This window comes from Micromonospora sp. NPDC023956 (genome assembly GCF_040639195.1).
GTDB lineage: Bacteria > Actinomycetota > Actinomycetes > Mycobacteriales > Micromonosporaceae > Micromonospora.
This window is the reverse complement of record NZ_JBEZZN010000003.1, coordinates 284,520-396,547: the sequence shown is the minus strand read 5'-3', so window position 1 is coordinate 396,547 and position 112,028 is coordinate 284,520. Positions and strand designations below refer to the sequence as shown.

Here is a 112,028-nt window from a genome sequence, read left to right as displayed (position 1 = left end):
CACCGGCTGCCCGTCCGGGCCGAGGTAGGCCCGCCGCAGCACGTGCTGCGACCAGGCCACGTGCCGGTCCCGGGCGACCTGCTCCTCACCGGCCGCCGCCAGCCGGCGGGCCGCGTACGCCCGGATCGGGTCGAGCATCCGGTACGTGCATCCCGAGGCGCTCGGCTCGGCCAGGATCATCGACTTGTCCACCAGCACCGAGAGGGAACCGAGCGGGTCCTCGTCGAGCAGCCACTCCACCGCCGCCAGGTCGACCGGCCCGGCGAACACCGCCAGCCAGCGCAGCAACCGGGCCGAGCGCGGGCCGAGCGTCCGGTACGACCAGGTGACGGTGGCCTGCATGGTGGCGTGCCGTTCCACCGTCGACCGGGTGCCGTCCCCGGGCACCCCACCGGCGGTCCGCAGTTCCACGGTGTCCTCCTGCCCACCGGACCAGGGCCGGGGGGCGTCCTGCTCGTCCCGGCCGGCGTCCAGCGCACCGAGCACGTCGGCCAGGCGCTCGGCGAGCTGCCCCGCCGAGAGCACCCGCAGCCGGGCTGCGGCCAGCTCGATGGCGAGCGGGAGACCGTCCAGCCGGTGCACCACCCGGCGCAGGTCGGCCGCCTCGGCCGGGCCGGGACGCCGCCCACCCCGGGCGGCCGTGGTCCGGTCGAGCAGCAGGGCGACCGCGTCGCTCTCGCCGCCGCCCGGGGACGGGTCGATCGACAGGGGCGGGATCCGCCACACCACCTCACCGGGAAGATTGAACGACTCCCGGCTGGTGGCGAGTACCCGCACGCCCTGCGCGCCGGTCAGCAGCCGCGAGATCACCTCGGCGGTGGCAGCCGGTTGGGCGTCGCAGGTGTCCAGCACGACCAACGTGCGGCGGGTGGCCGCGTACTCCACGAGGGTGTCCATGATCGGGCGGCCCGGCTCGGGCCGGAGACCGAAGGCGGCGGCGACCGCGAACGGCACCAGGCCCGGATCGGTCACCGTGGCGACGTCGACGAACCAGATCCCGTCCGGGTACGCCTCGACCAGCCCGGCGCACAGTTCCACGGCGAGCCGGGTCTTGCCCGCGCCGCCCGCACCGATGACGGTGACCAGCCGGTGTTCGGCCACCAGCCGCCGCAGCTCGACCCGCTCCGCCTCCCGCCCGACGAACGAGGTGACCCGGGTGGGGAGGTTGTGCGGGGGCGCGTCGGCGGTCCGCAGGCGCGGGAACTCCCGCTCCAGGCCGGGGGCGAGGACCTGGAAGAGCCGCTCCCGGTCGTCGAAACCGCGCAGCCGGTGCAGCCCGAGGTCGAGCAGGGACGCCCCGGCGGGCAGCGGTTCCGCGTGCCGCACCGTCGACGCCGAACAGAGCACCTGGCCACCGTGGGCGGCGGCGGCGATCCGGGCCGCCCGGTGCACCTCCGGGCTGGCGTACTCCCCGTCGCACGGCTCCGCGTACCCGGTGTGCAGTCCCATCCGGACCCGGGGGGCCGCCTCCGGGGTGGGCCAGTCGTGCCCGGCCAGCGCCCGCTGCGCGGCCAGGCAGGCGGCGACCGCCACAGCGGCGTCGGCGAAGGCGATGAAGAACGAGTCACCCTCGGTGAGCAGCTCCGCGCCGTCGGCCGCGACCAGGGTGTGCCGCAGCAGACGACGGTGCTCGTGCAGTACCGGTCGGTAACCGGCACCGAGCATCCGGGCCAGGCGCGTCGAACCCTCGATGTCGGTGAACAGGAAGGTCACCCACCCGCTCGGGAGGCGGATCCGTGGCGACATGCGTGGAACCTCCGCCCCTGACGTCGCCGGCCATGCTGCCCTATGTCGAAGCCGTCACGCATCGTGAGAACGGCCGGACGGGGTCGACCGCAAGGTACCGCAACCGACCGACGGAGGCGCGGGAATCAGCAGCCGCAGCCACCGCCGCAGCAGCCACCACCGGCCGGGGCGGCCCCTCCGCCGACCGGTCCGGCACCGCCCCGGCCGGTCACCGCGACCGTGGAGAGGAGCTTGACGGTGTCGTGGTGGCCCTGCGGGCAGGATGCGGGCGCACCAGCCTGCGCCATCGGCCGATTGACCTCGAAGGTGGCGCCACAGGCGCGGCAGCGGAACTCGTACCGGGGCATGGCACCAAGGGTACGACCGGTCCTGACGTCGGCGCTGACATGGGTAATACTCGACGGGTGGTGGACGGAGAGGACAGCCTGCGGACCCGGTCCCTGCGTCCGGCCGCGCCGCCCGACGGGCTGCCCGCCACGTCGGACGACGCCCCCGGTCCCGCTCCGCGCACCGCCGGTGCGGTGCCGCGGCCCCGGACGCCGGTGCCGCCGGAGGCGCTCCGGCCGACCGTCCCGGCACCCGCCGGCTCCCCACCGCCCGCCGCCGCACCGGGGGACACCGTCCCCACCACGGCCCTCACCGCCCCGGCGGACGACGCGCCCACCCGGGCCGGCGGCACCCCGGCAGAGCCGGACGCGAAGGTCGGACCCGACGCCGAACCCGGGCCCGACACCGCGACGGGGCCCGGCACCGCGACCGGGCCGGACGCCAAGACCGGGCCGGACGCCACGACCGGACCCGACCCCGAGACCGGGCCCGACACCCCCACCAAGCCCGACACCGAGACCGGGCCGAACGCGACAGACGAGGCGGACGCCAAGGCCACGCCGGCCGCGACAGACGAGCCGGACGCCACGACCAAGCCCGACGCGAAGGACGCCGGGACCGGGTCGGGTCGGGCCGGGCGGCGCCGCTACCGGGTGCCGTTCGCGCACGCCGTCCGCCTGCCACCGCGGCAGGCCGCAGCCGGCGCGGTCCGGGCCACCCGGGCCTGGTCGAAGCGGCCCGGTGGCCGGTTCGCCCTCTCCGGGCTCTTCCTGCTCGCCCTGGTCTCCGCCACGGCGGCAGCCGGTGCGCTGCTGGTGCCGGCGACCGCTCCCGCGCCGCGCCCGGTTGCCGGGAGCGACAGCCCCGGCGCGTCCGTCGGGCCGACCACCGTACCCACCCTCCCCGGCGGGGGCGTGCCGCCGGGGACACCGCTGCCCGGCGGGGTCGTCCCGCTGCCGACCGGCCGCCCGGCCGACGCGCTCGCCGACTGGGCCCGGGTCACCGGCGAGAAGGTCGGTGTCCCCCAGGTGGCCATGCAGGCGTACGGCTACGCCGAGCTGGTGCTCGCGCAGACCACCCCCACCTGCGCGCTGAGCTGGACCACCCTCGCCGCCATCGGGCACGTGGAGTCGGGGCACGGCGCGGCCAACGGCGCGAAGCTGCTGCCGGACGGGCAGGCGCTGCCGGAGATCATCGGCCTTCCGCTCGACGGCAACGGCAACCGCATGCGGATCCTCGACACCGACGGGGGCCGGCTCGACCGGGATCTGGTCTACGACCGGGCGGTCGGCCCGATGCAGTTCATCCCGACCACCTGGAACGAGATCGGCGCGGACGCGGACAACGACGGCGTGAAGAATCCACACGACCTGGACGACGCCGCGCTCGCCGCCGGCAACTACCTCTGCAAGGGCGGCCGGAAGATGACCGTCTCCGGCGACTGGTGGGGGGCGATCCTGTCCTACAACGACGTCCGCCAGTACGCCCAGGACGTGTTCGACAAGGCCAACGAGTACGGCCGGACGAGTCGCGGCTGAACCGACGCATCCATCCCGGACGTTCTGGATACTTCCCCCGGGCTGCGGTTGACGGCAAGCTGTACGCGTGATGGTGCGCGAGTGGGATCCCCGGACCGCGTCGTCCGCAGAGATCGCGTCACTGCTGGCGACGCTCAACGCGGTCCTGGCCGCCGACCTGCCCGACGATCCGCCCTGGCGGGAGACCTCGCTACGGGAGTACCTCTCCGAGGTGATGCCCGGCGAGCGGCGGATCTCCTGGGTGGCCGAGACGGAACCGGCCGCCGACGGCACGCCCGGGACGATCGTGGGCCACGTCCAGGTGCTCCTGCTCGGCGACATCGGCGTGCTGGAGGTGCTGGTGCACCCGGACGTACGCCGCACCGGCCTCGGCCGCACCCTGGTCCAGCTGGCCACCCGCCGCACGTACCAGGAGGGGTTCCGGTCGGTCGGGGTCGAGGTGGTGGGCGGGACGCCGGCCATCGCGTTCTTCGAGGCGCTCGGCTTCGGGCGGGACTACGTGGAGACCCGGAGCGTGCTCCGGCTCGCCACGGTGGACTGGACGGCACTGGGGGCGATGGCCACCGGTATCGGCTCCGGATACCGGATCGAGTTCTGTCCGGGCGGCCCCCCGGACGACCTGATCGAGTCGTACGCCCGGGCCAAGGCCGATTCGCGTGACGCCGAGGACGGCGACCTGCGACCCAGCTCCTACGACCCGCAGCGGCTCCGGGACAGCCTCGACTGCCTGCACCGGCGGGGCATGGAGCCGTACATCGTCTTCGCCATCCACGAACGCACCGGCGAGGTCGCCGGACTGACCGAGGTGGTCGTGCCGGCGCAGCACCCCACCCGGGCCGACCAGTACGACACCATCGTCGTGGCCGGCCACCGGGGCTACGGCATCGACCGGGCGATCAAGGCGCGGATGCTGCTCGAACTGCGCGCCGCCGAGCCGGAGCTGACCGAGGTGCAAACCTGGAACGCCCAGGCCAACGAGGCCATGCTGGCGGTGAACGCCGAGCTGGGCTACCGCCCCGACCGCCAGTGGTGCGAGTACGGTGCCGACGTGGCGGAGCTGGTGCACCGGTTGGACGCGCGAACCCGCTGACCGTTGTGCACCCGCCGTTCCGGTGGGGGATGGACGCCGTACCGGATCGACGCCTACCGTGCGGTGGTTCCCGTCCATCCCTCGTGGAGGCCCCATGCGCCCGCGCCGCATCCTCGCCGCGCTCGCGACCGCCACCGCCGTGACAGCCACGGCCGTCGGCGTCGCACCCCTCGCGGCCAGCGCCGCGCCCACCGACCTTTTCATCTCGGAGTACGTCGAGGGCTCGTCGAACAACAAGGCGATCGAGCTGTTCAACGGCACCGGTGCCGCCGTCGACCTGGCCGCCGGCGGCTACCAGCTCCAGCTGTTCTTCAACGGCTCGACCACCCCGACCAACCTGGCGCTGACCGGCACGGTCGCCGCCGGGGACGTCTTCGTCCTCGCCAGCTCGGCGGCCAACGCGGCGATCCTCGCTCAGGCCGACCAGACCACCGGCGCGAGCCTCTGGAACGGTGACGACGCGCTCGTGCTGCGCCGGGGCACGACCGTGCTCGACTCGATCGGGCAGGTCGGCGTCGACCCGGGCACCGAGTGGGGCAGCGGCCTCACCAGCACCGAGAACAACACCCTGCGCCGGCTCGCGTCCGTCACCGTCGGGGACACCGACCCGTCGGACGCGTTCGACCCGGCGGTCGGGTGGGCCGGTTTCGCCACCGACACCGTCGACGGGCTCGGCGCGCACACCAGCGACGGCGGCGGCCCGGTCGACCAGCCGGCCGTGCTGACCTGCGGCCCGGCCCTGGTCACCCCGGTCGGTACGGCAGCGTCCCGGGAGGTCACCGCGACCGACGCGGACGACCGGATCACCGACCTCGCGGTCACCGCGGTCGCCCCGACCCCGACCGCCGGCACGATCGGCCGGACCGCGTTCACCGCCGCCGACGCGGTGGGCGGCACCGCCCGGGTCACCGTGACCGCCAGCGCCGACCTGGCCGCCGGGGCGTACACGGTCACCCTGACCGCGACCGACGCCGACGGCGGCACCGCCGCCTGCACGCTCGCCGTGACGGTGACCCGCGAACTGACCGTCGGCGAGGTGCAGGGGCCGACCACCGACACCGAGTCCGGCCCGGCCGACCGGTCCCCGCTCGCCCCGCCCTCCGGTAACGGCACCAGCAGCATCCTGTACGACGTCCGGGGTGTGGTCACCCAGCGCACCCTGGCGCGGACCTCCGCCGGGGCGGAGCAGCACGGCTTCTTCCTCCAGAGCCGGGCCGACGCCACCGACGGCGACCCGACCAGCTCCGACGGCGTCTTCGTCTTCATGGGCTCGTTCCCCTCGCTGATCGGCGGCTACGTGCCGACGGTCGGCGACGAGGTGGTGCTCCGCGCCCGGGTGTCGGAGTACTTCGACCAGACCCAGCTCTCGTCGGCGTCCCTGGTCCGGACGATCGCCTCCGGGCTGGACGTGAACACGGTCGTCGCGGTCACCGACGCGGTGCCGCCGGCCGACCTGACCGCCGCGCAGCGGTTCTGGGAGCGGCACGAGGGGGCCCGGCTGCGGGTCCGCGCCGGCAGCGGCGCGGTGAGCGGGCGGGCGGTCTTCGCCTCCACCGCCGACGCGGAGACCTGGCTGGTCGACCGGGACGACCCGCTGCTCGACCGCGCCGACCCGTACGCTCGCCGGGTGTTCCGGGACACGCACCCGCTGGACAACGACCCGACCCGTCTCTTCGACGACGGCAACGGCCAGCGGATCATGCTGGGCAGCATGGGCGTCAAGGCCACCGCCGGGGACAGCACCGCCCTGTTGCCGCCGACGCGGACCTTCGACACCCTGACCGGGGACGCGTACGGCGCGCTCTACTACTCCTTCGAGAAGTACGGCGTCCAGGTCGAGCGGGCCGCCTTCACCCCCGGTGCCGACCCGTCGCGGAACAACCCGCCGCGGCCGGCCGACCGGTCGAAGGAGATCGCGGTCGCCACGTACAACGTGGAGAACCTCTACGACCACCGGGACGACCCCTTCGACGGCTGCGACTTCACCGGCAACGCCGGGTGCCCCGGCGTCCGGCCGCCGTTCGACTACGTCCCATCGAGCGAGGCCGACTACCGCGAGCAGCTCGGCAACCTCGCCGACCAGATCGTCACCGACCTGCACGCCCCGGACCTGATCCTGGTGCAGGAAGCCGAGGACCAGGACATCTGCACGGTGGCCGGGAACGCGCTGGTCTGCGGCGACACGAACGACGCCGACGGCGCGCCGGACACCCTTCAGGAACTGGCGCTCGCCGTCGCCGCCGCCGGTGGCCCGGCCTACGCCGCCGCCTACGACCGCACCGGCGCGGACGCCCGGGGCATCACCTCGGGTTTCCTGTACCGCACCGACCGGCTGTCGCTGGCCGGGGCGACCGCCGCCGACCCGCTGCTCGGCTCCTCCCCCACCGTCGTCTACCGGGCGGCGGGGCTGCCGTCCAACGCGGACGTCCAGAACCCGAAGGCGCTCAACGCGCTGCTGCCGCCGGACGTCGACACCTCCACCGGCAAGGACGGCGACAACGTCTTCACCCGGGCCCCGCAGCTCGGGAAGTTCACCGTGCAGGCGACGCCGGGCGGGAACGAGTCGTACACCCTGTGGGCGGTCAGCAACCACTACTCGTCCGGCCCGGACAGCCGGGTCGGGCAGCGCACCGAGCAGGCCCGCTACGGCGCGGCGATCGTCACCGCGATCGAGGCGTCCGACCCGCACGCCCGGGTGGTCTACGGCGGCGACCTGAACGTCTTCCCCCGTCCGGACGACCCGATCGCCACCGGCGCGGACCCGACCCCGTCGGACCAGCTCGGTCCGCTGTACCAGGCGGGCCTGCGCAACCTCTGGGACGACCTGGTCGCCCAGGCACCGTCGTCGGCGTACTCGTACAGCTTCGAGGGACAGTCGCAGACGCTGGACCACCTCTTCGTCAACGAGGCGCTGCACGCCGACCTGGTGCAGGTGCGGGCGGCGCACATCAACGCCGACTGGCCGGCCGAGCACGCCGGGGACTCCTCGCGCGGCTCCAGCGACCACGACCCGCAGGTGGCCCGGTTCCGCTCGCGCGCGTCGCTGAGTGTGGCGGACGTCCGGGTGGTCGAGGGCGACCGGGGCGACACCCGGGCCGGTTTCACCGTCACGGTGTCCCGGCCGCTGTCGCACCCGGTGCTGCTCTGCGCCGGCACGCTGGGCGTGACCGCCCGGTCCGGTGAGGACTTCCGGTCGTACGCCGGCTGCCGGACGCTCGCCGCCGGACAGACCTCGGTCGTGTTCCCGGTCGACGTCCGGGGTGACCGCAAGCGGGAGGCCGACGAGCGGTTCGCCCTGGTGGTGACCGGGGTGCCGGGGCTGCTGCTGGCCGACCCGATCGCGTTCGGCACGGTCGTCGACGACGACTGACCGGTCGCGGCCCGAGAACGGCCCGCCGCCCGGGTGTCCCGCCCGGGCGGCGGGCCGTCGCCGTACCGGCGACGCCGCACCGACCGCCCCGCGCCGCCCATCGTCAGATCGATATTCATGATCTACGATTCGTTTCACCGGTCGTCCGTCGGACCGGCCGGAGGTCACGAACAAGGGTGGACCATGTGTGAAAACGATCATCCCGTCGGGATGTCCGGGCTGACCGTCAGCCGCCGTACCGTCTTCACCGCGCTGGGCGTCGGTGTCGGCCTGGGGGCCATCGGCCTGCCGACGGCGGCGAGCGCGGCCGTCGCCGCCTGGAGCAACCCCACGCGCGGCACCCTCACCTCCGGCTACAAGATCCCCTCCCGACCGGGCCACCTGGGCTGGGACATCGCCAACAGCCAGGGCACCCCGGTCTACGCCACCGCGGCCGGCACCGTGCGCGACATCCGGACCGGCTCCTACCCGGGCGACCCGACCAGCGGGCCGCTGGGGGGCCGCACCGGCAACAGCGTCCACATCGACCACGCCGACAGCTACTTCTCCTACTACGGCCACCTGCACCGGGTACTGGTCAGCAAGGGCCAGTGGGTGCTCGCCGGTCAGCTGATCGGACTGATGGGCACCACCGGCAACTCCACCGGCCCGCACCTGCACTTCGAGATCCACCGGCCCCGTCTGACCTCCACGGACCCGCGGGTCTTCCTCGCCAACCGAGGCATCAGCCTGGGCTCGACCGCCCCCATGGGCAGCACCGGCTGGCCCAGCGTCTCGCAGGGGACCACGTCATGGGTGGCCCGGACGATCCAGTACCTGCTGCGCGGCCGGGGTGTCTCCACCGTGGTCGACGGCTACTTCGGTCCGGGAACGGCGTCCTCCGTCCGGACCTTCCAGAGCGGCAGGGGTCTGTACGTCGACGGCGTCGTCGGCCCGATCACCTGGACCGCGCTGATCCTGCCGTTGCAGCAGGGCAACTCCGGTGACACGGTCCGGGGCCTCCAGACGGCGCTCAGCGCCCGGGTCGGGAACGTCGTCGTGGACGGCTCGTTCGGCGCTCAGACCGCCACCGCCGTGCGCAGCTTCCAGAGTTCGCAGGGTCTCGCGGTCGACGGGCTGGTCGGACCGGTCACCTGGAGCACGCTCATCTGACCGCTCCGCCGACCCCCGTCCGGAAGAGCAACCGGATCCCGGCCCACGCCGACCAGGCCGGGTAGGTGGGGACGAGCAGCAGGAACGACAGCGCGCCCAGCGCCGACGCCAGCCCGCTCGTCCCCGCCGACAGGATGCTCAGTTGCAGCCCCGACAGCAGGCCGACCAGAGCCGTTCCCGCCGTCACGCCCAACGCGGAGAGCGCCACCGGTTGTCGGCCGTGCCGCAGGGCGATGAGGTTGGTGGCGATCAGCCACCCCCCGGGCACGACGCTGCCGACCACCGCCACGACCGGCAGGTCCACGGCGGCCGAGAGGGCACCAGCGGCGATCGGCCCCGTCCCGGCGAAGACCGCCAGCAGTGCGGCGGCCACGAACCGGACCGCTCCGCCACCCCGGCCCGCAGCCCACCGCCACGCCCACACCGCCACCGCCGGCAGCATCCCGCAGGGTGCGAGGAGGAAGAAGAACTCGGCGGCCTCCTCCCCGATCACCGGGGCCGCCGCCACCGCCCCGACGAGCAGGAGCGGGGTGCCCAGCAGGCCGGCTCCGGCCACGGTCGACGGCCACCGTGCCGGCCCGCCCGCCAGTTCCGTCCGGCCGTACTGCCATGCCAGCAGAGGCACCTTCACGACGGTGTCGACCGCGTAACGCCACCGCCGACCGCCCCGCACCTCGAGCAGGACGGCGAGTGCCTCCTCCCGCCACCGGGCCCGGTGCGGGGCGGGCAGGGCCACCGACGCGACCGTCAGCAGGACGGCCAGGAACCGGGTCACCACGCCTCCACCTGCCGGGCCGGGCCCGCGCCCGCACGGGTCCGGGTGCGCCGCCGGGCGTCGGCTGCGGCGAGCGCCGAACGAGCCTGGGCACGCCCCTGGGGCGGCAGCCGGTAGTAGCGGCGTCGCGGCCGCCCCTCGGCCTGCTGGTCGACGACCTCCCACCGGCTCTCCACCCAGCCGGCCGCCTCGAGCCGGGCCAGGATCGGGTAGATCGTCCCGGGCGGCAACCCGGTGGACTCGACGATCTCCAGACCGTAGACCTCCCGTTCGGGATCGGCGAGCAGGGCCCGCAGCACCAACTGCACCTGGAGCGTCATCCGCATACTCGTACTCTACATAGGGTCGGAGGGCCGCGCAGCCCCGCCGGAGCCGCCCGCGCCGGGACGCTCCGGCCCGCGGTACCGGGATCGCCGAGGATCCGGCGGTGGCGGCTGGCCTCGGTACCGGGCCACCCGCACCTCCCACTGACTCCGGCGGCGCCGGGCCGCCCGGTCCCGGCGAAGCGGTCGTCGCGCTGCGGTCGATCCGGCACGGCCGACCACGGTCAGCAACGAGCCAGCCGAACGGCACGCAATGACGCTGAGCAACGAACCGGCTGGCAACTTCGGGGCCTACCGCTTACCCCGCGCCACCGGGGAAGCTTTGAACTGCCCATATGCCCCTCGGCCGGCGGGCGACTCCGTTCCCTCCCCTTCCCTTTGCTCTGCACCCGCCGACGCACCAGTGACCCTGGGTGAAGTGGTGCGCCTGCGGGTGCAGAGCAAAGGATGCGACAGGAGGAGCAGCGGCCCGCCTGACACTCACGCAGAGTGACAGCACGTGCGGGCTGACCGGCGGCCCCGGGGGCGGCCCGGCAGAGAAGGAACCGGGAAAAACGGGGAACGGGGATTGAGAAACGGGGAACGAAGTACCAGGACCCGCAGTAGTGGAGCGCACTGCGGGTCGGGTGCCGCGTCCGGGTGGGCGGCCGGTCGTCAGCGACCGTCGCGCAGCAGGCCGGCGGCCTCGACCGCCCAGTAGGTGAGGATGATCTGTGCACCGGCCCGCCGGATCGAGGTGAGCGTCTCCAGCATCACCCGCTCCCGGTCGACCCAGCCGTTCGCGGCAGCGGCCTCGACCATCGCGTACTCGCCGGAGACCTGGTAGGCCGCGACCGGGACGTCCACCGACGCCCGGACCGCCGCGACCACGTCCAGGTAGGGCAGCGCCGGCTTGACCATCACCAGGTCGGCGCCCTCGGCCACGTCCAGCTCCACCTCGCGCAGCGACTCGCGGACGTTCGCCGGGTCCTGCTGGTAGGTGCGCCGGTCCCCGTCGAGACACGACTCCACCGCGTCCCGGAACGGGCCGAAGAAGGCCGAGGCGTACTTCACCGCGTACGCCAGCACGGCGACGTCCTGGTGCCCGGCGGCGTCGAGGGCCCGGCGGACCACGCCGACCTGGCCGTCCATCATGCCGGACGGGCCGACCATGCCGACCCCGGCGGTGGCCTGGGCCACCGCCATCTCGGCGTACGCGGCCAGCGTGGCGTCGTTGTCCACCCCGCCGTCCGGAGTGAGCAGCCCGCAGTGCCCGTGCGAGGTGAACTCGTCCAGGCAGAGGTCGCTCATCACCACCGTGGCGTCACCGACCTCGCTGACCACGTCCCGGATGGCGACGTTGAGGATGCCGCCCGGGTCGATGCCGCCGGAGCCGGTGGCGTCCCGCTCGGCGGGCACCCCGAACAGCATGATCCCGCCGACCCCGGCCTGGACCGCCTCCACCGCCGCCTTGCGCAGCGACTCCCGCGAGTGCTGGACCACCCCGGGCATGCAGGCGACCGGCCGGGGCTCGGTCAGACCCTCCTTGACGAACATCGGCAGGACCAGGTCCGACGGCGCGACCCGGGTCTCGGCGACCAGCCGCCGCACGGCCGCGTTGCGGCGCAGCCGGCGGGGCCGGATCTCGGGGTACGGCATGACTGATGCCTCCTGGGGGCTAGCGGAACCTGAGGGCGGTCGGCCCCTGCACCTTCGAGCCCCGGCGCTGCTTGGCCGGCATCGCAGCCAGCTTCTCCCGCAGCTCCACGGCATAGGCGGCGAGCGCCTCCACCAGGTCGGGCACGGAGGCGTGCGGCGGCTGCACGTCGACCCGGAGGCCGAACTCGGTCGCCGTCTCCGCCGTCTTGGGCCCGATCACGGCGACAACGGTACGCGCGTGCGGCTTGCCGGCGATACCGACGAGGTTCCGCACCGTCGAGGAGGAGGTGAAGAGGACCGCGTCGAAGCCGCCCGACTTGATCGCGTCCCGGATCTCGGCCGGTGGCGGCGCGGCGCGGACCGTCCGGTAGGCGGTGACGTCGTCGACCTCCCAGCCCCGCTCGGTGAGCCCGGCGGCGAGGGTCTCGGTGGCGATGTCGGCACGGGGCAGCAGCACCCGGCCGACCGGGTCGAGGATCTCGTCGTGCGGGGAGAACTCGGCCAGCAGCCCGTCGGAGGACTGCTCCCCTGACGGGACCAGCTCCGGCTGGATGCCGAACGCACGGACCGCGTCGGCGGTCGCCTCGCCGATACAGGCGATCTTGACGCCGCCGAAGTGCCGGGCGTCCAGGCCGTGCTCGGCGAACTTCTCCCAGACCGCGCGTACCGCGTTGACCGAGGTGAAGATGACCCAGGCGTACCGGCCGTCGACCAGGCCCTTGACCGCCCGTTCCATCTGGGCGGGGGTACGCGGCGGCTCGACCGCGATGGTCGGCACCTCGCACGGGATCGCCCCGTACGCCCGCAGCCGCGCGCTCATCACGCCGGCCTGCTCCTTGGTGCGGGGAACCAGCACCTTCCAGCCGTACAGCGGGCGGTTCTCCCACCAGCTCAGCTTGTCCCGCTGGCCGACGCCCGACCCCACGGTGAGCACGACCCGGCCGGTGAAGCCGAGCGCGGCGGCGACGAAGGAGTCGACGGTCGACGTGGTGGTGTACTGGGTCTCCCCGGTGCCGTCCCCGGTCACCCCGACGCCGGTGGTGCCGTCCACCCCGGCGGAGAGCAGGCCGTCGCGGATCGCGGCGAGGTCGCCCGCGTCCACGGCCAGCGCCAGCGAGCCCCGGCCGATGGCGGCGGCGAGCGCCTCGAAGTCCAGCGTGGTGACGTCCTCGACGTCGGCGGCGGTCCGGACGCCCGGCAGCGGCACCCCGGCGTAGGTGGCGACGCCCTCGGCCTGCCCGACGCCGGGCACCACCTCGAAGTGCGCGGCGGTACGCGCCACCGCCTGCACCTCCTTGACCACGGACTCGTGCCCGAACGGGTCACCGGCGACCAGGTGCACCGCGTTCAGTCCGGACCGGGCCGCCGAGATGAGCACCTTCGCCACGTCACCCGGCGCGCCCTCCGCCGGAGTGAACTGGGCGTCGGAGCGGGCCTGGGCGCGGACGGCATCGAGCAGCGACTCGGGTACGCCCCGGTCGTACACCACCTGGTCCGCGTCGACCAGGGCGTCGTGCGCCCGACGGGTCAGCAGGCCCGGGTCGCCGGGTCCGGCCCCGACGAACGCGATGTGGCCTACGGGCTTACGGGTGCGGGTCATTCTGTGCTCCCAAATTGCTGGGTCCCCGGGCCGGCGTGATCGGGCTGGCCGAGGATCGAGTCGGCGCCACGGGCGAGGAGTTCGGCGGCGAGTGCCTTGCCGATCTCCGCCGCGTCGGCGGGCGTACCGGTGCGGGACAGCCGGATGTCTCGGGTGCCGTCCGGGCTGATCACCGCCCCGCGCAGGTAGATCTCATCGCCGTCGTCGCCCTCGGCGACCTCGGCGTAGGCGGCGACCGGAGCGGAGCATCCGGCCTCCAGGGTGGCCAGGAACGCCCGTTCCGCGGTCACCGCGGCCCGGGACGGCGCGTGGTCGAGTACGGCGAGCAGCTCGACCAGGTCCGAATCGCCGGCCCGGCACTCGACGGCCAGCGCGCCCTGGGCGGGCGCGGGCAGCATGAGCATCGGGTCGAGCGTCTCGGTGATCTCGTCGGTCCGCCCCAACCGGGCCAGCCCGGCGCGGGCGAGGACGACCGCGTCGAGATCGGCGTCGGGCCCGAGCACCCGGCTCAGGCGGGTGTCCACGTTGCCGCGGATCGGCACGACGGTCAGCTGCATCCCGAGTGCGTGCAGCTGGGCGACACGGCGCAGCGCGCCGGTCCCGACGGTGGCCCCGACCGGCAGTTCGGCCAGCGTACGGCCGTCGCGGGCGACGAGCGCGTCCCGCGGATCCTGTCGGGGCGGCACCGCCGCGATGTGCAGCCCACCGGGTTCCGCGGTGGGCAGGTCCTTGTACGAGTGCACGGCGAGGTCGATCTCGCCGGCGGTGAGCGCGTCGCGCAACGCGGAGACGAAGACCCCGACCCCGAGCCGGTGCACCGGCGCGGAGGAGCGGTCGCCGGCGGTGACGATCTCGATCAGTTCGACCGGGCGGCCGGTCGCGGCGGTGAGCGCGGCGGCGACGTGGCCGGACTGGGCCATCGCCAACGCGCTGCCCCGGGTGCCGAGGCGCAGGGGGGCGGTCATCGTTCTCCTCCGTCGGGAGTGATGTCGGGCACCGTGTCGACCGCGGAGGTCTGCGGCACCTGGAGGTCGAAGAGTTCCCGCAGCAGGGCGGCGTACTGGTCGCCGCCGGGCTCGGCGGCAAGCTGGCGCACCCGCACGGTGGGCTGGTGCAGCAGGCGCTGCACCACCCGGTGAACCGTCCGGGCCACCTCGGCCCGCTGGTCGTCGGTGAGGTCCGGACGGCGTTGGGCCAGTCGGCCCAGCTCGGCGGCGACCACGTCGTCGGCGCGACCGCGCAGGGCGGCCACGGTCGGCGCGACGTCCGCCCCGCGCAGCCAGGTCAGGAAGGACTCGACCTCGCCGGTGACGATCCGGTCGACCGCCGCCGCGTCGGCGGCGGCCGGTCCGCCGGCCAGCACCGTGCCCATCCGGTCGATGTCGATCACCTCGACGCCGGGCAGGCCGGCGACGCCCGGCCCGACGTCACGCGGCACGGCCAGGTCGAGCAGGACCAGCGGACCCCGGTCGGCGTCCCGGCCGGCGAGCGCCCGCCGGACCACCGACTCGGTGAGGACCGGTTCGGTGGCCGCCGTGGCGGCCACTACGATATCCACTGTGGAGAGCGCGTCGGCCAGCTCGGTCATCGGGGCGGCGCTGGCGCCGTACGAGGCGGCCAGCCGCACCGCGCGGTCCGTGCCCCGGTTGGTGACGGTCAGCGGCCCGGCGCCGAGCCGGGAGAGGGTGGCCACGCCGAGCGCGCCCATCGCACCGGCCCCCACGACCAGTGCCGGACGGCCCGACAGGGTGCCGTCGAGCTGCTCCGCGGCCAGGTTCAACGCCGCGCTGACCACGCTCTGCCCGGCCCGGTCGATCCCGGTCTCGGCATGAGCGCGCTTACCCACCCGCAGCGCCTGCTGCATCAGCTCGTGCAGCAGCCGGCCGGCCGAGTCGGCACCGGTCGCCCAGTGGTAGGCGTCCCGGAGCTGGCCGAGGATCTGTGCCTCGCCGACGACCATGGAGTCCAGCCCGGCGGCGACCCGGAAGACGTGGTCGACCGCAGCGGCGTCGTAGTGCACGTAGAGGTGGTTGGCGAGCATGGCCGGCGGCGCACCGGCCTGCTCGGCGAGGACGGCGCAGATGTCGCCGAGACCGCCGTGGAAGCCGGAGACGGCGGCGTACACCTCCACCCGGTTGCAGGTGGAGACGAGCACCGCCTCGCTGACGTACGGCTGGGCGACCAGGCGGTCCAGGGTTCGGGTGAGGTCGGCAGGGGCCACCGCCAACTGCTCCAGGACGGCGACCGGAGCGGTGCGGTAGGACGCGCCGACGGCGAGCAGTTTCACGTGCCGATCGCCTCCTGGGGGTCGGTGGTGGGGGCGCCGCCGGCGAGCGTGGTGAGGGTGGACGGGCCGGTGCCCGGCAGGGCGGTGAGCGACGCCTTACGATGCTCGTGGAAGGACAGGATCTGCAACTCGATGGCGAGATCGACCTTGCGTACGTCGACCCCGTCGGGCACCGACAGGACGCACGGCGCGAAGTTCAGGATGCTCGTCACACCGACCGCCACGAGCTGGTCCGCCACCGCCTGAGCGGCCCCGGCCGGGGTGGCGATGACGCCGATGGCGAGCCGTTCCTCGCCGGCGACCCGGGGCAGCTCCTCGATGTGCCGTACGACCAGTCCGTTGATCTCCTCGCCCACCCGGGCCGGGTCGGCGTCGAAGAGGGCGACGATCCGGAAGCTGCGGCTGGCGAAGCCGGCGTAGCCGGCCAGGGCATGACCGAGGTTGCCGACCCCGACCAGGGCGACCGCCCGCCGCTGGGTGAGCCCGAGCACGGACTCGATCTGCTCGACCAGCAGCCCGACGTCGTAGCCGACGCCCCGGGTGCCGTACGACCCGAGGTGTGAGAGATCCTTGCGGAGCTTGGCCGAGTTGACCCCGGCGGCGGCGGCGAGTCCCTCGCTGGAGACCGTCTCGTGGCCGGTCTCGGCGAGGTGGTGGAGGGCGCGGAGATACTCCGGGAGCCGCGCGACGGTCGCTTCCGGCAGATCCGGAAGCGCCGGTACGGCACCGGCGCGGCTGGGCGCGCCTGGGTGACGGTGCTGACTCATGAGACTCCGTGCGGTGCGATCCTGGACCAGCTCCGGTCGCCGGCCGTTTCGGGACTCCCGCTGGCGACCGATCTTGCTGGCTGTGCTAGCAGGGCGCGTCGGAACTACACAGTAGGCGCTTGTGAAGACGTGCACAAATCGCGATCTTGCAGATGCACGACGCGACAACACCAGTCCCCTCCGTTTCGCACCCGCCATTGGGCGGGCACACCGGCACCGCGTCGCAAGTATTGCTTAATTCCGACTTCTCTGACCAATTGCGCTCGGGTCAGACCCGCCGTGTCCTGCGAGGTAGGGCCAGCCCCACCCCCGGTAGGGCGGTGTACGGGATGGGTTCGGCACCGCCGGCGCACCTAGCCTCTGAGCATGACCACGGCCCATCCCGCGTCCTCGGTGACGACCCGCGCACCGGCCCCTCCCCGACGCCTCCTCACCGATTCGGGATACGTCCTGCTCGGTCTGCCACTGGCGCTGGCCAGCCTCGTGGTCCTGCTGGTGGGGCTGGCGTTGGGACTGGGGCTGCTGGTGCTGGTGGTCGGGCTGCCGGTCCTCACCGGGACCCTCTACGCCGCCCGGGGGCTGGCCGACATCGAGCGGCTGCGCCTGGCCGCCGTCCGGCGCCAGCCCCGGATCCGGCCGCGCTACCGGCTCCCGGAACCCGGTGCGACCGCCTGGCGGCGGATCTTCCTGCCGATGCGCGACGTCCAGTCCTGGCTCGACCTGGCCCACGGCATCCTCCGGCTGCCCGTGGCGATCGTCACCTTCGTGGTGACCATCACGTGGTGGTCGGTGGCCCTCACCGGCACCCTCTACGGGACGTACGACTGGGCGATCCCCCACGGCCCGGAGAACGTCGGGCTGAACGAGCTGCTCGGGCTCGGCGACACCACCCGGGCCCGGATCGGCCTGTACACCGCCATCGGACTCTTCTTCCTGCTCACCCTGCCGGTCGTGGTCCGTGGCTGCGCACTGCTCCAGGCCGGCTTCAGCCGGGCCCTGCTGACCGGGGTGGCCGAGATGCGCGACCGGATCACCGTGCTGGAGGAACAGAAGCGGGCCGCGGTCTCCGCCGAGGCATCGGCGCTGCGCCGGCTGGAACGGGACATCCACGACGGCCCCCAGCAGCGACTGGTCCGCCTGGCCATGGACCTCGGCCGGGCCCGGCAGCAGCTCTCCCACGACCCGGAGGCAGCCGGCCGCACCCTGGACGAGGCGCTCGACCAGACCCGGGAGAGCCTGGCCGAGCTACGCGGCCTGTCCCGGGGCATCGCCCCGCCGATCCTGGTGGACCGGGGGCTGCCCGGTGCCCTGGCCGCCCTGGCCGGGCGCGGGCTGATCCCGATCGAGTTGCGGGTCGATCCGGATCTCGGCACCCCCGACGGCCGCCCCGAGGCGGCGGTGGAACACGCGGCGTACTTCGTGGTCGCCGAGGCGCTGACCAACGTGGCCAAGCACGCTTGTGCCAGCGAGTGCCGGGTCGACGTCGGCCGGCAGGAGGGGCATCTGGAGATCAGCGTGGTCGACGACGGACAGGGCGGCGCGCACCTGGCCAAGGGGCACGGGCTGGCCGGCATCGCCGACCGGGTCCGGGCCGGCGGGGGCACCCTGGAGGTGGCCAGCCCGGTCGGCGGCCCCACCGTCGTCCGCGCCCTGCTCCCCGAATGACCACCGGCTGACCGCGGGCGCTCCGGTCACCTCCGACGTGGTAGACAGGGCCATGCGGGTGGTGATCGCCGACGACGCCGTACTGCTCCGGGAGGGGCTCATCCGGTTGGTGACCGAGAACGGTCATCAGGTGGTGGCCGCGGTCGGGGACGGCGACGCGCTGGTGGAGGCGGTGACGACGCACCGGCCCGACGTTTCGATCGTGGACGTCCGGATGCCGCCGTCGCACACCGACGAGGGGCTGCGCGCGGCGGTGACCGCCCGCCGGCTCGTGCCGCGTACCCCGATCCTGGTGCTCTCCCAGTACGTCGAGGTGGCGTACGCCGACGACCTGCTCGCCACCACCGGCGGTGCCGGCGGCGGGATCGGCTACCTGCTCAAGGACCGGGTCGCCGCGATCGACGAGTTCCTGGACGCGCTCACGCGGGTGGCCGCCGGGGGCACCGTGCTGGATCCGGAGGTGGTGGCGCAGCTGCTCGTCCGCCGACGGCGCGACGACCCGCTGCGCGAGTTGACCCCCCGGGAACGTGAGGTGCTGGGCCTGATGGCCGAGGGACGCTCGAACACGGCGATCGCCCGGACGCTGGTGGTCAGCGACGGTGCGGTGGAGAAGCACGTCCGCAACATCTTCACCAAGCTCGACCTCCCGCCGGACACCCACCACCTGCACCGGCGGGTCCAGGCCGTGCTGACCTACCTGCGCACCTGACCCCGGCGGGACGGGTCAGGGCTGGGTGGTCGCCAGGTGGACGGCCTCGGTGAGGGTGTCGGCCACCGGGTGACGCGAGGCGCGCAGCCGGGCCGGGTCGGTGAAGCCACCGGTGTAGAGGACGGCCCGACCGCCGACCGCCTCGGCCGCGTCGGCGTCGTCCAGCGAGTCGCCGATCAGCACCACCGAGGCGCCGTCGACCCCCAGCTCGGCGAGGTGCCGTCGGAGGGACTCCGCCTTGCGGTCGCCGCCGACCTCGGCCCGCAGCCCGTCGACCCGGCTGAAGTGCCCGGCCAGCCCGTACGTGTGCACGGTCGGCACCAGCTCGTCGTGGAACCACATGGACAGCAGCGACTGGCTGCCGGACCAGGCCGCGATGGCCGAGCGGGCGTCCTCGGCCAGCTCACAGGTGGTCAGGCCGACCCGGTACGCGTCGTGGAAGACCCGGTCCAGCCGGCCGAACGCCTCCTCGTCGACGGCCCGGCCGAGCACCTCGGCGTAGTAGTCGGCGATCGGGCGGCGGAACCGCACCCGGTGCTCGTCGGCGCTGACCGCCGGGCCGCCGAGACTGGCGAAGGCCGCGTTGGTGCAGGCCACCACGAGGCTGAGGTCGTTGAGCAGGGTGCCGTTCCAGTCCCACACCAGATGGGGGCGCGCAGGAGTCATCGGGCCACGATAACCAGCGCCGCGTCGAGGGTGGGGGCGGCGGCGGTCAGAGCTGCGGGGTGGTGAGGTCGCGCAGCAGCCGGTCCTCCTCGACCCGCCAGTAGCCGTGCTCCCGGCCGTCGAGGAGCACCACCGGCAGCCGGTCGCCGTACTCGCGCTCCAGCTCCAGGTCCCCGGTGACGTCGCGCTCGGTCCACCGGTCCCCGGTGACCGCGACCACCCGGGCGAGCGCCTCGCGGGCGTCGTCGCAGAGGTGGCAGCCGGGCCTGGTGATCAGGGCGAGCCGGGCGTCAGTGGACATCGGAACCTCCGTGGACGTCTCCGGCGGCGGGCGGCCGGAGCAGGGTCTTGCGCACCTTGCCAATCGCCGAGTGCGGCAACGCGTCGACGAACTCGACCGACGTCGGGCACTTGAACCGGGCCAGGTGCCGGGCGCAGTGGGCGAGCAGCTCCCCGGCCCCCACCGTACCGGCCGGGGCCGGCACGACGTACGCCCGGACGGTTTCGCCGGTGCGCGGATGCGGCACGCCCAGCACCGCCGACTCGGCCACCGCCGGATGCGCCTGGAGCACCAGCTCCACCTCGTGCGGGTAGACGTTGAACCCGTTGACCAGGATCACCTCGCGCAGCCGGTCCACCAGGAAGAGGTCGCCGTCGGCGTCGGCGTAGCCGACGTCCCCGGTGGCCCACCAGCCCTCCGGGTCCGGCCCGCCGCGTCCGTCCGGCCAGTAACCGGCGAAGAGGTTCGCGCCCCGGACCACGATCTGACCGGGGTCGGTGCCGGGCGAGGAGACGTCGAGGTCCATCTCGTCGGCGTCGTCCTCCGGCGGGGGCGCGCCGTCGCGCCACAGGTCCGCCCCGTCCGGCCCGACCAGGCGCAGTCCCACGCCGGGCAGCGCCCGTCCGATCGAGCCGGGCTTCGGCGCCCCGCCGACCAGGGTCGAGGTGAGCACCGGGGCGGTCTCAGTGAGGCCGTACCCGACGTGCACCGGACGGCCGGCGACCGCCGCGAAGCGCGCCGCGTCCGCCGGCTCCAGCGGTGCCGCGCCGCAGACCGCGGCCCGGACCGACGTCATCGCCGCCCCGACCGCCGCACCCGCCGCCGCCCAGGCCTGGAACATCGACGGTACGCCGACCAGCACGCTCACCCGGTGCCGGGCGATCTCGTCGAGCGCCCCGACGGTGGTGAACTCGTCGACGAGTACGCCGGTCGCCCCGTGGTGCACGACCGACCCGAGCCCGGTGTTCAACCCGTACGCGTGGAACAGCGGCAGGGCCAGCAGCACGGTGTCGTCCGGCCCGACCACCGCCGGAGTGATCTGGTCGACCTGCTCGTGGTTGGCGGTCAGCGCGCGGTGCGACAGCATGGCCCCCTTGGGCCGTCCCTCGGTGCCGGAGGTGTAGAGCAGGACGGCGAGGTCGTCCCCGCCCCGGGTGGGCGTCACCGCGCTGCCCGGCTCGGTCGGCACGCTGGTGTGCACGGCGGTGAGGGCCGGCAGGTCCGGGGCGATCCCGGCGACCAGGCCGGCCACGGTCGGCGTGGCGATCAGCACGGCGGTGCCGGAGTCCGCCAGCACGTGCCGCAGCTCGGTGGCGGTGAGCCCGGGGTTGAGCGGCACGGCGACCAGTCCGGCGCGGAGCGCGCCGAGGTAGCCGAGCACGAAGTCCGGGCAGTTGGGCAACGCGACGGCGACCCGGGCGGGCGGCTCACCGGAGTCCGGGTCGGTCGTCGGAACGGCCCGGCTGAGCGCGCGGGCCACCCCGTCCACCGCCGTGTCCAGTTCGGACCAGGTCACCGTCCGGTCGCGCCAGTGCAGCGCGACCCGGTCGGGACGACGGTCGGCCGCCCGGCGCACCCGGTCGGCGAGGTTCGGCGGCGCACTTCCCGCTGTCTGCTGCTGCACGGTCGCTGAGTCTGGCACAGTGGGCGGCCGGCAGACCATGCCCATCGATAGGTTGTCCGGCGATCGGGGCGCGCGACACCGCCCGACACGCCCGCCACCTGCGGTTTCACCCCTAACCACCTGTGCCGGGGAAAGTCAACCGGCATCGACGCACAAAGCGTCCGGCGCCGGTGCGACACGGCGGTGAATACTTCGGCTCTGTGTAACGGACTTGCCACACATGGGTGACGTTGGCCCTATTATCACTCGGGTCGAGTCACCCCATTTGCCGTGAGTCGACACCCCTCAGCCCGAGGAGGCCACCGTGCCTGTGACCGTATTGGACCAGCACCCCCCCGGGGGCTGCCGTCAGCCGGCGAGCCCCGGAGCAGCACCGACCGTCCGACCCGGAGGCGACACCGCCTCGACGTCCCCGCAGCGGGCCGGGAGGACGGCGTTTCCCGGCTGGAGGGAGGCCCGGTGACCACTTTCGGTTACGCAGAGCAACCAACGGGACTGATCCCCCTGCACCACCTCGACGACACGCGGCGCGCCGGGGAGGGCGACGACGGAACGGCCAGGCGGACGCGCAACCGGCCGCATCCGAACGAACCGCCGCCCCGTTCGATACCGCCCGGCGGCAACGCGAAGCCGGCCGGGGGACGGGTCGCCGTGCCGGCCCGACCGAGCATGCCGGCGCAGGGTCGCCGACCCGGCGACGAGGTGGAGCCGGTCGACCCGGCGGCCGCCGAGACGGCGCTCCTGCCGGCGGTTCCGGCCGCCGCCGCACCACCCGAGCCACCGCCCGCACCGCCGAGCCGTCCGGATCCGTCCGACCCGGCCACCGTGGTCTGGTCCCTGGTGGAGCGGGCCAAGGCCGGTGAGGCCGAGGCCTTCGGCCTGCTCTACGACCGGTACGTCGACACCGTCTTCCGGTTCGTCTACTTCCGGGTCGGCAACCGCCAGCTCGCCGAGGACCTCACCTCCGACACGTTCCTGCGGGCGCTCAAGCGGATCGGCAGCTTCACCTGGCAGGGGCGGGACCTCGGCGCCTGGCTGGTGACGATCGCCCGCAACCTGGTCGCCGACCACTTCAAGTCCGGCCGGTACCGGCTGGAGGTGACCACCGGCGACGTCATGGACGCCGACCGCGAGGACCGGGGCCCCGAGGGGAGCCCGGAGGCGGCCGTGGTCGAACACATCACCAACGTGGCCCTGCTGACCGCGGTCAAGCAGCTCAACCCGGAGCAGCAGGAGTGCATCGTGCTCCGCTTCCTCCAGGGGTTCTCGGTCGCGGAGACAGCCAAGGCCATGGGCAAGAACGAGGGGGCCATCAAGGCCCTCCAGTACCGTGCGGTACGCGCCCTGGCCCGACTGCTGCCGGACGGCTTCCAGCCCTGAGCCGGCCGGCACGTCGGCCCCGACCGGGCACCCCTCCGGCAGATAGTGATGACCATCACTGCTGTTCGATTTCGGCACTCCCGGCCCGTAACCCGGGCCCGGCGCCGACCGTTTCTCCGGGTGCGACCGGTGTTCGCCACGGCAAGCTCCCAGACCCGCGGTACGGGCGGCCCGCCCGCCACGACTCGTGCAGGCCGGCATCCCACCGGCTCCCGCCGTCACCGACGGCGGGGACCGCACGGTCGGCGGCGACGAGCCCGACCCACCGGTCCCCGGCCCCGCCGGGCGTCAGCCGGCCGGCGGGTGACCACACCGGCCGGACGACCGTGACCAGTGAGAGGAGATGCCTGCGGTGGACAGCAACCTCTTCTCCCGTCGGCGTGCCGAGCGTTTCGCGCAACTGCTCGACGAGGCCAACGGCGGCCGTCGACACCACGTGCGGTCCCGGGTCGACGACCGCCTCGGCGATCTGGTCGGGCTCGGCCGCCAGCTCGGCGCCGCCGCCCCACCGGCCGAGGTGGACCCGGACTTCCGCACCGGTCTGCGCGCGATGCTGGTGGCCGCCGCGGAACGCGAGGGCGTCGGCGCGAAGGCCGCCCCCACGGCCGGGTCCGACCCGGCCGGTCGGCGGACGGCCGCCGGGACGACCCCGCGCGGTCCGCTCGTACCTCCGGTCACCGCCCGTCGGGCCCGCGCCCGGGGTGCCATCCTGGTCGGGGTCGCCGCCGGTGCGGTGGCCCTCTCCGGCATCTCCGCGGCGAGCGAGAACGCGGTCCCCGGCGACGCCCTGTACGGCATGAAGCGCTCCACCGAACGCGCCCAGCTCGCCCTGGCCAGCTCGGACCTGAGTCGGGGCCAGCTCTTCCTGGACTTCGCCCGGACCCGGCTCGCCGAGGCGGACGAGGTACGGGGCGACCCGGCGGCCTTCGGGGTGATCCTCGACGACATGGACGAGGACACCCGGCAGGGTGTGCGCCTGCTCACCACCACTGCGGTACAGCGCACCGACGCGGCCGGGCTGGACGCCGTCGACACCTTCGTCACCGGGCAGCGGCGCGCGGTGACCGCCCTGCTCGACGGGGCGTCCCGCGCCGAACGGGACCGCGCCCGCAGCTCCCTGGCGCTGCTCGACGCAGCGGAGCAACGGTCCGACGCGCTCCGGGCGGCCCTGGTCTGCGGTGCCCCGCAGGAAGGTGGGACCGACCTGCTCGGCCCGACCGCCGGGGCGTGCCCGACCGCCCGCTGACCCCGCCCGGAAGCGCCGCAGCGTCCGTCGCTCCGATCTTCCTTGGCTAGTCTCGCGGTTGGCAGGCATCGCGCCGCGCGCGGCGGGACGTCACGCCCGACCGGTCCGCCGCCCACCGCGGCCCGGGTGTCGAGCGGAGGGAGTTTCCACGTGGCCCGGACCCGAAAGGTGACCGTCAGTACGGACGCCCACGGGCACACCGCAGGTTGGGCCGCCACCGGGCTGGAACCGCCCGACCTTCCCACGCCCGATCCGTCCGCCGCGGCCTTCTTCGACGTCGACAACACGATGATGCAGGGCGCGTCGATCTACTGGTTCGCCCGGGGCCTCGCCGCCCGGAAGTACTTCACCACCGGCGACCTGACCCGGTTCGCCTGGCAGCAGCTCCGGTTCCGGCTGCTCGCGACCGAGCACGCCGGGGACATGACCCACGCCAGGGAGGCCGCCCTCGCCTTCGTCGAGGGCTGGCGGGTGGACGACGTCGAACGGCTCACCCAGGAGATCTTCGACGAGCTGATGGCCCCCCGGATCTGGGCCGGCACGCGCCAACTCGCCCTGCGCCACCTCGACGACGGGATCCGGGTCTGGCTGGTCAGTGCCGCGCCGGTGGAGATCGGCCGGGTGATCGCCGCCCGGCTCGGCCTGACCGGGGCGATCGGCACGGTCGCCGAGATCGTCGACGGCGTCTACACCGGACGGCTGGTCGGTGACCTGATGCACGGCCCGGCCAAGGCCGAGGCGGTCGCCCAGCTCGCCGCCGTGGAGGGGCTGGCCCTGTCGCGGTGCGTCGCCTACAGCGACTCCGCCAACGACCTGCCGATGCTCTCGGCGGTCGGTCGGGCGGTCGCGGTCAACCCGGACACGGTGTTGCTGCGTACCGCCCGGGAGCGGGGCTGGGAGGTCCGGGACTTCCGTACCGGCCGGAGGGCGGCCCGGATCGCCGTGCCGTCGACGGCCGCCGCCGGGCTGCTGGCCGGGGCGGTCGGCGCCGGGATGGCCCTGCACCGCCGGCGACGGCTCCGTTGATCCACCGCCGGTGGTCGGCGCCGCTCACGGGCCCGGCCCGGCGGCACCGTCCGGGGCTGGCCGGGCTCGCCGTGGCGGTCGCCGCCGGTACCGCGCTGGTCACGTTGCCGCAGGCCGGTTCCGGACCCGCCGAGCCGCCACCGCCGCCGCGTCGGGTCGAGCAGGAGTGGCCCGGGGCCGTACGGCGGGAGCTGCCGGCCCGGCTGGCCGACGGTACGGCGTACAGCCCGGTCTGGTTCCTCGACCCGGCCACCTCGATCGGCACCGCGCCCAGCCCCGACGGGCGTCACCTGCGGCTGGTCCGACGATCCGCCGACGGCACCGTCCACCAGCTACGCCGGCTGCCGGCGGCCGGAAGCCCGCAGTACGCCGGCTTCACCGACTCCGGCCCGGTCGTGGCGTGGACGGAGACCACCACCGGCCCGGACGGCCGGGGGCGTACCGAGGTGTGGGCGGCGGAACCGGGCTCGGCACGGCCGGCCCGACGGGTGACCACGGACGGCGGTGACGTCCTCCTCGTCAACTCCCGGTACGACCTGGTGATCGGCTCGGGCCGGCTGCACTGGGTCGCGGCGGCGCCCGGGGACGCCCGGGTGACCGAGGTGCGCTCGGCGCCACTGGACGGGGGCCGGGTGACGGTACGGACCGAGCCGGGTGCCTGGACGCTGTCGGCGTGGCCGTGGCTGGTCAGCGCGGCGACCGGTGACGCCGGTCCGGTGCGGCTGCGCCACCTCGTCGACGGTACCGAACGCACGGTGCCGGCCGGCCCGGACGAGCTGCTCGGCTGCGGCCCGGTCTGGTGTCGGGCGCTGACCCCGGCTGGGCCGGGACCGGGCCGGCTGGACCTGTTCCGCCCGGACGGCCGGGACCGGCACCGGGTGGCCGGTGGGGACACCCACGCCGCGCTGGTCGACGTGGCGGTGCGCGACCGGTTCGAAGTGGTCCTGTACACCGGGCCGACGGGCACGGTCGGCGACGGCGCCCAGCTGCGGCTCTACGACCTCACCCGGCGGCGGACGCTGGTGGCGGCCGACGGGGTGGGGCTGGTGCTCTGCCGGGGCGACGCGCTCTGGTGGTCCACCGGCGGGCGTGAGGTGACCGGCTGGCACGTCCTGGACCTGCGCACCCTGAGCTGAGCCTGACCCCGGACCCGAACGGTGGCCGTCCGGCGGGGGGGGGCGTCAGGGCCCGAACGGGTCGGGCCGACGTTCCAGGAGCTGGTGCAGGGTCTGCTGGATGGTCTCCCGGACCTGGTCGGCGAGGTTGAACACGACCAGCGGGTCGTCGGCCGAGTCGGTCAGGTGCGCGGTGGGGATCGGCGGGCAGAACTCGATCAGCCACTTGCTCGGCAGCGGCACCATGCCCAGCGCCCCGAGCCACGGGAAGGTCGGGGTGATCGGGAAGTAGGGGAGCTTGAGCAGGCGCGCGAGCGGCTTGATGTCGGCGAGCATCGGGTAGGTCTCCTCGGCGCCGACGATGGCCACCGGGACGATCGGGGTGCCGGTACGCAGCGCCGCCGAGACGAACCCGCCCCGACCGAAGCGTTGCAGCTTGTACCGGTCGGCGTAGAGCTTGCCGATGCCCTTGAACCCCTCGGGGAAGACGCCGACCAGTTCGCCGTTGCGCAGCAGGCGTTCGGCGTCCGGGTTGCAGGCGACCGTACCGCCGGACTTGCGGGCCACCTCGGAGACGATCGGCATCCGGAAGACCAGGTCCGCGCCGAGCAGCCGGAGGAACCGGTGCGCCGGGTGCTGGTCGTGCAGGGCCGCGGAGAGGATCAACGCGTCCAGCGCGACGGTGCCGGAGTGGTTGCCGACCACCAGGCCGGCCTCCTCCACGGGTACGTGTTCCAGGCCGGTGACCTCGGTCCGGAACCAGTCCCGGTAGAGCAGGCGCAGCAGCGGGTGGAAGACCGCCTCGGTGAGATCCGGGTCGAAGCCGAACTCGTCGATCTCGTAGTCGCCGGCCAACCGGCGACGCAGGAAGGCCAGGCCCTGAGCGACCCGGCGGTCCCACTGGTCGACCGGACGGTCCGGCACGGCGGGCGGATCCGGGTGGTGGCCGTTGCGGCGGGCCGGTCGGGCCAGGTCGGTGGCGTCCGGCGGCGCGAACGGGCGGCCCGCCGGCACGTCCCGCTCGGTCCCGTCGGGGCGGCTCACGACTGCTCCCGTACGGCCGCCCGGACCTGCCTGATCCCGGCGAGGACGGCCTGTTCGGCGGCGGTGAGCTGGTCGCGGGTGACCACCACTCCCCCGTGGTGGGCGCGGAGGAAGTCGTCGAAGGCGGCGGCGGTGGAGCGCGGGGTGAAGCCGTACTCGGCGACCAGTCGGCTGGTGTCGACCACCCGGCCGTGCACGAAGAGGTCGACCTGGTCGAGGCCGAGCCGGCCGTACCCGAGCGTCCGGGCGAGCGCGACCGCCCCGGAGAGCCCCGGCTCCAGCACCGGCACCTCGAGCCGACCGGCCCGGCGGATGGCCTGCGAGAGCGAGAGCACACCCGGACCGGCGACGTTGTAGGTGCCCGGATGGTCCTCGACGACCGAGCGGTACAGCACCTCCAGGGCGTCGTCGAAGTGGAGGAACTGGAGTCGGGGATCCCGGCCGAGGACGGTGGGGACGATCGGCTGGCGGAAGTACCGGGTCAGCGTGGTGTCGGCGGTGGAACCGATGAACGGCGCGAAGCGCAGCACGGTGGCGGTGACGTCGGGTCGGCGGCGACGGAAGCCGCGGACGTACCCCTCGATGTCGAGGATGTCGCGGCCGAACCCGCCGCGCGGCACCTCGCGCGGCTCGGTCTCCTCGGTGAAGACCGCCGGGTCGCGGAAGGAGACGCCGTACGCCGCGGTCGACGACCGGACGACGACCTTGCGCAGCCGGGGTGCCCGCTGGCAGGCGGCGAGGAGCTGCATGGTGCCGATGACGTTCTGTTCCTTCATCGCCGCCCGGCCGCCCTGCTGCCGGTCGGGGGCGCTGACCAGGGCGAGGTGGACCACCGCGTCGACCTCCAGGTCGGCGAGGAGGTCACCGAGCGAGCCGGCGTCGACCCGCACCCGCTCGACCCGGTCGAGCAGGTCGGCCGGCTCCGCCGCGCCGGCCGGATCCGCGCCGATCACCCGGTCGATCCTGGGGTCGGCGGCGAGCCGGGCGGCGACGTGCGCGCCGAGATAGCGACTGACCCCGGTCACGACGACGACCCCCGGAGCACCTGAGGTGCCACCGGGGGTCATGTCGCGCACCCTGCCCGGCAGGCCGGATCATCCAGCCGGGACGTCCACGGCCTTCTCACCTGAGCCTCCGAGGGTCGACAGATGGCAAGTGGTACACGGTGCCGGGTCACCCCCGGCACCGGTCACTTGCCGAGACGGCGACGCTGGACGCGGGTCTTGCGCAGCAGCTTGCGGTGCTTCTTCTTAGCCATGCGCTTGCGGCGCTTCTTGACCACCGAGCCCATACGACAGCCTTTCGATGCAACGTGCGGGGCGGACCAGAGGCACCACGACATGGTGCTGGTACCGCTTGCGGACAACGGACCGGACCTGGTGAGTGGCATCGCGGCGCACCGCTGGGTGGTCACGGTCGAGATCCAGGGTAGCCGCAGAGCATCAGCAGGACCAACGCGCCCCCGTCGATGCCCGTTCCGGGGCGCTCCGGGACACCCCCGGCCCGCGCCGGCCCGCGTTCCCGGGACGACCGTCAGGCGGTCTCGGAGAACGCTCCGCGCAGGTACTCGTGCACCGCGTGTTCGGGCACCCGGAACGACCGGCCGACCCGCACCGCGGTGAGTTCACCGCTGTGCACGAGCCGGTAGACCGTCATCTTCGACACTCGCATGACCGCCGCCACCTCGGCGACGGTGAGGAACTTGACCTCCGACAGCCGTCCGTCGGACTGCGACCCGGCCATGGCTCACCGACCCATCCCATGCCCAGCGCGGCCTGCGACGGGTTCGTCCCGCCACCAGGGCAACGCGCGTGTTACCAGTACGGTAACGGGACGGCTGTGAACGGCGCGATCCCTTCGCGCATTTGATCTCGTCAGGAGTCAGCTTCCGCCCGGTTGAGCTGCGGCGGAAGGCGCCCGGTGGCTCCGGTGGCGCCACCGGGGCCACCGGGCGGGCGCCCCGGGCCGATTGCGGACACGGTCCGGGGCTCCGCACTGGGAGCGTGGTCAGTGTCGCAGACCCGACCGGCGGTCCGGACGGCGGTCGATCATGGCGGCCCACTGCCGGGGTGGACGCTCCGCGACCACGGGACCGGCCGATCCGGCGGGGACGCGCCCGGCCACCCCCGCTCGCGGAGCTGGCCCCGGGCACTCCCGGGCGGAACCGCCTAGCCGGCCACGGCCGCGCGTACCCGGGCGACGCAGTCGTCGTGCAGCTCCGGCCACGGCTCGCCGTAGACCTCCCGGGCGGCGTCCGCCACCGGCCGGCGGTCGTGCACCACCGCCGCGAAGAAGTCGAGCAGGCGCTGGCCGCCGTACCGGTCCACCAGGTACCGGACGGCCAGGTAACCGACGCCGTAGCTGGCCGCGACCCGGTCGGCGGGGGCGTCGGCGCCGGGAGCGAGGGTGTCGAGACGGCCGTCCCAGCCGCCCCCGGCCACCAGCCGCCGGACGTCGTCCAGCCCGGCGTACCGGCGCACCGGGCGGCCACCCGCCCCGGCCAGCTCGGCCGTCCCCTCCACCAGCCACCAGGCGTGCCGGTCGGACCAGCCGCCGGCCGGCAGCGACGCGGCGTGGGTCAGCTCGTGCCGGAGCAGGTCGGCGACCCCTCCGGTGCGCAGCGCGTCCGCGTTCAGCACCACCTCGTGATGCCCGCCGCCGACGGTCACCACGTACCCACCGGTCCACGCCGGCCGGCCGCCGCCGTACCAGCGTCGCCACTCGGCCCGGCCGGCATAGAAGATCCGGTACCGGTCCGGCGGGACACCGTCCACGACGTACCCGTCGGCGACCGTCGCGGCAGCCTCCGCCTCGGCGAGCAACCCGGGCAGCCGGGTCCGCAGGTCGGGGGTGGTGGCCACGACGGTGCGCCGGCCGACGGCGGCCACCAGTTCGCTGACCTCCCACGGCCGGGTACCGGTCTCGGCGGAGGCGGAGGGTTCGACGGCGACCAGGCGGGGTCCGTCGGACGTCTCCCGCCACCGGGTAGCGGCCAGCACCGGGCTGGGGGTGCAGGTGGGCACCACGAGGCAGTACCGGTAGGTCACCACCTGCCGCCACTGGCCCGGCCGACCGGGCGTCGGGGTCGGCTGCCCGCTCGACTCGGCCCGCCAGACCGCGATCCGCAACGCGCGCAGGGCGGTGAACCGCCGGCCGAGGTCGACCCGGGCGGCCGGCTCGGCGACCGCGAGGAAGCCGTCCCGGTCACCGCGCAGCAGCGCCCCGGCCTGCCGACCGAGTTGCGCGTCGATCGCGGCGGCCAGCCGGGCGGCCGGCCCGCCGGGACCCGATGCCGGGTCCCCGGTCGACCGGCCCGCCGTCTGACGGACCACGGCCGCCACCAACGCCGCCGGCAGGAGGCAGCCCAGGGCCACGGCCACCACGGCGACCACTGCCCAGAGGACCCCGCGCCGCCTGCGCCGCGACCCGTGCCGCTCGTCCTCCACGGCGGGGAGAGTACGCCATTCGGCTGGCCGGACTGCCGTTTGCGCCGGCTGGTCAGGGCTTCCGGCTTACCTAGACTCCGGACATGGCTCGTACCGGCCCCCGGCTCACCCCGCAGACGGTCGAGGTGCTGCGGCTGCTCCTCGCCGCGCCGGACCAACCCCGGTACGGCCGGGACATCGCCCGCCAGACGAAGCTGAAGACCGGCACCCTGCACCCGATCCTGGCCCGGATGGAGGTGGCCGGCTGGGTGGAGAGCTTCTGGGAGGACCCGGCCGCGCACGAGGCCCAGGGCCGGCCGCGCCGCCGGTACTACCGGCTCACCCCCGACGGGGTACGGGTGGCCGGCGCGGCCGTCGCCTGCGTGGCCGGCGAGGGGCACCCGGGCGTCGGGTCGCCCGTCCTGCGTACCGAGCACGGCTTCCGCCCGCATTAGCGGGGTGCCGGCTCGGGTCAAGAGCCACCGGGCCACATTGGCAGACCGTGAAAGAAAAAATTACAACTAGACCGGTCAATGTCTACCTAGGTAGGTTTTCTGGAGAGCGCTCGCCGCCGGACACGTCGGCCGGGTTCCGGCCGGTCGGCCTTCGGACCCTGCCGGCCACCCGGCATCTCGACCCACCGGAGAACGGGGGCGGTGGGTCGGGCGGGCGCCCCCACCCGGGGCCCCACCGGACGCCGGGTGTGGCGCGGGCCGGCGGACGAGGGGTCTCCGCCGGCCCGCTCCGCGTCCGGCGGGCGGATCACTTCCGGGAGAGCAGGGCGCGGCCGAAGAAGGCGAGGTTGGCCGGGCGCTCGGCGAGCCGCCGCATGAGGTAGCCGTACCACTGGTCGCCGTAGGGCACGTACGTCCGGACGGTGTAGCCGGCGGCGACGAGCCGGGCCTGCTCCTCGGGCCGGATGCCGTAGAGCATCTGGAACTCGAAGCTGCCCGGCCCCCGGTCGAACCAGCGGGCCCGGTCCTCCCCGATCGCGATCAGGCGGGGGTCGTGGGTGGCGAGCATCGGATAGCCGGCCCCGGACAGCAGCACGGTCATGCAGCGGACGTAGGAACGGTCCACGTCCCGGGCCGACTGGTACGCGACGGACTCCGGCTCGCGGTACGCGCCCTTGCAGAGCCGGACCCGGGAACCGGCGGTGGCCAGGTCCCGGCAGTCCGCCTCGGTCCGCCGCAGGTACGCCTGGAGGACCGCCCCGGTGCCGGGGTGGTCCGTGCGGAGCTTGGACAGGATGTCCAGCGTCGAGTCGGTGGTGGTGTGGTCCTCCATGTCCAGGGTGACCGTGGTGCCCGCCTCGTCGGCGGCCACGCAGATCGACCGGGCGTGCTCGTAGGCGAGCTGCTCGTCGAACTTCTGGCCGAGGGCGGAGAGCTTCACGCTCACCTCGGCCGCCGGGGTGAGCCCGGCCGCGTGCAACGCCCGCAGCAGGGTGAGGTACCCGTCGCGGGTGGCGGTGGCCTGCTCGGGTTTGACGGTGTCCTCGCCCAGGTAGTCGAGGGTGACCGTGAGGCCGTCGCCGACGAGTCCGCGGGTCGCGCGCAACGCGTCGTCGGTGCCGGCGCCGGCGACGAACCGGCGGACGACGTCCCGGGTGTAGGGGGCCGTCTCGACGAGCCGCTCGACCCGGGATGACCGGGCTGCGGCGAGGATGACCGAACGGAGCATGAGCCGAGCGTAACGCCCGACCCGGGAGCCGCGCCCGGCAGCGGCCACCTGCACCGCTGGCCCGTTTTGCCCCGGGATGGTGGCCCGGAAATCGTTGACCAGGGCCATTTCCCGCACGACCGGGTGACGACGCGGTGGCGACCATCCGCTACAACGAACGGGTGGAAACTCGCTCCCCTCGCCGCCTCCGGTCGGCGACCGTGCAACTCGGCACGCTCACCGTGCTCGCGCTGGCGCTCTCCGGGTGCAACATGACCTCGGACGACGACGATGACGACTGCGCCCTCGGTCCGGGCGGCGGAGGCGGCACCGTGGCGCTGGCCTTCCGGAACCCCGCACCGACGACCGGCGGGGCCGCCCCGGAACCGGTCTCGGCGGCCGTCCCGGAACGTGGCGGCTTCGGCACCCACCTGGCCGACTGCGGCGGCTGACGTGCGCCGGGAGACCCGCGCGCCCCGGCCCGGCTGGCAGGCGACGATCCGCGAGCAGGGCCTGGTCTACGCCGAGACCGAACTGCCCGACGGCGAACTCATGTCGTACTGGGACGAGAGCGCCGCGTACGCGTTCGACCTGGCCGAGGTGCTCCGGCTGGAGGAGGCGACCGAGGAGTTGCACCGGATGTCGGTGGCCGCCGCCGAGCACGTGGTGGCCCGCAACCGGTACGCCGACTTCGGCATCCCGGCCTGGGCGGCCGAGGCGGTGGCCCGGTCGCTGCGCGAGCGCCCGCCCAGCCTGTACGGCCGGTTCGACCTCTGGTACGACGGATCCTGGCCGCCGAAGCTGCTGGAGTACAACGCCGACACCCCCACCTCGCTGGTCGAGGCCGGCATCATCCAGTGGTACTGGCTGGAGCAGACCGGGCCCGACCTGGACCAGTGGAACAGCCTGCACGAACGGCTGGTCGCCGCCTGGCACCGGATCGGCCTGGGTCTGCACGATCCGACCGTCCACGTGTTCTGGTCGCGGGAGGAGGACTCCGGCGAGGACCAGATGACCGCCGGCTACCTCGCCGAGTGCGCCCGCCAGGCCGGGCTCAAGGCCGAACTGATGCCGATCCAGGAGGTCGGCTGGGACGGCCGCCGCTTCGTCGACCGGCAGGACCGACCGGTCACCACCTGCTTCAAGCTCTACCCGTGGGAGTGGATGCTCGCCGAGCCGTACGGGCGGCCCGCCCTGGAGCCGGGCACCCCGACCACCTGGATCGAGCCCGCCTGGAAGCTGCTGCTGTCCAACAAGGCGCTGCTGGCCGTCCTCTGGGAGCTGTACCCCGGGCACGAGCTGCTGCTCCCGGCCTACCTCGACTCGCCCCGGCAGATGCCCGAGTACGTGGTCAAGCCCCTGCTCGGGCGGGAGGGCGGGTCGGTCCGGATCGTCACCGCCGGTGGCGCCGAGATCAGCAACCCGGGCATCTACGGCGACGAGGGCTGGTGCTACCAGGAGTTCCGGGCGCTGCCGGAGTTCGCCGGCAACCGGGTGGTGCTCGGCAGCTGGATCGTCGACGGCGAGTCGGCCGGGGCGGGCATCCGGGAGAGCGCAAGCCTGATCACCGATGGCTACGCCCGGTTCCTGCCTCACTACATCGATGCGCCACGCGCTTCCTGAGTCGTCTACCGTTGGGGGTGTGAACTTCGACGCGTACGCCCGAAACGGCGTTGACCTCGTCAACGCCCGCCTGGACGACCTCGACGACCTGCTGTCCCTGCTCCCCGGTGATGACGCGGGGCTGCGCGAAGAGATCACCGAACGGGATCTGGCGACCTTCCGCCGGGCCCGGAAACGGCTGCGGGGTGTCTTCGAGTCCGGCGCCTCCGGCCGGGACGCCGAGACGGTCGCGGAGCTGAACTCCCTGCTGGAGTCGTACCCGGTGCACCCGCACATCTCCGGGCACGACTCGAGCGACTGGCACATGCACCCGGCGAGCCGCGGCGCCTCGATCGCGGTCGACTACCTGGCCGGCGCGGTCTGGGGACTGGCCGTCTGGCTCTGCGAGTACGGCAGCGCCCGGTTCGGGGTCTGCGCGGACGAGCGGTGCGGCAACGTCTACCTGGACACGTCCTCCAACTGCTGCCGGCGGTTCTGCTCGGAGCGCTGTGCCACCCGGTCGCACGTGGCCGCCCACCGGGCGCGCAAACGCGCCGCCACCGCCGACCAGCCACTCGCCCCGGTCAGCTGAACCCACCCACCGCTCCGCCACCCGCCGGCCCGCTTGTCGGTTACCTGGCTGGCCGGCACCGCCACCCGGTCCGGTCGCCGACCGCCCACCTGCGGCGGTGGTTCAGGCGTCGACCGGGGACGGAGCGGCGAGGTGCTGGCGGGCGAAGTCGAGAGCGGCCCGCAAATCGGCCTCGCGGACCGCACGGCTCTTCGCACCCCGGGTGGCCACCTCCACCGCCACCGAACCGGTGAAGCCCCGCCCGGCCAGCGAGGAGAGCAGCTCGGCGCAGGGCTGGTTGCCCCGCCCCGGCACCAGGTGCTCGTCGCGCCCCTCGCCGGTGCCGTCGCCGAGGTGGACGTGGGCCAGCCGGTCGGCCATCCGGTCGGCCATCGCCAGCGCGTCGGTGTGCGAGGCGGCGCAGTGCGACAGGTCGAGGGTGTAGGCGTCGTACCCGGTGTCGGTCGGATCCCAGCCGGGCAGGTACGGCACGAACTGCCGGCCCGCCATCCGCACCGGGTACATGTTCTCCACCGCGAAGCGCAGCCCGCCGTGCCGCCGGCCGATGTCGGCCATGCCGTCGGCGAAGCCCCGGGCGTAGTCGCGCTGCCAGGTGAAGGGCGGGTGGACGACGACCGTCGGAGCCTGGAGGTCCTCCGCCAACTCGGCCGCCTTCCGGAGCCGCTCCCACGGGTCGGGGCTCCACACCCGCTGGGTGACCAGCAGGCAGGGCGCGTGCACCGACAGGACCGGCACGTCGTAGTGCGCGGCGAGACCGCGCAGCGCGCCGGCGTCCTGGCTGACGGCGTCCGTCCAGACCATCACCTCGACGCCGTCGTAGCCGAGCGCCGCGGCCAGCTGGAACGCCGCCGCAGTCGGCTCCGGGAAGACCGAGGAGCTGGAAAGGAGCACCGGGACGCGGGAAGTCACAGGAACCAGGGTAGCCCGCCGTCGATGACGGCATCGTGACGAGCAGTCGCAAACCACCCGTAGCCTTCGGATTCGATCACACCGGCCCGAGCTGGTCCAGCCGACGGAGGATGACCCCCTCGCGCAGCGCCCAGGGGCAGACGTCCAGCGCCTCGACGTCCAGCCGGCGGAGCACCGCCTCGGCCACCACCGCCCCGGCGAGGAGCTGGTGCGAACGGCCGGCGCTGACCCCCTCCACCTCGGCGAGCTGGACGGGTGGGATGTGCCGGATGAAGGTCAGCACCTGCCGCAGCCCGGTCCGGGTGAGCCGGCGGGGGGCCCACAGACCGGCGCTGGACGGGGCCGCCCCGGCCAGCCGGGCCAGCGTCCGGAACGTCTTCGAGGTGACCACCGGCCGGTCCCAACCCACCCCGGCCATCTGCTCGACCACCGGGTCGAGCATCGTGTCGACGTACTCCCGTAACTCGTCGACGACCTCGGCGGGCGGCGGGGTGGCGGTGGTCGGGTCCACCCCCAGCCGCTCCCGGGTCAGCCGGCCGGCACCGAGCGGCAGCGACACCGCCACGGTCGGGTCCTCGTCGATCCCGGCGGCCACCTCCAGCGAGCCACCGCCGATGTCCAGCACCAGCAGCCGGCCGGCCGACCAGCCGAACCAGCGGCGCACCGCCAGGAAGGTCAGCCGCGCCTCGTCCGCCCCGGCGAGCACCTCCAGCCGTACGCCGGTCTCGTCCCGGACCCGGGCCAGCACCTCGGCGCCGTTGGTGGCGTCGCGGACGGCGGAGGTGGCGAAGGCGATCAGGTCGTCGGTGGCCAGGCCGACGGCCGCCTGCCGAGCGGTGCCCACCGCCTCGACCAGCGCGTCCGCGCCGGCCCGACGCAACGCGCCGTCCGGGCCGATCTGCTCGGCGAGGCGGAGCACCATCTTCTCGGAGTGCGCCGGCCAGGGGTGGGCACCGTGGTGCGCGTCCACCACCAGCAGGTGCACCGTGTTGGAACCGACGTCGAGAACACCCAGTCGCATGGGAAGACCCTAGAGCCCACCCGGGTAACCGGCTCGCCTGCCGGGCGGCCGCACCCGCGTTAGGCTGGCCGGATGGAGATCCGAGTGCTGGTGGACGGGCCGGCCGACCCGCGCAGCCGCGAAGTGCCGCTGGATTTCCCCCGCGAGTGGGTCGAGTTCGTCGACCCGGCCGACGAACGGCACGTCGTCCGCGCCGACCTGACCTGGCTGCTCTCCCGCTGGACATGCATCTTCGGCCGGGGCTGCCACGGCATCGTCGCCGGTCGGGCCGCGGACGGGTGCTGCTCGCACGGCGCGTTCTTCACCGACGACGACGACGAGAAGCGGGTGCGGGCCGCCGCCAAGCGACTGACGCCGCAGACCTGGCAGCACCACCGGCGCGGGTTCAAGAACTGGACCGAGATGGACACCGTCGACGGCAAGAACCCGGCCCGGCGGACCGCCACCCGGAGCGTCGACGGCCCGTGCGTCTTCCTCAACGACGCCGACTTCCCCGCCGGGGGCGGCTGCGCGCTGCACGCCCAGGCGCTGCGGGACGGAGCGCACCCGCTGGAGTACAAGCCGGACGTCTGCTGGCAGCTGCCGATCCGGCGGGACCAGGAGTGGAGCAAGCGGCCGGACAACACGAAGGTGCTGGTGACCACACTGGCCGAGTTCGACCGGCGGGGCTGGGGCTCCGGTGGGCACGACCTGGACTGGTGGTGCACCTCGTCGCCGGAGGCGCACGTCGGCGGCGAGCCGATGTACCGGTCGTACGGGCCGGAGCTGACCGCACTGATCGGCGAACCCGCGTACGTCAAGCTCACCGAGCTGTGCGCGGCACGCCACCGGCAGGGCCTCGTCGCCCCGCACCCGGCCACCCCGTCCTGACTCGGTGCGGGGGGGGGCGGGAGTCCCCTGTCACCGTCCGGTGAGCAGCAGGGAACCCTGCCACCACCCTCGGCCGGTCGGCCTACGGCTCGAACTTGTAGCCGAGGCCGCGCACCGTGACGATGTAGCGCGGCGCGGACGGTTCCGGCTCGACCTTCGAGCGCAGCCGCTTGACGTGCACGTCGAGGGTCTTGGTGTCGCCGACGTAGTCCGCGCCCCACACCCGGTCGATGAGCTGCCCCCGGGTGAGCACCCGGCCGGCGTTGCGCAACAGCAACTCCAGCAGCTCGAACTCCTTCAGCGGGAGCTGCACCGGCGCGCCGTCGACGGTCACCACGTGGCGTTCGATGTCCATCCGGACCGGTCCGGCGGCCAGGCTGGGGCCGCCCGCATCGGCCGGCTCGGCGCTGCGCCGCCGCAGCACCGCCCGGATCCGGGCGACCAGCTCACGTGGCGAGTACGGCTTGGTGACGTAGTCGTCCGCCCCGATCTCCAGGCCGACCACCTTGTCGATCTCGCTGTCCCGGGCGGTGACCATGATGATCGGCACGTGGGAGCGCTGGCGGAGCTGGCGGCACACCTCCGTACCGGACATCTCGGGAAGCATCAGGTCGAGCAGGACGATGTCCGCACCCGTGCGATCGAACTCGGTGAGGGCGGACGTCCCGGTCGCGGCGACCGACACCTCGAAGCCCTCCTTCCGGAGCATGTACGACAGGGCGTCGGAGAAGGACTCCTCGTCCTCGACCACCAGAACGCGGCTCACCAGAGGGTTTCCTTTCGGTACGGTCAGACCTGCCGGAGCTCGGCCGGGCCGGCCTCGATCTCAGCGGACTGGAGTGTCGCCGCCAGGTCGTCCGGCGGACGGGCGGGCAACCGGAGGGTGAACGTCGAGCCACCACCAAGAGTGCTCGACACCTCGACCCGTCCGCCATGGTTACTGGCGATGTGCTTGACGATGGCCAGGCCCAGGCCGGTGCCCCCGGTGGAGCGGGAACGGGCCTGGTCGGCCCGGTAGAACCGTTCGAAGACCCGGTCCACGTCGGTGGGGGCGATACCGATGCCCTGGTCCGCGACGGCGACCTGGACGTGCTCGTCCTCGCTCCGCACGGTCACGGTGACCGTGGTGTCCTGGCCGGAGTAGATGATCGCGTTCTCCACGAGGTTCGCCACCGCCGTGGCGACCTGGCTGTCGTTGCCGTACACGGTCAGGCCCCGCTCGCCCTCGACGGCGATGGCCACCCGTCGGGCGGCGGCCGTGGTGCGGGTCCGGTCGAGCACCTCGGCGACCACCCAGTCCACCGCTACCGGCTCGGGGGCGGGCTGCGGTTCGGCGCCCTGCAACCGGGTCAGCTCCAGCAGCTCGTGCACCAGCCGGCCCAACCGGGTCGACTCGTGCTGGATCCGCTCGGCGAACCGCCGGGCGGCGGCCATGTCCTCGGAGCGGCCCGCGGCGGTCGGGTCGGCCGCCCCGGCGGTGGTCGGTCCGACCGCGCCGGCGCTCGTCCCCGCCGGTTCGGTGGCGTCGAGCAGGGCTTCGGCGAGCAGTTGGAGCGCGCCGATCGGGGTCTTCAGCTCGTGGCTGACGTTGGCCACGAAGTCGCGGCGGACCCGGGCCAGCCGGTGCGACTCGGTCACGTCGACGGCCTCGACGGCGACGTGGCCTCCGCCGATGCCCATCGCCCGCAGGTGCACCCCGAGCGGGTCCGGGCCGACGTTGTCGCGGCCCCGGGGCAGGTCGAGCTCGATCTCGCGGCGCACGCCGGTGCGCCGCACCTGCCCCGCCAACGTACGGATCAACGGGTGGGCGGCCATCGAGCCGGGCGTGGTGCCGGTGCGGAGCAGCCCCATCGCCCGAGCCGCCGGGTTGACCAGCACCGGCTGGTCGTCGGAATCGAGCACGACCACGCCGGCCCGGAGTGAGTCGATCGTTCTGCGGCCGAGGCCGGAGAGTCCTGCCTGCTGGTCGTCGGGCATCGCGGGCCTTCCTGCCGTGTTCCACCCGGATCCTGCGGAGCCCGTGCGCGGGGCGCGCGACCGGCGGGCGTACCGGGCCAGCAGAAGCCCGGCGACCAGCCCGATCACCAGGGCCAGCAGCACGCCGACCGTCGTTGCCCAGTCCACCCGGCGATCGTAGGGTCATTGTTCATCCGGCAACCGTGCAGAATGGGGCGAATCACTCTCGCTTCCGGGAGTGTTCACCGTCCCGACGGTGCACGTTCACCGTGGTTCACCCGGGCTCCGCCTGCCGCCCCTACGGTTGGCGCCGCAGCACCGCGCCGCCCGGTTCGCCGACGGCCACCCACCCGCGCCGTCCCCGCCCCGGGGCGGCGTTCCACCCGGGCCGCCGCCGCAGGGTGACGGCGACCACCGACCACAGGACGTGACGATGCGCGACGAGTTCCGGGCCGAACTGGAGGCCGTCAGCCAACTGCTGGTGGACATGGCCGAGGGGATCCGGGCCGCCATGCGGCAGGCCACCCGGGCACTGCTCACCGCCGACCGGAAGGCGGCCGAGGTGGTGATCGTGCGGGACGCCGAGATCGACAGCCTCTACCGGAACGTCGAGGAGCGGGTCTGCGAACTGCTCGCCCGGCAGGCCCCGGTCGCCTCGGACCTGCGGGCGGTGATCACCGCGCTGCACGTCGCCGCCGACCTGGAACGGATGGGTGACCTCGCCGACCACGTGGCCAAGACCGCGCTGCGGCGGCACCCCTCCCCCGCCGTCCCCGCCGAACTGCGGCCGATCTTCACCGACATGGCCGACATCGCGGACCGGATGGCAGCGAAGATCGCCTCGGTGCTGGCGGACCCGGACGCCGACCTCGCCGCCGAACTGGACCGCGACGACGACGCCATGGACGACCTGCACCGCAGTCTCTTCGGGGTGCTGCTCGACGACGGCTGGCCGTACGGGGTCGAGACGGCGATCGACGCCACCCTGCTCGGCCGGTTCTACGAGCGCTTCGCCGACCACGCGGTGAACGCCGGCGAGCACGTGGTCTACCTGGTCACCGGCGAACCGGTCTGAGCACCGTCGCCCCCGCCCGCCCAGGTGCTCGCCGGGGTCCCCCGCTACCCGGGAAGCGGTGACGGGGACCCCGGCGACCGACCGGGCCGGGGGGCGGGAGCGGTCAGCGACCCTGGTTGGCGACGGCCGCGGCGGCGTCCCGGGCGGCGTTCGGGTCCAGGTAGGTGCCGCCCAGGGTGAGCGGGCGCAGCTGCGGGTCGAGGTCGTAGCGCAGCGGGATGCCGGTGGGGATGTTCAGCTTCGCGATCTCGGCGTCCGAGATCTGGTCCAGGTGCTTGACCAGGGCGCGCAGCGAGTTGCCGTGCGCGGCCACCAGGACCGTCCGGCCGGCGAGGATGTCCGGCACGATCGAGTCGTACCAGTAGGGCAGCATCCGCTCGACGACGTCCTTGAGGCACTCGGTGCGCGGCATCAGCTCGCTCGGCAGCAGCGCGTACCGGGGGTCGCCGGCCTGGGACCACTCGTCGGTGTCGTCGATCGGCGGCGGCGGGGTGTCGTACGAGCGACGCCAGCGGGTGAACTGCTCCTCGCCGTACTCGTCGAGGGTCTGCTTCTTGTTCTTGCCCTGGAGGGCGCCGTAGTGGCGCTCGTTGAGTCGCCACGACCGGCGCGTCGCGATCCAGTGCCGGTCGGCGGCGTGCAGCGCCAGTTCGGCGGTGCGGATCGCCCGGCGCAGCAGGCTGGTGTGCACGACGTCGGGGAGCAGGTCGTGCTCGCGCAGCAGCTCGCCACCACGGCGCGCCTCGGTCTCGCCCTTGGCGGTCAGGTCGACGTCGACCCAGCCGGTGAAGAGGTTCTTGGCGTTCCAGTCGCTCTCGCCGTGCCGCAGCAGGACCAGCGTCCCGACGGTGGGCCCTTCGCTCGCAGTCATGGGGATCATCCTGCCCGAACCGTGGACCGGACACGCGGGGGGAGGCGGTGACGACCGCCACGTGGAAAAGCGGATGACCTGCGCGGGGAGGCGGGACTAAGTTCCGTAAGGCACCACACATGGAGCGGTCATTACGACAACGGGGGCGCGGGCGTGCGGACGGTACGGGGCTGGTTCCGGGAGACGACCGGCGGCCTACCGGCCACCTTCTGGTACCTCTGGGCCGGCACCCTGATCAACCGGCTCGGCTCGTTCGTCCTGATCTTCCTCGCCATCTACCTGACCCGGGAGCGCGGCTTCTCCGAACTCCAGGCCGGCCTGGTGCTGGGGCTCTGGGGGGTCGGTGGCGCGGTCGGCACGACCGTGGGCGGGACACTCGCCGACCGGTGGGGGCGCAAGCCCACCCTGCTCACCGCGCACGTCGGCGCGGCCAGCATGATGCTGGCGCTGGGCTTCGCCCGCCCGCTGTGGGCGGTGGCCGCCGGGGCGCTGCTGCTCGGCCTCTTCGCCGAGGCCTCCCGGCCGGCCTTCGGGGCGATGATGATCGACGTGGTCCCGGAACGGGACCGGCTCCGCGCCTTCTCCCTCAACTACTGGGCCGTCAACCTCGGGTTCGCCAGCGCCGCCGTGCTCGCCGGGCTCGCCGCCGAGGTCGACTACCTGCTGCTCTTCGTCGTCGACGCGGCCACCACGCTGGTCACCGCCGTGGTCATCCTGGTCAAGGTGCGGGAGACCCGGCAACCGAGCGTCAGCGTCCCGGCCGGCGGGGCCGCCGTGCCCCGGGGAGCGCTGCGGACCATCCTCACCGACCGGATCTACCTCGGCTTCGTGGCGCTCAACCTGCTCAGCGCGCTGGTCTTCCTCCAGCACATCTCGATGCTGCCGATCGCCATGGGCGAGGACGGCCTCTCCACCTCGACGTACGGTTCGGTGATCGCGCTCAACGGCGTCCTGATCGTGGTGGGCCAGCTCTTCGTCCCCCGGCTGATCCGGGGACGCAGCCGGTCCCACGTGCTCGCCCTCGCCTCCGTCGTGATGGGCGTCGGGTTCGGGCTGACCGCCTTCGCCGGGGCGGCCTGGTTCTACGGGCTCACCGTGCTGATCTGGACCCTCGGCGAGATGCTCAACTCCCCGTCGAACTCCACGCTGATCGCCGAACTCTCCCCGGCCGAGCTGCGCGGGCGCTACCAGGGCGTGTTCTCGCTCTCCTGGCAGATCGCCGGAGCCGCCGCGCCGATCCTCGGCGGACTGGTCCGGCAGGAGGCGGGCAACGCCGCGCTCTGGCTGGGCTGTGCCGCGATCGGCGGGGTCACCGCCGCCGCCCACCTGCTCTCCGGGCCGGCCCGGGAACGCCGGGCCGTCGCGCTGCGTCCGCCGGCCGTCGGACCGGCCGCGCCGGCGACCCTTCTCGTGCCGCCCGCCCCGCAGGCGGCGGAGGCGGCGGCGACCGCGCCGGCCGAACCCGCCACGACCCGCTGACCGGGCGGAGCGGCCGTCCCGCGCCCGGTCGCGGCGGCGGGCCGTACGCCAGCCCGTGCCGTCCCGACACGCGAAAGCGGGCGTCCGGTCCGACCTGGTCGGATCAGACGCCCGCATCGCTCACCCGGCGGCGGCGGGCGACACTCACCCCCGTAAGCGTCGCCCGCTCGCGCCGCCGGTTCAACAGGTGGGCGCCGTCCCCCAACGGCGTGGTCCACCCGTCCCCTACGTCCCGCCTGGTGCGCGGATCTGATCGATCCGCCGCTCCCCCGAACGTTTCCAAGCGCGGCGTAGGGCAATAAAGCTAGTTCGGTCAGTTTCCCAGGACAACCGTTTCGGGCTGTCTCGCCGGTCACAGCCGGTTACCTGACTCCACCGTTGACAACGTCGGGATACCCGTCCCGGATTCCGCTAAACGACCTATCCGTCTTCCCGATCGGGTGACTCGGTCCGGAAGAAGTTGCTGGGTCGGCCGTCCCGCAACTGTTCCTGGTAGATCAGGTTCAGCCGGCGCTCGTCGAACGTCCGGAACCACTCGTTCCAGGTGATCTGGCGCAGCCGCCGGCTCTCCCGGTAACCCGGAAGATCGAACGTCAGCACCCCGGCCCGACCGTCGCGCTCGGTACCGGAGATGGTCGCCGGCTTCGCCCGGCGGGCCCGCGCCCACCGCTGGATCACCTCGTGGTTGGTGGTGACCAGACTGCGCCCGGGACGCTCCGGCCGGTCCGCGGTCGACTCGATCCGCTGGGACGAGTGCACCGACCGGGACGTGGCCCGACCCGTACGGATGGTCGTCGGGGCCGGCGTCGCGGTCGCCCGTGGCTTCCGTTCCGCCCGGCCCTGCCCGGCCCGCTTGGACGCGGAGGCCGCCCGCGTCGACGTGCTCCGCCGGCCACCCGTGGCCGCCCGTCCGGACGGTCCGGTGCTCCGTTTGCCGGCTCCGCCGCGACGTTCCGCCTTCGCCAGCGCCTGTACCAGTTCCGGCTTGCGCAGCCGGGAGATGCCCGGGACCCCGTACCCCCGCAGCCGCTCACGGATCTCGTCCACCCGCAGTTGTCCGAGGTCGGACGGGGAGGTCTGCCGACTTCCCGTTCGCCGTCTCGCGGTCGCGGTCCCGCCGCGACCAGAGCTGTTCCGCTGAGCCATGGACGCTCACGCTCCTCGACAGTCCGTCGTCGCGGTGGGTCCCCATGCCGCACCGCGCGGGGCGGCATACCCGTCAGACGGGTTCCGAACCGCCGGACGCCCGGGAAGCATCGCCGGACGACGGGACGAAGAGGTGGGCGAACGCGGCGAGGTTCGCGGTCGACTCGCCCCGTTTGACCCGCCACTCCCACTCCCGGCGGATCGCCGCACCGAAGCCGATCTCCAGCATGGTGTCGAACGACTCGTCCGCGTAGGTCAGCACCGCGCCGAGGAGCCGGTCCAGCTCGTCGGCGTCCAGCCCGGCCAGGTTGACCCGGCCGGTCAGGTAGACGTCGCCGACGGTGTCGACGGAGAACGCCACGCCGTACATCCGGGCGTTGCGTTGCAGCAGCCAGGACCAGAGTTCCTCGCGCCGTTCGTCCGGCTGCCGCATCACGAACGCCTCGACCCGCAGCGCGTGGTCGCCGACGACCAGGTTGCAGATCGTCTTCAGCTTGTGGGTGCCGGGCAGGGTGACCGCGTACGACGTGGGACCGGTCGCCTCGTGTTCCAGCTCCCGCTCCGCGCAGTACGCCTCGATCAGGGCGGCAACCTCGCTCTTCGCGCTCATCGACCCCACTCTACGACCGCCGGGGACGCCCCGCCCCGCTCCCGCCGGCTCGGGTCGACCGGGCCGGATCAGCCGCAGGAGAGCACCGCGCCGTCGGCGGCCAGTTCGCAGGTGAGCCGGGCCCGGTAGTCGGCGATCGTCTCCCGGTACTCGGCGAGCAGCCCGTGCACCGTCCGGTCCCAGGAGAAGTGCGCGGCGTGCCGTACCGCCCCCCGGGCCAGGGCGGTCAACCGGGGCCGGTCCGGCAGGAGCTGCCCGATCGTGCCCGCCCAGGCGGCCGGGTCGTGCCCGTCGACCAGCATCCCGCTGACCTGGTCGCGGACCGCGGTCACCAGACCGCCGACGGCTGCCGCCACCACCGGCGTACCGCAGGCCTGCGCCTCCAGGGCGACCAGGCCGAACGACTCGTTGTACGACGGCACCGCGACCAGGTCGGCGGCCCGGTACAGGGCCGGCAGGTCGTCCCCGGTGCGCGGCGGCAGGAAACGGATCCGGTCGGTGACCCCGAGGGTGGCGGCCAGCTCGATCAACGAGGTCGGCCGGTCCAGGCCGCTCCCGCTCGGGCCGCCCACGATCACCATGGTCACCTGGTCGGCGAGGAGCGGATCACGGGCCCGCAACGCGGCGACCGCGCGCACCAGCACGTCCGGGGCCTTCAACGGCTGGATCCGCCCGACGAAGGCGACCACGTACCCCTCGGTGGGCAGGCCGAGCCGACGGCGGGCGGCCCGCCGGACGAGGACCGGGTCACCCGCCCCGGGGCGGAACCGGTCCAGGTCGACGCCGGGTTCGACCACGGTGACCCGGGTGGGCTCGGCGTCGTACCGGTCGATCAGGTCCCGGGCCTCGACGCCGGTGTTGGCGACCAGCCGGTCCGCCTCGGCGACGACCTGTTCCTCGCCGATCACCCGGGCCTTCGGTTCGGGCCGGTCCCCCGCCGCGAGCTGGGCGTTCTTCACCTTCGCCAGGGTGTGCGCGGTGTGCACCAGCGGCACCCCCCAGCGCTCCTTCGCCAACCAGCCGACCTGCCCGGAGAGCCAGTAGTGGGAGTGGATGAGGTCGTACCAGCCGGGCGGGCGGGCCGCCTCGGCCCGGAGCACCCCGGCGGTGAAGGCGCAGAGCTGGCCGGGAAGCTCCTCCTTGGTGAGCCCCTCCAGCGGACCGGACGTGACGTGCCGGACGTGCACGCCGGGCGCCATCTCGACCACCGGCGGCAGGTCACCGGAGGTGGCCCGGGTGAAGATGTCGACCTCGACGCCGGCGGCGGCGAGCCGGCGGGCGACCTCCACGATGTAGACGTTCATCCCGCCCGCGTCGCCGGTGCCCGGTTGGTGCAGCGGCGAGGTGTGTACGGAGATCGTGGCGATGCGCCTGGGCCACGGCCGGGCACCACGCTGACGACCGACACCGGTGTGCATCTCCGCCACGTCCGCTCCCTCAAACCACGGTGAATGCCGTCCGCACGACCGGCGCTTCTCGGACAACCCGCACGCCGGATCCCATCTTCCCGATCAGCGTCGGGAAATGTGTCAGGGCGGCCGTCGAGGGTGACGGACCTCATCGGTGACGGAGGTCATCCGGCCCCGGTGGGCGGAACGGGGTCGCGCCGGGCACACCGCGGACCCGGGGGGCGAGAATGGCCGGATGACCCCTGTCGCCATCGTCACCGGAGCGTCGAGCGGGATCGGCGCGGCCACCGCCCGCCGGCTCGCCACCGAGGGCTTCCACGTGCTCGCCGCCGCCCGCCGGGCCGACCGGCTGGCCGCCCTGGTCGCCGAGATCGCCGACGCGGGCGGTTCGGCCACCGCCGTCCCCTGCGACGTGACCTCCGCCGAGTCGGTCGCCGGATTGGCCGCCGCCGTCGAGCGGGCCCCCGGGCCGGTCACCCTGCTGGTCAACAATGCCGGCGGTGCCCGGGGGGTCGACCCGGTGGAGTCCGGATCGGTCGGCGACTGGCAGTGGATGTACGACGTGAACGTGCTCGGCACGCTCCGGGTGACCCAGGCGGTGCTGCCCGCGCTGGAGGCCTCCGGCGCCGGCACCGTCGTCATCGTCAGCTCCACCGCCGGGCTCGGCGTGTACGAGGGCGGCGGCGGCTACACCGCGGCGAAGCACGCGCAGACCGCGGTCGCCGGCACACTCCGGCTGGAACTCTGCGGTCGACCGGTCCGGGTGGTCGAGATCGATCCCGGCATGGTGCGGACCGACGAGTTCGCCCTGCACCGGTTCGACGGCGACGCCGAACGCGCGGCGGCGGTCTACGCCGGGGTCGCCGAGCCGCTGGTCGCCGAGGACGTGGCGGACTGCATCGCCTGGTGCGCCACCCGCCCCCAGCACGTCAACGTGGACCGGCTGGTGGTCCGGCCGCTGGCCCAGGCCGCCCAGCACAAGGTGCACCGGGTGGGCTAGTGACACCGCGGCTCAAGGGCGTGGTCACCCGGGGGACCACCAACCCGAACCGGCTCCGCCGGGTGGACAACTGGATCGTCGCCACCTGCGGCGACCGGCTCCGCTCGGCGGCCGACCCGCTCGTCGTCGACCTGGGGTACGGCGCGACACCGGTCACCGCCGTGGAACTGCGGGCCCGGCTCGCCGCCGGGGTCCGCGCCGACGTACGGCTGGTCGGTCTGGAGATCGATCCGGCCCGGGTGGCCGCCGCCGCGCCCGCCACCGACCCGCCCCGGCTCACCTTCGCCCGGGGCGGCTTCGAACTGGCCGGGCTCCGGCCCGCCCTGGTCCGCGCGTTCAACGTGCTCCGCCAGTACGACGAACGCGACGTCGCCGCCGCCTGGCGGACGATGACCGACGCGCTCGCTCCGGGCGGGTTGCTGGTCGAGGGGACCTGCGACGAGCTGGGCCGGCTCGGCGGTTGGGTGCTGCTCGACGCCGACGGCCCGCGCTCGCTCACGCTGGCCGCCCGGCTCTCCACCCTGGGCACCCCGGCCACCCTGGCGGAGCGGCTGCCCAAGGCGCTGATCCACCGGAACGTCCCCGGTGAACGGGTGCACGACCTGGTCCGGGCGCTCGACGACGGTTGGCGGACGGCGGCGGCGTACGCGCCCTTCGGCCCGCGCCAGCGCTGGCTGCGGACGGTGGCGGGCCTCCGTGAGGCGGGCTGGCCGCTGCTCGACCGGCCCCGCCGCTGGCGACTGGGCGAGCTGACCGTCCCGTGGTCCGCCGTGGCTCCCGCCTGAGGGGGTAGCCCGAGCGCGACGGCCGCCGCGGTCGGGCGGCGGGGTCAGACGACGCAGTTGACGAGGACGGGTTCCGGGTGCAGGGTGACGCCGAAGCGGTCGTGCACCCCGTCGCGGATCTGCCGGGCCAGGTCGATCAGGGCGGCCGTGCTGGCGGTGCCGGAGCGGTTGGTGAGCGCCAGGGTGTGCTTGCCGGAGATGGCCACCCCCTCCGGCCCCGGGTGCCCCTTGGTGAAGCCGGCCTTGTCGATCAGCCAGGCGGCGCTGACCTTGACCATGTCCCCCGCGCCGGGCCAGGACGGCGGTTCGCCCAGGTCGGCGGCGCGCTCCCGGAGCAGTTCGTACGCGGCGCGGTGCAGCACCGGGTTGGTGAAGAAGGAGCCCACCGAGCGGGTGTCCGGGTCGGCCGGGTCGAGCACCATGCCCTTGCCGGCGCGGAGCCGGCGCACCGTGTCGCGGGCCTCGGCCAGGGGCACCCGGTCGCCGACCCCGACGCCGAGCGCCCGAGCCAGTTCGGCGTAGCGGACCGGGGTGGACAGCGGCGAGCGGTGCAGCCGGAAGTCGACGGAGAGCACCACCCAGCGGTCGTTGGACCGGAAGATGCTGGACCGGTACGCGAACCCGCAGTCGGCCGCGTCGATCCGGCCGACGGTGCCGTCGTGGCGGTCGTACACCTGGACGCCGGTGACGGTCTCGGCGACCTCCTGGCCGTACGCGCCGACGTTCTGGATCGGGGTGGCGCCGGCGGAGCCGGGGATGCCGGAGAGGCACTCCACCCCGGACCAGCCGTTGGCGACGGTGGTGGCGACCAGGTCGTCCCAGGGCTCGCCGGCGGAGACCCGGAGGGTCACCGTGTCGGCGTCCTCGGCGACGACCCGGAAGCCCCGGGAGCGGACCAGGACGGCGGTCCCCTCGAAACCGACGTCCCCGATCACCACGTTGCTGCCACCGGCGAGGAGGAGAACCGGTTCGTCGTGTCGGTGCGCCTCGCGCACCCTCTGTACGATCTCCTCGGCAGTGGCAGCGGTCACGAGCCGGTTCGCCCTACCACCGAGTCCCAGGGTGGTGTGTCTCGCCAGGGAACGGTCGTCGGCGGAATCGGTGTCGGCTGTCGGCTGGGCGTAGGCGTCTGGCACGCCTTTCACCCTAGGCTGGGCAACAACCGTGACATGGCACAGGTGGCACGGTCACCCCGGGAGGATCGCGATGAGCAGACCGCACGTCAGCAAGGATTTCTGGATCGGCGCGCTCCGGACGGAGGGCCCGGCGTTCGCAGCCGCCGTGGCCGACGCGCCGCCGGAAACCCCTGTCCTCTCCCGCCCCGGCTGGACGGTCGCCGATCTCGTCCTGGATCTCGCCGGGATCTACCGGTTCGCGCTGGAGCGGGTCGGCGCGGGGCAGGCCACCGCGCCGCCGGTGCCGCGACCGCAGCGGCCCGAGGTGCCCGCCGGTGCCACCCCGTTGCAGGTCTGGCGGGAGTCGTACGACCGGTTGCTGGCGCTCTTCGACGGCCTGGACCCGGAGGTGCCGGCGTGGAACTGGGCCCCGCAGCCGAAGCGGGCCGGCTTCTGGCTGCGCCGGACGGCGCACGACACCGCTATCCACCGCTGGGACGCGCAGCTCGCCATCGCGGCGGGTGAGCCGATCGAGGCGAAGCTCGCCGCCGACGGGGTGAGCGAGGTGCTGGACACCTTCCTGCCGGCGGGCCGGCGTCCGGCGCCGGGACAGTGGCGCGGGGTGGTGCAGCTGGTGGCGACCGACGCGGGGCAGGAGTGGTTCCTGCGGCTGCGCGGCGAGGGGGTGGCGCTGCTGGACACCGGCACCATCCTCGACCACGACGACCACCACGCGCGGGCGCACGCGGTGGGCACCGCCAGCGACCTGCTGCTGGCGCTGCGGGGCCGGGTGGACTTCGGCACCCTGGAGGTGACCGGGGACCGTTCGCTGCTGGCCGGGCTGCGGGTGGTCTGACCGTCGGGGGCGACGACGAGGCGGGGGCGCGTTCGCCCCCGCCTTTTTCGGCGTTCCGACGGAGAGCGCTCTCTTGACAGGCGGTCCCGGGACGGACCACTCTTGCGAGAGAGCGCTCTCTCACCACCACCTCTACCGGCTCACCGCCGCAGCACATACCGACCTGAGAGGGGTCCGATACAGATGGGTGCCATTCCGCGTCGCCGCCTGGCGGCGATCGCCCTGGTCGCGGCCACCGCGTTGCTCGCCCCCACGGCCTGCGGCGGGAGCGACGAGCCCGCCAAGGACGGGAAGATCACGCTGACCGTCGACGTCTTCGGCCAGTTCGGCTACGAGGAGTTGTACCGGGAGTACGAGGCCGCCAACCCCGGCGTCAAGATCGTCGAGCGGGGCACCGGCGGCAACCTCGACGAGTACTCGCCGAAGCTGACCCAGTGGCTGGCCGCCGGCAAGGGCGCCGGAGACGTGGTCGCCATCGAAGAGGGGCTCATGGTCGAGTACAAGGCCAACCCCGACAACTTCGTCAACCTGCTCGACCACGGCGCCGGCGAACTCAAGGGCAACTTCCTGGAGTGGAACTGGAACCAGGGCCTCACCGCCGACGGCAAGCACCTGATCGGTCTCGGCACCGACGTCGGCGGCATGGCGATCTGCTACCGCAAGGACCTCTTCGCCAAGGCCGGCCTGCCCACCGAACGGGACGAGGTCTCCAAGCTCTGGCCGACCTGGGCGGACTACATCCGGGTCGGTGAGCAGTTCAAGGCGAAGAACACCGGCGCGTCCTTCCTCGACGCGGCCACCAACATCTTCAACACCATCGTGCTCCAGGCCGCCGGCAACGGGCCGGGCTACCACTACTACGACACCAGCGGCAAGCTGGTGGTCGACAGCAACCCGGCGGTCCGCCAGGCCTGGGACACCACGATGGACATCGTCGACTCCGGCCTCTCCGGCAAGTACGGCTCCTGGTCGGAGGAGTGGGTTTCCGCGTTCAAGCAGGCCAAGTTCGCCACCATCGCCTGCCCGGCCTGGATGACCGGGGTGATCGAGGGCAACGCCGGACCGGCCGCCAAGGGCAAGTGGGACATCGCCCGGGTGCCCGGCGAGGGCGGCAACTGGGGCGGGTCGCACCTGGCCGTGCCGAAGCAGAGCAAGAACCAGGCCGAGGCGATCAAGCTGGTCAAGTTCCTGACCGACGCCAAGGGGCAGATCGGCGCGTTCAAGACCAAGGGCCGGCTGCCGTCGTCCACCCAGGCGCTGACCGACCCGGCGATCCTCGACGCGAAGAACCCGTACTTCTCCGACGCCCCGGTCGGTCAGATCTTCGCCGAGGGCGCCAAGACCCTCAAGCCGGTCTACATGGGCCCGAAGAACCAGGCGGTCCGGACCGAGGTCGAGAACGCCGTCCGCACCGTGGAGCTCGGCCAGCGCAAGCCGGAGGAGGGCTGGAAGGACGCGGTGAACAACGCCAAGAAGGCCGCCGACAAGTGACCGTCGGACTCCAGCGGCCACCGGTGGGGGCCCCGGCGCCCCCACCGGCCCGGCCCCCGAAGGGGGTACGCCTCAGCCGGATCGACCAGCGCTGGTCCCCGTACCTCTACGTCGCGCCGTTCTTCCTGCTCTTCGGGGTGTTCGGGCTCTACCCGCTGGGCTACACCTTCTGGGTGTCGCTGCACGACTGGGAACTGCTCGGCAGCGAGCACGCCTTCGTGGGCCTGGAGAACTACAGCCGGCTGATGGCCGACACGGACTTCTGGCACGCGGTGGTCAACACCCTGGGGATCTTCGTCATCTCCACCGTCCCGCAACTGCTCGCCGCCCTCTGGCTGGCGAACCTGCTCAACCGGCAGCTGCGGGCCCGGACGATGTTCCGGATGACGGTGCTGGTGCCGAACGTGACCTCCACCGCCGCCGTGGCGATCGTCTTCGGCGTGCTCTTCGGCCGCGAGTTCGGCATGGTCAACTGGCTGCTCGACCTGGTCGGCGTCGACCCGGTCGGCTGGAAGTCCGACCGGTTCGCCTCCTGGGTGGCCATCTCGGCCATGGTCGACTGGCGGTGGACCGGCTACAACGCGCTGATCTTCCTGGCCGCGATGCAGGCGATCCCCCGTGACCTGTACGAGTCGGCGGCGATCGACGGGGCCAACCGGATCCGGCAGTTCTGGTCGATCACCGTGCCGCTGCTGAAGCCGACCATCATCTTCACCGTCATCATCGCCACCATCGGCGGGCTGCAACTCTTCACCGAGCCACGCCTGTTCCACTCCGGCACCAACCCGATCCGGGGCGGACCGATGCGGGAGTCGCAGACGGTGACCATGTACATGTTCGAGAACGCGTTCGCCCCGCACTACAACTTCGGCTACGGCTCGGCGGTGGCCTGGCTGCTCTTCGCGCTGATCGCGGTGGTAGCGGCGATCAACGTGCTGATGTTGCGCCGGCTCGCCGGCGGCGGCGGGCCGAAGAAGGCGAACGGCGGCGGACGGAAGAAGGAGGGTGGCCGATGAACCGGCTCTGGTCGGCCAGCCGGCTCACCTACGCGGCGCTGATCGTCGCCGGATTCCTGTCGATCTTTCCGATCTACTGGATGTTCGTGGTGGCCAGCCGCTCCAGCGACGCGATGGGGCAGGTCCCGCCTCCGGTCACCCCCGGCGGCAACCTCGGGGCGAACATCGCCCGCCTCTTCGACAACACCGACGCGTACTTCCTGGCCGGTCTGATCAACTCGGCGATCGTGGCCACCACGGTCACCGTCTCGGTGGTGTTCTTCTCCACCCTGGCCGGGTTCGCCTTCGCCAAGCTGCGCTTCCGGGGACGCAACGCGCTGCTGCTGGTGATCGTGGCGACCATGATGGTGCCCACCCAGCTCGGCGTCATCCCGCTCTACCTGCTGATGACCAAGCTGGACTGGAACGACCGGCTGCCGGCGGTGATCGTGCCGGCCCTGGTCACCGGCTTCGGCGTGTTCATGATGCGGCAGTACGCCGGCCAGGCGGTCAGCACCGAGCTGATCGAGGCGGCCCGGATGGACGGCTGCAACACCGCCCGGATCTACTGGAACGTGGTACTGCCCGCGCTCCGGCCGGCCGCCGCGGTGCTGGGACTGCTCACCTTCATGACCACCTGGAACGACTTCCTGTGGCCGTACGCGGTACTCAACGACCCGGAGAACCCGACCGTGCAACTATCGTTGCGGGCGCTGTCGGACGGTTACTACCAGGACATGTCGCAGGTGTTCACCGGCACGGCGATCGCCACCCTGCCCCTGCTGCTCGTCTTCGTCCTGTTCGGCCGCCAGATCATCGGCGGAATCATGGAAGGTGCGGTCAAGGCTTGAACACGCTGCGATTTCCCGAGGGGTTCGTCTGGGGAGCGGCCACCGCCGCGTACCAGATCGAGGGCGCGGCCCACGACGACGGTCGCACCCCGTCGATCTGGGACACCTTCAGCCGTACGCCGGGGAAGGTCCACCAGGGGCACACCGGCGACGTGGCCTGCGACCACTACCACCGCTACCGCGACGACGTGGCGCTGATGGCGGAGCTGGGGCTGCGGGCGTACCGTTTCTCGGTCTCCTGGCCCCGGATCCGGCCCGACGGCACCGGTCCGGTCAACCCGCACGGCCTGGACTTCTACGACCGGCTGGTGGACTCCCTGGCCGAACGGGGCATCGACCCGATCGTCACGCTCTACCACTGGGACCTGCCGCAGGCCCTGGAGGACCGGGGCGGCTGGACCAACCGCGAGACCGCCGAGCACTTCGCCGAGTACGCCACCGCCGTCCACGCCCGCCTCGGCGACCGGGTACGCACCTGGACCACGCTCAACGAGCCGTGGTGCTCGGCGTACCTGGGCTACGGCAGCGGGATCCACGCGCCCGGCGTGCAGGACGCCGGGGCGGCCTTCACCGCCGTGCACCACCTGCTGCTCGGGCACGGCCTGGCGGCCCGCGCGCTCCGCGCGGCCGGCGCGCAGACCATCTCGATCACCCTCAACCCGGCCGACGTCCAGCCGGCCGACCCGAACAGCGCGGCCGACGCCGCCGCGGTCCGCCTGGTCGACGGCATGCAGAACCGGATCTTCCTGGACCCGCTCACCGGCGCGGGCTATCCGGAGGACATGCTCACCCACATCGCCCGGCACGTCGAGCCGACCTTCATCCGCGACGGCGACGAGAAGCTCATCGCCGCCCCGATCGACCTGCTCGGCATCAACTTCTACCAGCCCACCTACGTGGCCGGGCGGCCCGACGCAGCCGGTGGCGGCGGGACCTGGCCGGGCACCGAAGGGGCGGTGGAGTTCCTGCCGGCGGCCGGACCGCTCACCGAGATGGGCTGGTCGATCGAGCCGGCCGGGCTGGCCCGCCTGCTGGAGCGGATCCACACCGACTACCCCGGCCTGCCGATGATGATCACCGAGAACGGCGGGGCCTTCCCCGACCCGGTCCGCCCCGAGGACGGCCGGGTCGCCGACGACGACCGGATCGCCTACCTCGACGGGCACCTGCGGGCGGCGCACGAGGCGATCAGCCGGGGAGTGGACCTGCGCGGCTATCTCGTATGGTCGTTGCTGGACAACTTCGAGTGGGCCGAGGGGTACCTGAAGCGGTTCGGGATTGTCCACGTCGACTACCTGACCCAGCGGCGGACCCCGAAGGCCAGCGCCCGGTGGTACCAGGAGGTGATCTCCCGGAACGGGCTGTGACGAGGCGGTGGTGACGGGGATGACGACGGCGCAGCGACCCACGCTGGAGGCGGTGGCCAGACGGGCCGGGGTGTCGCGGGCGACCGTGTCACGGGTGGTCAACGGCTCGACCACGGTCGCCGAACCGATCCGGGCCGCGGTGCACCGGGCCGTGGCCGAGCTGGGGTACGTGCCGAACCTGGCCGCCCGCAGCCTGGTCACCCAGCGGACCGACTCGATCGCGCTGATCATGCCCGAGGCGGCCACCCGGGTCTTCTCCGACGACCAGGTCTTCCCCGGCATCATCCGGGGCGTCAGTCAGGAGCTGGAGGCCGCCGACAAGCAGCTCGTGCTGATGCTCGCCGGCTCGCCGGCCGGGCGGGAACGGGTCGAGCGGTACACCACCGGCCGCCACGTCGACGGGGTGCTCTTCGCCTCGCTGCACGGCGCCGACCCGCTCCCCGCCCGCCTCGCCCGGCTGGGCATCCCGGTGGTGTGCAGCGGGCGCGGGCTCGGTGACTCCCCGGTCCCGTACGTCGACGTCGACCACGTCGGCGGGGTGACCCGTGCCGTGCGGTACCTGATCGAGAACGGCCGGCGGCGGATCGCCACCATCGCCGGCCCGCAGGACATGGTGGCCGGTATCGAGCGCCTCACCGGCTACCGGGACACCGTCGCCACCGCCGGCCTGCCTCAGCTGGTGGCGTACGGCGACTTCACCCGCGAGTCCGGCGCGGCGGCGATGCGCCAGCTCCTCGCCGCCCACCCCGACCTGGACGCCGTCTTCGCCGCCAGTGACCTGATGGCACACGCCGCGCTGCGGACGCTCCGTGAGGCCGGCCGGCGGGTGCCCGAAGACGTGGCCGTCATCGGCTTCGACGACATCGAGACCGCCGCCTACACCGAGCCGTCGCTGACCACCGTCCGGCAGCCGATCCTGGAGCTGGGCCGGGCCGGTACCCGACAGGTACTGCGCATCGTCGCCGGCGAGAGCGTCGAACCGGCCCTGATCCTCCCCACCGAACTGGTGCTGCGCGCCTCCGCCTGACCGGTTCCGTCCCTGGCCCCGGTCCTACCCCGGCCGCGGGCAGGGCGGGCCGCGGGCGGGGCGGCGTGGTCGCAAACCGGTGGCCCGTCGGCCGGGGCCGCGTCTACCGTCCGTGGCATGGCCGCGAATTCCCCTGTCGTACGCACCGCCCACCCCGAGGACGCGGCAGCCGTCGTCGCGCTCCGCGCGGTCGTCCACCCCTACCTGCTACGGGGGGTCGAGTCGACCCGTCAGATGATCAGCGAGCCGGCGCCGGGAGAGCACTGGGCGGCCTTCGTGGCCGAGGCGGACCGGACGGTGGTGGGCTGGGTGTCGGCGTACCGCAACCTCCGGACCTCGGCGGCCGGCTTCGGCGAGGTGAGCATGCTGCACGTCCATCCGGAGCACCGGGGGCGCGGGATCGGCAGTGCCCTGCTCGACGCGGCCCTGGGTCACCTCCTTCCGGTGGGCCTGCGGCAGCTTCGCGCCTTCGTCTCTACCGACTCGCTGCCGTACGCGGAGAAGCGCGGCTTCCACCGCAGCCGCCCGGTCCGGTACTCGGTGCTCGACCTGCGGGCCGCGCCCGTGGCGGCGGCCACCGCACCCGCCGGGGTACGGCTGCTCCCGTTGACCGACCTGGAACCGCGTCGCCTGTACGAGATGCACGTCGCGGCGAGCGCGGACGAGCCGGAGGACGTGGCCTCCGACGCCCTGAGCTACGAGCACTGGTGCTACGAGGTCTGGGACAACCTCGGGCTGGACCGTCAGGCCAGCTCGGCGGTGGAGGTGAACGGTGAACTGGTCGCCGTCAGCCTGGTGAAGCGGGACGGCGACCGGATCTGGTCGGACATGACCGCCACGTTGCCGGCGTACCGGGGACGGGGGCTGGCCCGGCTGGCGAAGCTGGCCGCGCTGCACCGGGCCCGCGAGGGCGGGGCGACCCGCGCGTACACCTCGAACGACGAGGCGAACGCGCCGATGCTGGCGATCAACGCGCGACTCGGCTACCAGCCGGTGGCGACGCTCTGGTCCTGCCTGCGCGACCTGCCGCCGGCCGGCTGACCCGCCCGGTTGGCCCCTGCCGCCACGCTCGTGGCCCCTGCCGTCAGCCGGCCACCCGCTCGGCGGTGCGGAAGGTGTCGACGCCGAAGAGCACCAGTCGGGCCTCGGTGACGGCGGCCGGGGTCGCGGCGCGCAGCACCGACAGCGCCTGGCCGACCGCGTCCTCGACCGGCCAGCCGTAGATCCCGGCGGAGATCAGCGGGAAGGCGACCACGGACGCGCCCAGTTCGTCGGCGACGCGGAGGCTGTTGGCGTAGCAGTCACGCAGCAGCGCGGAGCGGTCCTCGGCGGCCGACCAGACCGGACCGACGGTGTGCACCACCCAGCGGGCGGGCAGGTCACCGGCGGTGGTGGCGACCGCCTGGCCGGTCGGCAGACCGCGACCGTACCGGGAGGCGCGCAGCGCCCGGCACTCCTGGAGGATCGCCGGGCCGCCCCGGCGGTGGATCGCGCCGTCGACGCCCCCGCCGCCGAGCAGGGACGAGTTCGCCGCGTTGACGATCGCGTCGACCCGCTGCCGGGTGATGTCCCCCTCGACCAGGGTGAGCCTCACGGGCGCGGGTCCTGGACGGGCTGACCGAGGAGGCGTCGGGTCAGCAGCGCGGCACCGGCCACCGCGGCGGGCATGATCAGCACCGCGCCGAGCGGGATCAGGAAGCAGACGAAGACCGCCACCCCGAAACCGAGCGACGTCGGCAGGTCGGCCCGGAGCACCCGACGGCGGTCCGGCAGCCGCATGCCGCGCCGGTAGAAGGGCGCACCGACCAGCTCCAGGGCGAGGAACCAGCCGCCGATGGCGGCCCCGACCACCGGGACGACCGTCTGCCCGACCACCGGGACGAACCCGGCCGCGAAGAGCGGGAGCCCGACCAGCACGGAGATCGCCACCAGCCGCAGCGAGTCGGCGATACTGCGGCGCAGGGAACTCCAGAAGGGCACCTCCACCTCGCCGGGGGTGCCGCCGTACCGCCGCTCGACCCGCTCGGAGATCTTCTCGTAGAACGGGTCGCCGACGACCAGGGTGACCGCGGTGAAGGTGAGCACGCCGACCAGCCCGCCGATCCCCAGCAAGGCCAGCCCGGCCATCACCCGCACCAGGTTGCGCAGGGTGGCCGACCAGCCGTCGGCGAACGGCGTGACCACCGCGGCCAGTTCGTCGACGAAGTACGCCAGCGTGCCGAACGCGGCCAGGAAGAACGCGCCGGTGATCAGTGCGGGCAGGATGCCGAGCAGCATCAGCCGGGGGTTGCGGGCGTACAGGCCGAGACCGCGCAGGAGCAGCCCGGCTCCGGAGAAGAACCGGCCGACGGCGCTCGCGGTCGGGGCGGCGACCCTGGGTGTGTCCACGCACCGGAGCCTAACCGCCGCCGCCGGAGTCCACCCGTCGCCCGAGCCGCCGGTGTCCACCGTGGCCGACCGGCCGCACCGGGCAGGATGGCCGGGTGCGCGCGTCCCGGTTGATCTCACTGCTCCTGCTGCTCCAGTCGAGGGAGGCGATGACCGCCGCCGAGTTGGCCCGGGAACTGGAGGTCTCCGAACGGACGGTGTACCGGGACGTGCTGGCGCTCTCCGCCGCCGGGGTGCCGATCTACGCCGACCGGGGGCGGACCGGCGGGTACCGGCTGCTCGGCGGGTACCGGACCCGGCTGACCGGGTTGACCCGGCAGGAGGCGGAGGCGCTCTTCCTCGCCGGGCTGCGCGGGCCGGCCGGGGACATGGGCCTGGCCGACGCGGTCGCCGCCGCCGAGCTGAAGGTGCTGGCGGCGCTCCCGCCGTCGCTGCGGGACGCGCCGGCCCGCACCGGGCAGCGCTTCCACCTGGACGTCCCGGGCTGGTTCCGGCACGCCGCCCCGCCGTCGTGGCTGGTCGAGCTGGCCGGCGCGGCGTGGCGGGACCGGGTGGTCCAGCTGCGGTACCGGCGCGGGGACCGGGAGGTCACCCGCACGGTGCAGCCGTACGGGTTGGTGCTCAAGAGCGGCACCTGGTATCTCGTCGGGCGGGTCGACACCGGGTACCGCACGTACCGGGTGGACCGGGTGGTCGACGTGCTGGTGGGCGGGGACGCCTTCGACCGGGACGACGGGTTCGACCTGGGCGGATACTGGCGGGAGCAGGCCGATGGGTTCCTCCGGCAGATGCTCGCCGAGCGGGTCACCGTCCGACTCACCCCGGCGGGACTGCGCGCGCTGCGGCACGTGGCGCACGCCCCGTTCGCGTACGACGAGGCGGTCGCCGGAGCCGGCGACCCGGACGGACAGGGCCGGGTGGTCACCCGGTTGCCCGTCGAGTCGGTCGAGGTGGCGTACGACATGCTGCTCGCGCTCGGGCCCGAGGTGGAGGTGCTCGACCCGCCCGACCTGCGGGCCCGGATGGCCGCCGCCGCCGACCGGCTGGCCGCGCTCTACCGCGACGACCACCGGCCAGACGGCGACGGATCGACCCCGGCCGCCGGTGACCCCGCCGGACCACCCGAGGACGGCGGATCGACCCCGGCCGCCGGTGGCCCGGCTGGGCAGACGGACGACGGTCAGCGGTAGCCGGTCACGTCGGCCGGCTTACCGGCGTCCTGCACCTCCACCACGTACCGCCAGGCGTCCGGCCGGCTGCCGTCGACGTCGGTGAAGTCGTACACCCGGGCCAACTCGCCGCTGGAGACGGAGCTGCCGTTCCAGCGGGCCCGGTCGGGATCGGCGGCCAGGGCCGCCACCGCGCGCCCGACGAGGGCCGGCGTCTCCGAGATGGCGAAGTGCGGCTCCTTCTCCAGCGCGTCCCGCCAGTTCTCCTCGGTGACCCCGAAGTGCTCCAGCATCATCTCCGACCGCAGCCAGCCCGGACTGAGCGCGACCGCCGTGGCACCGTGCGGCTCCAGTTCGCGGGCCTGCGCGAAGGCCAGCCGGTTGACCGCGACCTTGGCGAGGTCGTAGAAGAGCGAGAGGCGGTAGTTGGCGGCGTTGTACGCGGTGGTGCCGTCGCCGATCTCCACCACCAGCCCGCCCGGCCGGCGGATCAACAGGGGCAGGGCGAAGTGGCTGGTGACGATGTGGGTGTCGATCGCCAGCCGAAGCGTCCGGAGGCCGGCGTCGAGCGGCTGTTCCCAGACCGGCGCATGCCAGGTGATCAACGGGTCGGCGCCCCAGACGTCGTTGACCAGCACGTCGAGCCGGCCCTGTTCGGCGTCGATCCGCGCGACCAGGTCGCGTACCTGCTCGGGTACGAGATGGTCGACGCGGACCGCGATGCCGGTGCCCCCGGCGGCGGTGACCAGGTCGGCGGTCTCCTCGATGGTTTCCGGCCGGCCCAGTTCCGACCGACCCGCGCGACTGCTCCGGCCGGTGGCGTAGACCGTCGCCCCGGCCGCGCCGAGCTGTACCGCGATCTGCCGGCCGGCGCCCCGCGTCGCCCCGGCGACCAGCGCGATCTTCCCTGTCAACGGTTTCGTCATGCCCCGACCCTGTCAGTGGTACCTGACAGTCGGAGTCAGCTTTTCCTGATCGTTCGTCCGGTCCTCGACCGCAGCCCGCACGGCGGCGTCGTGCCTCGGGGGGGCCAGGAGAGTTCTGTCCCGGGACGACCGGGAGAGTCGTGCCACGGGCAACCGGGAAAGTCCTGCCACGGGCAACCAGGAGAGTTCTGCCACGGGCGACCGGGAGAGTCCTGCCACGGGCGACCAGGAGGCCCGTCGGCGGTCAGGGGAGAGTCCGTCAGGCGCAGCCGTAACCCCGGCGCGCTCTGGTCAGTCGTTGAGGAAGGTCGAGATCCGGTCCCGAAGGTCGGCCCGGTCGGTCCAGAGGACGCCGGGCCGGTCGTACACGTGCAGGGTGGCCGAGGGCAGCACGCCGGCCAGCGCCTCGGCGACCTCGACCGGGTGCCGGTCGTCCCCGGTGCAGCCGATCACCAGAGCCGGGGCGGTGACCGCCCCGAGCGCCGTAGCGTCCCGTAGGGGGGCCTGCTCCAGCAGCGCGGCCAACTCGGTCGCGAGACCGTCACGGAGCAGGTGGTCCAGCCGTTGCCGCAGGTACGCCCACCCGGCCGGGGTGTTACGGACGGCCGGCGGCAGTTCGACCGAGACGACGTCCGCCACGGCCGAGGCCTCTCCGCTCTCGATGGCCGCCAGCAGTTCGGCGAGCCACGGGCGGGCCTTGGTGTCCCGGGGCCGGTCCAGCACCGCCGGCAGGAAGAAGACCAGCCGCTCGAAGCGCTCCGGACTCTCCACCAGCAGTCGACAGAGCGCCCCCGCCCCGAGGCTCACCCCGAACCCCCGGCTCGCCCCGCTCAGGTCTGCCACGGCTCGCAGGTCCCGGGCGAGGTCGAGGTAGCTCCACGGCCCGGGGGGCGTATCGGAGCGACCGTGGCCCCGGAACTGGAAGAAGACCCGGCGGCCGGTGACCGCGCTGCCGAACGGCCGCGTGGTGGCGATGCCGTTGGCCAGGCCGTGCGCGAAGACGGTGGTGGGCTCGCCCGCCCCGGTCACCAACTGTTCGAGCCGGACGCCGTGCGGGGTGGTGACCATCTCGGTCTCCGGTTCCGGCAGGGCCGGTCGGCCGGTACGCGGGGCCCCCGGGCCGGGCCCCCACGTGCGTGGCCCGCCGTCGGGCGGCGGTGGCCAGCGAAAATCCCTCACCAGAAGCCCTTGCCGTCGGAGAGGTCACGCAACCCCACCCGGACGTCGAGCAGGTAGATGAGCCCGGCGGCGATGCCGACCAGGCCGAAGAGGCTGATCGGGCCGAAGCCGAGCAGGGTGAGCGCCAGGCAGACCGCGAGGATGGCGATCCACCCACCCTTGGGCAGCGTGCCGATCGCGGGGAACGCGTCGGCGCGCTGGGTGATCGCGTGCACCAGCGCGACGCCCTGCACGATCAGCGCGAAGACGAGCAGGATCAGCTGGATCACGGAGCGGACATCGAGGAAGAAGATCGGCGCGGCGTTGGCCATGTGGGCAAGCTTATGCCGGCGACCCCGGAATCGTCCGACAGGACGCTTCCGGGGTCGCGGATGAAGGACTGCCAGGCTGCCGGGCGGTACCCGCCAGGCAGGTGACCGCCGCCCCAGGGCCCGACTTGATCCACTCCATGTTGCCGATGTGGCAGTGATCCAGGCGCCGGACACCGCGATATCGCCGAACCGGAGCCGGGGGATCCGGCGTGATCAGTCGACGGCGGGGCGGGACCGCTTGGTGGCCTTCGGCAACTTCGCCGACGGGCCGTCGGCGACGGACCGGGCGGCGCGGGCCCGCTTGACCGTGGCCGGCTTGGCCTCGGCGACCTCGGCCACGTCCGCCGGCGTGGCGGTGACCTCGGTGGTGGCGGCCGGAGCCGTTTCGGCAGCGGGGGTGACCGGAGCGGTCACCTCGGCGGCGGGGGTGGAGGTCGACGCCACCTCGGCGGCGGGGGTGGAGGTCGCCCCGATGGTGGCCTCGGTGGTCTCGATGTCGGCGTTCACGGTCTCCGCGGCCTCCAGCACGCCGGCACCGACGACCCGCTCGCCCCGCGCGACCAGGGCACCGTACGCGGTCAGCGCCCGCTCCTGGGCGGCCTGGGCGCCGGCCAGCACGACGGTGGCGTTCCGGCCGGCGATCGCGCGCAGCCGGTCCAGGTCGAGGTCGCCGGGGACCGCCTTCTCCCGGAGGCCGGTGGCGGTGAGGTTGGCGGTCTTCAGCGTCTCGGCGGCCTTCTGCCGCAGCTCGAAGCCGGTCACCACGGCCTTGCCACCGAGGTCGTTGACCACCCGGCCGCGCAGTTCGCTGACCACGGACGGGAGCTTCCGGAGCTGCTCGAGCGCCAGGTCGCCGGCACCGGCGGCGGCGTAGATCGGAGCGGGGATACGGCTGGTCTTCGGCTGGCTCATGACGGGTTCTCCTCCTCGACCGCCGGGGCGGTCGCCTTCTTCGTGGTCTTCCGGGGGGTGGTGCGCACATGGGTCCGACCGGTCGGGCGGGTGCCCGGCGCGGGGGCGGGGCCGCCCTCGGTCACGGCCACCGACTCGAGCACCGCCTCGGTCGGGGTGCCGCTGTCGGTGGTCGGGCCGGTGGCGGCCACGTTGACCGTGGCCGCGCTGGCCGCCGGAGCGGCGAGAGTCGGATCAGCGGCGTCAGCCGGACCGGTGACGGCTGCACCGGCATCAACCGGACCAGCGGCGGCGGAGCTGGTGGCGGGCTCCTGCTCGGTGCCGCTGACGTCGGTACGGCCGGGCGCACTCTGCTCGGCGGCGGCGGTTGCCTCGCCGAGTCGGACGTTCTCCCGGCGGAACGTCTCGTAGATCTGGGTGAGCGACTGCTTCTGCGCCATCGTCAGGTCCGGGTCGACGGCGATCGCGGCGAGCACTCCCTGCCCCTCGCGGTCGTCCAGCAGCCCGGCCCGCAGGTACATCGCCGGGGTGGAGACCCGCAGCGCACTGGCCAGTTGCTGGAGCACCTCTGCGCTGGGCTTGCGCAGGCCGCGCTCGATCTGGCTCAGGTACGGATTGCTGACCCCGGCCTGCTCGGCGAGTTGCCGGAGCGAGATCTTCGCGTTGCGCCGCAGGTCACGGATGAATCCGCCGACGTCGCGGGGAAGGTCCTTCGGGGTGGGCATGCCCCGACGCTAACCCCCCTCGCTAGCTCCTGCAAGCAGAACGCTAACTAGAGTTAGCGACGTCTCAGATCGTTTCCGCCCCGGTGTCCGTACCCGCACTCCTCGCCCGATGCGAGGGCCGGCCGGACCGGTCCGGTAGCGTCCCCGGGTGGCCATGATCGAAGCGAACGGCACCCGACTCGGGTACGACGACACCGGCAGCGGCTCCCCCGTCCTCCTGTTGCACGCGGGGATCGCGGACCGACGGATGTGGCGGGAACAGCTGCCCGCCCTCGCCACCCGACACCGGGTGATCACCCTCGACCTGCGTGGATACGGCGAATCCGAGCTGCCCCCGACCTCCTTCGCCCACCACACCGACGTGGTCGGAGTCCTCGACGCACTGGACATCGGACGGGCCGCCCTGGTCGGCTGCTCGTTCGGCGGGGCGGTGGCGGTCGACACCGCCCTGACCCACCCGGACCGGGTGTCCGCGCTGGCGCTGCTCGGCACCGCCGTCACCGGGCACGAGTGGTCCGACGAGACGAACGACCTCTGGGACTCGCTGGTGGGCGAGGTCGAACCGGACGACGACACGGCCGGCGCCGCCGCCGAGGTGCGGTTCTGGGTGGTCGGCCCGGACCGGCGGCCGGAGGACGTCGATCCCGCACTGCTGCGCTTCGCCCGCGAGATGGACGAACGGGCGCTCGCCACCGAACGGGCGCTCAGCGCGGTCGACGTGGCCTTCCCCGAGCCCCCGGCGATCGAGCGCCTGCACGAGTTGCACATGCCGGTGCTGGCGGCGGCCGGCGCGGCGGACCTGCCGGACATCCGTCGACTCGCCGACCTCATCGCCGCCACCGCCCCGAACGCGGTACGCCTGCCCGACGTACCGGACGCCGCCCACCTGCTCCCGCTGGAGCGGCCCGCCCCCGTCAACGCCGCTCTGCTCGACTTCCTGCCGTGAGGCCGGACGTCCTGTCGTGAGGCCGGACGTCCTTCCCTGACCGGAGCAGGCCTGCCGCCGGGGCCCTCCGCCGGACAGGCTTTCACCGCCGGACGGCCCCGGTCGTCGGGCGGGGCCACTGCCGCCGGGCGGGCGAGGCACCGGGGCCCCGGCCGTCGGGCGGTGGGCCCCGGTGCTCCGGGCGGTGGGCGCCTACCAGGCCGGGCGGACCGCGCCGACCGGCACACCGCCGCCGAGCAGCGGAAGTTCGGCGTACTCGTGCAGGATCGGGGCGTCCTGGCCGAGTCGGCGCAACGCCGAGACGAGCACGGGCATCCGGGCGCGGGCCGTCCCGTCGTCGATCTTGACGGCGACCGCGCCGACGCCGGGCAGGCCGGCGGCCATGATGCCCTCCGCACCGACCTTGGCGAGGGCACCCGGCAGGCCACGCATCAGCCGGCTGTCCTCCGCCCGGGTGCCCCCGACGACCTCGGGGTGGGCCCGCATCGCGTCGGCGACGCTCCGCTCGGGGGTACCGGGTTCGGCCGTGACCAGCCGCAGGTATGCCCGAGCCAGCCCGGTCAGGGAGACCGCCAGCACCGGGGCACCGCACCCGTCCACCCCGACCGCCGCAGCCGCTTCGCCGGTGATCTCCTCGACGGTGTCCCGGATCCGCTGTTGCAGCGGGTGCTCCGGGTGCTGGTACCCCTCGGTGGGCCAGCCGGCGGCGAGGCAGGTGAGCAGCATTCCGGTGTGCTTGCCGGAGCAGTTCATGCCGATCCGCTCGGGACCGCCCCCGGCGGCCAGCACCGCGGTGCGGGACGCCTCGTCCAGGGGCAGGTCGGGTGGGCAGGCCAACGCCGACCCGTCCAGCCCGGCGGCGGCGAGCAGCGCGGCCACCCGGGCCAGGTGGAAGTCCTCGCCGGCATGGCTGGCCGACACCATGGCGAGGTCGGCCGGTTCGGTCAGCCGCAGCCCGGCCCGGAGCATGCCGATCGTCTGCATCGGCTTGCTCGCCGAGCGGGGGAAGATCGGACCGGCGACGTCACCGGCGGCGGCGAGCGCCTCACCGGAGGCGTCCAGCACCACCACCGAGCCCCGGTGGAGGCCCTCCACGAACCCGGACCGGACCACTTCGGCGAGCAGCGCGCCACCTGCGTACGTCGTTCCCACGAGGTGGAACGGTACCGGTGTCTCGATCTCCATCGACCCGGCCCCCACCTGCGACTACATCCCGAGGAGTCGCCGGGCCTCGGTCGGGGTGAGCGGCGGGCGCTGGGCGAGGTGGGCGGCGGCGACCGCGCGGGCGACGAGCTGCATGTTGGACTCGACCGGCTGCCCCTTGGCGTAGGTCACCGTGTCCTCCATGCCGACCCGCAGGTGACCGCCGGTGGCCAGTGCGGAGAGCATCACCGGGATGGTGCTGCGCCCGATGCCGGTGGCCGAGAAGGTGGTGCCCTCCGGCAGGTCCCGCACCGCCTGGCGGCACGCCACCAGCGCCTCGGCGGTGCCCGGCATGCCGCCCGGGACGCCCATCACGAAGTCGACGTGCACGTGCCCGCCGGCCGGCAGCCCGTACTTGCCGAGCAGGCGCTGGAGAGCGGTGAGGTGGCCGAGGTCGAAGATCTCGTACTCGGGGACGACGCCGCGCTCCTGCATCCGGGTGTGCAGGTCGACGACGAACTCCCAGCGGTTGAGGAAGACGTCGTTGCCGAAGTTGACCGTGCCCATGGTGCAGGAGGCCATGTCCGGGCCGGCGTCGAGCACGGCCAGCCGGGCGGCCTCCGGGTCGGTGACCGCGCCACCGGTGGAGAGCTGCACGATCAACCCGGTGCTCTCCCGCACCGCGGTGACGGTGTCGCGCAGCCGTGCCGGGTCGAGGGTGGGCTTCGCCTCGTCGTCCCGGATGTGGACGTGGATCACGGCCGCGCCGAGCGCCTCGCACTCCTTGGCGGTCAGCAACAGTTCGTCGAGGGTCACCGGCAGCGCCGGCACCTCCGCCTTGGCCGACTCGGCACCGGTCGGGGCAACCGTGATCAACGTCCCTGTCGTCATGCCGGCGATCCTAGACCGCTGGTCGGGCCGGGTCGATCGGGTGCCGCTCGGGAACAGCTCGCACGGACGTCGATCCGACAGCTACGACGACGGCTCCGGGTCGATGGCGGCGGCGGCTTCGCCGACGAGGAGGCGGGCGTCGTCGGGGACGTTCCGCTTGACCACGGCGAGGGCGACCTGCCCCAGCTCGAAGTGCTGCACGGCGGTGCCGAGGAAGCCGACCGCCCGGCCGTCGGCCTGGGTCACCGGGGTGCCGGCGGCGGGCAGCCGGTCGCTGGTCACCCCGTCCAGGTGCAGCAGGACGAGACGGCGCGGTGGACGGCCCAGGTTGTGCACTCGGGCCACCGTCTCCTGGCCCCGGTAGCAGCCCTTCGCCAGGTGCACGGCCGGAGCGATCAGGTCCACCTCGGCGGGAATGGTCCGGTGGTCGGTGTCCACCCCGACCCGGGCCCGGCGGGCGGCCACCCGCAGCGCCTCGTACGCCCACAGCCCGGCCACCGGCACCCCGGCGGTGCGCAGCGTGGCGACCACGTCGTCTATGGTGTCCCGGGGGACGAGCAGGTCGACGCCGAGCGGGCCGCGCCGGGCCCAACCCCCGGCGGGCAGCGGCCGGACGTCGTACCGGACGGTGGGTCGGGGCGCCACCGAGCCGGTGGGGAACTTCGGACCCGGCACGGCGAGGGCGTCCGGCTCGGCGAGCCCGGTCACGCCGAGCACGTCGAGTGCTCCGGCGGCGTCCGGGCCGACCAGGGAGAGCAACGCCCGCTCGGCGGTCGCGTCCCGTGGCTCGACCTTGCTGAAGAAGCGCATCCGTTCCAGGTACGTCAGCAGACCGGCGGTGGCTCCCGGCTCGGTGTCCAGCCAGGTGGTGTCGCCGTCCTCGGCGACGACCGCGTGCTGCTCGACGTGGCCGTGCGGGGAGAGCACGAGCAGTTCGGTGCCCTCACCGGCGGTCAGGTCGGCCAGGTGCTGAGTGGTGAGGGTGTGCAGCCAGCCGGCGCGTTCCTCGCCGGGGACCGCCACCACGCCCCGGTGCGACCGGTCGACCAGGCCGACCCCGGTGGCGAGGGTGCGCTGCTCACGCAGCGGGTCGCCGTAGTGGGCGGCGACGCTGCCCACCCCGGCCGCCCGGTGGGCCGGCTCGGGCTGGTCCCGGCTCTCGGTGTCGATGGCCTCCACCGGTACGGCTCCCGCGATCTCGATCATGTCTGCTCCCCGTTTCCGTGTTCGCCGTTCCCACAGTTCCCGCAGACGCCGAAGAGCGCCACGTGCCCGACGTCGGCCGAGAAGCCGCGCTCGGCGAGCAGCCGGTCGGCGACCGGGCGCAGCAGCTCCGGCTCCACCTCGTCGATCCTGCCGCACTCCCGGCAGACCAGGTGGATGTGCTGGTGCTCGCCGGCCGCGTGGTAGGTCGGCGAGCCGTGCGAGAGGTGGGTGTGCTTGACCAGCCCCAGCTTCTCCAGCAGCTCCAGGGTGCGGTAGATCGTGGTGATGTTGACCCCGGCGGCCACCTCGCGGACGGCGTGGTGCACCTGCTCCGGTGTGGCGTGCCCCAGGTCGAGCACCGCCTGGAGGATCAACTGCCGCTGCGGGGTCAGCCGCAGCCCACGGGAGCGCAGCAGCTCGGCGAGGGAGGCTTCGGACACCGTCCGATCATAGTTCGGTCTGCGCGTGGGTCCTGCCACCCGCGTCGGTACGCCGCTACGCTCGGCATTCGTGACCGAACTCAGCGGGACGAAGGAGCTGGTGCACCAGGTGGAGCCGCCCCGGGTGGCGGTGCTGGGCCGGGGGATCGTGCCGGCCGGCCAGCCGGTGCTGCGCGGCGACGACCTCGGGGTGCTGCACGGCGACGGGGTGTTCGAGACCATGCACCTGCGCGACGGCCGGCCCTGGCTGGCCGGCGAGCACCTGGCCCGGCTGGGCCGGGCGGCGGACCGGCTCGACCTGCGGCTTCCCCCGGTCGCCGCGCTGCTCGACCTGCTGGAGACCGTCGCGGTGGACTGGCCGGCCGGGCTGGAGGGCGCCCTGCGGCTGGTCTGCACCCGGGGGCCGGAGGGAGGTGGCCCGCCGACGGTCTACGCCACGCTGGGCGAGGTGCCGCAGCCGACCCGACGCACCCGTCGGCTCGGGATCACGGTGGCCACGCTGCCGCTGGGCGTCGCCGCGGACTGCCGGGCGACCCTGGACTGGCTGCCGATCGGGTTCAAGTCCACGTCGTACGCGCTGAGCAGCGCGGCCCGCCGGTGGGCGGTCCGGCACGGGGTGGACGACGTGCTCTGGGTCTCCACCGACGGGTACGCCCTGGAGGGCCCCACGGCGAACCTGGTCTGGCTGGAGGGCGACACCCTCTGCACGGTGCCGTCCGCGCGGACCGGCATCCTGCCCGGCGTCACCGCCGCCTGGCTGCTGGCCCACGCGCACGAGCTGGGGTTCACCGCGGCGGAGCGGATGATCAGCCCTGGCGACCTGCGGGCGGCGGACGCCGCCTGGCTGACCTCGTCGGTACGGGGGGTCGCCGAGATCCGGACCCTGGACGGCACCGGCCCGCACCATGCCTTCCCGTCCCCGCACACCGCCCGCCTGCAACGCCTCCTCCCCCACCCCTGACCCGCCGGGCACCGGGTCGCCCAAGCGCCGGAACCGCCGCCGAGGTCGTGACCGGGGCGGCGGGCACCGGAGGGGAGCGCCGGAGGTCAGCCGGCGACGCGGGTCAGGCGCGCGGAGAGGTGCGGGGAGAGGGGGTGGCCGACGGCGGCCATCTCCTGGGCGTACAGCAGGGCGCCCTCGACGATGCCGAACAGGCGGTGCCCGGCGGTCACCTCCTTGGCGGTGGCGGTGCGCACCACGGCGTCGGTGACGAACTCGAGCTGGGTGCCCCGGCGCTTGCCGATGTGCAGCTCCATGACCCCGGTCGGGGTGGTCATCAGGGCTTCCAGCTCGTCGGTCGCCCGGTCACCGTCGAGCACCGGACGCCACCAGCCCACCTCACGGCCGGCCGGACGCACCGGGCGGCTCTCCCCGTCGAGGATCCAGGCGCGGGACTCGTAGTGGAGGAACGGGCGCCCGTCGTGGCTGATCCGGATCTCCTGGGCGAAGTCGAAGTCCTCGATGCTGGGGAAGCCGCCCCGGCCCCGGCCCCGCCAGATGCCGACGTAGGGCAGCAGGCCGTCCAGCGTCGGGTGCAGCTTCGGCCCGACCCGCAGGTCGTGGCTCTCCTCGTACGGGTACGGGTCGACCGGGGGCGCGTTCAGCCACGGCGGTGGGGCCAGGGGGTTGTCGCTGTCGCTCACCAGACCACCTTCGTTCGCGATTGCGGGGCTCGCAAACCCGGCTCACTCCTCACGCTCACCAGTGACCTCTCGAAATACGTACGGCAACGTAGACCAGGCCACCGGCGAGCGCGCCGAGCCCCGCGACCAGCAGGCTGACGAACCCGATCTCGGTGACCATGGCGGTCATCCTATGCTGGCCCCCATGGCACGTACTCTCGTCGTCAAGGTGACCGCGGGCGCGGACGCGCCCGAGCGGTGCGCCCAGGCGTTCACCGTCGCCGCCACCGCGGTGGCGGCCGGCGTGGACGTCTCGCTCTGGTTGACCGGTGAGTCGACCTGGTTCGCGCTTCCCGGCCGGGCGCAGGAGTTCGAGCTGCCCCACTCGGCCCCGCTGGCCGAGCTGCTGCACGTGATCCTCGCCTCGGGGCGGGTCACCGCCTGCACCCAGTGCGCCGCCCGCCGCGACATCGGTCCCGGCGACGTGCTGCCGGGGGTGCGGATCGCCGGGGCGGCGGTCTTCGTCGAGGAGGCGATGGCCGACGGGGCGCAGGCGCTGGTCTACTAGCGTCCCCGCCGGGACGGGGTGAACCGGCCCCCGGCCGAACGGAGCCGCGCCGATCCTGTCCCGGTCTGCCCCTTTCGCACCTACCATGCGGATGTGGGTGAGGCAACCGAGCAGTTCTTCGCGTCCCTGCCGGCCCGCGCTGTGGAGAAGCTCCGCGGGCCGATCGACGGGACGCTCCAGATCAACCTGTCCACCGGCACGCACGTCGAGCATTGGTACGTCGTGCTGCGCGACCGGGAGATCCGGGTCAGCCGGGAGGAGCGGTCCGCCGACGCGGTCTGGGAGAGCAGTGCCGACCTGTTCGACCGGCTGGTCACCGGCAACGCGCAGGCCGTTGCCGCGCTGGCCCGCAACGAGACCACGATCAGCGGGAACGTGCTGCTGTTCCTGGTCTTCCGGGCCTTCCTCCCTTCGCCGCCGGGCACCCGTGACCCGCGCGCCGTCGCCCGGGAACGGCACACGCCCCCTCCGATCCGGCCGCAGAGCGGGCGGCCCGGATGAAGCGACTGGTCAGCATCCTCGACGGCAACACCTTCCTGGTCTGCGACGACCGGGGCGACCTCGAACCCTCCCTCGACTTCCCGACCGGATTGTTCTCCTTCGACACCCGGTTCCTCTCCACCTGGCTGCTGACCCTCGACGGCGAGCGGTTGAGCCCGCTCTACGTCGACGAGGAGGAGTCGTACCGGACGCGCTTCTTCCTCAGCCCGGACCAGCCCGCGCACCTCCAGGAGGCGAAGGTGTCGCTGATCCGGAGCCGGACCATCGGGGGCGGGCTGGACGAGGAGGTGGCCGTCCTCAACCACGCCGCGCGGGACGTGGACTTCACCGTTCGGGTCGACATGGGCTCCGATTTCGCCGACCTGTTCGAGATCAAGGAGGCCCGCCGGGCGAAGGGCAGCTCCACGGCGACGGTCGGTCCGCAGGAGCTGCGGCTGGCGTACCGCCGGGAACGTTTCCACCGGGAGACGGTCGTCTCGACCAGCGAGCCCGGCCACATCGACGAGCGGGGCATGACCTTCACGGTCCGGGTGCCGGCGCACGGGGAGTGGAGCACCCGGCTGCGCGTGCAGACCGTCGTCTACGGGGCGCGCGGCGAGGACATCCGGGCGACCCTGCCGCTGGGCGGGTCCCGCAACCCTGCGGAGATCGAGGCGGAGCACCGGCAGCTGGTCGAGCGCGCACCGAAGCTGGGCTGCGACTTCACCCCGCTGGAACGGGCGTACCAGCGCAGCCTCAAGGACCTCACCGCGCTGCGCTACGAGTCGATCGCCCTGGGCATGCGCCTGCTCGCCGCCGGGCTGCCCTGGTTCATGACCCTCTTCGGGCGGGACAGCCTGCTGACCGGCCTCCAGGTGCTGCCGTTCCTGCCGGACCTGGTGCCACCGACCATGATCGTCCTGGCCGGGCTCCAGGGCGCCCGGCTCGACGACTTCCGTGACGAGGAGCCCGGGAAGATCCTGCACGAGCTCCGGTACGGCGAGACGGCCGGCTTCGAGGAGCAGCCGCACACCCCCTACTACGGCGCCGCCGACTCGACGGCCCTCTTCGTGATCCTCGTCGACGAGTACGAACGCTGGAGCGGCGACGTCACCCTCGTCCGGGCGCTGGAGTACCCGATCCGGCTCGCGCTGGACTGGATCGACAGCTACGGCGACCTGCTCGGCACCGGTTACGTCTGGTACGAGACCCGGAACCCGCAGACCGGCCTGGAGAACCAGTGCTGGAAGGACTCCTGGGACTCCATCTCGTACCGGGACGGCCGGCTGCCCGGCTTTCCCCGGGCCACCTGCGAACTCCAGGGTTACGCGTACGACGCGAAGATGCGCGGCGCCCGGCTGGCCCGGACCTTCTTCGGCGACCCGGCCTGGGCCGACCGGCTGGAACAGGAGGCCGCCGCGTTGAAGGAACGCTTCAACCGTGACTTCTGGGTCGCCGACGGGGAGTACTACGCGCTCGCCCTGGACGCCGAGGGCAAACCCGTCGACGCGCTCTCCTCGAACATGGGCCACCTGCTCTGGAGCGGCATCGTGGACGAGGCACGGGCGGGGAAGGTGGCCGAACACCTGCTCGGCCCGCGCCTCTTCTCCGGCTGGGGGGTGCGCACCCTCGCCGCCGACCAGGGGCGGTACAACCCGATCGGGTACCACGCCGGCACGGTCTGGCCGTTCGACAACTCGATCATCGCCTGGGGCCTGTGGCGGTACGGCTACCGCGAGGAGGCCGGCCGGATCTGCCTGGCGATGGCCGAGGCGTCCCGCTACTTCGGCGGCCGGCTGCCCGAGGCGTTCGCCGGTTACGACCGCGCCCTGACCGACTACCCGGTCGAGTACCCCACCGCGTGCAGCCCGCAGGCCTGGTCGGCGGGGACACCGCTGCTGATGCTCCGGGTGCTGCTCGGCCTGGAACCGCAGGGCGAGCACCTGATCATCGACCCGGCGGTGCCGCAGGGGTTGGGCCGGATCGAACTGCTCGACATCCCCGGCCGCTGGGGGCACGTCGACGCGCTGGGCCGCAGTCGCCGCCTCTGACGTCCACGGTCCCGGAACGCCCCGCTCACCCGGCCGCCGGCCGCTCGACGCCCGGCCGCGACCCGCGACTCCCCGGGCTCAGGAGCAGGGGGTCGACGCGGTGACCGTCGGCGGGTCGGCGACCGGGTGGACCTGCACGGCGACCGGTCCGGCGCGGTAGACGTACCGCTCGGGATCGTCGACGAGTGCGGGGCCGGTGGCCAGCGGGGCGAGCACGGTCGCCGCCGAGGTCGGGGTGGCGGCCGAACCCGGCCCGGCGGTGGCCCACGCGGTACGGGCACTGCCGCCGCCGGGACAGGGCGCGGCGACCAGTTCCGGCCCCTCGACGGCCGGACGACCCAGCGCCCGCAACGCTGCGCCGACCGCGGCGGACTCGGCGTCCGCACCGGTCACCGCCGTCGGCCGGTACCCGGAACCGAGCGGACGGCAGCCGGTGTCGGCGGTGAGCCGCACGGTTGCGTCCTCGGTCTCCTGGCCGCGTACGGTGACGAACTCCCCCGCGTCGGCACGCAGCCGGGTCCCCTCCCGGGTCAGCATGACGGTGGCACGGTAGCGATCCGGCAGCGCCTCGGCGATCCGGTCCAGCAGGGCGCGCGGCTCCTCCCCGACGACCCGGACCTCGACGACGCGTTCCAGTGTGCCGCCGTCCTCGAACGGCGTGACCCGGCAGCCCCGCTCGACCACGGGCGGCGCCAGCTCGACGAGCGCGTCCGGGCCGGCGGCGGCGACCAGCTCGCCGATCGTCCGGTCCACCACCGGACCGGCCTGGGCCAGGCTGCGCTGCTCGCGGACCGTCGGCCCGTCGTCGCGTACGGAGAGCCAGGTCAGCGCCGCCAGCAGCAACGCCCAGAGCAGGGTGGCGACGATCAGCCAACGGGGCCACCCCCGCACGGGCGGGCTGGGCGGAGCACTGGGTGGGGCGTACCCCGTCGGGACAGGACCGGTCACGCGGCCATGGTGTCATGTCGCCCCGACCGGACCCCGTGGGCGTGACCCGCAGGGGTGTCCGAGGGTTGGACAGGTGTGGGGCGCGGCCGGCACCACCGCGCCCCACCCGTTCCCTGGCCCCCGCCCGAGGTCGCGACGCGCGGTCCCCGCCCACAGACGTGACGCGCCTCAGGGGACCGTGTCGTGGTAGACCTCGACGTCGTAGAGCAGCCGCACGGGGGTGCCGTTCGTGATGCCGACGAAGACCGGTTCACCGGCGGGAGTGCGACCACGTCGCCACACCTCCTCCCGCGCGGCGTCGCGGGACTCCCGGTGGACCTTGCCGGCCAGGTGCAGCTCCATGACCCGACGGGCGGTGACCCGGTCGCTCTCCACCTGGATCCGCAGCAGAGGCACGACTCCGACACCTCCCCTCGACCACGCCAGCCTTCCTGCACAGCGTCAAGGTAACTTATCATTGTTAAGTCAGCTCCGCGCCAGGGTGTCCGCGACCGAAAAGATGATCTCCATTGCCGTACGGGGGTGCCCATACACTGCTGGTGATCACAGCCCCGAACGGACGGAGCCCGGCGTCCGGCTGGCGGTGGTCCTCCGGACCACACCACCGCTCCGGCTCCGGCCGGACGACCTCCACCCCGCACACAGACCTGGAGTCCCGGCGTGACCGACACCGATTTCGACCAGCCGCCCGGCGGCACTCCGGGGGAACGCCGCCGGGCCGACCCCGGTTCGGTGTGGCTGCGCGAGGAGCCGGCCCGGCCCCGCCCGGCCCCGCTGAGCCGCGAGCGCATCGTCGACGCGGCGGTGACCCTGCTCGACCGGCACGGCATCGACGGTCTGACCATGCGCCGGCTCGCCCAGCTGCTCGACGTCACGTCCACCGCGCTCTACTGGCACGTGAAGACCAAGGAGGACGTGCTCGACCTGGCCCTCGACCACGTCTTCGGCGACGTGCCACTCCCCGGGGCCACCGACGACTGGCGGGGCGACGCCCGCACCCTGGTCCGCGACTGGCGGGCGGCCATGCTCCGGCACCCCTGGGCCCCGGGCCTCATCGGTCGACCGATGCTCGGGCCGAACGTCCTCGCCCGCACCGAGTATCTCCAGTCGGCACTGGCCCGCGGTGGCCTCTCCGACCCCGAGCTGACCGTGGTCACCCGTACGCTCGCCAACTACGTGATCGGCGCGGCACTCACCGAGGCCACCTGGCACCGGAACGCGGACCCGCAGGCGCGGACGCAGGCCCGACGACAGATCACCGCGAACCCGGCCGCCTACCCGACGCTCCACTCGTCCGGCCACCTCGACAGCACCCGCTGGAGCGACGACGACCTCTTCGAACGCGGCCTCGACCTCATCCTGGCGAGCACACCGCCACCGGACGGCGACGGCTGATCCCCTCCGGTTCGGCGATATCGCGGTGAGCCGGACACCGGACACCGCGATATCGCCGAAACCGAGGGGCGTGCTCAGGCGACCGTGACGGCGACCTCGTTGATGCCCCGGGCGGCGGCGACGGGGGTGTCGCCGTTGCCGTGCCGGGAGAGGGCGCGCAGCGTCCAGGTACCCGGCGCGGCGAAGAACCGGAACTGACCGGCGGCCGAGGTGACCACCTCGGCGGTGAACTCACCGGTCGAGTCGAGCAGCCGGACGTACGCGCCCGGCACGAGTTCGCCCGCCTCGGACCGGACGACGCCGGTGATGACGGTCTCCTTCTCCAGGTCCAGGCTGGCGGGCAACGGAGCGGCCTGGTCGGGTGCGGCGCAACCGGCAGCGGTGGGTGCTGTCATGGCTCAGGCCTCCCCGGGCTCGTCACCGAGCGCGACCGGCACGCCGACCAGCGAGCCGTACTCGGTCCAGGATCCGTCGTAGTTCTTCACGTTGCGGTGGCCGAGCAGCTCCTGGAGCACGAACCAGCTGTGCGACGAGCGCTCGCCGATCCGGCAGTAGGCGATGGTCTCCTTGCCGTCGTCCAGCCCGGCGGCGGCGTAGATGCTGCGCAGCTCGTCGTCGGACTTGAAGGTGCCGTCCTCGTTGGCCGCCTTCGACCACGGGACGCTGATCGCGGTGGGGATGTGCCCGGCCCGCTGCGCCTGCTCCTGGGGCAGGTGGGCGGGGGCGAGCAGCCGGCCGGCGTACTCGTCGGGGCTGCGCACGTCGACCAGGTTCTTGGCGCCGATCGCGGGCACGATCTCGTCCCGGAAGGCGCGGATGGAGTTGTCCGGCTCCTGCGCGACGTACTGGGTCCTCGGGCGCTCGACCCGGTCGGTGACCAGCGGCCGGGCGTCCAGCTCCCACTTCTTGCGACCGCCGTCGAGCAGCTTCACGTCGCGGTGGCCGTAGAGCTTGAAGTACCAGTACGCGTACGCGGCGAACCAGTTGTTGTTGCCGCCGTACAGGATGACGGCGTCGTCGTTGCCGATGCCCCGCTCGGAGAGCAGCGCCTCGAACTGGCTCTTGTTGACGAAGTCCCGGCGGACCGGGTCCTGGAGGTCGGTCCTCCAGTCGAGCTTGATCGCCCCGGCGATGTGGCCGGTGTCGTACGCCGAGGTGTCCTCGTCTACCTCGACGAAGACGACGCCCGGGGCATCGATGTTCTTCTCGGCCCATTCGGCCGAGACGAGTGCGGTGTCGCGACTCATCGGATCACTCCCTGGTGAGGATGGCGGTTGAGTCGACGCGCGGGAAGGTCGGTGTCTGTCGCACCGCGCGCGGGACCCAGGGTGGACGGATCTCGGGTTGGATGCGACGGCGCCACTGCCGGGCGAAAGAGGAGAACCGGGGGTGGGGGACCCCGCCGGTAGCCGCTACACAGCCGTTTGCAGCTCCGCCGTCAAAGCGCGGAGCGACACAGGCAGGTGGCCACGCGACACAGGTCGACCGCGCGCCGTTTGGTGAGGAGCGTCCCCATGAGCAGGGAGCCTACCAGCGTTCCCACCCCCCGCCACCTGCCCGACCAGCATCCGGGACACCTGAGCGGGCCTTCCGGGCGTGGTTCCCGCCACACCCACGGGCCCGGCGGAGCGCGCCGGCCACCGGCACGGCGCGACCCCGGTCGACCGGGCTGACCGGCGCGTCAGCCGACCGAGCTGATCGGCACGTCCCGGGCGTCGGCGGTGACCGCGAGCCCCTCCGGCAACGGCCGGACCTCCCGCACGGTGAGCTGGAACGGCAGGTCGGGCAGGGGTACGTCGATCGAGATGCTGCGCGCGTAGTTGTTGAGCAGCACCCGGGCCATCGGCACGTTCGGCAGGCCCTCGGCGTCCAGGTCGCTGAAGCGCAGCGCCACCTTTCCCTGCTCGTTGACGCTGACCTCGGCGTTGCCGGTCACGGTCAACTTCTGCCCGAGGATGTCCACCGGCGCGGTGACCGCCAGCTTGCCGTCCTTCTCGCCGAGTTTGAGGCCGGGCCGGTCGAGGAACGCCGCCAGGCTGTCGTAGCTGACCGTTCCGGTGCCGTCGACCCGATCGGCCACCACGTCACCCTGGCCGGAACGGATGGTGTCCAGCGACGCGGTGACGCCCCGGGCGTCCACGTCGAGTTTCGGCAGTTGGACCGAGTTGCCCTCCACCGTGCCGGTCACGTCCCGCAGGCGGATGGTGATCCGCTCGTACTTCCCGCCGAGCACCTGGGTGAGGAACGGGAAGCCACCCACCTCCACCTGGGGCGCAGCCGCGGTGGCGTCCTGCTGGGTGAGTTCCTGGCGCACCTGGTCGGCGATCGCGCCCTCGGCGACCCCCGCGGCGATCCGGTCGGCCACCACGGCCAGTCCGACCAGGATCAGGAGCAGGACGAGCAGACCGACGAAGATCTTGCGTCCCCGCCGCCGGGGCCGTTCGTCGTACGCCGGGTGGGCCTCGGTCACGCCGCCTCCACTCTCACGTCCGGTGTCGCCTCGCCGGGCGCACCGGTGGTACCCGATGGGCTCACGCCTCAACCGTGCGGCAGCGGCGTGGATCAGAGGAACAGTACGCACACGAGGTAGGCGGCCGGCGCGGCGAGGGCGATCCCACCGAGCGGCCCCTGCATGTGCCGGGCGATCCAGAAGGTGGGCGTCTCACCGGCCATCAGCCGGCCCGCCTCGGCGTACCCGACGGCGAGGTCGGCCAGCACGGCGGTGGCTGCGGTGACCAGGCCGACCAGTGCGCCGCTGGTCGGCGTGAAGCCGACCAGGAAGCTGCCGAGCACGCTGCCGGCCAGGGTGCCGAGCATCGCGCCGAGCACCACGCCGGCCGCCCCCCGGGGCACCTGCGGCGCGAGCCGGGGCCAGGGGAGCACGGCGTCGGTGATCCGCGCCACGGTGAGCGCCAGCGCGGTGGCGGTCACGCTGACCGTGATGGTCTGGGTGCCGGCCGGGATCCGGCTCAGCGGCAGCAGGCTGGCGAACCCGGCCACCCCGGCCACGATCAGCAGGGTGGTGCCGATCGAGTCGGTGACCCGCTGCCGGTCCACCCGGCGGACCAGCTGGGCGAGCACCGCGACCACGAGACCACTTGCGGCGACGTAGAAGAGCGGGACCAGCCGGGCCTCGGCCGACCGTACGGCGACGGTGTCGGCGACCCCGGCGGTGGCCACGCCGACCAGCGCGACGGCCAACAGGGCCGGTAGACGGGTGGCCATCGTCCAGGCCAGGACGAAGAGCAGCTGCACGCCGAAGATCACCGTGGCGAAGGACAGCCGGTGGCCCGGACCGGTGGTCTGCGCGGCGAGGACCAGACCGAGCCCGAGCAGCACGGCGAATCCGGCAATGGTCAGTGAGAGCGACTTGTTGATCTCGACCGGCTCGATCTCCTCCTCGTCGATCTCGTCGTCGGCCTCGTCGTCCGGTCGACGGGACGACGGGTCGCCCGGCCGGAAGCGGCGAGGACCGCGCCGCTTGCGCGGGCCGACCAGGTCGTCGAGGTCCGGACCGGCGGTCGGCACGGGAAGGCCGGCCGGTGGACCGTCGTCGGACCACGGGTCGGGACCGGCGGCGGGAGACGCGGAGGCAAACACGACACGATCGTGCCAGACCCGACCACGTACCGGGCGGACGCCGTTTCGCGGACGTTAAAACCTGGGCCGCAAGCGTGGGCAAGCCCGACAAACGGGAAAAGATCCCGGGGTCGACCACGGGCGATCGGTTAGGCTCGAGCCCTGACCCACCCGCCAGCGACGCCGGGACCACGAGTTCTCAGCGCCACACTCCGTCCAGGGTGTCGCCGCTGGTCGCGCGGCTGAGCGCCGCCGGGACGGAGGTGATCGTGTGGAGATCCTGCTGCTGGTGACCGCACGCGCAGGCGAACCATCCGCCGTACTGCCGGCGCTAGACCTACTGCCCCACTCGGTCCGCACCGCGCCGCGTGACGTGCGGACCCTGGTCGCCGGCCCCAGCCCGGACGCGGTCCTGGTGGACGCCCGCTCGGAGCTCAGCGAGGCGCGGGCGACCTGCCGCATGCTGCACGCCACCGGCCTGGGGGTGCCGCTGGTCGCGGTGGTGACCGAGGCGGGGCTGATCGCGCTCAACGCCGACTGGGGCGTCGACGACGTCATCCTCGCCGGCGCCGGCCCGGCCGAGGTGGAGGCCCGGCTGCGGCTGGTGGTCGGCCGGTTGAGCAGCGTCACCGCAGGCACCGGCAGCTCGATCCGGGCCGGGGAGCTGACCATCGACCCGGACACCTACGCCGCCAAGCTCAAGGGACGCCCGCTCGACCTCACCTACAAGGAGTTCGAGCTGCTGAAGTTCCTCGCCCAGCACCCGGGCCGGGTGTTCACCCGCGACCAGCTCCTGCGCGAGGTCTGGGGGTACGACTACTTCGGCGGCACCCGCACCGTCGACGTACACGTCCGGCGCCTGCGCGCCAAGCTCGGCTCGGAGTACGAGTCGATGATCGGCACCGTTCGACAGGTGGGCTACAAGTTCGTCGTCCCGCCCTCGCGCGCACTGCCGGACGCGGAGCACGCACCCCTGGCAATATGACCGATTCTCCCCAATTTGGGGGATTGGTCGCTAGTTGACCCCCTTGTACGGCTGGCCGGTCCTAACGTGACGGGCGGACCAGCCGGAGAAGGGGGCGACGGTGCGGCCGACGACCGAACGATTGACCGGTGACGTCGCCGGGGCGCGCTCCGGTGAGCCCGACCGGCCCCGCCCGACGGGTCACCCCGACGCACCGCCCCGCCGGGGTGCCTGATGCCCACCGTGTCGCCACCCCGCACGCTGGGGATCGTGGTGCTGGTCGCCGCCGCGCTGCTCGGTTCGGCGTACACCCTCGGACGCAGTCTGATCACCCCCGTGGCCCCCCCGGACATCACCGCCCCGAGCGGCCAGCCGGACGTCGCCGACCAGCCACCGGTGACCAGCAGGCCCCCGCAGCCCACCCTCCGCCCGACCACCCCCGCCGAGGAGGAGCCGCCGCGCGACGGCACCGACGAGGGCGGCCCCTACGGCACCCGGATGACCACCGGCACCGGGCAGGTGGCGCTCACCTTCGACGACGGTCCCCACCCCGACTACACCCCGCAGGCGCTCGCGGCGCTGCGCGCGTACCGGGTGACGGCGACCTTCTGCCTCGTCGGCGAGAACGCGCGGGCCCACCCCGACCTGGTGCGCGCGATCGTCGCCGAGGGGCACACCCTCTGTAACCACACGTGGAACCACGACGTGCTGCTCGGCAGCCGCTCCCACCAGACGATCCAGGCCGACCTGATGCGCACCAACGAGGCGATCCGGGCGGCCGTGCCGGGCGCCCGCATCGCGTACTTCCGGCAGCCCGGCGGCGCGTGGACGTACCCGGTGGTCTCGGTGGCCCGCAGCCTGGGCATGGTGCCGCTGCACTGGACGGTCGACCCGACGGACTGGCGGAGACCGGGCGCGGCCAGCATCGCCGGCACGGTCACCGCCGGCACGGTGCCCGGCTCGATCGTGCTGCTGCACGACGCGGGCGGCAACCGGCAGGGGACCGTGGACGCGCTCTACCAAATCCTGCCCAACCTGACCAGCCGCTTCCACGTCACCGCCCTACCCCCCGACCTGTGACCACCAGCGTCACCGCCCACCCCCGCCGTGCTCCCCGCCGCCGCACGGGGTCCTGGTCATCCCGCCCGCACCGGAGTGCGGTGACAGGGACCACTGCATCGGAACGCGGTGACACCGGACCGCTGCCACCGCAGGGGCGGGGCGGGAGCGGGCGGAACCGTTACCGTGGCGGGGTGACAGACGGCGACGTGCGGGGGGACAGCGTGACGGTTGCGCGGGTGGGCCGGGACGATCGGCTGGACGGGGCGGGCATCGACGACGTCCTGGCACTCGCCCGGGTCGCCGGGGACGCCGACGGCGCGGAGCCACTGGACGAGGCGGTGCTGCTCCGGCTGCGGGATCCGCAGGCCGCGGCGGTGCACCTGAGCGCGCGGACGCCCGAGGGCCGGCTCGTCGGGTACGCGCACCTCGACGTCACCGCACCGGCCGGGGGGACCGGCCTCGACCTGGTGGTACACCCGACGTACCGGCGGCGTGGGCTGGGCCGCGCGCTCGCGACCGCAGCGCTGGCCGACGTGGACGGACGGGTTCCGGTCGGGACGGTCCGGGCGTGGGCCCACGGGGACCATCCGGCCGCCGCCGCGCTCGCGGTCGACCTCGGTCTCGTCCGCGCCCGGGTGCTCTGGCAGATGCGCCGGTCGCTGACCGGACCGCTGACCGCGCCGGACCTGCCCGCCGGAGTGACGCTGCGCGCCTTCCAGCCCGGCAGGGACGACGACGCCTGGCTGGCGCTCAACGCGCGGGCCTTCGCCGACCACCCGGAGCAGGGTCGCTGGACCGCCGCCGACCTGCGGCTACGCCTCGCCGAGCCGTGGTTCGACCCGGACGGCTTCCTGCTCGCCGTCGAGGAGTCGACCGGCCGGCTGCTCGGCTTCCACTGGACGAAGGTGCACCAGCGGGCGGGGTCGACCCCGATCGGTGAGGTCTACGTGCTCGGGGTGGACCCGACGGCGCACCGGGGCGGGTTGGGCCGGGTGCTGACCGCCGCCGGGCTGGCGTACCTGCGCGAGCGCCGGGGCCTGAACCGGGTGATGCTCTACGTGGACGAGTCGAACACCGCCGCCGTGGCGCTCTACCTGCGGCTCGGTTTCGCCCACTGGTGCGCGCACGTCAACTACCACCGGGGCTGACCGCCGCCCGACGGGCGGACCGGCGGCCGGCGGTCCCGTTGCCGGCCGCCGGACCAGCCCGACCAGCCCGACCAGCCCGACCAGCCCGACCAGCCGGACAACGGTCGGCCCGACCAGCCGGATCAGTCGGATCAGCCGGCCGCCTCGGCGCGGGCCTGCTGCCACTGGGCGGCCTGCTCCGCCGTCATCCAGTAGAACGTCCCGGCCCGGTCGTCGAGGCTGCCGGTGACGTACCGGTGCAACGGCATGCCGAGGTCCCGGAAGGTCGGGTGGGCGCGCAGCATCCGGGTCATCCCGGCCAGCGCGCCACCGAACCGGTGCCGGGAGACCCCCACCTCGACGCAGACCGTCTCCGCCGACAACCATTCGCCGGGTCGGGCGGCGAGCACGTCCAGGACCTTGAGCACGGTGTCGTGGCTCTTCGACCGTCCGGTCGCGAACCGCCGCAGCTCCGCCACGGACCACCGGCCGGCGAGGTCCGGTGGGGCCGCCGGGCGGGCGGGCGGCCGGGCCGGTGGGCGTACGTTGCCGCCCTGCCGGTCCAGCTCCGCCAGGAGCGCGGCGACGTGCCGCACGTACGCGACCGGGACGGCGATGTGCACGAGGTCCGCGTCGACGTCGTGAGTGACCACATCACCTTCCTTCGGATCGACGGTTCCGGCCGACGGGTCGGGGAGCCCGGGTCGGCACGGTGCCGGTCAGCCGAAACGTCCGGTGATGTAGTCCTCGGTGCGCTTGTCGCCCGGGTTGGTGAAGATCTTCGAGGTCTGGTCGAACTCCACCAGCCGGCCGTGCCGCACCTGCCGCTCGTCGACCTCGGCGGTGAAGAAGGCGGTGTAGTGGCTGACCCGGGCGGCCTGCTGCATGTTGTGGGTGACGATCACGATCGTGTACGACGTCGACAGCTCGTACATCAGGTCCTCGATCTTGCTGGTCGCGATCGGGTCGAGGGCCGAGCAGGGCTCGTCCATCAGGATCACGTCCGGCTTCACCGCGATGGTCCGGGCGATGCAGAGCCGCTGCTGCTGGCCGCCGGAGAGGGCCAGGCCGCTCTTGCGGAGCTTGTCCTTGACCTCGTCCCAGAGGGCCGCGCCGGTCAGCGCCTCCTCGACCTGGTCGTCGAGGTTGCCCTTGATCCCGTTGATGCGCAGCCCGTAGGCCACGTTGTCGTAGATCGACTTGGGGAACGGGTTGGGCTTCTGGAAGACCATCCCGATCCGGCGGCGCACCTGGATCGGGTCGACGCCCTTGGCGTAGATGTCCTGGCCGTGGTACGTCACCGAGCCGGTGACCCGGGCCCCGGGGATGAGGTCGTTCATCCGGTTCAGCGACCGCAGGATGGTCGACTTGCCGCAGCCGGACGGCCCGATCATCGCGGTGATCTGGTTCTGCCGGATCGGGATGGTGGTGCCCCGGACGGCCTCGTAACTGCCGTAGTGGACGCTGACGTCACGCAGCTCCATCACGGTGGTGTCCCCGGCGGTGTGCGGGCCGGCGTCGCCCCAGCCCTCGCCGGGCGCGCTGATGGCGACGGACGGACGGTGGTCGCTCACGGTGCGGTGCTGGGCCATGGTTCAGCGCTCCTTCAGGGCGAAGCGGTTGGCGATGAGACGGGCGACGACCGTGAACAGCACGACGATCACGATCAGGGTGAGGGCCGCTCCCCAGGCCCGGTCCTGGGCACCGACGAAGGGCTGGCTGGCGTTGCGGAAGATCTGCGCGGGCAGCGCGGTGTTGGTGCCCTCGAAGAGGTTCGGGTTGGTGGCGAAGGTGATGCCGGTGACGATGATGATCGGCGCGGTCTCCCCGGCGGCGCGGGCCACCGCGAGCAGCGAGCCGCTGGTGATGCCGGAGATCGCGGCGGGCAGCACGACGGTCAGGATGGTCCGCCACTTGCGCGCGCCGAGGGCCAGGCTGGCCTGGCGCAGCTCGTCCGGGACGAGCCGGAGCATCTCCTCGCTGCTGCGGATCACCACGGGGAGCATCAGGCAGGCCAGCGCGAGCGCACCGGCGAAGCCGGACTGTTCGCCGACCAGCAGCACCCAGCCGATGTAGATGAACAGGCCCATGACGATCGACGGCACGCCGGTCATCACGTCGGACATGATCCGGATGACCCGGGCCAGCGGCTTCTGCTTGCCGTACTCGTTGAGGTAGATCGCGCCGAACACACCGAGCGGGATCGCCATCAGCGACGCCATGCCGGTGATGATCAGGGTGCCGACGATCGCCGGGCCCATGCCGGGCCCCTCCCGGCGGTACGAGTTGGGAATGTCCTCGGTCAGGAAGTCGAGGCTCATCACCCCGCCGCCCCGGCTGACCACCGTCCAGGCGACCAGGCCCAGCGGCACCACGGCGAGCAGCACCGCGAGGTAGATACCGCCGCTGGCCAGGTGGTTGACGATCCGGCGGCGGGTGGACAGGGCACGCCCCGACAGGTCGGGGACGACCGGGGTACGGGTGCCCGGCTCGACGGTGGCGGTCACGCCACGCCTCCCCTCATGCGGGCCTCCGCCCGGCGCACGATCGCCTGGGCGGTCAGGTTGATCGCGACGGTCATCGCGAACAGGACGACGCCGAGCCCGATCAGGGCGGCGGTGAAGGTGCCGGTGGACTCGCCGAACTGCTGCACGATCACGGCGGCCATGGTGTTGCCCGGCTCGAAGACGTTCGCGGAGATGTTGGTGGCCCCGCCGATGACCAGGGCGACGGCGATGGTCTCGCCCATCGCGCGCCCCAGGCCGAGCATGACCGCGCCGACGATGCCGCCGAAGCTGTGCGGGAAGACCGCGCCCCGGATCATCTCCCAGCGGGTCGCGCCGAGCGCCAGGGCGGCGTCCTTGTCGGCCTGCGGGACGGTGCCGAAGACCTCGCGGCAGATCGAGGTGATGATCGGGGTGACCATGATCGCCAGGATCAGGCCGGCGGTCATGAAGTTCCGGCCGCTGGCCGCCTCGCCGAAGACGCTGCCGAGCACCGGCACGCCGCCGAACACGTCGTGCAGCCACTGGTAGAACGGCACCAGCTTGGGCGCCAGCACCAGGATGCCCCAGAGACCGAACACCACCGACGGTACGGCGGCCAGCAGGTCGATCACGGTGACCGCGGTGCCGCGCAGCCGGCGGTGCGCCAGTTCGGTGATGAACAGGGCGATGCCGACCGACACCGGTACGGCGATGAGCAGGGCGATCAGCGAGGAGATCGCGGTGCCGTACATGAAGGCCAGCGCGCCGAAGACGGCCTCGCCGGTGCCGGGGTTCGGGTCCCAGGTGTCCTCGGTGACGTAGCGCAGGCCCATCTCGGTGAAGGCCGGCCACGCTTCCTTGACGGTGGTCACCAGGATGAGCGCGAGGATGGCCAGGACGAGCAGGCCGGTGCCGAGCGTCCACCAGGAGAAGGCGCGGTCGGCGAGCAGGCCGCCCCGCTGTGGCGTCAGGGTCGGCCTGGTGTCGGGTTTGTTCTCTGTGATGGTCACCTTCACTCCAGTGGCGGCGCGGCTACCCCGGCGGGGACGGGACCGGGTTCCGGTCCCGTCCCCATGGGCGGTGCGATCTCGGCTCGGATCAGCCCTGGATCTTGTCGAGCTGGGCGAGCGCCTTGTCCTTGAGCGAGGTGGGCAGCGGCGCGAAGTCCACGTCCTTGGCCAGGTCCTGCCCGTCCGTCAGGATGTACTTCACGAAGCCCTTGACCAGCTCGGCCTTCTTGGCGTCGTCGTACTTGGTCTTGACCAGGATGTAGGTCGGGGCGGTGATCGGGTACGCGGCGGCGCCGGCGGCGTCGAGCGGGTTGTAGCTCAGGTCTTCCTTGATCTCCGCGCCTTCCAGGCCGGCGGTCGTGCCCTCCAGGGAGGGGACGACGAACTGGCCGTCCTTGTTCTTGATCGCGGCGAACGTCAGCTGGCTGGCCTTGGCGTCGCTCAGGTCGACGTAGCCGATGCCACCGTTCGCCTGCTTGACGATCTGGGCCACCCCGGTGTTCTTCTCGCCGCCCTGGGTGTTCGAGGGCCAGGCCACGGTGTCACCGCTGCCGAGCTTCCAGACGCCCTTGGCGGCGGCGTCGAGGTACTTGGTGAAGTTGTTGGTGGTGCCCGAGCCGTCCGAGCGGTGCGCCACGGTGATCGGGGTGTTCGGCAGGGTCACGCCGGGGTTGTCGGCGGCGATCGCCGGGTCGTTCCAGGTCTTGATGTCGGTCTGGAAGATCTTGGCCAGCGTCTCCGGGCTGAGCTGGAGCTTCTCCACGCCCTGAAGGTTGTAGCTGACGGTGATCGGGGCGGCCACGGTCGGCACGTAGAGGAAGGCGTCGGCGGCGACCCCGTCGCTCTCCTTCACCAGGCTGTCGCTGCCGGCGAAGTCGACCAGGTTCTGCCCGAACTGCTTCTTGCCGGTGCCGGAGCCGGTCGCGTTGTAGTTGACCGTCACGTCCGGGGCGACGTCCTTGAAGGAGGTGATGACCTCCTGGTAGTAGGCGTCCGGGAAGCTGGCACCCGAGGCCTTCAGTTCACCGGAGAGCTTCGCGTACTCGCTTCCGCCGCTGTTGCCGGCGGCGGCGGGGGTGTCGTTGTCGTTGTCGCTGGAGCCACAGCCGGTGAGAGCCAGCGCGGCGATCGCGACGCCGGCAAGGACTCGCCGGGAGAGCACGTTGCGGTTCACCTCAGAATTGCCTCTCTCTTGGGGTTGGGCCGGACCTCTGAGGGCCTGACCGCTGTCGAAGCTAAGCGGGCCAGGTAGCCGGTTCCCCGGAGCTTGGTTAACCGAAGGTGAACAGGTCGCCAGGAAAATGTTGCCGCTGCCTGAGGCACGGCTGTCCGACGGATGAACGGATCGAGGCCTCTGCCCCCGCAGCCGGGTGGGTCAGAGGACGCCGCGGGCCATGTCGCCGCCGACCAGGTAGGCCACCCGGCGGGCGACGGTCACCGCGTGGTCGGCGAAGCGCTCGTAGTACCGGCCCAGCATCGCCACGTCGATCGCGGCCTGCACCCCGTACGGCCAGGCGTCGGTGAGCACCGTGAAGAGGCGTTCGTACTGCACGTCGAGTTCGTCGTCGTCGAGGCCGAGCTGGATCGCGTCGAGCCGGTCCCGGGTGACCAGGACCAGGGCGGCCTTGTCGGCGATCCGGGTGGTGGTCTCCGCCATCGCCCCGATCAGCGGGCGCACCGGCGGCGGCACCACGGGATCCGGGTGGCGGGCGAGGACGAGCTTGGCGATGTGCGCGGCGAGCACGTCCATCCGGTGCAGTTCGGTGTTCATCCGCAGCGCGGACAGCACCAGCCGCAGGTCGGAGGCGACCGGCTGCTGCCGGACGAGGGCGAGCGGCACCAGCTCGTCGATCCGGCGGTGGGTGGCCGCCCGCTCGGCGACCTCGGCCAGCACCCCCCGCGCCCGGTCCGGGTCGATGTCGAGCAGGGCCACGCTGACGCGGCGGATGGTGCCCGCCGCGTCCCGGCTCACCGTGGCGAGGAGCCCGGCCAGCCGGTCGAGCTGCTCCAGGTGGTTCCCGCCGCTCATCGTCCCCCGCCAGGCTCGCCGGCCGCTCGGCCCGACGGCCGGCGTCGTACCCCACCGGCCGCAGCTTCAGTCGTCCCCACCACCATCCCCCGCGACCGGCCGGAACGCCAGCCCGACCGCCGTGGCGAGGATCGCGTGCCGGTCCCGCCGCCGCCCCGGCCCACCCGACGCCCTGTCCCACCCGACGCCCTCTGCTCTACACCCGCCGCCTTTGCTCTGCACCCGACGCCCTCTGCTCTGCACCCGCCGGCGCGACAGTTACCCGCCAGCCACAGCCGGGCCGCCGTCACATGCGTACCGGCGCCCGCGCCCGCCGGACACGAGGTCCGTGGGCGCCGGCGCCGGCGGAATGGCGGGCGTCAGCTACCGGGCAGTCCCGGGTTCCTACTTTCTGTTCGCCGGTGGCTGTGGCGTTCGTGGACCGTCTCCCGGGCTGGGGACCCGGCGGGCTCGGTACTCGCGGGCCGCGGTGACGAGTTCCCGGAAGAACACGGAGGGCGGCGTGACTTTGCCTTCGTTTCCGATGGGCGAGGGTGCCAGCGGTATGAGCAGGTCGGCGTGGGGTGAGTGCAGCCACAGGGCCATCTGGTAGAGCTCCGGGATCCGCAGGAGTCGCAGGTCGAACCCGGCTGCTGCGAGCTGTGGCAGGGCACGCGCGGCTCTGATCGCGGTGGCGGTGGCTCCCACGGACGAGCTTCGGTAGAACGTTGGCGGGAAGGTCCGTTCCGGCGTCTCGGAGACTTCCGCGCCGGCGATCACGGTGCCGCCGGACTCCAGCAGGAAGCGCCAGCCCACCGGCTGCGCACGCGCCAGACCACCATCGGCCTCGATATCGTCGGGTCCCAGGACGAACACCTGGTGCGGAGTGGACACCTCCACGTCCTCCGGGTCAACCTCACCCAGCAGTTTCGGGCCGCCCCCGCCAGCCTTGGCGACAAAGCCGAGCTTGGAGCGGGTTTCCTCCCGGATCCGACCCGGCGGATCAGGCATGTTCAACGGCATTGCGAACCCCTCTGAGGCTAGTTTCTCCGAGTCTTGAAAGTCCTGTTCCAGGTGCCGTTCACACCGCCGGGATACCCGCCGAAAAGCGTATCCCATTCGACCCAGAGAATGGGAGTATCCTCCAACCCCTCGTGCTGACCTCCCGTGTCCTCCCAGGGGTCGTGCACGAACACGTGCACCAGTTCGTTGGTGTCCCGGCGGTAGCTGTAACCCCAGATGTTGACGATGTGACCACTGAGCCCACCACGCCAGCCAATGTTGATGACGATCGGCCGTCCGGCGTCGATCTCCGCCTTGACCTCCACCTTCGTCAAGGCCCGGTATCTCTTGAGTTCACCCCAGGTGATGCTGTTGGTGTCGCGGGAGAACTTGTCCGGGTTCTCACCTGCGGGGACCGGAACGTCGTGCCCGACCACCTGCAGCGCCGCCTCGTCCGGCCAGTGGCCGTTGTTGCACTCCCAGGGCCCCCCGCCCGGCGCGCAACAGTTGTACGTCGGCTGATCCGGATTCTGTGCGTGCCACTCAGCAAAGATCCGATCCATCACCGGGGTGGCGAGCTGACACTGGGTGAAACGCTCTTCGGCGGCGTAGTAGTTCGCGACACTGACCGCCGTCGCGTTCCAGCACCAATTGGTTCTCGCCTGGAACTGGATCCAAGACGAATACGGGCCGATGAACTTCACCAGCACGTCCGTGTCCAGTTGTGTCATACGTCGTCCCTTCGCTGCTCCGGTTGCGCCGTCGCCGGGTTCCGGGTTCAGACGGTAGAGCCAGAATGAGAAGGTAGTCAATGCGCTGTAGGCGGCAGCTAAGCCGCGAACGGAACCCACGTCGGACAAATCATCGAGTCATTGTCCTAGATCCGACGGAGACACGTTTCGGGATCCCCTCGCGCCAACGACACAATCGGAAATCCGAAACATCGACTTCACAACATTGATCTCTTTCGCTGATATCTTTCGGTTGCCGTGCTCGTGCTTTCGCACGGCAGTCCTCACATCCAGGAACCGCCGATGCCGATCACGGCACGTGCGGTGCTTCGGTGTGCCCGTGATCCTCCTCGTCGAGGAAGGTACCCATGATCACCGCTTCGTCCTTGCCAGTCCGATCTCGACTGTCGGCGCAACCGTCTCGCCGTCTCGCCCAAGCGGGCACCGCCGCCGCTGTCGTCGCGGCGACTCTGATCGCCACCGCCACTCCGGCCCTGGCCGCGATCACCTTCTCGCAGCCGACCACGCCGGTCCTGTCACCGGGGGCGACTGGTGAGGTCACCTTCACTCTCGCCGCCGACCCGGCCGATCCGGTCGGCAGGATCACCTTCACGGCCCCGGACAACACGACGTTCACCCGCGCCTCGTACACCTGGAACGGCGGCCCGGGCGCCATCGGATGCGGGGTGAGTGTCGACGCCAAGACCCTCACCTGCCCGCCGGCAGGACTCGACACCAGGGGCTTGTACTGGTTCGGCGCGGCCACCATCGGCGTTGAGCTGATGATGGACCCGGACGCACCGGCGGACACCACCATGACCTCAGGAACGGTCACCAACTTCGACCACGCCGGTGTCCAGAACGGGCAGGGCCCGTACACCGCCAAGACCCCGCCGCCGCCCCCCGCCGACCTGGCCGTGAGCGTCACCGACTCCGCCGACCCGGTGGCCCTCGGCGGCAGTTACACCTACACCACCACGGTCACCAACAACGGCCCCGGCGCCGCGACCGGCGTCACCGCCGCGACCACCCTGTCCGGGGCGGCCGGCAGCATCGTGTCGGCGGTGGCGTCGCAGGGCTCGTGCGCGGTCGCCGCACCCGCCGTCACCTGCGCCCTCGGCGCGGTGGCCGACGCCGCGTCGGCCACCGTCACGATCACCGTCGAACCCACCGCGACCGGCACGACGACCGCCACCGCGACCGCCTCGGCCACCGAAACGGACCCGAACGCGACCGACAACACCGCCGCGCAGTCCACCACGATCACCAACGCCCTCGGGTGCACGATCACCGGCACCGCCGGCAACGACACGTTGATCGGCGGCAACGGCAACGACGTCATCTGCGGTCTCGGCGGCAACGACACGATCAACGGCGGCAACGGCAACGACACCATCTACGCCGGGACCGGCAACGACACCGTCGACGGCGGCAACAGCGACGACATCCTCTACGGCGGCCCCGGCGACGACGGCATGGGCGGCGGCAACGGTGCCGACCGTCTCTACGGCGAAGCTGGCAACGACACCAACTACGGCGAAACCCTCCTCGGATCGCTGCTGTACCTGTTCGACAACGGCAACGACCACATCTACGGCGGTCCGGGCAACGACGACCTCGACGGCCAGAACGGCAACGACACCGTCTCCGACACCGACGGCGCGGACACCGACACCATGTCCGGCAACCTCGGCAACGACACCATCAACGTCCAGGACGGCGCCGGAGACGACACCGCCAACGGCGGCCTCGGCACCGACACCTGCACCGTCGACACCGGAGACACCACCACCGGCTGCTAGGGACAACCGCACCCTTACCGCACCGGTATCCCCTGGTCAGTACGGTGCGCATCCGGGCGGCGGCCGTCCTGCCGCGCGACGTCGGCGGTGGGCACGGTCGCCCCCGTGGCCGGTCCCCGGAAGGCGTGGCTTCGGCTAGAGTCTGCGGACACGCGCCGACCTCGTCGTTGCATCGACAGACGGGTGGGGGGCGCGTTCCCAGCAAGGAGTGCCTACTTGCCTCGTCCTTCTTTCCGTGGGTCGATCGCCTTCGCGTCGGCCCTCACGCTCGGTGCGGGCGTGCTGGTCGTCGGCGGGATGCCGGCGACGGCCAGCCTTCCCGGCTCGGGCAGCGTGCTGACCAGCAGCAACGGCCAGAAGAGCATCAGGTTCAGCGGGGACCCGTCCCGCACCTCGCTGACCTCGTCGGACACCGTCACCGGAGCGTCCTGGTCCCCGGACGGCAGTCAGGCGGTCTACCTCGACCAGCACGGCGGGCTCCGCCGGCTCCGGTTCGACGACGGCTCGGCCCGCTACGTCGAGCTGTCGCCTCCGGACGGCGCGGGGGTGCGGACCAGCCCGAGCTGGTGGGGTGACAGCCGGATCGTCTTCACGGACAAGGCTTCGCCGAGCCGCCCCTCGCGGGTGGCCTGGGCGGCCAGCGGTGGCGCTCTCCGGTACGGGTGGGTCTCGCCGAACGACGGTAAGCACTACACGAATCCCGATGGCGGCCCCGGTTCGCTGGTGGTGTTCCAGCGCCAGAACGACGACGGCTCGGGTCAGCCGACCGGCCAGCCCGCCGTCATGGTGTACGACGGTTCGATCCAGGTCGGTTCGACCAGGATGGTCGACGACAACGGGTCGAACCCGTCGATCTCGCCCGACGGGTCCCGGGTGGCCTTCGTCCGGGACGGCCGGATCGTCGTGTCCGACCTGGCCGGTCAGAACGAGGTGACGGTCACCCCGGCGGGCACCCAGTACGACCACCCCACCTGGTCGCCGAACGGCAGGACGTTGGCGTTCAGCAAGGTGACGGCGACCGCAGCCCGCCCGGTGTTCGCCGCTTCGGCGGACGGTTCCGCCGGGCTGGTGTCGGTGTCCGACCTGGACGGCGTACCGGCGTTCCAGCCGCGCCGGAAGGACCAGGTCGTCCGGTTGTCCGGCGCGAGCCGGTTCGCCACGGCGACGGCGGTGTCCCAGGCCCAGTGGGCCACCGCCGGTGCGGGTCCGGACACCAGGGAGTCGGCCTCCGCGGTGGTCCTGTCGCGCTCGGACACCTATGCGGACGCGCTCAGCGGTGCCGCGTTGGCGGCGGCGAAGCGTGGTCCCCTGCTGTTGACGCCGCCGACCGGGCTGGACCCGACGATCCAGGCGGAACTCCAGCGGGTCCTGCTCCCCGACCACGGCACGGTCTACCTGCTCGGTAGTCCGGGTGCGCTGTCGACGACCGTGGAGAACCAGGTCCGGGCGTTGGGCTACCGGGTACAGCGGCTCGCCGGCCCGGACCGGTTCTCGACGTCGGTGCAGATCGCCAAGGCGATCAACCCGACGCCGAGCACGGTGTTGCTGGCCACCGGGATGAACTACCCGGACGCGCTGGCGGCCGGCGCGGCGGCCGGGTCGTACAACAGGATCGACAGTGGCTTCTCCGCCGTGGTCCTGCTCACCCTGGACGAGGTCATCCCCCCGGGGACGAAGGCGTTCCTGGACACCCTGCCGAAGGACGTGCTGATGCTGTACGGCATCGGCAAGCAGGGCGGTACCGCCGCCTACTCGTACGACCCGGTGGGCCCCGGCGTCCGGGGCGTGTGGGGCAGCACCCGGTACGAGACGGCCTACCTGACGGCGGTCGAGTTCTTCGAGGGCCAGCGGTACACGGGTTTCGCCACCGGCACCAACTGGCCGGACGCGCTGACCGGCGGCGCGCTGATGGGCACCCTCGGTGGCCCGTTGATGCTCACCCCGGGCACCGACGCCAACCTCGGAGCCGACGCGGTGTCGCTGCTCAGGGAGACGAGCGGCTCGGTGCACACCGGGCTGGTCTTCGGCTCGCCCGCCGTGGTGACCTCGGCCCAGCAGACGCAGGTCGGGACCGCGCTCGGCGGGCCGCTCGGGGCCGTCCCGGTGAGCAACCCGACCGACCTCGAACCCTCTTCGTCCCGGTGAACGGCGCTCGACCCGCCGCTTCTCCGCTGACCTGACCGAGCGGCCTGCACTCCACCCTGACCACCGGCCCCCTCCACCTGGGGTACCGGAGCGGCAGCGGAGTGCAGGCCGCTTCCGCGTTCCCTGCCCTCTCTCAGGTCACCCCGAGCAGGCTGGCCAGGTGCGCGACGCCGGCCCTGGCGGGTCCGCCGCGCACGACGGCGCTGATCACCGTACGGGCGACCGGCCGGGACCGGATCTCGGCGGGTGCGGTGCGGTCCGCCTCGACCAGGACGCGGCCGGCTGCGGCCAGGTCACCGACCAGCAGGTACGCCCGCGCGGCGTCGACCAGGTGCGCGGCCCGGTGTTCGGCCGGCAGCCGACGCCACTGTTCCCGGCCGACGGCGTCCCGGTGCCGGGTGATCGCCTCCCCCGCGTCACCGAGGTCGACGGCCGCCGCGACGCGGGCCAGTTCGACAGTGGTCGGTCCGAAGGTGGTCCAGTGATGGTCGCGACCGTCACCGAGCTGCTCGGCGATCTCGCCGGCCTGGTCGACCAGTTCCCCGACGCTGCGCGCGTCGCCGCAGCCGGCGGCGGCCAGAGCAGCCTGGAGCAGCAGCGTCCCCAGCACCGACAACTCGTCGGGCGGGCCCTCGTGCGGCACCGGCGGTGCGATCCGGTGCGCGGCGGCGACCGTCGCGGCCATCGCCGACCGCCCCCGGCCGAGGGCCCGTAACGCCTGACCGAGCGGTATCGCCGCGACGGCGGCACGCAGCGGGTCACCGGCGGCAACCGCCACCGCCCGGTCGGCGGCCAGCCAGGCGCATTCGGCCTCGCCGAGCTTGACCAGCACCGACGCGGTGACCCGGTAGACCTGCACCAGCGGCTCCGCCGCGTGCTCCGGCTGCCCGGCGTGGGCGCGCTGGGCGGCACCGAGGAGATCCGGCAGCATCCGCAGCAACTGCGGGTAGTGGCCGTGCTGGTAGGTCAACCAGGCATGTCCCACCCGCCGGTCCAGCTCGGCGGTCGGCGGTGCCGGCCGGTGGGTGGGTCCGGCCGGGCCGAAGTCGTACCGGGCGAGCGCGGCCCGTACCGCCTCGACGCCACTCGCCCCCTCGGTCGCGGGCGGTGGGCTGCCGCCCAGCAACACCGCCGGATCGACGCGGAGCACCTCGGCGAGATCCCGGAGAACGGAGAACCGGTCGAGGTTGCGCACCCCCCGCTCGACCTTGTCCACCCAGCTCTTGGACTTGCCGAGCCGGTCGGCGAGCATCTGCTGCGTCATCCGCCGCCGGACCCGCCACTGCGCGACCCGACGCCCGATCGGCAACTCATCGACGCTCACGCCACCACCACCGCCCTGTCGTCCGGGCTTGTTCGTCGGGCCAGTGACCCCGGTTGACCGGTATCCGGTACCAGGCCCGGCACGGCAGGTCGGCACCACACCGACACACCCGCCGCCACCGACGCCACGACCACACCGGCCGGTGCCGACCCGCCAGCAGCATCGCCGAGGCCACCACGAACGGGTCGGACGGACCGCGTCCCGCCCGGTCCTCGTCGTTCATCGGTGCAGGGCGTAGCGGTCGCGGGTGCGGGTCGGGTCGGACTGCCAGCGCCGGAGGGCTTCCTTGATCCGGGCGGTCTCCCGCCGGGCCCGCTCGGCCGCTTCCTGGGCGTCGGCCAGTTCAAGGGCCACCCGGTCGAGGAAGCGCCGCACGTCGTCGGGGTCCAGACCCCGCCGGCCGAGCCGGCTACGCCGGAACCGGCGGCCACGCACCTGCGCCGGGAGCAGCGGCACGCAGTACCGGGAGCGGTACGGCGCTCCGTCGGCCCGCCGGTGCCGGGCGGGACGGCTGCCGAACAGCCGCTCGACGAGATGTCTCACGGGGACCTGCCTTTCGACGGCTAGCGAGGCAGACCCCGGCTACAGAGACCGCAGCTCTGACAGCCGGGGCGATTACCTACAGTCCTCGCTGGTTTGCCGGCCGTGAGGACTTACACAACTTGCCATGGCTAGCCATTGATAGTCAAGGACTCTCCATGGGTGGTTCACTCTCAGGTGCCGACCGTGAGAGGACCATCAGTGCCACCGCAGTACGCCTACCAACGCGTTGCCGAAGACCTGACCCGACGGATCACCTCCGGAGAGTTCCCGCCGGGCTCACGACTTCCGAGCAGGGCGGAACTCTGCGCGGAGTACGACGTCTCCAGCTTCGTCGCCGACCGCGTTTTCCTGATCCTGAAGATGAACGGACTCACCGAGTCGCTGCCCGGCGCCGGGGTGTACGTGAAGGAAACCGGCCAGCTTGATGGCTGAATCAGAGACCTGAGTCCGACGAATCCGCGTAGCCGAGGCCAGCCGTGGATCTGGTCGCCCTGTCGGACATCGCCAAGATGCTCGGCGGCGTGTCTCGGTCCCGTACCACCGAGATCACCAACCGCAAGGGCTTCCCGGCCCCGTCGCGACGGCGGCCAACGGCCGACTGCGCGTCTGGCAACGGGCCGACGTCGCGCGTTGGATCCGGCAGCACCGCCCCCACCAGGCAGACTGAGCAGCTCGCCCGGTGAACACCAGAGAATCCGCCACCTCCCCGTCGATCATGGAGTTGTGGTGTGTGATTAGTGACGGTTGTGAGCTTTGGGTGGTGCCTCAAGTCCATGATCGACGGAGTGGTGGCGGAAGCGCGGAACAGCTCGACCGCGTCTTCGCCGAACACGGCATCGTTGTCACTGCGGAAGGCGTCGCCAAGGTGACAAGGCGGATAGAACGGGCGGCCGATGACGCCGGGTGGGCAGCGCAAGCCGCTGAGAGCGGGCGAGGGGCCACACGAGTCCACGATCCTGGACCTGCTCCTGGACCTGGTGTTCGTCTTCGCGCTCAACCGGATCGCCGAGAAGGCCATCCACACCCTGACCGGTGAGCAGCACCTCGTCCTGCCCGGGGTCGGCGAGGTGCTGCTGCTCTTCCTGGCCATGTGGCTGGTGTGGTTCTTCGCCGCGTTGGCGGCGAGCAGGTTCGACCCGAGGTGCCCGGAGATCCAGGTGGTGATCTTCTGCATCGCGTTCGGCAGCGTCGTGATGGGGGTTTCGGTACCGGCGGCGTACGACGGGCACGGCGGCCATTTCGTCGGCGCGTACGTGGCGATCCAGGTCGGCCGTCCCCTGGCGCTGACGCTCTTCCAGCGCAGACGCGCTCACCAGACCGTCGTCCCGCCACCGATCCCGACGCGGATCCTCTGCTGGTCCGTGGTCGCCGCCGTGCCGTGGATCGCCGGGGCGCTCGCCCCGACCGGCGTCCTCCGGGGCGGGCTCTGGACGCTCGGGTTGACCATCGAGTACCTCGGACTGGTCATCGGTTGGCCCACGCCGATGTTGGGCCGCAGCCGGATCCACGACTGGGACCTGGTCGGCGAGTACCTGGCCGACCGCTACCGCCAGTTCTTCATCATCGCCCTCGGGGAGTCCGTGCTGCTCAGCGGGCTGACCTTCAGCAGCAGCCCGTTCGGCGCGGGACAGACGGCGGCGTTCGTGTGCGCCTTCGTCACCACGGCGTTGCTCTGGCGCATCTACTTCTACCGCGCGGGGACGGTGATGAAGAGCGCCGTCGCGGCCGCCACCCAGCCGGCCCGCCTCGTCGCGTACGGATTCGTCACCCACCTGACGATGGTGGTCGGCGTCGTCACCACCGCGGTCGGCTACGGACTCGCCATCGGGCACCCGTACGACACGGCGAAGCCGGCGTGGCTCGCCGCCGCGCTCGGCGGACCGGCGCTGTTCCTCATCGGCCGGGCCCGCTTCGAGTACGACATCTTCGGACGGGTGTCCCGGGTCCGGATCATCGGCGTCCTCGTCCTGGCCGCGATGAGCCTGGTCCTGGTCCGGCTGCCGCTGCTGACGGCGAGCGTCGCCGCCGTGGCCGTCCTGTTGGGCATCGCCGTCGCCGACGCGGCCCGCGCCTGGGGCAGGTCACGGGAGAGCCCCGCACCACCGCACTGACCAGCACCAGTCGGAGCCGGGAGGGCGTCCCGCGCTCCCGGGCCCTCCGCGTGTGACCGGGCGCGGCGCCGCCGATCCGGCGCTGTGACCGACCGGGCTCACGAAGGTCGGTCCTCGGCTATAGAGTCTCGCTACGCGCCTACCCCGTCGACCAGTCGACGGCCGGGACGACGGCGCGTTTCCAGCAGGGAGCGCCTACTTGCCTCGATTCTCGTTCCGGGGGCCGGTCGCCGTCGCGTCGGCCCTCGTGCTCGCCGCGTCCCTTCCGGTCGTCGGCAGTACGCCCGCGACGGCCAGCATCCCTGGCGCGGGCAACATCCTGACCAGCAGCAACGGGCAGACGTCCATCAGGTTCCACGGCGATCCGACCCGTACGTCACTGAGTTCAACGGACACCATCACGGGAGCTTCCTGGTCTCCCGACGGCAGCCAGGCGGTCTACGTCGATCAGGCCGGGGCGCTGCGCCGGCTTCGGTATGACAACGGCTCGGCCCGCTACGTGGAAATGTGGAAACCTCACGGCGAGGGGCTGCGGAGGAGCCCGAGCTGGTGGGGTGACAACCGCATCGTCTTCGCGGACAAGGCCACGGCGAGCGGCCCCTGGCGTGTCGCCTGGGCCGCCAGTGGCGGCGGGACGGGCTATTCGTGGGCCTCTCCCCACGACGGTAGGCACTACACGAATCCGGATGGTGGACCCGGCCCACTCGTGGTGTTCCAGCGCCAGGACGACGACGGCTCGGGTCAGCCGACCGGTCAGCCCGCCGTCATGCTCTACGACGATTCGATCGAGCTCGGGTCGAAGACGAGGCTGCTCGACGACAACGGGGCGAACCCGTCGATCTCGCCCGACGGGTCCCGGGTGGCCTTCGTCCGGGACGGCCGGATCGTCGTGGCCGACCTGCGCGGTGAGAACGAGGTCAGGCTCACCCCGGAGGGCGTCCAGTACGACCATCCCACCTGGTCGCCCGACGGCAGGACGCTGGCGTTCAGCAGCGCGACGGGGGCCCGACAGGTGTACACGGCGGTGGCGGACGGCTCGGCCGCGCCGGTGGCCGTCCCCGGGCTCAACGGCGTGCCGGCGTACCAGCCGCACCGGAAGGAGCGGGTCGCACGCTTGTCCGGTACGGACCGCTTCGCCACGGCGTTGGCGGTGTCCCGGTCGCACTGGCGCACCCTCGGCAGCCCCACGGACCAGCGGAGGGGAGCCAATGCGGTGGTCCTGTCACGATCGGACACCTATGCCGACGCGCTGGGCGGCGCGGTGCTGGCAGCGGAGAAGGAGGGCCCGTTGCTGTTGACACCGCCGGCCGAACTGGCGGCGTCGACACGGGCGGAGATCCAGCGGGTCCTGACGCCGGGCCATAGCACCGTCTACCTGCTGGGCAGTTCCGGTGCCCTGTCGACCAGGGTCGAGGACCAGGTCCGGGCGATGGGTTACTACGTGCAGCGGCTCGCCGGCAAGGATCGGTTCGAGACGTCGTTGGCGATCGCGAAGGCGATCGACCCGATGCCGGACATGGTGTTCCTGGCCACCGGGATGAACTACCCGGACGCGCTGGCCGCCGGTGCCGCAGCGGGGGCGCAGAACGAGGTGGACAGTGACTATTCCGCGGTGGTGCTGCTCACCCGGGACGAGGTGATACCGCCGACGACGAAAGCTTTCCTCGACACGCTACCGAGAGACCTGCGAAGGATCTTCGGCATCGGGCAGCAGGCCGCCATGGCCGCCTACTCGTACGGCACGGACTCCAGCGTCTGGGGCGTGTGGGGCGCGGACCGGTACGAGACCGCGCGCGATGTCGCGGTGGAGTTCTTCGAGGGCCAGACGTACACGGGTTTCGCCACCGGAACCGACTGGCCGGACGCCCTGACCGGCGGTGCGCTGATGGGTGTCCTCGGTGGTCCGTTGATGCTCACCCCGGGAACCAGAGCCGAACTCGGAAACCAGGCGGTGTCACTGCTCCATGAGACCAGTGGCTCGGTGCACACCGGACTGGTCTTCGGCTCACCCTCGGTGGTGAACTCGGCACAGCAGGCGCAGATCGGGGTCGGGCTCAGTGGGCCGCTCGGCTTCAGTTCGGCGACGAACCCGACCAGCGGTACCGCAGTCAGTCGAGGGTGAAGTAGGGGGCGTCGCCGTCGAGGTCGGCCAGGCGGGGCGTGATCGGGGTGGCGGCGTCCCGGCCCGCCGCGAGCCGGGCCAGGTCTGCCAGGTCGCCGGCCGCCGCCACCTGTTCCAGCGTCAACAGCGTCGGCGGCAGCATGGTCAGCTCCCCGGCCGCCGCCCGGCGCAGCGCGTCCGCCGGGCGGACCCACATGGTGTGGTCGGCCTCGCCGGAGACGTCCCGGGTCCGCTGCCCCTCCGGCAGCAGGGCCACGAAGAAGTACGTGTCGAAGCGGCGCGGCTCGAACTCCGGGGTGACCCACCGGCTCCACGGCAGCAGCAGGTCCGACCGGAGCGTCAGGCCGCGACCGGTCAGGAACTCGGCGAAGTGCGTACGCCGCTTCTCCAGGTCGACCCGGGCGGCCTCCCAGTCGTCGCCGCTGACGTCGCCGACCACGGTCGCCGGGTCCGGGCCGGCGAGCAGCACGCCCGCCTCCTCGAAGACCTCACGGGCGGCGGCACAGACCACCGACCGGGCCGGCTCGGACGCGACACCCAGCCGCCGGCCCCACGCGTCCGGGTCGGGGCCCGCCCAGCCCGGGTGCGCCTGGGCGTCGGACGGGTCGACACCGCCACCGGGGAAGGCGTACACACCGCCGAAGGCCATCGCGGCGACGCGGCGGATCATGTACACCTGGAAGCCGTCGGCGGCGGGACGCAGCAGCAGGACGGTGGCCGCGACCCGGGGCACCGCCGGGGTGCCACCCTCGGCGCGGAACCGGCGGGCGTGCTCGACCAGGGCGGCCGGGGCGGGAAAGCCGCCGCTGTCGATCGTCATGCGTCGAGCCTAGTTGCCCGCGCCGCACCCCGACGACCGCCACCACCGCCGCCGGGTGGCACCTGCACGAGCCCGGCCGTCCCGGCGGGTGGATCACCAGTGGGGCTCCGGCGGGAACTGCGCTAGCGTCCGGTCGCATGACACGTTGGGGCATCCTGGCCACCGGAAACATCGCCGCCCGCTTCGCCGAGGACCTGACGCTGGTGCCGGACGCGGAGCTGGTCGCCGTCGGCTCGCGTACCGCCGAGAGCGCCGAGTTGTTCGCCGCGAAGCACGGCGTCACACGGGCGTACGGCTCCTGGGCGGAGCTGGCCGCCGATCCCGACCTGGACGTGGTGTACGTCGCCACGCCGCACTCCGCCCACCACGAGGCCACCATGACCTGCCTCGACGCGGGCCGGGCGGTGCTGGTGGAGAAGCCGTTCACCCTCGACCTGGCGGACAGCACCGAACTGGTCGAGCGGGCGCGCTCCCGTGGCGTCTTCCTGATGGAGGCCATGTGGATGCGGTGCCACCCGCTGATCCGGCGGCTGGTCGAGCTGGTCGCCGAGGGGGCGATCGGCACGGTCACCGGGGTCCGGGCCGACTTCGCGATGGAGGGGCCGTTCCCGCCGGAGAGCCGGCTGCGGGCCCTGGCGCTCGGCGGCGGCGCCCTGCTGGACGTGGGCATCTACCCGGTCAGCCTGGCGCACCTGCTGCTCGGGCGGCCCGACCATGTCCGGTCCTGGGCGAAGATCAGCCCGGAGGGCGTGGACGAGAACACCGGCATCGTCCTCGGCTACGACTCCGGGGCGGTCGCCACGCTGAGCTGCGGTCTGGTCGGGGGGAGCCCGGTGACCGCCTCGATCGTCGGTACCACCGGCCGGATCGACCTGCCCCCGCTGTTCTTCCGGCCGGATTCGCTGACCCTGCACCGGTCCGGTCGGGAGCCGGAGACGATCCGCGCCGAGTTGGTCGGCAACGGCTACCAGTACGAGGCGATCGAGGTGCAGCGCTGCCTGGCCGAGGGGCTGGTGGAGAGTCCCCTGGTGCCGCACGCGACCACGCTGGAGGTGATGGGCCTGCTGGACGAGATCCGCGGCCAGATCGGCGTGGAGTATCCGGCTCGGCGCTAGCCGTGCGCGCTGGTCGCCGGGGTCCTTCCCATCGGGAAGGGCCCCGGCGACGACGCGGACCGAGCCCGGAGGTGGCCGGGCGGGCGGTTCAGGTGAACAGCGGGCGGGCCAGGAAGTACATGAGCGCGCCGATGCTGCCGGCGGCCGGGAAGGTGAGGATCCAGGCGCCGATGATGTTGCCGGCCACGCCCCAGCGGACGGCGGAGAGCCGCTTGGTCGCGCCGACACCCATGATCGCCGAGGTGATCGTGTGGGTGGTGGAGATCGGGGCGCCGAGCACCAGGGCGTTGAAGTAGAGCACGCCGCTGGCGACCGTCTCGGCGGCGAAGCCCTCCGGCGGCTTCAGGTCGATGATCTTCCGGCCGAGGGTGCGGATGATCCGCCAGCCACCGGCGTACGTACCGGCCGCGAGCACCGCCGCCGAGGTCCAGAACGCCCATTCGGGGATGAAGCCGGGGTCGTCCTGGTAGCCGCCGACGTAGAGGGCGAGCACCACGATGCCGATGGTCTTGGCGGCGTCCTGCATGCCGTGACCGACCGACATGGCGGCGGCGGAGGCGGTCTGCGCCCAGCGGAAGCCCCGGTTGAGCTTGCCCGGGTGCCCCTTCCGGAAGATCCACTGCACCGCGATCATGACGATGTAGCCGAGGACGAAGCCGACCATCGGCGAGAGCACCATCGGGATGATGACGTTCTCGCCGATGCCGCTCCAGAGCACCGTGCCCGAGGCCGCGATGGTCGAGCCGACCAGGCCACCGATGAGCGCGTGCGAGGAGGACGACGGCAGGCCGAAGTACCAGGTGATCAGGTTCCAGGTGATCGCGCCGATCACCCCGGCGAAGACGATGCCGAGGCTGGCCGTACCGGTGGGGAGCTTGACCAGGCCGCTGCCGACCGTCTTGGCCACCTCGGCGCCGAAGTGCGCGCCGATGAAGTTGCCGACCGCGGCCATGGCCAGGGCGACCCGGGGTGTCAGCGCCCGGGTGGAGATGCTGGTCGCGATCGCGTTGGCGGCGTCGTGGAAGCCGTTGGTGTAGTCGAACACCAGGGCCACCCCGATCACCGCCAGCACGGCGACGAGTTCGGGACTCAGATCCACGGGCTCAGGACTCCTTGACCGCGATGGTCTCGACGGTGTTGGCCACGTGCTCGAAGGCGTCGCAGGCGGCCTCCAGCTCGTCGGCGACCTCCTTCATCTTCAGCACGGTCAACGCGTCGTACTCGCCGGAGAAGAGCCGGACCAGCAGCATCCGGTACGCCTGGTCACCCTCGTTCTCCAGCCGGTTGCACTCGATCCAGTAGTCCTCGAGGTCCTTCATCGACTTCAGTCGCGGCATCGCGTCGGCGGTCAGCTTCGCCTGCGCGTCCAGGACGTTGACCAGCTCGTGCATCTCGCGCGGCAGCGACGGCAGCTTGGTGAGGCCGTACAGGTAGAGCAGGTTGCCGACCGCCTCCAGGTGGTCCATCACGTCGTCCAGCAGCGACCCGAGGCGGTAGATGTCCTCCCGGTCGAAGGGGGTGATGAAGGTCGAGTTGATCTTCTTGTACAGCTCGTGGGTGATCTGGTCGCTGTCGTGCTCCACCTCGGTCAGGCGCTCGCTGACCGACTGGACGTCGACGCCCGGCAGGGCCAGCTCGTTCAGCAGCTCCGTACCCTTCACCAGGTTCTGCGCCGCCCTGGTGAACAGCTCGTAGAAGGCACCCTCGGAGGGGCGGAAGGAAAACTTCACAGCACGGACCTCGTCGTGTCGTTGGAAGGGTGACGGCCGCCCGGGGAGAGGCAGTGCCCAGCGCATGCTAGGGAAGGTTCAGGGACCGGAAAATGTCGGCCCACCCCCGGTCGGACGTCATTCACGCATCGTTCACCCGCCGTTCACCTTGACCCGCCCATCCGGACAGCAGTCGCCCCCGTTCCCGCGCGAGATCCACGGTCGGCGGCGGATACCCCAGATCGAGCGTGGCGAACGTCTCACGCAGCAGGTGCGCCACCGCCCAGTCGCGGTACCACTTCCGGTCCGCCGGGACGACGTACCAGGGGGCCGCCTCGGTCGCACACCGCGACAGCGCCTCGGCGTACGCGGCCTGGTAGTCGTCCCAGCGGGCGCGGGCGTCGACGTCGGAGGGGTCGTACTTCCAGTGCTTGGTCGGGTCGGTCAGCCGCTCCAGCAGCCGCTCGCGCTGCTCGTCCTTCGAGATGTGCAGCATCACCTTGACCAGGGTCACCCCCTCGGCGGCCAACTCCTGCTCGAAGACGTTGATCTCCTCGTAGCGCTGCCGCAGGATCTCCTCCGGGGCCAACGTCTCGACCCGGCCGATCAACACGTCCTCGTAGTGGGACCGGTTGAAGATCCCGACGTGTCCGGCGGGCGGCAGGGCCCGGCGGATCCGCCACAGGAAGCGGTGCTGCAACTCCTCGTCGGTCGGCGGCCCGAAGGAGGTGACCCGCAGCCCGAGCGGGTTCATCGCGCCGGCCACCCGCTTCACCGTGCCGTCCTTGCCACCGCAGTCCATCGCCTGGAGCACCAGCAGCACCCGGCGCTCGTCGGACGGGTCGACCTTGACCGAGGCGAAGAGCATCTCCTGCTGCCGGGCCAGGTCCGCGCCGATCAGCCGCACCTGCGTCCGGGACCACGACTTGCGGTCCGGGCCGGTCACCGGGGAATCGGGCAGGCCGGGTGTGGCGCGCGGGTCGATCGCGGCGAGGTCGACCGGGGAGGCACCACCGGGCGCCACCCGTAGCAACTGCCGGATGCCGCCGCCGACCGGAGGGACGATGTCGGACACTTCGGGTGCGCTCATCCTGCGATCATCACCCAGACCGCCGCCGTCCGCCCGTCGAGCGCCGACCCGGCACGAACCGCTTCCCGCCGGTACGGCAGGGTTGGGGCGGACGGGGACGAGGAGGCGGCGTGGACCTGGCGACCGAGTTCGAGGCGGAGCGGGCCCACCTGACGGCGCTGGCGCACCGGATGCTCGGCAGCCGCGCCGAGGCCGAGGACGCCGTCCAGGAGACCTGGCTGCGGTGCGCCGCCGCGCTCGCCGACCCGGCGGCCCGCGCCCAGGTCCACGAGCTGCCCGCCTGGCTGACCACGGTCTGCGCCCGGATCTGCCTGGACGTGCTCCGCTCCGCCCGGCTACGGCGGGAGAGCTACCCGGGGCAGTGGCTGCCCGAGCCGGTGGTGACCCCGCTCGCCGACGGGTTCGCCCCCGACCCGGCCGAGCGGGTCAGTCGCGCCGACCAGGTCGGCACCGCACTGCTCGTGGTCCTGGAACGGCTCTCCCCGGAACAACGGGTGGCGCTGGTGCTGCACGACGTCTTCGCCGTCCCGTTCGACGCGGTCGCGGAGGTGCTCGGCACCACCCCGGCCGCCGCCCGGCAGCTCGCCTCCCGGGCCCGGCGCGCGGTCGACGCCGACGGCGTACCCCGGCACCGGGCGGACCGGGCCGAACAGCGCCGGCTGGTCGAGGCGTTCCTCGCCGCCAGCGAGTCCGGTGACCTGGCGGCGCTGCTGCGGGTGCTCGCCCCCGACGTGGTGCTGGTCGGCGACGGCGGTGGGCACTTCCCGTCGGCCCGGCGGCCGGTCCTCGGCGCGGACGCGGTGGCCCGCTTCGTGCTCGGCGTGTTCGGCCCCGACGGCCGGTACGCGGGCCGGGCCCGGTTCCGGCGGGTGCTGGTCGACGGCACCGTCGGCCTGTACGGCGAGGCTCCCTACCGGGACGGCCGGACGATCCGGGTGGTGCTCTCGTTCGCCGTGCACGACGGCCGGATCACCGGGGTGTTCAACCAGCTCAACCCGGAGAAGCTGACCGGGCTGCCCCCGCTGTAGGGCGACCTGACCGGGCTGCCCCGCCGTGGTGACGGCTCAGGCCACCAGGGCCAGCCACTTGCGGTACGACGAGGCGAACGGCTCGGTACCGTCGCCCAACGCCCCCATCAGCCAGCGCGCGGCGGCCTCCGCCTCCACCACCAGGTCGTCCGGGTAGCCGAACCGGACCCGGTGCTCGGCGAACTCGTCCTCGTCGCGCAGCTCGACCAGGCCGGTGGCCCGCCGTCGGACCACGTCCAGGTCGAGGTCGACCAGGTGGACGGTGTCGGTGTCCTCCCAGCGGGCCGGGCTGGCGATGTCGCAGTAGACCTCGCTGGTGCGCGGCGGCGGGTTGAACATCCCCGTCCACCAGGCGTGGTGCGGCACCAGCAGGACGAAGGGGATCTGCTCCACGGACGGCCGACCGTGGTAGATCGACTCCGTCCCGGCGGTGACGCCGAGCCAGACGCCCAGGTCGTCCTCGGCGAGTCGTCGGGCCGGGTAGTCGCGGTGGTCGCTGCCGTCGTACTTCCGGTAGATGACACGCACCACGTCGCTCGGCATGCCCCGCAGCCTATCTCGGATCGCCCAACGGGCGCGCTGCGGCGGGAACCGCCTGACACCGATTGATTCCGGACGGTGACCTCCGGCACGAGGTCATCGACGCGAACGGTGTCGTCGGGTACGGGTACGGTCGCACGGTGACTCCGCCGCGCGCCGCCACCAGTTCCGCCAGTTCCCGCCCCCGGCGCCGGGGGGCCCGGCCGAGCGGCGCGGAGCTGCTCGAGGCGGCGGTGGGCGCGGTGCCCGGCGGGTCGGCCCGCCCCGGGCAGCAGCAGATGGTCACCGCGATCGAGGAGTGCGTCGCCAGCCGGGAACACCTGCTGGTGCAGGCCGGCACCGGCACCGGCAAGTCCCTCGGCTACCTCGCCCCGGCGCTGACCGTGGACGGGCCGGTGGTGGTCTCCACCGCCACCCTGGCCCTCCAGGCCCAGCTCGTCGAGCACGACCTGCCCCGGCTCGCCAAGGCGGTCGAGCCGCTGCTCGGCCGCCAGCCGACCTTCGCCGTCCTCAAGGGACGTCACCACTACCTCTGCCTGGCCCGACTGGACAGCTCCAGTGAGGACGAGCCGGCGGACACCCTCTTCGACGCCCCGGCGGCCGGCTCCGGCGGGGGCACCCGGTGGCTCGGCGAGGCGGGCCGGCTCGGCAAGCAGATCCAGCGGCTGCGGGACTGGGCGATGGAGACCGACAGCGGCGACCGCGACGAACTCGACCCGGGCGTGGACGACCAGGCGTGGCGACTGGCGTCCATGCCGGCCCGGGAGTGCGTCGGCGCGTCCCGCTGCTCGTTCGGCGCGGAGTGCTTCGCCGAGGCCTCCCGGGCGCGGGCCCGGGAGGCGGACATCGTGGTCACCAACCACAGCCTGCTCGCGGTGGACATGCTGGCCGGTCGGCACATCGTGCCGCCGCACAAGCTGCTGATCGTCGACGAGGCCCACGAGCTGGCCGACCGGGTCTCCTCGGCGGCCCAGGCCGAGCTGGTGCCCGAGCTGATCGACCGGGCCGCCCGACGGGCCCGGCCGCTGCTCAAACCGGAGGCCGCCGAGGCGCTCGGCGAGGCCGGTGACGCGCTGGCGGCGGCGCTGACCGAGGCGCCCGCCGGGCGGATCACCAGCGGGCTGCCGGGCCCGCTGCGGGAGGCGTGCACCCTGCTGGACGCGGCGACCCGGTCCGCCCTCGACACGATCGGCGACGTCAAGGCCGACGACCCGGACCCGGTACGCAAGCAGCAGGCCAAGGCGGTGCTGGACGAACTCTCCACCACCGCGCAGCGGCTGCTGGAGGAGGCCGACCACGACGTGGCCTGGGTGGAGAAGCCGGACAACGGCAACCGGCGGGCCCTGGTGGTCGCGCCGCTCTCCGTCGCCGGTACCCTCGCCACCCACCTGTACGAGGAGCGCACCGTGGTCGCCACCTCGGCCACCCTGACCCTGGGCGGCCGGTTCGACACGGTGGCCCGAGCGCTTGGGCTGGAGGCCCCGGCGGCCACCCCGCCCTCGCCGGCGGCCAGTGTCCTGGCCGCCGCCACCGCGGCGCCCGCCCGGTCGGCGTCGACGCGGGCGGACACCCCACCGGCCGGTGCCGCCGCGCCGGCGACCGAGGGGCCGGGCTGGCGGTCGCTCGACGTGGGTTCCCCCTTCGACTACGCCCGGCAGGGCATCCTCTACGTGGCGGCGCACCTGCCCCGGCCCAGCGTCTCCGGGCTGCCCGAGGCGGCCGGCGAGGAACTGCTCGCGCTGGTCGGCGCGCTCGGTGGGCGTACCCTCGGGCTCTTCTCGTCGCGGCGGGCCGCGCAGCAGGCCGCGGAGCTGCTCCGGGCCCGCACCGACCTGCCGGTCCTGCTCCAGGGCGAGGAGTCCCTGCCGCTGCTGGTCCGCCGGTTCAAGGAGGAGAGGTCGAGCTGCCTGTTCGGGGTGATGTCGCTCTGGCAGGGGGTGGACGTGCCGGGTGACTCCTGCCAGCTCGTGGTGATCGACCGGCTGCCGTTCCCGCGTCCGGACGAACCCCTCGCGGCGGCCCGCGCGGCGGCGGTGGACGCCGGCGGCGGTTCCGGCTTCGCGGCGGTCAGCGTGCCGATCGCCGCCATCCGGCTGGCCCAGGGGGTCGGGCGGCTGATCCGCTCCACCGGTGACCGGGGCGTGGTCGCCGTACTGGACTCGCGGCTGGAAACCGCCCGTGGGTACGGGCCGTTCCTGCGCCGGTCGCTGCCGCCGTTCTGGTACACCACCCGCCCGGAGGTCGCCCGGGGTGCCCTCGAACGGCTCGGCGGCTCCTGACCCGATCCCCCGGCCCGCCCGGCCCCACCCCGTTCCGGGCCGCGCCGCGCCGTTTCGCCGAGGGGCGGGTGTCCGGCGGTCGCCGACAGCACAGCTTCGCCGAAACGGCCCACGCGGCCGGGCCGGGCGGGGGTGGGTCTACGGGGCCTTGGCGGCGACCACCACCGCGTCCGGTGGGGTGTCCGGTACCGTCCGGGCGGCGAGCCGGCGCACGGCGGTGTTCAGCACCGCGATCAGCGGGACCGAGACCAGCGCACCGGTGATACCGGCCAGCACCACCCCGGCGGCGATACCGATGATCACGGCGAGCGGGTGGATGGCCACCGCCCGGCCCATGATCAGCGGCTGGAGGACGTGCCCCTCGATCTGCTGCACGCCGATCACCACGCCGAGGATGATCAGGGCGGTGACCACTCCACTGTCGACCAGGGCCACCAGCACCGCGACCGTGCCGGAGAGGGTCGCGCCCACGATCGGGATGAACGCGCCGAGGAAGACCAGGGCCGCCAGCGGGAAGGCGAACGGGATGTCGAAGATGACCAGGAAGATGCCGATGCCGACCGCGTCGATGAAGGCCACCAGCACGGTGGCGCGGACGTAGGCGACCAGGGTCGCCCAGGACGCCTGGCCGGCGTCGTCGACCTTCCAACGGGCGCCGACCGGCAGCAGCCGGACCAGGAACCGCCAGATGATCCGGCCGTCCCGCAGGAAGAAGAACGTCGCGAAGGTCACCAGCAGGGCGCCGGTCAACACCTCGGCGACGGTGGCGGCGGTGGAGAGCGCGCCGCTGGTCAGCCGGTTGGTGTTGTCGTTGACCCACTGCTGGCCCTCGTTGATGTAGCGGTCGAGCTGGCTGTCGCTCATGTGCAGCGGACCGGTCTTCAGCCAGTCCTGGATCTGCCGGACCCCCTGGGAGGACTTCTTGCTCAGTTCCGGTACGCCCTGGATGAACTCGTTGACCACCAGGGTCAGGGTGCCGACCACGGCGACCACCCCGCCCACCAGCACCACCGCCGTGGCCAACGACCGGGGGAAACGGGCCCGTAGCAGCCAGCCCACGGCCGGGGCGAGCAGCGCCGAGAGCAGCAGCGCGACGGCCAACGGGATGATCACGATGCGGATCTGACCGACGATCCGCAGCAGCGCCCAGCCCACCAGTCCGACCACGAGCAGCCGCCACGACCAGGCGGCGGCGATCCGCAGCGCGTGCGGGACGTCCGCGTCGTCCTGACTGACGGTGGAGGGATGCGGGGCGACCGGGGCCTCCGCGCCGACCACCGTCGCCGACGGCGGGGCGACCGGCCCCGGGTCGGCCGGCGAGGCGACCCCCTGCTCCGGGCCGCCGGACCCGGCCGGCAGCGCCGCGCGGGCCCGCTGCCCTTCCCGACCGGCCCGTACGGCGTCCCGCGCCGACTCGTAGCCCCGGCGGAGTCGTCCGCGTACCCGTTCCAAGCGGCTCACGCGCACCTCCTGTTGACCCGTTGTCGACTTACCGTAATCGCGCGCACGAACCGACGCCCCGTCACCGTAGGCCGGTCCAGCCACACCTTGCCCACCGGCCGCACCCGGTAACCACCGGCGGGCCGACACGTCCCGACACGGTAGCGTTCCCTCCGTGACCGCTGACCAGAATCTCGACTCCGGGCTGCCGATCCGTCTCCTGCACGACCGCGTGCTGGTGCGGGTGGAGGGGAGCGAGGGTGAGCGCCGCTCCACCGCCGGCATCGTGATCCCGGCGACCGCGGCCGTGGGCAAACGTCTGGCCTGGGCGACCGCGGTGGGAGTCGGCCCCAACGTCCGGGCCATCGTCTCCGGCGACCGGGTGCTCTTCGACCCCGACGACCGGTCCGAGGTCGAACTGCACGGCCGAGGCTACGTCCTGCTCCGCGAGCGGGACGTGCACGCTGTCGCCGCCGAACGCGTCGAAACCGACTTCACCGGCCTGTACCTCTAGCTCGAAGCCCTCCCCGGGCGCCCCGGCCGTCCGCTCGACGCGCTCCCCGGCGAGCCGGCTGCCCGGCCGGTGCCGTTTGCACCCGGGAACGGCGGGAAGCCAGGCACGTCCACGCCCTGGGGAGGGACGATGCCGGTTTTCCTGAAGAAGCTGCTGATCTGGGGAAGCGTCGCCTTCCTGATCTACTTCATGGCGTTCCGGCCGCAGGGGGCGGCGGAGATGTTCAAGGCCATCGGGGTCGGCCTGCTGGCCATCGCCGCCGGGCTGGGCGACTTCCTGAGCAGTCTGCTGACCTGATCCGGGCCCGTCCCGGTGTCGCCTCGGTCCCGCCGGGGTGGTCGATCGACCACCCCGGCGGCTCCGGGGTCAGCGGTGGGGTGGCCATCCGGCGGGCGGGGGCGGGCCGTACCAGCCGAGCGGACCGGGGACGTGCGCCGGGGGCGGCGGTGCGAGCACCACCGGGATCGGCACCACGGGCTCGTCCGGCGGGTCGACCGGACGCTCCAGGCCGTCCGGGAAACGCAGGTGGTAGCGCTGCCCGTCCCAGATCCCGACCGGGGCGTACGGGTCGCGTCCCACGAAGAACGACCGGTACGCGCTGATCGCGTCCAGCAGGTGCCGCTCCTCGGCCAGGGTCCGCTGCCGGTCGGCCGGACGGGCGTCCAGGCCCCGTCGCATGCCGTCGCGGAGCAGGGCCAGCCGGGTGGCGGAGAACTGGTAGCCCCGCATCGCCTTCACCGCGCGGTCACCCCCGACCCGTCGCGCCCAGCTGCGGGCGGCGTGCCGGCGGCCGAGGCTGCCCAGCGCGGCCACCTCCGGCGGGGTCAGCCAGCCGGCGCGGACGTAGTCGGGCAGGATCCGCTCGGTCAGTCGCCCCTCCCAGGCCCGCAGCCAGACCGCCAGGCCGACCATGCCGAAGAAGATCGGCACCATCACGCCGATGTAGCCGTAGAGGGCGACCAGTGGCTGCCCGATGGCCAGGGCGAGCGACGGCAGGAAGTTCCAGGCCCCGTGCAGCATCATCGCGACCAGCAACCCGGCGATCGGGGCGAGCACCCGCACCCGTCGGTCGGCGGTCCGCGCGGCGATGCCCAACCCCACCCCGGCCATCGAGGTGAACAACGGGTGGGCGAAGCCGAAGATCAGGATTCGGACGATGAAGGTCAGCAGGACCATCTGGGCACCGGTGGCCGGACCGTACTCCTCCACGCCGCTGCGGTAGCTGTGCCCGCCCAGGTAGAGGATGTTCTCCACCATGGCGAAACCGACCGCGGAGAGGCCGCAGTAGACCAGCCCGTCGGTGATGCCGGACCACTCCCGCCGCCGGAAGAGCAGCAGCAGGAGCGGGCCGAGCGCCTTGGTCAGCTCCTCGATGAACGGGGCGCTGAACACGGCGGTGAGCGCGTCCGGCAGCCCCCAGTCGGCGAACCGGTCGGCGAAGAAACCGTTGACGGTCAGCGACGCCGCAGTGGAGACGAACGCCCCCCAGGCGAAGCAGAAGACCAGGTACTTCAGGGGCTCCGGCTCGTACCGGTCGAGCCAGAGAAAACAGGTCACCAGGACCGGAACCGGCAGGATCGCGGCGACCAGACCGATCAGCAGCGCCTCCGCCCCGAGGCTCTCGCCGAGCGTGAACAGCATGAACACCGCGCAGGCGGCGATGAACAGGACCGTGCCGGCCAGCACCACGTACCGCCACCAGCTCCGACGACGGTACGGCGGCGGCGCGCCGGGCGGCCCGCTCAACGGGGAGAGGGCGGGGCTCGGCGGCGACGGAGCGGTCGGGGTGGCTCCGCCGGACGGGGTGTCGGCCATGCGGTCAGCGTAGCCACCCGCCACCGAACCGGCCGGGCGCATTCGATACGGACGAGGCGCGACCGGGCACACACCGCCGGGCACGGCACCCGCGCGGGTGGTCAGGGCAGCGGCGGGGGCGGGGTACGCCGGGGCGGGGGGTGCTGCTCGGCGGGTGGGGCGGGGCTCTCCTGCTCACCGAAGGAGGCCCGGATGAGCCGGTTGGCCTCCTCCTGTTCCAGGCCGGAGGCGACCAACAGGTCACTGGCGGTGGTTCGCACCTGCGCCACCACCACGCTGCCGGAGAAACCGACCCCCTGCGTGTACGCCCGACCGGCCTCGCTGACCGCGCGCAGGGAACACTCCCGGCTGTCCTGGGGCTCCGCCCCGGTCGCGAACTCGTGCCGCAGCAGGCGCACCGACTCGGCGAGGTGCCCGATCGCGTCGGGCAGCGGGTCGGGCAGCGGTTCCTCGTCCTCGATCATGGTCACCGCCCGGCGGATCAGCGTGCCGCTGTTGCGCATCGCCCGGTCGATCGGCGCGGCGGCGTCGGCGTAGTGGGCCAGCTCGCCGCGCCGGTGCCAGCGGGCCGGGGAGATGGTGATGGTCTCCTTCGCCCCCTCGATCGCCTCGGTGAACGCGGCCAGCTCCTCGTGGTTCGACCGGAGCCGGTCCAGCGCCCGCTGGCACAGGTCCCGGTTCCGGTCGCGGATTCCCTCGGCCACCCGGTCGAGCTGCTCGGCGAGCAGATCCAGGGCCGGACGGGCGGCCCGGTTGATCACGCGGAGCGGGTTGAGCGGCAGCAGCACCGCCGTCACCAGCAGCGCGATACCGCCGCCGACGAAGGCGTCCACGAACCGGGGAATCTCCAGGTTCTCGGTGGACGGGCTGAGCGTGGCG

General features: G+C 73.0%; 111 protein-coding genes and 1 pseudogene (2 of these 112 cut by a window edge). 46 read left to right on the top strand and 66 right to left on the bottom strand.

The window, feature by feature from the left end; genetic code table 11:
* Both AB0F58_RS08055 and AB0F58_RS08050 read right to left on the bottom strand, forming a co-directional pair.
* Positions 1 to 1,746, bottom strand: partial view of an adenylate/guanylate cyclase domain-containing protein gene (locus AB0F58_RS08055; protein ID WP_357139654.1) — the 5' portion only. 999 nt of this gene lie to the left of the window's left edge; only the first 1,746 of its 2,745 coding nucleotides appear in the window; its start codon is at positions 1,744 to 1,746; its stop codon lies off the left edge, out of view.
* Positions 1,747 to 1,871: 125 nt separating this feature from the next.
* On the bottom strand, positions 1,872 to 2,093 hold the full coding sequence (locus tag AB0F58_RS08050) for a zinc ribbon domain-containing protein (protein WP_357139651.1): 222 nt from the start codon (positions 2,091 to 2,093) through the stop codon (positions 1,872 to 1,874).
* Between the two features lie 39 nt (positions 2,094 to 2,132).
* Between AB0F58_RS08050 and AB0F58_RS08045 the strand changes: the two genes are divergently transcribed.
* The 4 genes from AB0F58_RS08045 to AB0F58_RS08030 all read left to right on the top strand — a co-directional run bounded on the left by AB0F58_RS08045 (position 2,133) and on the right by AB0F58_RS08030 (position 9,223).
* On the top strand, positions 2,133 to 3,611 hold the full coding sequence (locus tag AB0F58_RS08045; protein WP_357139648.1) for a lytic murein transglycosylase: 1,479 nt from the start codon (positions 2,133 to 2,135) through the stop codon (positions 3,609 to 3,611).
* A gap of 70 nt (positions 3,612 to 3,681) precedes the next feature.
* A complete protein-coding gene (locus AB0F58_RS08040; RefSeq protein WP_357140421.1) occupies positions 3,682 to 4,701 on the top strand; it encodes a GNAT family N-acetyltransferase in 1,020 nt (339 codons plus the stop codon).
* Positions 4,702 to 4,795: 94 nt separating this feature from the next.
* Positions 4,796 to 8,071 (top strand): lamin tail domain-containing protein, encoded by a 3,276-nt coding sequence (locus AB0F58_RS08035; protein WP_357139646.1) that lies wholly within the window; start codon positions 4,796 to 4,798, stop codon positions 8,069 to 8,071.
* A 210-nt stretch (positions 8,072 to 8,281) separates the two neighbouring features.
* On the top strand, positions 8,282 to 9,223 hold the full coding sequence (locus AB0F58_RS08030; protein ID WP_357139643.1) for a peptidoglycan DD-metalloendopeptidase family protein: 942 nt from the start codon (positions 8,282 to 8,284) through the stop codon (positions 9,221 to 9,223).
* Here the strand turns inward: AB0F58_RS08030 and AB0F58_RS08025 are convergent.
* The 7 genes from AB0F58_RS08025 to AB0F58_RS07995 form a co-directional block, all read right to left on the bottom strand.
* Entirely contained in the window at positions 9,216 to 10,001 is a 786-nt protein-coding gene (locus AB0F58_RS08025) for a hypothetical protein (protein ID WP_357139641.1), read from the bottom strand. The genes AB0F58_RS08030 and AB0F58_RS08025 overlap by 8 nt on opposite strands.
* A complete protein-coding gene (locus AB0F58_RS08020; RefSeq protein WP_357139637.1) occupies positions 9,995 to 10,324 on the bottom strand; it encodes a helix-turn-helix transcriptional regulator in 330 nt (109 codons plus the stop codon). Before AB0F58_RS08020 ends, AB0F58_RS08025 begins: the two co-directional genes overlap by 7 nt.
* Positions 10,325 to 10,975: 651 nt before the next feature.
* The gene (gene hemB, locus AB0F58_RS08015) at positions 10,976 to 11,959 is read right to left on the bottom strand and encodes a porphobilinogen synthase (protein ID WP_357139634.1); all 984 of its coding nucleotides are present in this window, start codon (positions 11,957 to 11,959) and stop codon (positions 10,976 to 10,978) included.
* Positions 11,960 to 11,978: 19 nt separating this feature from the next.
* The gene (locus AB0F58_RS08010; RefSeq protein ID WP_357139632.1) at positions 11,979 to 13,559 is read right to left on the bottom strand and encodes a uroporphyrinogen-III synthase; all 1,581 of its coding nucleotides are present in this window, start codon (positions 13,557 to 13,559) and stop codon (positions 11,979 to 11,981) included.
* Positions 13,556 to 14,524, bottom strand: a complete 969-nt coding sequence (gene hemC, locus AB0F58_RS08005) for a hydroxymethylbilane synthase (RefSeq protein ID WP_357139629.1) — start codon at positions 14,522 to 14,524, stop codon at positions 13,556 to 13,558. Before hemC ends, AB0F58_RS08010 begins: the two co-directional genes overlap by 4 nt.
* Entirely contained in the window at positions 14,521 to 15,846 is a 1,326-nt protein-coding gene (locus AB0F58_RS08000; protein ID WP_357139626.1) for a glutamyl-tRNA reductase, read from the bottom strand. Before AB0F58_RS08000 ends, hemC begins: the two co-directional genes overlap by 4 nt.
* Positions 15,843 to 16,613, bottom strand: coding sequence for a redox-sensing transcriptional repressor Rex (locus tag AB0F58_RS07995; protein WP_357139623.1), 771 nt, complete (start codon positions 16,611 to 16,613; stop codon positions 15,843 to 15,845). The genes AB0F58_RS08000 and AB0F58_RS07995 overlap by 4 nt, the downstream gene beginning before the upstream one ends.
* A gap of 366 nt (positions 16,614 to 16,979) precedes the next feature.
* Here AB0F58_RS07995 and AB0F58_RS07990 point away from each other — a divergent pair, with 366 nt between their 5' ends.
* Positions 16,980 to 18,278 (top strand): sensor domain-containing protein, encoded by a 1,299-nt coding sequence (locus tag AB0F58_RS07990; RefSeq protein WP_357139620.1) that lies wholly within the window; start codon positions 16,980 to 16,982, stop codon positions 18,276 to 18,278.
* Between the two features lie 52 nt (positions 18,279 to 18,330).
* Positions 18,331 to 18,987 carry a response regulator transcription factor gene (locus AB0F58_RS07985; protein ID WP_357140419.1) on the top strand — a complete coding sequence of 219 codons (657 nt, stop codon included), beginning with the start codon at positions 18,331 to 18,333 and terminating at the stop codon, positions 18,985 to 18,987.
* 15 nt (positions 18,988 to 19,002) lie between these two features.
* Here the strand turns inward: AB0F58_RS07985 and AB0F58_RS07980 are convergent, their stop codons facing one another.
* From AB0F58_RS07980 to AB0F58_RS07970, 3 genes are read right to left on the bottom strand one after another with little or no spacing between them, the layout of a single operon-like run.
* Positions 19,003 to 19,653, bottom strand: a complete 651-nt coding sequence (locus AB0F58_RS07980) for an HAD hydrolase-like protein (protein ID WP_357139617.1) — start codon at positions 19,651 to 19,653, stop codon at positions 19,003 to 19,005.
* Between the two features lie 46 nt (positions 19,654 to 19,699).
* On the bottom strand, positions 19,700 to 19,954 hold the full coding sequence (locus AB0F58_RS07975; protein ID WP_357139615.1) for a glutaredoxin family protein: 255 nt from the start codon (positions 19,952 to 19,954) through the stop codon (positions 19,700 to 19,702).
* Positions 19,944 to 21,602: an AMP-binding protein gene (locus AB0F58_RS07970; RefSeq protein WP_357139613.1), complete on the bottom strand. Its 1,659-nt coding sequence runs from the start codon at positions 21,600 to 21,602 to the stop codon at positions 19,944 to 19,946. Before AB0F58_RS07970 ends, AB0F58_RS07975 begins: the two co-directional genes overlap by 11 nt.
* 414 nt (positions 21,603 to 22,016) lie before the next feature.
* Between AB0F58_RS07970 and AB0F58_RS07965 the strand changes: the two genes are divergently transcribed.
* The 4 genes from AB0F58_RS07965 to AB0F58_RS07950 all read left to right on the top strand — a co-directional run bounded on the left by AB0F58_RS07965 (position 22,017) and on the right by AB0F58_RS07950 (position 26,345).
* Positions 22,017 to 22,937: an ECF subfamily RNA polymerase sigma factor, BldN family gene (locus AB0F58_RS07965; protein ID WP_357139610.1), complete on the top strand. Its 921-nt coding sequence runs from the start codon at positions 22,017 to 22,019 to the stop codon at positions 22,935 to 22,937.
* 352 nt (positions 22,938 to 23,289) lie between these two features.
* Positions 23,290 to 24,183 carry a DUF5667 domain-containing protein gene (locus AB0F58_RS07960; RefSeq protein WP_357140418.1) on the top strand — a complete coding sequence of 298 codons (894 nt, stop codon included), beginning with the start codon at positions 23,290 to 23,292 and terminating at the stop codon, positions 24,181 to 24,183.
* A gap of 150 nt (positions 24,184 to 24,333) precedes the next feature.
* Positions 24,334 to 25,209, top strand: coding sequence for an HAD-IB family hydrolase (locus AB0F58_RS07955; RefSeq protein WP_357139607.1), 876 nt, complete (start codon positions 24,334 to 24,336; stop codon positions 25,207 to 25,209).
* Positions 25,206 to 26,345 (top strand): hypothetical protein, encoded by a 1,140-nt coding sequence (locus AB0F58_RS07950; RefSeq protein WP_357139604.1) that lies wholly within the window; start codon positions 25,206 to 25,208, stop codon positions 26,343 to 26,345. Before AB0F58_RS07955 ends, AB0F58_RS07950 begins: the two co-directional genes overlap by 4 nt.
* A gap of 45 nt (positions 26,346 to 26,390) precedes the next feature.
* On the opposite strand, the gene AB0F58_RS07945 is transcribed toward AB0F58_RS07950, so the two are convergent.
* The 5 genes from AB0F58_RS07945 to AB0F58_RS07925 form a co-directional block, all read right to left on the bottom strand.
* Positions 26,391 to 27,296 carry a lysophospholipid acyltransferase family protein gene (locus tag AB0F58_RS07945; RefSeq protein WP_357140415.1) on the bottom strand — a complete coding sequence of 302 codons (906 nt, stop codon included), beginning with the start codon at positions 27,294 to 27,296 and terminating at the stop codon, positions 26,391 to 26,393.
* A gap of 68 nt (positions 27,297 to 27,364) precedes the next feature.
* Positions 27,365 to 28,435 carry an NAD-dependent epimerase/dehydratase family protein gene (locus tag AB0F58_RS07940; RefSeq protein WP_357139602.1) on the bottom strand — a complete coding sequence of 357 codons (1,071 nt, stop codon included), beginning with the start codon at positions 28,433 to 28,435 and terminating at the stop codon, positions 27,365 to 27,367.
* Positions 28,436 to 28,557: 122 nt separating this feature from the next.
* Positions 28,558 to 28,659, bottom strand: a complete 102-nt coding sequence (locus AB0F58_RS07935) for an AURKAIP1/COX24 domain-containing protein (RefSeq protein WP_007465623.1) — start codon at positions 28,657 to 28,659, stop codon at positions 28,558 to 28,560.
* A gap of 242 nt (positions 28,660 to 28,901) precedes the next feature.
* Positions 28,902 to 29,111, bottom strand: coding sequence for a helix-turn-helix domain-containing protein (locus tag AB0F58_RS07930; protein WP_088981934.1), 210 nt, complete (start codon positions 29,109 to 29,111; stop codon positions 28,902 to 28,904).
* A gap of 425 nt (positions 29,112 to 29,536) precedes the next feature.
* Positions 29,537 to 30,814, bottom strand: a complete 1,278-nt coding sequence (locus AB0F58_RS07925) for a hypothetical protein (RefSeq protein ID WP_357139599.1) — start codon at positions 30,812 to 30,814, stop codon at positions 29,537 to 29,539.
* 83 nt (positions 30,815 to 30,897) lie between these two features.
* On the opposite strand from AB0F58_RS07925, the gene AB0F58_RS07920 reads away from it, so the two are divergent.
* Positions 30,898 to 31,248: a helix-turn-helix transcriptional regulator gene (locus tag AB0F58_RS07920; protein WP_357139597.1), complete on the top strand. Its 351-nt coding sequence runs from the start codon at positions 30,898 to 30,900 to the stop codon at positions 31,246 to 31,248.
* Positions 31,249 to 31,555: 307 nt separating this feature from the next.
* Here the strand turns inward: AB0F58_RS07920 and AB0F58_RS07915 are convergent, their stop codons facing one another.
* Positions 31,556 to 32,476 carry a proline dehydrogenase family protein gene (locus AB0F58_RS07915; RefSeq protein WP_357139593.1) on the bottom strand — a complete coding sequence of 307 codons (921 nt, stop codon included), beginning with the start codon at positions 32,474 to 32,476 and terminating at the stop codon, positions 31,556 to 31,558.
* A 134-nt stretch (positions 32,477 to 32,610) separates the two neighbouring features.
* Between AB0F58_RS07915 and AB0F58_RS07910 the strand changes: the two genes are divergently transcribed.
* The 3 genes from AB0F58_RS07910 to AB0F58_RS07900 are packed head-to-tail and all read left to right on the top strand — an operon-like array spanning position 32,611 to position 34,649.
* Positions 32,611 to 32,907 (top strand): hypothetical protein, encoded by a 297-nt coding sequence (locus tag AB0F58_RS07910; RefSeq protein WP_357139590.1) that lies wholly within the window; start codon positions 32,611 to 32,613, stop codon positions 32,905 to 32,907.
* A 1-nt stretch (position 32,908) separates the two neighbouring features.
* Complete coding sequence (locus tag AB0F58_RS07905) at positions 32,909 to 34,078, top strand: glutathionylspermidine synthase family protein (protein ID WP_357139586.1); 1,170 nt, start codon at positions 32,909 to 32,911, stop codon at positions 34,076 to 34,078.
* A 19-nt stretch (positions 34,079 to 34,097) separates the two neighbouring features.
* Positions 34,098 to 34,649, top strand: a complete 552-nt coding sequence (locus AB0F58_RS07900) for a CGNR zinc finger domain-containing protein (protein WP_357139584.1) — start codon at positions 34,098 to 34,100, stop codon at positions 34,647 to 34,649.
* A gap of 102 nt (positions 34,650 to 34,751) precedes the next feature.
* On the opposite strand, the gene AB0F58_RS07895 is transcribed toward AB0F58_RS07900, so the two are convergent.
* Positions 34,752 to 35,558 (bottom strand): sugar phosphate isomerase/epimerase, encoded by an 807-nt coding sequence (locus AB0F58_RS07895; RefSeq protein ID WP_357139581.1) that lies wholly within the window; start codon positions 35,556 to 35,558, stop codon positions 34,752 to 34,754.
* 76 nt (positions 35,559 to 35,634) lie between these two features.
* Entirely contained in the window at positions 35,635 to 36,579 is a 945-nt protein-coding gene (locus tag AB0F58_RS07890) for a Ppx/GppA phosphatase family protein (protein ID WP_357139579.1), read from the bottom strand.
* Positions 36,580 to 36,651: 72 nt separating this feature from the next.
* Here AB0F58_RS07890 and AB0F58_RS07885 point away from each other — a divergent pair, with 72 nt between their 5' ends.
* Positions 36,652 to 37,449, top strand: a complete 798-nt coding sequence (locus AB0F58_RS07885; protein ID WP_357139576.1) for a hypothetical protein — start codon at positions 36,652 to 36,654, stop codon at positions 37,447 to 37,449.
* 82 nt (positions 37,450 to 37,531) lie between these two features.
* On the opposite strand, the gene AB0F58_RS07880 is transcribed toward AB0F58_RS07885, so the two are convergent.
* On the bottom strand, positions 37,532 to 38,215 hold the full coding sequence (locus AB0F58_RS07880) for a response regulator transcription factor (protein WP_357139573.1): 684 nt from the start codon (positions 38,213 to 38,215) through the stop codon (positions 37,532 to 37,534).
* A 23-nt stretch (positions 38,216 to 38,238) separates the two neighbouring features.
* The gene (locus AB0F58_RS07875) at positions 38,239 to 39,573 is read right to left on the bottom strand and encodes an ATP-binding protein (protein WP_357139570.1); all 1,335 of its coding nucleotides are present in this window, start codon (positions 39,571 to 39,573) and stop codon (positions 38,239 to 38,241) included.
* A gap of 265 nt (positions 39,574 to 39,838) precedes the next feature.
* Between AB0F58_RS07875 and phoU the strand changes: the two genes are divergently transcribed.
* Complete coding sequence (gene phoU / locus AB0F58_RS07870) at positions 39,839 to 40,480, top strand: phosphate signaling complex protein PhoU (protein WP_357139566.1); 642 nt, start codon at positions 39,839 to 39,841, stop codon at positions 40,478 to 40,480.
* 103 nt (positions 40,481 to 40,583) lie between these two features.
* Here the strand turns inward: phoU and AB0F58_RS07865 are convergent, their stop codons facing one another.
* Entirely contained in the window at positions 40,584 to 41,351 is a 768-nt protein-coding gene (locus AB0F58_RS07865) for a phosphoglyceromutase (protein WP_357139563.1), read from the bottom strand.
* 153 nt (positions 41,352 to 41,504) lie between these two features.
* On the opposite strand from AB0F58_RS07865, the gene AB0F58_RS07860 reads away from it, so the two are divergent.
* Positions 41,505 to 42,830 (top strand): MFS transporter, encoded by a 1,326-nt coding sequence (locus AB0F58_RS07860; protein ID WP_357139559.1) that lies wholly within the window; start codon positions 41,505 to 41,507, stop codon positions 42,828 to 42,830.
* Between the two features lie 420 nt (positions 42,831 to 43,250).
* Here the strand turns inward: AB0F58_RS07860 and AB0F58_RS07855 are convergent, their stop codons facing one another.
* From AB0F58_RS07855 to mshA, 3 genes are all read right to left on the bottom strand, one after another.
* Positions 43,251 to 43,976: a hypothetical protein gene (locus AB0F58_RS07855; protein WP_357139556.1), complete on the bottom strand. Its 726-nt coding sequence runs from the start codon at positions 43,974 to 43,976 to the stop codon at positions 43,251 to 43,253.
* A gap of 73 nt (positions 43,977 to 44,049) precedes the next feature.
* Entirely contained in the window at positions 44,050 to 44,586 is a 537-nt protein-coding gene (locus tag AB0F58_RS07850; protein WP_357139553.1) for a YbjN domain-containing protein, read from the bottom strand.
* Between the two features lie 68 nt (positions 44,587 to 44,654).
* Positions 44,655 to 46,013: a D-inositol-3-phosphate glycosyltransferase gene (mshA, locus tag AB0F58_RS07845; protein ID WP_357139550.1), complete on the bottom strand. Its 1,359-nt coding sequence runs from the start codon at positions 46,011 to 46,013 to the stop codon at positions 44,655 to 44,657.
* 217 nt (positions 46,014 to 46,230) lie between these two features.
* Between mshA and AB0F58_RS07840 the strand changes: the two genes are divergently transcribed.
* Together AB0F58_RS07840 and AB0F58_RS07835 are read left to right on the top strand one after the other, a co-directional pair.
* Entirely contained in the window at positions 46,231 to 46,995 is a 765-nt protein-coding gene (locus tag AB0F58_RS07840; RefSeq protein ID WP_357139546.1) for an SDR family NAD(P)-dependent oxidoreductase, read from the top strand.
* Positions 46,995 to 47,780, top strand: coding sequence for a class I SAM-dependent methyltransferase (locus tag AB0F58_RS07835; protein WP_357139543.1), 786 nt, complete (start codon positions 46,995 to 46,997; stop codon positions 47,778 to 47,780). Before AB0F58_RS07840 ends, AB0F58_RS07835 begins: the two co-directional genes overlap by 1 nt.
* 44 nt (positions 47,781 to 47,824) lie before the next feature.
* Here the strand turns inward: AB0F58_RS07835 and AB0F58_RS07830 are convergent, their stop codons facing one another.
* Positions 47,825 to 48,916, bottom strand: a complete 1,092-nt coding sequence (locus AB0F58_RS07830) for a UDP-N-acetylmuramate dehydrogenase (RefSeq protein WP_357139540.1) — start codon at positions 48,914 to 48,916, stop codon at positions 47,825 to 47,827.
* A 70-nt stretch (positions 48,917 to 48,986) separates the two neighbouring features.
* Here AB0F58_RS07830 and AB0F58_RS07825 point away from each other — a divergent pair, with 70 nt between their 5' ends.
* The 7 genes from AB0F58_RS07825 to AB0F58_RS07795 all read left to right on the top strand — a co-directional run bounded on the left by AB0F58_RS07825 (position 48,987) and on the right by AB0F58_RS07795 (position 56,523).
* Positions 48,987 to 49,751 carry a maleylpyruvate isomerase family mycothiol-dependent enzyme gene (locus tag AB0F58_RS07825; protein ID WP_357139537.1) on the top strand — a complete coding sequence of 255 codons (765 nt, stop codon included), beginning with the start codon at positions 48,987 to 48,989 and terminating at the stop codon, positions 49,749 to 49,751.
* A gap of 183 nt (positions 49,752 to 49,934) precedes the next feature.
* Entirely contained in the window at positions 49,935 to 51,242 is a 1,308-nt protein-coding gene (locus AB0F58_RS07820; RefSeq protein ID WP_357139533.1) for an extracellular solute-binding protein, read from the top strand.
* Complete coding sequence (locus tag AB0F58_RS07815; protein ID WP_357139530.1) at positions 51,239 to 52,258, top strand: sugar ABC transporter permease; 1,020 nt, start codon at positions 51,239 to 51,241, stop codon at positions 52,256 to 52,258. Before AB0F58_RS07820 ends, AB0F58_RS07815 begins: the two co-directional genes overlap by 4 nt.
* On the top strand, positions 52,255 to 53,088 hold the full coding sequence (locus AB0F58_RS07810) for a carbohydrate ABC transporter permease (protein WP_357139528.1): 834 nt from the start codon (positions 52,255 to 52,257) through the stop codon (positions 53,086 to 53,088). The genes AB0F58_RS07815 and AB0F58_RS07810 overlap by 4 nt, the downstream gene beginning before the upstream one ends.
* Positions 53,085 to 54,455, top strand: a complete 1,371-nt coding sequence (locus tag AB0F58_RS07805; RefSeq protein WP_357139524.1) for a GH1 family beta-glucosidase — start codon at positions 53,085 to 53,087, stop codon at positions 54,453 to 54,455. Before AB0F58_RS07810 ends, AB0F58_RS07805 begins: the two co-directional genes overlap by 4 nt.
* Positions 54,456 to 54,474: 19 nt before the next feature.
* Positions 54,475 to 55,482 (top strand): LacI family DNA-binding transcriptional regulator, encoded by a 1,008-nt coding sequence (locus AB0F58_RS07800; RefSeq protein ID WP_357139521.1) that lies wholly within the window; start codon positions 54,475 to 54,477, stop codon positions 55,480 to 55,482.
* Between the two features lie 117 nt (positions 55,483 to 55,599).
* Positions 55,600 to 56,523: a GNAT family N-acetyltransferase gene (locus AB0F58_RS07795; RefSeq protein WP_357139518.1), complete on the top strand. Its 924-nt coding sequence runs from the start codon at positions 55,600 to 55,602 to the stop codon at positions 56,521 to 56,523.
* A gap of 43 nt (positions 56,524 to 56,566) precedes the next feature.
* On the opposite strand, the gene AB0F58_RS07790 is transcribed toward AB0F58_RS07795, so the two are convergent.
* On the bottom strand, positions 56,567 to 57,076 hold the full coding sequence (locus tag AB0F58_RS07790) for an O-acetyl-ADP-ribose deacetylase (RefSeq protein WP_357139515.1): 510 nt from the start codon (positions 57,074 to 57,076) through the stop codon (positions 56,567 to 56,569).
* Positions 57,073 to 57,870 (bottom strand): EI24 domain-containing protein, encoded by a 798-nt coding sequence (locus tag AB0F58_RS07785; protein WP_357139511.1) that lies wholly within the window; start codon positions 57,868 to 57,870, stop codon positions 57,073 to 57,075. Before AB0F58_RS07785 ends, AB0F58_RS07790 begins: the two co-directional genes overlap by 4 nt.
* A gap of 95 nt (positions 57,871 to 57,965) precedes the next feature.
* Between AB0F58_RS07785 and AB0F58_RS07780 the strand changes: the two genes are divergently transcribed.
* Entirely contained in the window at positions 57,966 to 59,060 is a 1,095-nt protein-coding gene (locus AB0F58_RS07780) for a WYL domain-containing protein (RefSeq protein ID WP_357139508.1), read from the top strand.
* On the opposite strand, the gene AB0F58_RS07775 is transcribed toward AB0F58_RS07780, so the two are convergent.
* The 5 genes and pseudogenes from AB0F58_RS07775 to AB0F58_RS07755 form a co-directional block, all read right to left on the bottom strand.
* Positions 59,051 to 59,965 (bottom strand): SDR family oxidoreductase, encoded by a 915-nt coding sequence (locus AB0F58_RS07775; RefSeq protein ID WP_357139506.1) that lies wholly within the window; start codon positions 59,963 to 59,965, stop codon positions 59,051 to 59,053. The two genes, AB0F58_RS07780 and AB0F58_RS07775, sit on opposite strands and share 10 nt — an antisense overlap.
* 291 nt (positions 59,966 to 60,256) lie before the next feature.
* Positions 60,257 to 61,144 (bottom strand): alpha/beta hydrolase, encoded by an 888-nt coding sequence (locus AB0F58_RS07770; protein ID WP_357139503.1) that lies wholly within the window; start codon positions 61,142 to 61,144, stop codon positions 60,257 to 60,259.
* Positions 61,141 to 61,455: a DUF2516 family protein gene (locus AB0F58_RS07765; RefSeq protein WP_357139501.1), complete on the bottom strand. Its 315-nt coding sequence runs from the start codon at positions 61,453 to 61,455 to the stop codon at positions 61,141 to 61,143. Before AB0F58_RS07765 ends, AB0F58_RS07770 begins: the two co-directional genes overlap by 4 nt.
* A 213-nt stretch (positions 61,456 to 61,668) precedes the next feature.
* The gene (locus AB0F58_RS07760; protein WP_357139499.1) at positions 61,669 to 62,367 is read right to left on the bottom strand and encodes a hypothetical protein; all 699 of its coding nucleotides are present in this window, start codon (positions 62,365 to 62,367) and stop codon (positions 61,669 to 61,671) included.
* A 149-nt stretch (positions 62,368 to 62,516) separates the two neighbouring features.
* Positions 62,517 to 63,092, bottom strand: a pseudogene (locus AB0F58_RS07755) (helix-turn-helix transcriptional regulator); the annotation flags it as partial.
* Between the two features lie 154 nt (positions 63,093 to 63,246).
* Here AB0F58_RS07755 and AB0F58_RS07750 point away from each other — a divergent pair.
* Positions 63,247 to 64,038: an alpha/beta hydrolase gene (locus AB0F58_RS07750; RefSeq protein ID WP_357140412.1), complete on the top strand. Its 792-nt coding sequence runs from the start codon at positions 63,247 to 63,249 to the stop codon at positions 64,036 to 64,038.
* 192 nt (positions 64,039 to 64,230) lie between these two features.
* Here the strand turns inward: AB0F58_RS07750 and AB0F58_RS07745 are convergent, their stop codons facing one another.
* The 4 genes from AB0F58_RS07745 to AB0F58_RS07730 form a co-directional block, all read right to left on the bottom strand.
* On the bottom strand, positions 64,231 to 65,190 hold the full coding sequence (locus AB0F58_RS07745) for an asparaginase (RefSeq protein WP_357139497.1): 960 nt from the start codon (positions 65,188 to 65,190) through the stop codon (positions 64,231 to 64,233).
* A 54-nt stretch (positions 65,191 to 65,244) separates the two neighbouring features.
* Positions 65,245 to 66,072, bottom strand: coding sequence for a 3-keto-5-aminohexanoate cleavage protein (locus AB0F58_RS07740; RefSeq protein WP_357139494.1), 828 nt, complete (start codon positions 66,070 to 66,072; stop codon positions 65,245 to 65,247).
* 81 nt (positions 66,073 to 66,153) lie between these two features.
* Positions 66,154 to 67,278, bottom strand: coding sequence for a folate-binding protein (locus AB0F58_RS07735; protein WP_357139492.1), 1,125 nt, complete (start codon positions 67,276 to 67,278; stop codon positions 66,154 to 66,156).
* Positions 67,275 to 67,718: a Fur family transcriptional regulator gene (locus AB0F58_RS07730; RefSeq protein ID WP_357139489.1), complete on the bottom strand. Its 444-nt coding sequence runs from the start codon at positions 67,716 to 67,718 to the stop codon at positions 67,275 to 67,277. Before AB0F58_RS07730 ends, AB0F58_RS07735 begins: the two co-directional genes overlap by 4 nt.
* Positions 67,719 to 67,827: 109 nt before the next feature.
* Between AB0F58_RS07730 and AB0F58_RS07725 the strand changes: the two genes are divergently transcribed.
* Positions 67,828 to 68,679, top strand: a complete 852-nt coding sequence (locus AB0F58_RS07725) for an aminotransferase class IV (RefSeq protein WP_357140409.1) — start codon at positions 67,828 to 67,830, stop codon at positions 68,677 to 68,679.
* A gap of 86 nt (positions 68,680 to 68,765) precedes the next feature.
* Here the strand turns inward: AB0F58_RS07725 and AB0F58_RS07720 are convergent, their stop codons facing one another.
* The gene (locus tag AB0F58_RS07720; protein WP_357139487.1) at positions 68,766 to 69,362 is read right to left on the bottom strand and encodes an FABP family protein; all 597 of its coding nucleotides are present in this window, start codon (positions 69,360 to 69,362) and stop codon (positions 68,766 to 68,768) included.
* Between the two features lie 55 nt (positions 69,363 to 69,417).
* Positions 69,418 to 69,522, bottom strand: a complete 105-nt coding sequence (gene mtfM, locus AB0F58_RS07715) for a small membrane protein MtfM (RefSeq protein ID WP_269148487.1) — start codon at positions 69,520 to 69,522, stop codon at positions 69,418 to 69,420.
* A 12-nt stretch (positions 69,523 to 69,534) separates the two neighbouring features.
* Between mtfM and AB0F58_RS07710 the strand changes: the two genes are divergently transcribed.
* The 3 genes from AB0F58_RS07710 to AB0F58_RS07700 all read left to right on the top strand — a co-directional run bounded on the left by AB0F58_RS07710 (position 69,535) and on the right by AB0F58_RS07700 (position 72,440).
* On the top strand, positions 69,535 to 69,909 hold the full coding sequence (locus tag AB0F58_RS07710) for a DsrE family protein (protein WP_357139483.1): 375 nt from the start codon (positions 69,535 to 69,537) through the stop codon (positions 69,907 to 69,909).
* A 93-nt stretch (positions 69,910 to 70,002) separates the two neighbouring features.
* Positions 70,003 to 70,410, top strand: a complete 408-nt coding sequence (locus AB0F58_RS07705) for an SCP2 sterol-binding domain-containing protein (RefSeq protein WP_357139480.1) — start codon at positions 70,003 to 70,005, stop codon at positions 70,408 to 70,410.
* Positions 70,407 to 72,440 carry a glycogen debranching N-terminal domain-containing protein gene (locus AB0F58_RS07700; protein WP_357139478.1) on the top strand — a complete coding sequence of 678 codons (2,034 nt, stop codon included), beginning with the start codon at positions 70,407 to 70,409 and terminating at the stop codon, positions 72,438 to 72,440. Before AB0F58_RS07705 ends, AB0F58_RS07700 begins: the two co-directional genes overlap by 4 nt.
* 78 nt (positions 72,441 to 72,518) lie before the next feature.
* Here AB0F58_RS07700 and AB0F58_RS07695 read toward each other — a convergent pair whose 3' ends face one another.
* Positions 72,519 to 73,388, bottom strand: coding sequence for a hypothetical protein (locus tag AB0F58_RS07695; RefSeq protein WP_357139475.1), 870 nt, complete (start codon positions 73,386 to 73,388; stop codon positions 72,519 to 72,521).
* A gap of 168 nt (positions 73,389 to 73,556) precedes the next feature.
* Positions 73,557 to 73,784 carry a hypothetical protein gene (locus AB0F58_RS07690; RefSeq protein WP_357139472.1) on the bottom strand — a complete coding sequence of 76 codons (228 nt, stop codon included), beginning with the start codon at positions 73,782 to 73,784 and terminating at the stop codon, positions 73,557 to 73,559.
* Between the two features lie 264 nt (positions 73,785 to 74,048).
* On the opposite strand from AB0F58_RS07690, the gene AB0F58_RS07685 reads away from it, so the two are divergent.
* On the top strand, positions 74,049 to 74,783 hold the full coding sequence (locus AB0F58_RS07685; protein ID WP_357139469.1) for a TetR/AcrR family transcriptional regulator C-terminal domain-containing protein: 735 nt from the start codon (positions 74,049 to 74,051) through the stop codon (positions 74,781 to 74,783).
* 74 nt (positions 74,784 to 74,857) lie between these two features.
* On the opposite strand, the gene AB0F58_RS07680 is transcribed toward AB0F58_RS07685, so the two are convergent.
* The 5 genes from AB0F58_RS07680 to AB0F58_RS07660 all read right to left on the bottom strand — a co-directional run bounded on the left by AB0F58_RS07680 (position 74,858) and on the right by AB0F58_RS07660 (position 78,383).
* Entirely contained in the window at positions 74,858 to 75,178 is a 321-nt protein-coding gene (locus AB0F58_RS07680) for a DUF1416 domain-containing protein (protein ID WP_091452432.1), read from the bottom strand.
* A gap of 3 nt (positions 75,179 to 75,181) precedes the next feature.
* The gene (locus AB0F58_RS07675; protein ID WP_357139466.1) at positions 75,182 to 76,030 is read right to left on the bottom strand and encodes a sulfurtransferase; all 849 of its coding nucleotides are present in this window, start codon (positions 76,028 to 76,030) and stop codon (positions 75,182 to 75,184) included.
* A gap of 191 nt (positions 76,031 to 76,221) precedes the next feature.
* On the bottom strand, positions 76,222 to 76,299 hold the full coding sequence (locus tag AB0F58_RS07670; RefSeq protein ID WP_357140406.1) for an Ms5788A family Cys-rich leader peptide: 78 nt from the start codon (positions 76,297 to 76,299) through the stop codon (positions 76,222 to 76,224).
* 165 nt (positions 76,300 to 76,464) lie between these two features.
* A complete protein-coding gene (locus AB0F58_RS07665; protein ID WP_357139463.1) occupies positions 76,465 to 77,253 on the bottom strand; it encodes a DUF2993 domain-containing protein in 789 nt (262 codons plus the stop codon).
* A 92-nt stretch (positions 77,254 to 77,345) separates the two neighbouring features.
* Complete coding sequence (locus AB0F58_RS07660) at positions 77,346 to 78,383, bottom strand: hypothetical protein (RefSeq protein ID WP_357139460.1); 1,038 nt, start codon at positions 78,381 to 78,383, stop codon at positions 77,346 to 77,348.
* Between the two features lie 250 nt (positions 78,384 to 78,633).
* Here AB0F58_RS07660 and AB0F58_RS07655 point away from each other — a divergent pair, with 250 nt between their 5' ends.
* From AB0F58_RS07655 to mshD, 3 genes are all read left to right on the top strand, one after another.
* Positions 78,634 to 79,347: a response regulator transcription factor gene (locus tag AB0F58_RS07655; protein ID WP_357139457.1), complete on the top strand. Its 714-nt coding sequence runs from the start codon at positions 78,634 to 78,636 to the stop codon at positions 79,345 to 79,347.
* 213 nt (positions 79,348 to 79,560) lie between these two features.
* The gene (locus AB0F58_RS07650) at positions 79,561 to 80,406 is read left to right on the top strand and encodes a polysaccharide deacetylase family protein (protein ID WP_357139454.1); all 846 of its coding nucleotides are present in this window, start codon (positions 79,561 to 79,563) and stop codon (positions 80,404 to 80,406) included.
* 203 nt (positions 80,407 to 80,609) lie between these two features.
* On the top strand, positions 80,610 to 81,536 hold the full coding sequence (gene mshD / locus AB0F58_RS07645; RefSeq protein ID WP_357140403.1) for a mycothiol synthase: 927 nt from the start codon (positions 80,610 to 80,612) through the stop codon (positions 81,534 to 81,536).
* Positions 81,537 to 81,667: 131 nt separating this feature from the next.
* Here mshD and AB0F58_RS07640 read toward each other — a convergent pair whose 3' ends face one another.
* From AB0F58_RS07640 to AB0F58_RS07600, 9 genes are all read right to left on the bottom strand, one after another.
* A complete protein-coding gene (locus AB0F58_RS07640; RefSeq protein ID WP_357139451.1) occupies positions 81,668 to 82,168 on the bottom strand; it encodes a hypothetical protein in 501 nt (166 codons plus the stop codon).
* A gap of 66 nt (positions 82,169 to 82,234) precedes the next feature.
* On the bottom strand, positions 82,235 to 82,999 hold the full coding sequence (pstB, locus tag AB0F58_RS07635; RefSeq protein WP_357140400.1) for a phosphate ABC transporter ATP-binding protein PstB: 765 nt from the start codon (positions 82,997 to 82,999) through the stop codon (positions 82,235 to 82,237).
* A gap of 111 nt (positions 83,000 to 83,110) precedes the next feature.
* Complete coding sequence (pstA, locus tag AB0F58_RS07630; protein ID WP_357139448.1) at positions 83,111 to 84,022, bottom strand: phosphate ABC transporter permease PstA; 912 nt, start codon at positions 84,020 to 84,022, stop codon at positions 83,111 to 83,113.
* Entirely contained in the window at positions 84,019 to 85,011 is a 993-nt protein-coding gene (gene pstC / locus AB0F58_RS07625; RefSeq protein WP_357139445.1) for a phosphate ABC transporter permease subunit PstC, read from the bottom strand. Before pstC ends, pstA begins: the two co-directional genes overlap by 4 nt.
* Before the next feature lie 88 nt (positions 85,012 to 85,099).
* Positions 85,100 to 86,185 (bottom strand): phosphate ABC transporter substrate-binding protein PstS, encoded by a 1,086-nt coding sequence (gene pstS, locus AB0F58_RS07620; RefSeq protein WP_357139443.1) that lies wholly within the window; start codon positions 86,183 to 86,185, stop codon positions 85,100 to 85,102.
* A gap of 201 nt (positions 86,186 to 86,386) precedes the next feature.
* On the bottom strand, positions 86,387 to 87,040 hold the full coding sequence (locus AB0F58_RS07615) for a PhoU domain-containing protein (protein ID WP_357139440.1): 654 nt from the start codon (positions 87,038 to 87,040) through the stop codon (positions 86,387 to 86,389).
* 384 nt (positions 87,041 to 87,424) lie between these two features.
* Entirely contained in the window at positions 87,425 to 88,042 is a 618-nt protein-coding gene (locus AB0F58_RS07610) for a hypothetical protein (RefSeq protein ID WP_357139437.1), read from the bottom strand.
* 17 nt (positions 88,043 to 88,059) lie between these two features.
* Positions 88,060 to 88,752, bottom strand: a complete 693-nt coding sequence (locus AB0F58_RS07605; protein WP_357139435.1) for a papain-like cysteine protease family protein — start codon at positions 88,750 to 88,752, stop codon at positions 88,060 to 88,062.
* A gap of 310 nt (positions 88,753 to 89,062) precedes the next feature.
* The gene (locus tag AB0F58_RS07600; protein ID WP_357139432.1) at positions 89,063 to 89,587 is read right to left on the bottom strand and encodes a hypothetical protein; all 525 of its coding nucleotides are present in this window, start codon (positions 89,585 to 89,587) and stop codon (positions 89,063 to 89,065) included.
* On the opposite strand from AB0F58_RS07600, the gene AB0F58_RS07595 reads away from it, so the two are divergent.
* Both AB0F58_RS07595 and AB0F58_RS07590 read left to right on the top strand, forming a co-directional pair.
* Entirely contained in the window at positions 89,568 to 90,554 is a 987-nt protein-coding gene (locus AB0F58_RS07595; protein ID WP_357139430.1) for a hypothetical protein, read from the top strand. The two genes, AB0F58_RS07600 and AB0F58_RS07595, sit on opposite strands and share 20 nt — an antisense overlap.
* Before the next feature lie 216 nt (positions 90,555 to 90,770).
* Positions 90,771 to 92,699, top strand: coding sequence for a cell wall-binding repeat-containing protein (locus AB0F58_RS07590; protein ID WP_357139427.1), 1,929 nt, complete (start codon positions 90,771 to 90,773; stop codon positions 92,697 to 92,699).
* Between the two features lie 133 nt (positions 92,700 to 92,832).
* On the opposite strand, the gene AB0F58_RS07585 is transcribed toward AB0F58_RS07590, so the two are convergent.
* Both AB0F58_RS07585 and AB0F58_RS07580 read right to left on the bottom strand, forming a co-directional pair.
* The gene (locus AB0F58_RS07585; RefSeq protein ID WP_357139426.1) at positions 92,833 to 94,023 is read right to left on the bottom strand and encodes a helix-turn-helix transcriptional regulator; all 1,191 of its coding nucleotides are present in this window, start codon (positions 94,021 to 94,023) and stop codon (positions 92,833 to 92,835) included.
* 219 nt (positions 94,024 to 94,242) lie between these two features.
* Positions 94,243 to 94,566 (bottom strand): DivIVA domain-containing protein, encoded by a 324-nt coding sequence (locus AB0F58_RS07580; protein ID WP_357139424.1) that lies wholly within the window; start codon positions 94,564 to 94,566, stop codon positions 94,243 to 94,245.
* 183 nt (positions 94,567 to 94,749) lie between these two features.
* Between AB0F58_RS07580 and AB0F58_RS07575 the strand changes: the two genes are divergently transcribed.
* The 3 genes from AB0F58_RS07575 to AB0F58_RS07565 all read left to right on the top strand — a co-directional run bounded on the left by AB0F58_RS07575 (position 94,750) and on the right by AB0F58_RS07565 (position 98,799).
* Positions 94,750 to 94,998 (top strand): winged helix-turn-helix domain-containing protein, encoded by a 249-nt coding sequence (locus AB0F58_RS07575; protein WP_357139422.1) that lies wholly within the window; start codon positions 94,750 to 94,752, stop codon positions 94,996 to 94,998.
* Positions 94,999 to 95,459: 461 nt separating this feature from the next.
* A complete protein-coding gene (locus AB0F58_RS07570; protein WP_357139420.1) occupies positions 95,460 to 96,677 on the top strand; it encodes a low temperature requirement protein A in 1,218 nt (405 codons plus the stop codon).
* Positions 96,678 to 97,383: 706 nt separating this feature from the next.
* On the top strand, positions 97,384 to 98,799 hold the full coding sequence (locus AB0F58_RS07565) for a cell wall-binding repeat-containing protein (RefSeq protein WP_357139418.1): 1,416 nt from the start codon (positions 97,384 to 97,386) through the stop codon (positions 98,797 to 98,799).
* Here the strand turns inward: AB0F58_RS07565 and AB0F58_RS07560 are convergent.
* Complete coding sequence (locus AB0F58_RS07560) at positions 98,786 to 99,619, bottom strand: NUDIX hydrolase (protein ID WP_357139416.1); 834 nt, start codon at positions 99,617 to 99,619, stop codon at positions 98,786 to 98,788. The genes AB0F58_RS07565 and AB0F58_RS07560 overlap by 14 nt on opposite strands.
* Positions 99,620 to 99,756: 137 nt before the next feature.
* Here AB0F58_RS07560 and AB0F58_RS07555 point away from each other — a divergent pair, with 137 nt between their 5' ends.
* A complete protein-coding gene (locus tag AB0F58_RS07555) occupies positions 99,757 to 100,734 on the top strand; it encodes a Gfo/Idh/MocA family oxidoreductase (RefSeq protein WP_357139414.1) in 978 nt (325 codons plus the stop codon).
* Between the two features lie 88 nt (positions 100,735 to 100,822).
* Here AB0F58_RS07555 and AB0F58_RS07550 read toward each other — a convergent pair whose 3' ends face one another.
* The 3 genes from AB0F58_RS07550 to AB0F58_RS07540 all read right to left on the bottom strand — a co-directional run bounded on the left by AB0F58_RS07550 (position 100,823) and on the right by AB0F58_RS07540 (position 103,533).
* Positions 100,823 to 101,827, bottom strand: a complete 1,005-nt coding sequence (locus tag AB0F58_RS07550; protein WP_357140398.1) for an inorganic phosphate transporter — start codon at positions 101,825 to 101,827, stop codon at positions 100,823 to 100,825.
* A 10-nt stretch (positions 101,828 to 101,837) separates the two neighbouring features.
* Positions 101,838 to 102,464: a DUF47 family protein gene (locus AB0F58_RS07545; protein ID WP_357139411.1), complete on the bottom strand. Its 627-nt coding sequence runs from the start codon at positions 102,462 to 102,464 to the stop codon at positions 101,838 to 101,840.
* Positions 102,465 to 102,585: 121 nt separating this feature from the next.
* The gene (locus AB0F58_RS07540) at positions 102,586 to 103,533 is read right to left on the bottom strand and encodes a PPK2 family polyphosphate kinase (RefSeq protein WP_357139409.1); all 948 of its coding nucleotides are present in this window, start codon (positions 103,531 to 103,533) and stop codon (positions 102,586 to 102,588) included.
* A gap of 110 nt (positions 103,534 to 103,643) precedes the next feature.
* On the opposite strand from AB0F58_RS07540, the gene sigJ reads away from it, so the two are divergent.
* Complete coding sequence (gene sigJ / locus AB0F58_RS07535) at positions 103,644 to 104,561, top strand: RNA polymerase sigma factor SigJ (RefSeq protein WP_357139406.1); 918 nt, start codon at positions 103,644 to 103,646, stop codon at positions 104,559 to 104,561.
* A 36-nt stretch (positions 104,562 to 104,597) separates the two neighbouring features.
* On the opposite strand, the gene AB0F58_RS07530 is transcribed toward sigJ, so the two are convergent.
* Entirely contained in the window at positions 104,598 to 105,104 is a 507-nt protein-coding gene (locus AB0F58_RS07530) for a DUF402 domain-containing protein (RefSeq protein WP_357139404.1), read from the bottom strand.
* 137 nt (positions 105,105 to 105,241) lie between these two features.
* Here AB0F58_RS07530 and AB0F58_RS07525 point away from each other — a divergent pair, with 137 nt between their 5' ends.
* A complete protein-coding gene (locus tag AB0F58_RS07525; RefSeq protein ID WP_357139400.1) occupies positions 105,242 to 107,380 on the top strand; it encodes an ATP-dependent DNA helicase in 2,139 nt (712 codons plus the stop codon).
* A 138-nt stretch (positions 107,381 to 107,518) separates the two neighbouring features.
* On the opposite strand, the gene AB0F58_RS07520 is transcribed toward AB0F58_RS07525, so the two are convergent.
* Positions 107,519 to 108,847: an AI-2E family transporter gene (locus tag AB0F58_RS07520; protein WP_357139396.1), complete on the bottom strand. Its 1,329-nt coding sequence runs from the start codon at positions 108,845 to 108,847 to the stop codon at positions 107,519 to 107,521.
* A 148-nt stretch (positions 108,848 to 108,995) separates the two neighbouring features.
* Between AB0F58_RS07520 and AB0F58_RS07515 the strand changes: the two genes are divergently transcribed.
* Positions 108,996 to 109,334 (top strand): co-chaperone GroES, encoded by a 339-nt coding sequence (locus AB0F58_RS07515; protein WP_357139393.1) that lies wholly within the window; start codon positions 108,996 to 108,998, stop codon positions 109,332 to 109,334.
* 129 nt (positions 109,335 to 109,463) lie between these two features.
* Positions 109,464 to 109,631, top strand: coding sequence for a hypothetical protein (locus tag AB0F58_RS07510; protein ID WP_357139391.1), 168 nt, complete (start codon positions 109,464 to 109,466; stop codon positions 109,629 to 109,631).
* Between the two features lie 69 nt (positions 109,632 to 109,700).
* Here AB0F58_RS07510 and AB0F58_RS07505 read toward each other — a convergent pair whose 3' ends face one another.
* Positions 109,701 to 111,191 carry a PrsW family intramembrane metalloprotease gene (locus tag AB0F58_RS07505; protein WP_357139388.1) on the bottom strand — a complete coding sequence of 497 codons (1,491 nt, stop codon included), beginning with the start codon at positions 111,189 to 111,191 and terminating at the stop codon, positions 109,701 to 109,703.
* Positions 111,192 to 111,250: 59 nt separating this feature from the next.
* On the bottom strand, positions 111,251 to 112,028 hold the 3' portion of the coding sequence (locus tag AB0F58_RS07500; protein WP_357140395.1) for an FUSC family protein. 422 nt of this gene lie beyond the right edge of the window; only the last 778 of its 1,200 coding nucleotides appear in the window; its start codon lies beyond the right edge, outside the window; the stop codon is at positions 111,251 to 111,253.

Excerpts from the sequence above, each read along its gene's own strand:
- AB0F58_RS08050 (WP_357139651.1), bottom strand. The coding sequence starts at position 2,093 with ATGCCCCGGTACGAGTTCCGCTGCCGCGCCTGTGGCGCCACCTTCGAG.
- AB0F58_RS08045 (WP_357139648.1), top strand. The coding sequence starts at position 2,133 with ATGGGTAATACTCGACGGGTGGTGGACGGAGAGGACAGCCTGCGGACC.
- AB0F58_RS08040 (WP_357140421.1), top strand. The coding sequence starts at position 3,682 with ATGGTGCGCGAGTGGGATCCCCGGACCGCGTCGTCCGCAGAGATCGCG.
- AB0F58_RS08035 (WP_357139646.1), top strand. The coding sequence starts at position 4,796 with ATGCGCCCGCGCCGCATCCTCGCCGCGCTCGCGACCGCCACCGCCGTG.
- AB0F58_RS08030 (WP_357139643.1), top strand. The coding sequence starts at position 8,282 with ATGTCCGGGCTGACCGTCAGCCGCCGTACCGTCTTCACCGCGCTGGGC.
- AB0F58_RS08020 (WP_357139637.1), bottom strand. The coding sequence starts at position 10,324 with ATGCGGATGACGCTCCAGGTGCAGTTGGTGCTGCGGGCCCTGCTCGCC.
- hemB (WP_357139634.1), bottom strand. The coding sequence starts at position 11,959 with ATGCCGTACCCCGAGATCCGGCCCCGCCGGCTGCGCCGCAACGCGGCC.
- AB0F58_RS08010 (WP_357139632.1), bottom strand. The coding sequence starts at position 13,559 with ATGACCCGCACCCGTAAGCCCGTAGGCCACATCGCGTTCGTCGGGGCC.
- hemC (WP_357139629.1), bottom strand. The coding sequence starts at position 14,524 with ATGACCGCCCCCCTGCGCCTCGGCACCCGGGGCAGCGCGTTGGCGATG.
- AB0F58_RS07995 (WP_357139623.1), bottom strand. The coding sequence starts at position 16,613 with ATGAGTCAGCACCGTCACCCAGGCGCGCCCAGCCGCGCCGGTGCCGTA.
- AB0F58_RS07990 (WP_357139620.1), top strand. The coding sequence starts at position 16,980 with ATGACCACGGCCCATCCCGCGTCCTCGGTGACGACCCGCGCACCGGCC.
- AB0F58_RS07985 (WP_357140419.1), top strand. The coding sequence starts at position 18,331 with ATGCGGGTGGTGATCGCCGACGACGCCGTACTGCTCCGGGAGGGGCTC.
- AB0F58_RS07980 (WP_357139617.1), bottom strand. The coding sequence starts at position 19,653 with ATGACTCCTGCGCGCCCCCATCTGGTGTGGGACTGGAACGGCACCCTG.
- AB0F58_RS07975 (WP_357139615.1), bottom strand. The coding sequence starts at position 19,954 with ATGTCCACTGACGCCCGGCTCGCCCTGATCACCAGGCCCGGCTGCCAC.
- AB0F58_RS07970 (WP_357139613.1), bottom strand. The coding sequence starts at position 21,602 with ATGGGCATGGTCTGCCGGCCGCCCACTGTGCCAGACTCAGCGACCGTG.
- AB0F58_RS07940 (WP_357139602.1), bottom strand. The coding sequence starts at position 28,435 with ATGACCCCCGGTGGCACCTCAGGTGCTCCGGGGGTCGTCGTCGTGACC.
- AB0F58_RS07935 (WP_007465623.1), bottom strand. The coding sequence starts at position 28,659 with ATGGGCTCGGTGGTCAAGAAGCGCCGCAAGCGCATGGCTAAGAAGAAG.
- AB0F58_RS07930 (WP_088981934.1), bottom strand. The coding sequence starts at position 29,111 with ATGGCCGGGTCGCAGTCCGACGGACGGCTGTCGGAGGTCAAGTTCCTC.
- AB0F58_RS07920 (WP_357139597.1), top strand. The coding sequence starts at position 30,898 with ATGGCTCGTACCGGCCCCCGGCTCACCCCGCAGACGGTCGAGGTGCTG.
- AB0F58_RS07915 (WP_357139593.1), bottom strand. The coding sequence starts at position 32,476 with ATGCTCCGTTCGGTCATCCTCGCCGCAGCCCGGTCATCCCGGGTCGAG.
- AB0F58_RS07890 (WP_357139579.1), bottom strand. The coding sequence starts at position 36,579 with ATGCGACTGGGTGTTCTCGACGTCGGTTCCAACACGGTGCACCTGCTG.
- AB0F58_RS07885 (WP_357139576.1), top strand. The coding sequence starts at position 36,652 with ATGGAGATCCGAGTGCTGGTGGACGGGCCGGCCGACCCGCGCAGCCGC.
- phoU (WP_357139566.1), top strand. The coding sequence starts at position 39,839 with ATGCGCGACGAGTTCCGGGCCGAACTGGAGGCCGTCAGCCAACTGCTG.
- AB0F58_RS07865 (WP_357139563.1), bottom strand. The coding sequence starts at position 41,351 with ATGACTGCGAGCGAAGGGCCCACCGTCGGGACGCTGGTCCTGCTGCGG.
- AB0F58_RS07855 (WP_357139556.1), bottom strand. The coding sequence starts at position 43,976 with ATGGCTCAGCGGAACAGCTCTGGTCGCGGCGGGACCGCGACCGCGAGA.
- AB0F58_RS07850 (WP_357139553.1), bottom strand. The coding sequence starts at position 44,586 with ATGAGCGCGAAGAGCGAGGTTGCCGCCCTGATCGAGGCGTACTGCGCG.
- AB0F58_RS07840 (WP_357139546.1), top strand. The coding sequence starts at position 46,231 with ATGACCCCTGTCGCCATCGTCACCGGAGCGTCGAGCGGGATCGGCGCG.
- AB0F58_RS07825 (WP_357139537.1), top strand. The coding sequence starts at position 48,987 with ATGAGCAGACCGCACGTCAGCAAGGATTTCTGGATCGGCGCGCTCCGG.
- AB0F58_RS07820 (WP_357139533.1), top strand. The coding sequence starts at position 49,935 with ATGGGTGCCATTCCGCGTCGCCGCCTGGCGGCGATCGCCCTGGTCGCG.
- AB0F58_RS07810 (WP_357139528.1), top strand. The coding sequence starts at position 52,255 with ATGAACCGGCTCTGGTCGGCCAGCCGGCTCACCTACGCGGCGCTGATC.
- AB0F58_RS07800 (WP_357139521.1), top strand. The coding sequence starts at position 54,475 with ATGACGACGGCGCAGCGACCCACGCTGGAGGCGGTGGCCAGACGGGCC.
- AB0F58_RS07795 (WP_357139518.1), top strand. The coding sequence starts at position 55,600 with ATGGCCGCGAATTCCCCTGTCGTACGCACCGCCCACCCCGAGGACGCG.
- AB0F58_RS07775 (WP_357139506.1), bottom strand. The coding sequence starts at position 59,965 with ATGACGAAACCGTTGACAGGGAAGATCGCGCTGGTCGCCGGGGCGACG.
- AB0F58_RS07765 (WP_357139501.1), bottom strand. The coding sequence starts at position 61,455 with ATGGCCAACGCCGCGCCGATCTTCTTCCTCGATGTCCGCTCCGTGATC.
- AB0F58_RS07760 (WP_357139499.1), bottom strand. The coding sequence starts at position 62,367 with ATGAGCCAGCCGAAGACCAGCCGTATCCCCGCTCCGATCTACGCCGCC.
- AB0F58_RS07750 (WP_357140412.1), top strand. The coding sequence starts at position 63,247 with ATGATCGAAGCGAACGGCACCCGACTCGGGTACGACGACACCGGCAGC.
- AB0F58_RS07740 (WP_357139494.1), bottom strand. The coding sequence starts at position 66,072 with ATGACGACAGGGACGTTGATCACGGTTGCCCCGACCGGTGCCGAGTCG.
- AB0F58_RS07735 (WP_357139492.1), bottom strand. The coding sequence starts at position 67,278 with ATGATCGAGATCGCGGGAGCCGTACCGGTGGAGGCCATCGACACCGAG.
- mtfM (WP_269148487.1), bottom strand. The coding sequence starts at position 69,522 with ATGGTCACCGAGATCGGGTTCGTCAGCCTGCTGGTCGCGGGGCTCGGC.
- AB0F58_RS07710 (WP_357139483.1), top strand. The coding sequence starts at position 69,535 with ATGCTGGCCCCCATGGCACGTACTCTCGTCGTCAAGGTGACCGCGGGC.
- AB0F58_RS07700 (WP_357139478.1), top strand. The coding sequence starts at position 70,407 with ATGAAGCGACTGGTCAGCATCCTCGACGGCAACACCTTCCTGGTCTGC.
- AB0F58_RS07680 (WP_091452432.1), bottom strand. The coding sequence starts at position 75,178 with ATGACAGCACCCACCGCTGCCGGTTGCGCCGCACCCGACCAGGCCGCT.
- AB0F58_RS07675 (WP_357139466.1), bottom strand. The coding sequence starts at position 76,030 with ATGAGTCGCGACACCGCACTCGTCTCGGCCGAATGGGCCGAGAAGAAC.
- AB0F58_RS07670 (WP_357140406.1), bottom strand. The coding sequence starts at position 76,299 with ATGGGGACGCTCCTCACCAAACGGCGCGCGGTCGACCTGTGTCGCGTG.
- AB0F58_RS07650 (WP_357139454.1), top strand. The coding sequence starts at position 79,561 with ATGCCCACCGTGTCGCCACCCCGCACGCTGGGGATCGTGGTGCTGGTC.
- pstB (WP_357140400.1), bottom strand. The coding sequence starts at position 82,999 with ATGGAGCTGCGTGACGTCAGCGTCCACTACGGCAGTTACGAGGCCGTC.
- AB0F58_RS07615 (WP_357139440.1), bottom strand. The coding sequence starts at position 87,040 with ATGAGCGGCGGGAACCACCTGGAGCAGCTCGACCGGCTGGCCGGGCTC.
- AB0F58_RS07610 (WP_357139437.1), bottom strand. The coding sequence starts at position 88,042 with ATGCCGTTGAACATGCCTGATCCGCCGGGTCGGATCCGGGAGGAAACC.
- AB0F58_RS07605 (WP_357139435.1), bottom strand. The coding sequence starts at position 88,752 with ATGACACAACTGGACACGGACGTGCTGGTGAAGTTCATCGGCCCGTAT.
- AB0F58_RS07595 (WP_357139430.1), top strand. The coding sequence starts at position 89,568 with ATGACCTCAGGAACGGTCACCAACTTCGACCACGCCGGTGTCCAGAAC.
- AB0F58_RS07570 (WP_357139420.1), top strand. The coding sequence starts at position 95,460 with ATGACGCCGGGTGGGCAGCGCAAGCCGCTGAGAGCGGGCGAGGGGCCA.
- AB0F58_RS07560 (WP_357139416.1), bottom strand. The coding sequence starts at position 99,619 with ATGACGATCGACAGCGGCGGCTTTCCCGCCCCGGCCGCCCTGGTCGAG.
- AB0F58_RS07555 (WP_357139414.1), top strand. The coding sequence starts at position 99,757 with ATGACACGTTGGGGCATCCTGGCCACCGGAAACATCGCCGCCCGCTTC.
- AB0F58_RS07540 (WP_357139409.1), bottom strand. The coding sequence starts at position 103,533 with ATGAGCGCACCCGAAGTGTCCGACATCGTCCCTCCGGTCGGCGGCGGC.
- AB0F58_RS07530 (WP_357139404.1), bottom strand. The coding sequence starts at position 105,104 with ATGCCGAGCGACGTGGTGCGTGTCATCTACCGGAAGTACGACGGCAGC.
- AB0F58_RS07510 (WP_357139391.1), top strand. The coding sequence starts at position 109,464 with ATGCCGGTTTTCCTGAAGAAGCTGCTGATCTGGGGAAGCGTCGCCTTC.
- AB0F58_RS07505 (WP_357139388.1), bottom strand. The coding sequence starts at position 111,191 with ATGCGCCCGGCCGGTTCGGTGGCGGGTGGCTACGCTGACCGCATGGCC.